101 protein-coding genes and 3 tRNA genes (2 of these 104 cut by a window edge) are annotated in these 115,343 nt (G+C 38.2%); 39 read left to right on the forward strand and 65 right to left on the reverse strand.

Annotated elements, in window-relative coordinates; genetic code table 11:
* The 6 genes from rnd to rnm all read right to left on the reverse strand — a co-directional run.
* Positions 1-529 carry the beginning of a ribonuclease D gene (rnd, locus tag AC27HL_RS12140; RefSeq protein WP_487081268.1) on the reverse strand. The gene continues 623 nt to the left of window position 1, outside the view, so the window shows 529 of its 1,152 coding nt (coding positions 1-529); it begins with the start codon at positions 527-529; its stop codon lies beyond the left edge, outside the window.
* Positions 530-663: 134 nt separating this feature from the next.
* Positions 664-1,533 (reverse strand): 23S rRNA pseudouridine(2605) synthase RluB, encoded by an 870-nt coding sequence (gene rluB, locus AC27HL_RS12145; protein ID WP_487081269.1) that lies wholly within the window; start codon positions 1,531-1,533, stop codon positions 664-666.
* 132 nt (positions 1,534-1,665) lie between these two features.
* A complete protein-coding gene (gene scpB, locus AC27HL_RS12150) occupies positions 1,666-2,226 on the reverse strand; it encodes an SMC-Scp complex subunit ScpB (protein ID WP_487081270.1) in 561 nt (186 codons plus the stop codon).
* 50 nt (positions 2,227-2,276) lie between these two features.
* Entirely contained in the window at positions 2,277-3,146 is an 870-nt protein-coding gene (locus AC27HL_RS12155; RefSeq protein WP_487081271.1) for a segregation and condensation protein A, read from the reverse strand.
* 62 nt (positions 3,147-3,208) lie between these two features.
* A complete protein-coding gene (locus tag AC27HL_RS12160) occupies positions 3,209-3,829 on the reverse strand; it encodes an L-threonylcarbamoyladenylate synthase (RefSeq protein WP_487081272.1) in 621 nt (206 codons plus the stop codon).
* Between the two features lie 39 nt (positions 3,830-3,868).
* On the reverse strand, positions 3,869-4,741 hold the full coding sequence (rnm, locus tag AC27HL_RS12165) for an RNase RNM (protein ID WP_487081273.1): 873 nt from the start codon (positions 4,739-4,741) through the stop codon (positions 3,869-3,871).
* A gap of 387 nt (positions 4,742-5,128) precedes the next feature.
* Here rnm and AC27HL_RS12170 point away from each other — a divergent pair, with 387 nt between their 5' ends.
* From AC27HL_RS12170 to trpA, 6 genes are read left to right on the forward strand one after another with little or no spacing between them, the layout of a single operon-like run.
* Positions 5,129-6,835 (forward strand): anthranilate synthase component 1, encoded by a 1,707-nt coding sequence (locus AC27HL_RS12170; RefSeq protein ID WP_487081274.1) that lies wholly within the window; start codon positions 5,129-5,131, stop codon positions 6,833-6,835.
* Positions 6,835-7,530, forward strand: a complete 696-nt coding sequence (locus tag AC27HL_RS12175; RefSeq protein WP_487081275.1) for an aminodeoxychorismate/anthranilate synthase component II — start codon at positions 6,835-6,837, stop codon at positions 7,528-7,530. Before AC27HL_RS12170 ends, AC27HL_RS12175 begins: the two co-directional genes overlap by 1 nt.
* A 2-nt stretch (positions 7,531-7,532) precedes the next feature.
* Complete coding sequence (trpD, locus tag AC27HL_RS12180; RefSeq protein ID WP_487081276.1) at positions 7,533-8,555, forward strand: anthranilate phosphoribosyltransferase; 1,023 nt, start codon at positions 7,533-7,535, stop codon at positions 8,553-8,555.
* Between the two features lies 1 nt (position 8,556).
* The gene (gene trpCF, locus AC27HL_RS12185) at positions 8,557-9,948 is read left to right on the forward strand and encodes a bifunctional indole-3-glycerol-phosphate synthase TrpC/phosphoribosylanthranilate isomerase TrpF (protein WP_487081277.1); all 1,392 of its coding nucleotides are present in this window, start codon (positions 8,557-8,559) and stop codon (positions 9,946-9,948) included.
* 1 nt (position 9,949) lies between these two features.
* Complete coding sequence (gene trpB, locus AC27HL_RS12190) at positions 9,950-11,206, forward strand: tryptophan synthase subunit beta (RefSeq protein WP_487081278.1); 1,257 nt, start codon at positions 9,950-9,952, stop codon at positions 11,204-11,206.
* On the forward strand, positions 11,206-12,033 hold the full coding sequence (trpA, locus tag AC27HL_RS12195; RefSeq protein ID WP_487081279.1) for a tryptophan synthase subunit alpha: 828 nt from the start codon (positions 11,206-11,208) through the stop codon (positions 12,031-12,033). The genes trpB and trpA overlap by 1 nt, the downstream gene beginning before the upstream one ends.
* A gap of 215 nt (positions 12,034-12,248) precedes the next feature.
* Here the strand turns inward: trpA and AC27HL_RS12200 are convergent, their stop codons facing one another.
* The 3 genes from AC27HL_RS12200 to AC27HL_RS12210 form a co-directional block, all read right to left on the reverse strand.
* The gene (locus tag AC27HL_RS12200; protein WP_487081280.1) at positions 12,249-14,279 is read right to left on the reverse strand and encodes a hypothetical protein; all 2,031 of its coding nucleotides are present in this window, start codon (positions 14,277-14,279) and stop codon (positions 12,249-12,251) included.
* Positions 14,280-14,566: 287 nt separating this feature from the next.
* On the reverse strand, positions 14,567-16,249 hold the full coding sequence (glnS, locus tag AC27HL_RS12205) for a glutamine--tRNA ligase (protein WP_487081281.1): 1,683 nt from the start codon (positions 16,247-16,249) through the stop codon (positions 14,567-14,569).
* 395 nt (positions 16,250-16,644) lie between these two features.
* On the reverse strand, positions 16,645-17,598 hold the full coding sequence (locus AC27HL_RS12210; protein WP_487081282.1) for a DUF2785 domain-containing protein: 954 nt from the start codon (positions 17,596-17,598) through the stop codon (positions 16,645-16,647).
* 220 nt (positions 17,599-17,818) lie between these two features.
* Between AC27HL_RS12210 and AC27HL_RS12215 the strand changes: the two genes are divergently transcribed.
* The 3 genes from AC27HL_RS12215 to AC27HL_RS12225 all read left to right on the forward strand — a co-directional run bounded on the left by AC27HL_RS12215 (position 17,819) and on the right by AC27HL_RS12225 (position 20,677).
* On the forward strand, positions 17,819-18,730 hold the full coding sequence (locus AC27HL_RS12215) for an alpha/beta fold hydrolase (RefSeq protein WP_487081283.1): 912 nt from the start codon (positions 17,819-17,821) through the stop codon (positions 18,728-18,730).
* A 132-nt stretch (positions 18,731-18,862) separates the two neighbouring features.
* On the forward strand, positions 18,863-19,588 hold the full coding sequence (locus AC27HL_RS12220) for a type 2 periplasmic-binding domain-containing protein (protein ID WP_487081284.1): 726 nt from the start codon (positions 18,863-18,865) through the stop codon (positions 19,586-19,588).
* Between the two features lie 48 nt (positions 19,589-19,636).
* Entirely contained in the window at positions 19,637-20,677 is a 1,041-nt protein-coding gene (locus AC27HL_RS12225; RefSeq protein WP_487081285.1) for an energy transducer TonB, read from the forward strand.
* A gap of 31 nt (positions 20,678-20,708) precedes the next feature.
* Here AC27HL_RS12225 and AC27HL_RS12230 read toward each other — a convergent pair whose 3' ends face one another.
* Both AC27HL_RS12230 and AC27HL_RS12235 read right to left on the reverse strand, forming a co-directional pair.
* A complete protein-coding gene (locus AC27HL_RS12230) occupies positions 20,709-21,056 on the reverse strand; it encodes a DUF3718 domain-containing protein (protein ID WP_487081286.1) in 348 nt (115 codons plus the stop codon).
* Between the two features lie 134 nt (positions 21,057-21,190).
* Positions 21,191-21,874, reverse strand: a complete 684-nt coding sequence (locus AC27HL_RS12235) for a hypothetical protein (RefSeq protein ID WP_487081287.1) — start codon at positions 21,872-21,874, stop codon at positions 21,191-21,193.
* 142 nt (positions 21,875-22,016) lie between these two features.
* Between AC27HL_RS12235 and AC27HL_RS12240 the strand changes: the two genes are divergently transcribed.
* A complete protein-coding gene (locus tag AC27HL_RS12240; protein ID WP_487081288.1) occupies positions 22,017-22,505 on the forward strand; it encodes a VOC family protein in 489 nt (162 codons plus the stop codon).
* Positions 22,506-22,569: 64 nt separating this feature from the next.
* On the opposite strand, the gene AC27HL_RS12245 is transcribed toward AC27HL_RS12240, so the two are convergent.
* A complete protein-coding gene (locus AC27HL_RS12245) occupies positions 22,570-23,130 on the reverse strand; it encodes a DUF4136 domain-containing protein (protein ID WP_487081289.1) in 561 nt (186 codons plus the stop codon).
* A gap of 498 nt (positions 23,131-23,628) precedes the next feature.
* Between AC27HL_RS12245 and AC27HL_RS12250 the strand changes: the two genes are divergently transcribed.
* Both AC27HL_RS12250 and ilvN read left to right on the forward strand, forming a co-directional pair.
* Positions 23,629-25,353: an acetolactate synthase 3 large subunit gene (locus tag AC27HL_RS12250; RefSeq protein WP_487081290.1), complete on the forward strand. Its 1,725-nt coding sequence runs from the start codon at positions 23,629-23,631 to the stop codon at positions 25,351-25,353.
* Entirely contained in the window at positions 25,353-25,850 is a 498-nt protein-coding gene (gene ilvN, locus AC27HL_RS12255) for an acetolactate synthase small subunit (RefSeq protein WP_487081291.1), read from the forward strand. Before AC27HL_RS12250 ends, ilvN begins: the two co-directional genes overlap by 1 nt.
* A 72-nt stretch (positions 25,851-25,922) precedes the next feature.
* Here ilvN and AC27HL_RS12260 read toward each other — a convergent pair whose 3' ends face one another.
* The 4 genes from AC27HL_RS12260 to rlmKL are packed head-to-tail and all read right to left on the reverse strand — an operon-like array spanning position 25,923 to position 32,050.
* Positions 25,923-27,782, reverse strand: coding sequence for a DUF3466 family protein (locus AC27HL_RS12260; RefSeq protein WP_487081292.1), 1,860 nt, complete (start codon positions 27,780-27,782; stop codon positions 25,923-25,925).
* On the reverse strand, positions 27,775-29,685 hold the full coding sequence (uup, locus tag AC27HL_RS12265; protein ID WP_487081293.1) for an ATP-binding cassette ATPase Uup: 1,911 nt from the start codon (positions 29,683-29,685) through the stop codon (positions 27,775-27,777). The genes AC27HL_RS12260 and uup overlap by 8 nt, the downstream gene beginning before the upstream one ends.
* Positions 29,686-29,688: 3 nt before the next feature.
* The gene (locus AC27HL_RS12270) at positions 29,689-29,919 is read right to left on the reverse strand and encodes a glutaredoxin family protein (protein WP_487081294.1); all 231 of its coding nucleotides are present in this window, start codon (positions 29,917-29,919) and stop codon (positions 29,689-29,691) included.
* Between the two features lies 1 nt (position 29,920).
* Positions 29,921-32,050, reverse strand: coding sequence for a bifunctional 23S rRNA (guanine(2069)-N(7))-methyltransferase RlmK/23S rRNA (guanine(2445)-N(2))-methyltransferase RlmL (gene rlmKL / locus AC27HL_RS12275; protein WP_487081295.1), 2,130 nt, complete (start codon positions 32,048-32,050; stop codon positions 29,921-29,923).
* A 345-nt stretch (positions 32,051-32,395) separates the two neighbouring features.
* Here rlmKL and AC27HL_RS12280 point away from each other — a divergent pair.
* From AC27HL_RS12280 to AC27HL_RS12325, 10 genes are all read left to right on the forward strand, one after another.
* A tRNA-Met gene (locus AC27HL_RS12280) sits at positions 32,396-32,472 on the forward strand.
* A 146-nt stretch (positions 32,473-32,618) separates the two neighbouring features.
* A tRNA-Met gene (locus AC27HL_RS12285) sits at positions 32,619-32,695 on the forward strand.
* Positions 32,696-32,842: 147 nt separating this feature from the next.
* A tRNA-Met gene (locus AC27HL_RS12290) sits at positions 32,843-32,919 on the forward strand.
* A gap of 435 nt (positions 32,920-33,354) precedes the next feature.
* Positions 33,355-33,843 (forward strand): cyclic pyranopterin monophosphate synthase MoaC, encoded by a 489-nt coding sequence (gene moaC / locus AC27HL_RS12295; protein WP_487081296.1) that lies wholly within the window; start codon positions 33,355-33,357, stop codon positions 33,841-33,843.
* Between the two features lie 13 nt (positions 33,844-33,856).
* Positions 33,857-34,105, forward strand: a complete 249-nt coding sequence (moaD, locus tag AC27HL_RS12300) for a molybdopterin converting factor subunit 1 (protein ID WP_487081297.1) — start codon at positions 33,857-33,859, stop codon at positions 34,103-34,105.
* Between the two features lies 1 nt (position 34,106).
* A complete protein-coding gene (moaE, locus tag AC27HL_RS12305) occupies positions 34,107-34,562 on the forward strand; it encodes a molybdopterin synthase catalytic subunit MoaE (RefSeq protein ID WP_487081298.1) in 456 nt (151 codons plus the stop codon).
* 26 nt (positions 34,563-34,588) lie between these two features.
* Positions 34,589-34,804: a DUF1653 domain-containing protein gene (locus AC27HL_RS12310; RefSeq protein ID WP_487081299.1), complete on the forward strand. Its 216-nt coding sequence runs from the start codon at positions 34,589-34,591 to the stop codon at positions 34,802-34,804.
* A gap of 230 nt (positions 34,805-35,034) precedes the next feature.
* Complete coding sequence (locus AC27HL_RS12315) at positions 35,035-35,628, forward strand: GNAT family N-acetyltransferase (protein ID WP_487081300.1); 594 nt, start codon at positions 35,035-35,037, stop codon at positions 35,626-35,628.
* 15 nt (positions 35,629-35,643) lie between these two features.
* Positions 35,644-35,985, forward strand: a complete 342-nt coding sequence (locus tag AC27HL_RS12320) for an outer membrane protein assembly factor BamB family protein (RefSeq protein WP_487081301.1) — start codon at positions 35,644-35,646, stop codon at positions 35,983-35,985.
* A gap of 34 nt (positions 35,986-36,019) precedes the next feature.
* The gene (locus AC27HL_RS12325) at positions 36,020-36,922 is read left to right on the forward strand and encodes a tetratricopeptide repeat protein (protein WP_487081302.1); all 903 of its coding nucleotides are present in this window, start codon (positions 36,020-36,022) and stop codon (positions 36,920-36,922) included.
* 7 nt (positions 36,923-36,929) lie between these two features.
* Here AC27HL_RS12325 and AC27HL_RS12330 read toward each other — a convergent pair whose 3' ends face one another.
* Positions 36,930-37,916 carry an NAD(P)H-quinone oxidoreductase gene (locus AC27HL_RS12330; RefSeq protein WP_487081303.1) on the reverse strand — a complete coding sequence of 329 codons (987 nt, stop codon included), beginning with the start codon at positions 37,914-37,916 and terminating at the stop codon, positions 36,930-36,932.
* Positions 37,917-37,988: 72 nt separating this feature from the next.
* Complete coding sequence (locus AC27HL_RS12335; protein ID WP_487081304.1) at positions 37,989-38,264, reverse strand: acylphosphatase; 276 nt, start codon at positions 38,262-38,264, stop codon at positions 37,989-37,991.
* A 145-nt stretch (positions 38,265-38,409) separates the two neighbouring features.
* On the opposite strand from AC27HL_RS12335, the gene AC27HL_RS12340 reads away from it, so the two are divergent.
* The 3 genes from AC27HL_RS12340 to nhaD all read left to right on the forward strand — a co-directional run bounded on the left by AC27HL_RS12340 (position 38,410) and on the right by nhaD (position 41,414).
* Positions 38,410-39,600: a class I SAM-dependent methyltransferase gene (locus AC27HL_RS12340; RefSeq protein ID WP_487081305.1), complete on the forward strand. Its 1,191-nt coding sequence runs from the start codon at positions 38,410-38,412 to the stop codon at positions 39,598-39,600.
* A gap of 164 nt (positions 39,601-39,764) precedes the next feature.
* A complete protein-coding gene (locus AC27HL_RS12345) occupies positions 39,765-40,076 on the forward strand; it encodes a hypothetical protein (protein ID WP_487081306.1) in 312 nt (103 codons plus the stop codon).
* Between the two features lie 93 nt (positions 40,077-40,169).
* A complete protein-coding gene (gene nhaD, locus AC27HL_RS12350; RefSeq protein ID WP_487081307.1) occupies positions 40,170-41,414 on the forward strand; it encodes a sodium:proton antiporter NhaD in 1,245 nt (414 codons plus the stop codon).
* Positions 41,415-41,475: 61 nt separating this feature from the next.
* On the opposite strand, the gene AC27HL_RS12355 is transcribed toward nhaD, so the two are convergent.
* The 6 genes from AC27HL_RS12355 to AC27HL_RS12380 form a co-directional block, all read right to left on the reverse strand.
* Entirely contained in the window at positions 41,476-41,775 is a 300-nt protein-coding gene (locus AC27HL_RS12355) for a PilZ domain-containing protein (protein WP_487081308.1), read from the reverse strand.
* Between the two features lie 82 nt (positions 41,776-41,857).
* On the reverse strand, positions 41,858-45,838 hold the full coding sequence (gene hrpA, locus AC27HL_RS12360; RefSeq protein ID WP_487081309.1) for an ATP-dependent RNA helicase HrpA: 3,981 nt from the start codon (positions 45,836-45,838) through the stop codon (positions 41,858-41,860).
* 107 nt (positions 45,839-45,945) lie between these two features.
* A complete protein-coding gene (locus AC27HL_RS12365) occupies positions 45,946-46,359 on the reverse strand; it encodes a CBS domain-containing protein (RefSeq protein WP_487081310.1) in 414 nt (137 codons plus the stop codon).
* A gap of 124 nt (positions 46,360-46,483) precedes the next feature.
* On the reverse strand, positions 46,484-47,266 hold the full coding sequence (locus AC27HL_RS12370) for a hypothetical protein (RefSeq protein ID WP_487081311.1): 783 nt from the start codon (positions 47,264-47,266) through the stop codon (positions 46,484-46,486).
* Positions 47,267-47,336: 70 nt separating this feature from the next.
* Entirely contained in the window at positions 47,337-47,846 is a 510-nt protein-coding gene (locus AC27HL_RS12375) for a CreA family protein (RefSeq protein WP_487081312.1), read from the reverse strand.
* Positions 47,836-48,885, reverse strand: coding sequence for an isoaspartyl peptidase/L-asparaginase family protein (locus tag AC27HL_RS12380; RefSeq protein ID WP_487081313.1), 1,050 nt, complete (start codon positions 48,883-48,885; stop codon positions 47,836-47,838). Before AC27HL_RS12380 ends, AC27HL_RS12375 begins: the two co-directional genes overlap by 11 nt.
* Before the next feature lie 175 nt (positions 48,886-49,060).
* On the opposite strand from AC27HL_RS12380, the gene AC27HL_RS12385 reads away from it, so the two are divergent.
* Positions 49,061-49,870, forward strand: a complete 810-nt coding sequence (locus tag AC27HL_RS12385) for a crotonase/enoyl-CoA hydratase family protein (protein ID WP_487081314.1) — start codon at positions 49,061-49,063, stop codon at positions 49,868-49,870.
* A 38-nt stretch (positions 49,871-49,908) separates the two neighbouring features.
* Positions 49,909-50,364 (forward strand): GNAT family N-acetyltransferase, encoded by a 456-nt coding sequence (locus AC27HL_RS12390; RefSeq protein ID WP_487081315.1) that lies wholly within the window; start codon positions 49,909-49,911, stop codon positions 50,362-50,364.
* A 94-nt stretch (positions 50,365-50,458) separates the two neighbouring features.
* On the opposite strand, the gene AC27HL_RS12395 is transcribed toward AC27HL_RS12390, so the two are convergent.
* The 4 genes from AC27HL_RS12395 to AC27HL_RS12410 all read right to left on the reverse strand — a co-directional run bounded on the left by AC27HL_RS12395 (position 50,459) and on the right by AC27HL_RS12410 (position 56,671).
* Entirely contained in the window at positions 50,459-50,749 is a 291-nt protein-coding gene (locus tag AC27HL_RS12395; protein ID WP_487081316.1) for an ion channel, read from the reverse strand.
* Between the two features lie 163 nt (positions 50,750-50,912).
* Positions 50,913-53,954 (reverse strand): efflux RND transporter permease subunit, encoded by a 3,042-nt coding sequence (locus AC27HL_RS12400; protein WP_487081317.1) that lies wholly within the window; start codon positions 53,952-53,954, stop codon positions 50,913-50,915.
* 2 nt (positions 53,955-53,956) lie between these two features.
* Positions 53,957-55,075 carry an efflux RND transporter periplasmic adaptor subunit gene (locus AC27HL_RS12405; RefSeq protein ID WP_487081318.1) on the reverse strand — a complete coding sequence of 373 codons (1,119 nt, stop codon included), beginning with the start codon at positions 55,073-55,075 and terminating at the stop codon, positions 53,957-53,959.
* Between the two features lie 54 nt (positions 55,076-55,129).
* Complete coding sequence (locus AC27HL_RS12410; RefSeq protein ID WP_487081319.1) at positions 55,130-56,671, reverse strand: efflux transporter outer membrane subunit; 1,542 nt, start codon at positions 56,669-56,671, stop codon at positions 55,130-55,132.
* A gap of 313 nt (positions 56,672-56,984) precedes the next feature.
* Between AC27HL_RS12410 and AC27HL_RS12415 the strand changes: the two genes are divergently transcribed.
* Positions 56,985-57,443 carry a MarR family winged helix-turn-helix transcriptional regulator gene (locus AC27HL_RS12415; protein WP_487081320.1) on the forward strand — a complete coding sequence of 153 codons (459 nt, stop codon included), beginning with the start codon at positions 56,985-56,987 and terminating at the stop codon, positions 57,441-57,443.
* 101 nt (positions 57,444-57,544) lie between these two features.
* Here the strand turns inward: AC27HL_RS12415 and AC27HL_RS12420 are convergent, their stop codons facing one another.
* From AC27HL_RS12420 to AC27HL_RS12430, 3 genes are all read right to left on the reverse strand, one after another.
* Entirely contained in the window at positions 57,545-57,931 is a 387-nt protein-coding gene (locus AC27HL_RS12420) for a hypothetical protein (protein WP_487081321.1), read from the reverse strand.
* A 248-nt stretch (positions 57,932-58,179) separates the two neighbouring features.
* Positions 58,180-58,629, reverse strand: coding sequence for a hypothetical protein (locus tag AC27HL_RS12425; RefSeq protein ID WP_487081322.1), 450 nt, complete (start codon positions 58,627-58,629; stop codon positions 58,180-58,182).
* Positions 58,630-58,642: 13 nt separating this feature from the next.
* Complete coding sequence (locus AC27HL_RS12430; RefSeq protein ID WP_487081323.1) at positions 58,643-59,068, reverse strand: cytochrome c; 426 nt, start codon at positions 59,066-59,068, stop codon at positions 58,643-58,645.
* 94 nt (positions 59,069-59,162) lie between these two features.
* Here AC27HL_RS12430 and AC27HL_RS12435 point away from each other — a divergent pair, with 94 nt between their 5' ends.
* The 3 genes from AC27HL_RS12435 to AC27HL_RS12445 all read left to right on the forward strand — a co-directional run bounded on the left by AC27HL_RS12435 (position 59,163) and on the right by AC27HL_RS12445 (position 61,528).
* Positions 59,163-59,783: a cytochrome b/b6 domain-containing protein gene (locus AC27HL_RS12435; RefSeq protein ID WP_487081324.1), complete on the forward strand. Its 621-nt coding sequence runs from the start codon at positions 59,163-59,165 to the stop codon at positions 59,781-59,783.
* Positions 59,784-59,831: 48 nt separating this feature from the next.
* Complete coding sequence (locus AC27HL_RS12440; RefSeq protein WP_487081325.1) at positions 59,832-60,263, forward strand: MarR family winged helix-turn-helix transcriptional regulator; 432 nt, start codon at positions 59,832-59,834, stop codon at positions 60,261-60,263.
* Between the two features lie 410 nt (positions 60,264-60,673).
* On the forward strand, positions 60,674-61,528 hold the full coding sequence (locus AC27HL_RS12445) for a substrate-binding periplasmic protein (protein WP_487081326.1): 855 nt from the start codon (positions 60,674-60,676) through the stop codon (positions 61,526-61,528).
* Between the two features lie 92 nt (positions 61,529-61,620).
* Here the strand turns inward: AC27HL_RS12445 and AC27HL_RS12450 are convergent, their stop codons facing one another.
* The 14 genes from AC27HL_RS12450 to AC27HL_RS12515 form a co-directional block, all read right to left on the reverse strand.
* Positions 61,621-62,133 (reverse strand): P-loop NTPase family protein, encoded by a 513-nt coding sequence (locus AC27HL_RS12450; protein WP_487081327.1) that lies wholly within the window; start codon positions 62,131-62,133, stop codon positions 61,621-61,623.
* Positions 62,134-62,252: 119 nt separating this feature from the next.
* On the reverse strand, positions 62,253-62,465 hold the full coding sequence (locus AC27HL_RS12455; RefSeq protein ID WP_487081328.1) for a DUF2986 domain-containing protein: 213 nt from the start codon (positions 62,463-62,465) through the stop codon (positions 62,253-62,255).
* 163 nt (positions 62,466-62,628) lie between these two features.
* Positions 62,629-62,889 carry a DUF5062 family protein gene (locus AC27HL_RS12460; RefSeq protein ID WP_487081329.1) on the reverse strand — a complete coding sequence of 87 codons (261 nt, stop codon included), beginning with the start codon at positions 62,887-62,889 and terminating at the stop codon, positions 62,629-62,631.
* Between the two features lie 85 nt (positions 62,890-62,974).
* Complete coding sequence (locus AC27HL_RS12465) at positions 62,975-63,361, reverse strand: VOC family protein (protein ID WP_487081330.1); 387 nt, start codon at positions 63,359-63,361, stop codon at positions 62,975-62,977.
* A gap of 49 nt (positions 63,362-63,410) precedes the next feature.
* Positions 63,411-63,980, reverse strand: coding sequence for a DUF3087 family protein (locus AC27HL_RS12470; protein ID WP_487081331.1), 570 nt, complete (start codon positions 63,978-63,980; stop codon positions 63,411-63,413).
* Positions 63,981-64,048: 68 nt separating this feature from the next.
* Positions 64,049-66,088 carry an exodeoxyribonuclease V subunit alpha gene (gene recD / locus AC27HL_RS12475; RefSeq protein ID WP_487081332.1) on the reverse strand — a complete coding sequence of 680 codons (2,040 nt, stop codon included), beginning with the start codon at positions 66,086-66,088 and terminating at the stop codon, positions 64,049-64,051.
* Complete coding sequence (recB, locus tag AC27HL_RS12480) at positions 66,081-69,767, reverse strand: exodeoxyribonuclease V subunit beta (RefSeq protein WP_487081333.1); 3,687 nt, start codon at positions 69,765-69,767, stop codon at positions 66,081-66,083. Before recB ends, recD begins: the two co-directional genes overlap by 8 nt.
* Positions 69,767-73,471 (reverse strand): exodeoxyribonuclease V subunit gamma, encoded by a 3,705-nt coding sequence (recC, locus tag AC27HL_RS12485; RefSeq protein ID WP_487081334.1) that lies wholly within the window; start codon positions 73,469-73,471, stop codon positions 69,767-69,769. Before recC ends, recB begins: the two co-directional genes overlap by 1 nt.
* 123 nt (positions 73,472-73,594) lie before the next feature.
* Positions 73,595-75,766 carry a transglutaminase TgpA family protein gene (locus AC27HL_RS12490; RefSeq protein WP_487081335.1) on the reverse strand — a complete coding sequence of 724 codons (2,172 nt, stop codon included), beginning with the start codon at positions 75,764-75,766 and terminating at the stop codon, positions 73,595-73,597.
* Positions 75,767-75,779: 13 nt separating this feature from the next.
* Positions 75,780-76,793 carry a DUF58 domain-containing protein gene (locus tag AC27HL_RS12495; RefSeq protein WP_487081336.1) on the reverse strand — a complete coding sequence of 338 codons (1,014 nt, stop codon included), beginning with the start codon at positions 76,791-76,793 and terminating at the stop codon, positions 75,780-75,782.
* A 15-nt stretch (positions 76,794-76,808) separates the two neighbouring features.
* A complete protein-coding gene (locus AC27HL_RS12500) occupies positions 76,809-77,741 on the reverse strand; it encodes an AAA family ATPase (RefSeq protein ID WP_487081337.1) in 933 nt (310 codons plus the stop codon).
* Positions 77,742-78,289: 548 nt separating this feature from the next.
* Positions 78,290-78,718, reverse strand: coding sequence for a response regulator (locus AC27HL_RS12505; RefSeq protein ID WP_487081338.1), 429 nt, complete (start codon positions 78,716-78,718; stop codon positions 78,290-78,292).
* A gap of 17 nt (positions 78,719-78,735) precedes the next feature.
* Entirely contained in the window at positions 78,736-81,231 is a 2,496-nt protein-coding gene (locus AC27HL_RS12510; protein WP_487081339.1) for a CHASE domain-containing protein, read from the reverse strand.
* A 39-nt stretch (positions 81,232-81,270) separates the two neighbouring features.
* The gene (locus AC27HL_RS12515; RefSeq protein ID WP_487081340.1) at positions 81,271-82,962 is read right to left on the reverse strand and encodes a two-component system response regulator; all 1,692 of its coding nucleotides are present in this window, start codon (positions 82,960-82,962) and stop codon (positions 81,271-81,273) included.
* A 753-nt stretch (positions 82,963-83,715) separates the two neighbouring features.
* Between AC27HL_RS12515 and AC27HL_RS12520 the strand changes: the two genes are divergently transcribed.
* Positions 83,716-84,792, forward strand: coding sequence for a M14 family metallopeptidase (locus AC27HL_RS12520; protein ID WP_487081341.1), 1,077 nt, complete (start codon positions 83,716-83,718; stop codon positions 84,790-84,792).
* A 62-nt stretch (positions 84,793-84,854) separates the two neighbouring features.
* Here the strand turns inward: AC27HL_RS12520 and AC27HL_RS12525 are convergent, their stop codons facing one another.
* The 16 genes from AC27HL_RS12525 to AC27HL_RS12600 form a co-directional block, all read right to left on the reverse strand.
* On the reverse strand, positions 84,855-86,129 hold the full coding sequence (locus AC27HL_RS12525; RefSeq protein ID WP_487081342.1) for a hypothetical protein: 1,275 nt from the start codon (positions 86,127-86,129) through the stop codon (positions 84,855-84,857).
* A 32-nt stretch (positions 86,130-86,161) separates the two neighbouring features.
* Positions 86,162-86,734 carry a MiaE family protein gene (locus AC27HL_RS12530; RefSeq protein ID WP_487081343.1) on the reverse strand — a complete coding sequence of 191 codons (573 nt, stop codon included), beginning with the start codon at positions 86,732-86,734 and terminating at the stop codon, positions 86,162-86,164.
* 132 nt (positions 86,735-86,866) lie between these two features.
* Positions 86,867-91,273 (reverse strand): thrombospondin type 3 repeat-containing protein, encoded by a 4,407-nt coding sequence (locus AC27HL_RS12535; RefSeq protein WP_487081344.1) that lies wholly within the window; start codon positions 91,271-91,273, stop codon positions 86,867-86,869.
* A gap of 138 nt (positions 91,274-91,411) precedes the next feature.
* Positions 91,412-92,014: a hypothetical protein gene (locus AC27HL_RS12540; RefSeq protein ID WP_487081345.1), complete on the reverse strand. Its 603-nt coding sequence runs from the start codon at positions 92,012-92,014 to the stop codon at positions 91,412-91,414.
* 291 nt (positions 92,015-92,305) lie between these two features.
* A complete protein-coding gene (locus AC27HL_RS12545) occupies positions 92,306-94,144 on the reverse strand; it encodes a nitric oxide reductase activation protein NorD (RefSeq protein WP_487081346.1) in 1,839 nt (612 codons plus the stop codon).
* 163 nt (positions 94,145-94,307) lie between these two features.
* Positions 94,308-94,586, reverse strand: coding sequence for a hypothetical protein (locus AC27HL_RS12550; RefSeq protein WP_487081347.1), 279 nt, complete (start codon positions 94,584-94,586; stop codon positions 94,308-94,310).
* A 165-nt stretch (positions 94,587-94,751) separates the two neighbouring features.
* Positions 94,752-96,140, reverse strand: a complete 1,389-nt coding sequence (locus AC27HL_RS12555; protein WP_487081348.1) for a cbb3-type cytochrome c oxidase subunit I — start codon at positions 96,138-96,140, stop codon at positions 94,752-94,754.
* A 4-nt stretch (positions 96,141-96,144) separates the two neighbouring features.
* Positions 96,145-96,585 carry a c-type cytochrome gene (locus tag AC27HL_RS12560; protein ID WP_487081349.1) on the reverse strand — a complete coding sequence of 147 codons (441 nt, stop codon included), beginning with the start codon at positions 96,583-96,585 and terminating at the stop codon, positions 96,145-96,147.
* Positions 96,586-97,012: 427 nt separating this feature from the next.
* The gene (locus tag AC27HL_RS12565) at positions 97,013-97,294 is read right to left on the reverse strand and encodes a cytochrome C oxidase subunit IV family protein (RefSeq protein WP_487081350.1); all 282 of its coding nucleotides are present in this window, start codon (positions 97,292-97,294) and stop codon (positions 97,013-97,015) included.
* Between the two features lie 21 nt (positions 97,295-97,315).
* Complete coding sequence (locus AC27HL_RS12570; RefSeq protein ID WP_487081351.1) at positions 97,316-97,948, reverse strand: cytochrome c oxidase subunit 3 family protein; 633 nt, start codon at positions 97,946-97,948, stop codon at positions 97,316-97,318.
* Positions 97,941-98,759: an AAA family ATPase gene (locus AC27HL_RS12575; RefSeq protein WP_487081352.1), complete on the reverse strand. Its 819-nt coding sequence runs from the start codon at positions 98,757-98,759 to the stop codon at positions 97,941-97,943. The genes AC27HL_RS12570 and AC27HL_RS12575 overlap by 8 nt, the downstream gene beginning before the upstream one ends.
* 216 nt (positions 98,760-98,975) lie before the next feature.
* The gene (locus AC27HL_RS12580; protein WP_487081353.1) at positions 98,976-99,293 is read right to left on the reverse strand and encodes a cupredoxin domain-containing protein; all 318 of its coding nucleotides are present in this window, start codon (positions 99,291-99,293) and stop codon (positions 98,976-98,978) included.
* A 38-nt stretch (positions 99,294-99,331) separates the two neighbouring features.
* A complete protein-coding gene (locus AC27HL_RS12585; RefSeq protein WP_487081354.1) occupies positions 99,332-99,487 on the reverse strand; it encodes a SpoIIAA family protein in 156 nt (51 codons plus the stop codon).
* A 177-nt stretch (positions 99,488-99,664) separates the two neighbouring features.
* Positions 99,665-100,210: a DinB family protein gene (locus AC27HL_RS12590; protein WP_487081355.1), complete on the reverse strand. Its 546-nt coding sequence runs from the start codon at positions 100,208-100,210 to the stop codon at positions 99,665-99,667.
* A 209-nt stretch (positions 100,211-100,419) separates the two neighbouring features.
* Positions 100,420-102,213, reverse strand: a complete 1,794-nt coding sequence (locus AC27HL_RS12595; RefSeq protein ID WP_487081357.1) for a NapC/NirT family cytochrome c — start codon at positions 102,211-102,213, stop codon at positions 100,420-100,422.
* Positions 102,214-102,349: 136 nt separating this feature from the next.
* Positions 102,350-103,978 (reverse strand): cytochrome D1 domain-containing protein, encoded by a 1,629-nt coding sequence (locus tag AC27HL_RS12600; RefSeq protein ID WP_487081358.1) that lies wholly within the window; start codon positions 103,976-103,978, stop codon positions 102,350-102,352.
* Positions 103,979-104,412: 434 nt separating this feature from the next.
* Here AC27HL_RS12600 and AC27HL_RS12605 point away from each other — a divergent pair, with 434 nt between their 5' ends.
* A complete protein-coding gene (locus tag AC27HL_RS12605) occupies positions 104,413-104,979 on the forward strand; it encodes a bacteriohemerythrin (protein ID WP_487081359.1) in 567 nt (188 codons plus the stop codon).
* A gap of 902 nt (positions 104,980-105,881) precedes the next feature.
* Here the strand turns inward: AC27HL_RS12605 and AC27HL_RS12610 are convergent.
* The gene (locus tag AC27HL_RS12610) at positions 105,882-106,325 is read right to left on the reverse strand and encodes a universal stress protein (RefSeq protein WP_487081360.1); all 444 of its coding nucleotides are present in this window, start codon (positions 106,323-106,325) and stop codon (positions 105,882-105,884) included.
* 34 nt (positions 106,326-106,359) lie between these two features.
* On the reverse strand, positions 106,360-106,812 hold the full coding sequence (locus tag AC27HL_RS12615) for a cytochrome C (RefSeq protein ID WP_487081361.1): 453 nt from the start codon (positions 106,810-106,812) through the stop codon (positions 106,360-106,362).
* 421 nt (positions 106,813-107,233) lie between these two features.
* On the opposite strand from AC27HL_RS12615, the gene sbcB reads away from it, so the two are divergent.
* Positions 107,234-108,709, forward strand: a complete 1,476-nt coding sequence (gene sbcB, locus AC27HL_RS12620; protein ID WP_487081362.1) for an exodeoxyribonuclease I — start codon at positions 107,234-107,236, stop codon at positions 108,707-108,709.
* 24 nt (positions 108,710-108,733) lie between these two features.
* On the opposite strand, the gene AC27HL_RS12625 is transcribed toward sbcB, so the two are convergent.
* Positions 108,734-109,546, reverse strand: a complete 813-nt coding sequence (locus AC27HL_RS12625; protein WP_487081363.1) for a hypothetical protein — start codon at positions 109,544-109,546, stop codon at positions 108,734-108,736.
* A gap of 196 nt (positions 109,547-109,742) precedes the next feature.
* Here AC27HL_RS12625 and AC27HL_RS12630 point away from each other — a divergent pair, with 196 nt between their 5' ends.
* The 3 genes from AC27HL_RS12630 to AC27HL_RS12640 all read left to right on the forward strand — a co-directional run bounded on the left by AC27HL_RS12630 (position 109,743) and on the right by AC27HL_RS12640 (position 112,430).
* Positions 109,743-110,603 carry an NAD(P)-dependent oxidoreductase gene (locus AC27HL_RS12630; RefSeq protein ID WP_487081364.1) on the forward strand — a complete coding sequence of 287 codons (861 nt, stop codon included), beginning with the start codon at positions 109,743-109,745 and terminating at the stop codon, positions 110,601-110,603.
* Positions 110,604-110,725: 122 nt separating this feature from the next.
* Positions 110,726-111,211, forward strand: coding sequence for a glutathione peroxidase (locus AC27HL_RS12635; protein ID WP_487081365.1), 486 nt, complete (start codon positions 110,726-110,728; stop codon positions 111,209-111,211).
* A 328-nt stretch (positions 111,212-111,539) separates the two neighbouring features.
* Complete coding sequence (locus tag AC27HL_RS12640) at positions 111,540-112,430, forward strand: TIGR02285 family protein (RefSeq protein ID WP_487081366.1); 891 nt, start codon at positions 111,540-111,542, stop codon at positions 112,428-112,430.
* A 294-nt stretch (positions 112,431-112,724) separates the two neighbouring features.
* On the opposite strand, the gene AC27HL_RS12645 is transcribed toward AC27HL_RS12640, so the two are convergent.
* Positions 112,725-113,339 (reverse strand): hypothetical protein, encoded by a 615-nt coding sequence (locus AC27HL_RS12645; protein ID WP_487081367.1) that lies wholly within the window; start codon positions 113,337-113,339, stop codon positions 112,725-112,727.
* Between the two features lie 332 nt (positions 113,340-113,671).
* Between AC27HL_RS12645 and AC27HL_RS12650 the strand changes: the two genes are divergently transcribed.
* Positions 113,672-115,216, forward strand: coding sequence for an ATP-binding protein (locus AC27HL_RS12650; protein WP_487081368.1), 1,545 nt, complete (start codon positions 113,672-113,674; stop codon positions 115,214-115,216).
* A protein-coding gene (locus AC27HL_RS12655; protein ID WP_487081369.1) for a sigma-54-dependent transcriptional regulator crosses the window boundary here: on the forward strand, positions 115,213-115,343 show its beginning. The gene runs 1,231 nt beyond the window's last position; only the first 131 of its 1,362 coding nucleotides appear in the window; its start codon is at positions 115,213-115,215; the stop codon falls past the right edge of the window. Before AC27HL_RS12650 ends, AC27HL_RS12655 begins: the two co-directional genes overlap by 4 nt.

The following is a 115,343-nucleotide window of genomic DNA, read 5'->3' on the forward strand; positions in this document are numbered from 1 at the left end:
ATGCCTCTATATCAGCCATTAATTTTGGCAATATATTAAATAAATGTTCAACATCAGCTTGGGCATATTTTAATTGTTTTTCACTTAGCGGCCTTTTCATCCAATCAGTGCGAGACTCAGATTTATCCAGCTCAATATCAGTATAATGAGCTATCATAGCGGCATAACCTAAAGATAAACCATGCCCTAAAAACGCCATAACAATTTGACTATCAATTAAATTTACTGGTCGACAATTGCCAGCGGTTAGAAACACTTCCAAATCTTCTGAGCAAGCATGTAACACTTTTACTATATTGGGGTTCTCTAACAGTTGCCAGAACGGCGATAAGTCATTTATCGCAACAGGGTCAACTAATGCCAGTGTTTTACCGTCATTTATCTGTATAAGACCTAATTTGGGGTAAAGTGTACGCGTGCGCACAAACTCAGTGTCAATCGCGAGCACATCAGCTTGCGCATATGATTGGCAAATTAGCTGTAATTGTTGAGCATCTTCGACATAAACATTTTCAAGAACTGCTGGCACTTAATATCCTATTTAAGCTATTTATTGAATTTCAAACATGATTATTACTTTATACGGACACTAACATTGTGAAATGAAAAATGACAGACTAATTGCATTATCAAGATAACACTTACAATCTGTCATTTTATAACTTACTTTTTGTTAGGTCGACGTCGTGTGGCTTGTTGGCTGCGATGTTGATGTTTTTTCACTGAACGACGAATTCTGCGACTTTTAGCATTATCCATTGCTTTTTCATCAACTTTTACTTTACTTTGGGTTTCAAAAGGCAAATCAACCAGTTTGCGGTAATAGTTAACATCTTTTAAATTTAATTCAGCCCAACCACCTAAAGGTAATTGACGCTTCATTTCCATATCTCCATAACGCACACGAATTAAGCGACTCACTTGTACGTCTTGGCTTTCCCATAAACGACGAACTTCACGGTTACGCCCTTCGGAAAGTACCACATGGAACCAATGGTTACGGCCTTCACCGCCACGGTAAGTAATTTTTTGAAACTTAGCAGGACCATCTTCAAGTTTCACGCCATGGCGAAGCGTTTGTAGCATAGCTTCATTTACTTCACCAAACACCCGCACTGCATATTCACGCTCAACCTGTTTAGAAGGGTGCATTAAACGATTAGCGAGTTCGCCGTCTGTGGTAAAAAGCAACATACCAGAGGTGTTTATATCTAAACGACCAACTGCAATCCAACGACTGCCTTCAAGTTTTGGTAAACGATCAAAAACCGTTGGGCGACCTTCAGGATCTTTGCGTGTACACATTTCACCTTCTGGCTTGTTGTACATTAAAACTCGACAAATGTTTTCTTCCGGCGACTTTAATTTAACTTGATGGCCGTCAATACGAATTTGCTCGTTACCCTCAACACGGTCACCTAAATAAGCCGTTTTACCATCAACACTGACACGTCCAGCACTAATATAGGTTTCCATTTCTCGGCGTGAGCCTGCGCCTGCACGCGCTAATACTTTTTGCAACTTTTCAGACATTTGTCTTAACTCTCTTACGTCAGTAACTTGATGAAAATAAAAAGTTTACCTCTATCCTCACTACGTCTCTGACTCTTAAGTTTAAAGGAATACTATCTAAGGTATGCCTCGATATAAATAAATCCTAGCGATTTAATTGCTTATTTCTTCAACCGGCATTAATTCAGGTAACTGGTCAAGTGAAGTTAATGAAAAGTAGTCAAGAAATTCTTGCGTACTCGCATATAACACTGGCCGTCCTGGAACTTCCTTATGCCCTACTGTTTTGATCCAATTTCGTTCTGTTAGCGTCTTAATAATATGGCTACTCACAGCAACACCACGAATATCTTCGATTTCACCACGGGTAATAGGTTGTTTATAGGCAATTAATGCCAAAGTTTCCAATATTGCCCGTGAATATTTTGGTGCTTTTTCCTTGTAAAGATGTGCTAAGTCCTCACTTAGTTCAGCCGGAGTTTGAAAACGGTAACCCGAGGCAACCTTATTCAACTCTACGCCACGACCTTTATAATGAGCTTGAATAGCAATAATTGTATCACGAATGCGAATATTACTAACACGATATTCTATTAAAAAGTCACGTTTTAACAGCTGCACCGACAAAGGCTTGTCAGCCACAAATAATGCTGCCTCAATTAATCGTTGCAGTTTATCGTCATCTATATCTTTAAAACGTATTCTATCGCTCATAGGCCTCTATTATATTTAGCGGTTAATAAATATCGTGCATGGAAAATGTATCATTTTACATGCTTAGGTAAACACACGCGTAATCGACCATAAACTTGTGTTTGTAAACAATCAATTAGCGATTCTTTAATTAGTTCTAATATAGCCAAAAATGTAACTACAACGCCGTGTTTTCCTTCTGCCACGGTAAATAAATCACTAAATTCGATATAAGTTGCTTTTTCATGGGCGTTTTTTAGTGTTGTTAAAATATAAGCCATGCGCTCGCGAGTTGATAACGCCTCTTTTTGAATGTGATGATGCTCAAAAGCTTGTGTACGTTTTATCACGCCATGTAAAGCGGCAACAAGTTCAGATAATTCAACCTTAGTATTTTCAACTTTTGCTACAAAGTTATCAGCTAACTCTACTTGCGCAATAAAACTGTCGCGGCCAAGACGCGGAATATCATCAAGGTTTTCCGCTGCTTTTTTAATAACCTCGTACTCTTGCAGTTTTCTAACAAGCTCAGCACGAGGGTCGTCATCTTCCTCTTCTACCGCTTGTTTAGGCAGTAACAACCTCGACTTTATCTCGGCCAATATTGACGCCATTACCAAATATTCAGCAGCCAATTCCAGCTTAATATCTTTCATCAATTCGACATAGGCCATGTATTGCGTGGTAATAGGAGCAATAGGAAGGTCTAAAATATCAAACTTTTGCTTACGAATTAAATACAGTAATAAGTCCAGCGGCCCTTCAAACATTTCTAGAATAACTTCTAGCGCGTCCGGCGGTATAAACAAGTCTTGTGGCTTATCTACAATGGCTTCACCACGAATAAAAGCAAAGGGTAATACTTGCTGTAGCATCACCCCAGACTCTTTCGAATCGGCTGTTGGCTTTGCCTTTTGCTGCGGTTCTATTACATCTGACATAGTGTATTACGGCGCAAAATTGTCGTTGATATCATCTAGTAATATTCTCAAGAATATACTCACTATTGAAACGGCGCCGGGTCGCCTTCTCCAACACGAATAATTTCAACATCGTCATTGGAAAAATCAATCACGGTTGTTGGGTGTTCGCCTAAGTGGCCACCATTAATAATTAAATCAACTTGGTGCTCTAATAAATCGCGAATATGTTCAGGGTCAAACTCTGCCATGTCTTCACCCGGCATGATTAGCGTCGTCGACATAATTGGCTCGCCAAGTTCAGCTAATAATGCTTGGGCGATATTGTTATCAGGTACGCGGATACCTATGGTTTTACGTTTTGGGTTCAACAAGCGTTTTGGCACTTCTTTAGAGCCTTTAAAAATAAAGGTATAAGGCCCTGGGGTATTATTTTTTAATAACCGAAAAGCGCTATTATCAACGCGGGTATATTCAGACAACTCGGATAAATCACAACACATTAAGGTAAAGTTATGCTCTTTATCGATATCTCTAATTTTACAAATACGCTCTAGGGCTTTTTTGTCACCAATATGGCAACCTAAGGCATAGCCAGAGTCGGTTGGGTAAACAATAACGCCACCTTGGCTAATAATAGCCGCGGCTTGCTTCATTAATCGCCCTTGCGGATTATCAGGATGAACATAAAAAAACTGACTCATGGTGTGCTCCAATGCTTAGTAAAGTTATCGAGTATCTGCTTACCATATTTGCCAAATAGGGTTTGCTTGTTCTGGCATGCTTAAATTACGCCCTAAATCACTCCAACGACTGGGTTGATGAAAATCAGATCCCATAGATGCATGTAAATCATATTCTAAACAAAAGCTTAGCATTAATTTTCGTTGTTCGTTATTCATTTGCGGCAAAACCACTTCTAAACCATTGCCATTTGCCGCCTTAAAATCAACAATCAGGCGACGTAACCATTTTGTTGATAAGTCATATCGTATTGGGTGTGCCATTACCGCAACACCGCCAGCAGCGTGAATTGTTGCTACGGCTTCAGCTATGCTGCACCAATTAGGTTTTACATAAGCTCGCTTGCCTTTACCAATGTATTTATCAAACGCCGCCTGCATTTTACCGACAGCGCCTTGCTGTAATAATACTTTTGCAAAGTGGGCTCGAGTAATCGACCCTGCCCCTGCTAATGCTTTTGCGTGTTGATAAACATCAGTAAAACCGCATTTAGCCAACTTTTCACCCATGGTCAGCGCACGTGTTTCTCGGCGTTGCTGTTGTTGGCTGATCAACTCAGTTAACTCAGCATTACGGGTATCAATATTCAAACCAACAATATGAATTTCAAAACCTTGCCACTCGGTTGATATTTCAATGCCATCAATTAAAGTTAATGGAATATTTTTATCTAAAATAGTTTGTTTTGCACTATCAAGACCGGCAACGGTATCGTGATCGGTAATGGCTAACACATCAATTTGAAAGTTAACTGCCCGCTCTATAAGCTCTTGCGGCGTAAGCGCACCATCAGAACAATTTGTATGGCTATGTAGGTCAACCCGCAAGCTTGATAAATCTTTATCATTTTTAAAATCAGTGGTTGACAACATAAGTGTAATCGGTTCTTCTATAGGGACTTAAAACTACCTAAGGTATTGGCAGCAGCTAAATTTAGGTAAGTGAATAAAACAATTTTACTGAGATAAAACAGATAATGATACAAGTAAAACAAACTATTTCTCTGATTTGGTGGTGGCATAACTCGACATAAGTGGGTTGTGATGTTTACTTGTAAGTAAAAAATTCCGAAAACCCGCATTTTATTGCGGGTTTTTTGCTTTTATCTGACCAAGAATAAGTTGATATTTTAAGTTATAAATTAAAATTTTAGAGAGATAACATGTTAAGAATTAAAGTTAAACGTTGGTTTTTGTGGTGGCTTTTGCCTATTTACGCTGGATGACCGTATTTAAAACTATTTAGGAATACCAATAACAATGAACAAGAACAACCAACAACATAAAAGTGCCGAACAACACCTGAAGTTAGGTGCAGTTGAAAGTTTTACCGAACACTTGCCTTATCAAAGCGATCCACTTGCTGTTTTTCACTCCTTATGCGGTGATGAAGGTCGCATTGAAAGCAGCGATAAAAATGGCAAACTAAAGGCAAATACCTTATTGCTTGAGTCAGCAGAAATTGATAAAAAGCATCAACTAAAAAGTCTATTGCTAACAGATACTGCCGTCAAAATTGTTTGTCATGGCAATTCAGTCACTTTTACTGCCTTAAGTAAAAACGGCGAGCATGCCTTAGCTTTTGCCAAACAGCAATTAAGCACAGAAGCCGCAATCTCTGATTCTGTTTCTGCTAACGCCAATAGCGATACGTTAGCCTTTACAGCAACCTTTTCAGACGTTGCTGAGCAATTAGATGAGCGTTCTCGATTACTCGCGACTAACCCTTTTCAAAGCTTACGCCTTTTTCAACAGTTAACTAATTTAACTGGTCACCCTTTCTCAGTATTTCTTGGTGGCGCCTTTGCTTTTGATATGATGGCAGTAAGCGAAGCATTACCTAGCGTTGATGATGGCGAAAACACTTGTCCCGACTTTGTTTTCTACTTGGCGGAAACCTTAATTGTTATTGACCATGAACAGCAATCAAGCGAAGTGATTACCAATATTTTTACTGGTGAAAATTACTCTCAGGCTAAGTCAGCACAAATTGCCAGAATAGAAGAAATAAAAGTAACATTGGCTAATAATGTTAGTGCCGCACTTGTGCCAAAAACATCAGCGCAGCGCACTGCAACAGACAATTTAAGCACTGACATTGACGACCAAGCCTATTGCCAAATTGTTAACAACTTAAAAGAAAACATTCTAGCCGGTGATATTTTCCAAGTTGTACCGTCTCGTACTTTTAGTTTGCCTTGTACCAATACCCTTAACGCCTATAAAGCGTTAAAACGCCGTAATCCAAGCCCTTATATGTTCTATTTACAAGACAGTGATTTTTGTATTTTCGGCGCATCACCTGAATCAGCATTAAAATATCAACAAAGTAATCGCCAAGTTGAAATTTACCCTATCGCGGGTACACGACCACGCGGCTTTAACGCCGATGGCAGTTTGTCACCTGATTTAGATAGCCGCATAGAACTTGATTTACGCCTCGATAAAAAAGAACTGGCTGAGCACATTATGCTAGTTGATTTAGCCCGTAACGATATTGCCAGAGTAAGCCAGCCGGGTACTCGCCACGTTGCTGATTTACTCAAAGTTGACCGATACTCGCACGTTATGCATTTAGTATCTCGTGTTTGCGGCACATTAGAGCATGAACTTGACGCATTACATGCCTACCAAGCCTGTATGAATATGGGCACACTTTCAGGCGCACCAAAAGTAAAAGCGACGTCACTCATTCGCCAAGTAGAAGGTAAACGCCGTGGCAGCTATGGCGGCGCTGTAGGTTACCTAACAGGTGATGGTGATATGGACACCTGTATTGTTATTCGTTCCGCTTTTGTTAAAGATAATATTGCCCAAGTACAAGCAGGAGCGGGTGTGGTTTTTGATTCTGATCCACAATCAGAAGCCAATGAAACCAGACAAAAGGCACAAGCGGTAATAAGCGCCGTTAACGAAGCAGAAAATAAAGAACTTATTATTAGCTTCAATAACAAGGAGGTTAAATAATGACAACGTCAACTATCACCAATGACGCTTTACCAGACTCTTTACCTAGCTCCCTACCAGAAATAGTCATGCTAGATAATCTCGATTCATTTACTTATAACTTAGTTGATGAATTTCGCTGCTTGGGCTACCAATTAACCATTTATCGCAATACCTTAAATGCTGAGTTTATTTTTCAAAAGTTACAAGAAAAACAGCAAAACAACCCAAATGGGGTAATTTTAGTATTATCACCTGGGCCAGGCACACCAGCGAATGCTGGCTGTTTAATGGTGTTAATCAAACTTGCTGTAGGTCAATTCCCAATATTAGGTATTTGTCTTGGTCATCAAGCGCTAATTGAACATTATGGCGGTAAGGTTGGTAGAGCGCCTGAAATAGTGCATGGCAAAGCCTCAAATATTATCCACACAGCACAAGATGAATTTAGCGATATTCAACAACCACTACCGGTTGCTCGGTATCATTCATTAGTGGCGTTAACCATGCCTGAAGCACTTGAAACCACCGCTTTTTTGACCACAGATAACGGCGAAAAATTGCCAATGGCAATTGCTCAAAAGCAAGATAATATTATTGGTTTTCAATTTCATCCAGAATCAATTTTAACTACCTATGGCAGTACGTTGTTAGCGCAAAGTATTCAATATTTATCGAACGCTAAAACAACGAGCAACAAGCAGGACACGGAGTAATCATGGAAAATATTCTACAACAATTAGTCGATGGTCAATCATTGTCGCAGTCACAAGCACAAACATTTTTTGCCGATGTTATGCAAGGCAACATTGCTCCTGAATTGCTCGCTAGCGTACTTACCGCACTAAAAATTAAAGGCGAAACACCTGAAGAAATCGCCGGCGCAGCGGTTGCTGTGCGTGAATATGCCACGGCATTTCCACCACAAACACATGCGGTTAGCGATTGCGTTGGCACAGGTGGTGACGGCGCAAATACCATTAACATTTCAACCACGGCAGCAATATTAGCCGCCGCTTGTGGTTTACCTATGGCAAAACATGGTAATCGTAGTGTTTCCAGTATGTCAGGCTCTGCCGATTTACTGGAAGCATTTGGCGTTAATTTAACCATGTCACCCGAAACGGCCAGTAAATGTTTAGCCCAAGCCAACCTTTGTTTTCTTTATGCACCTGCTTACCACCCGGGTTTTAAACATGCAGGCCCGGTGCGAAAAGCGATGGGCATTCGAACCTTATTTAATATTCTTGGCCCATTAGTGAACCCTGCCGCGCCAAAAGTGATGTTAATGGGGGTTTATACACCAACATTAATTCCGACTATGGCAAAAAGTTTAATGCTTACCGGCGTTGAGCGCGCTTGGGTTGTTCATGGCAGTGGCTTAGACGAAATCGCCTTACACGGTGAAACGCATGTCTGTGAAATTAACCAAGGTAAACTCGAACATAAAGTGGTTACGCCAGAAGACTTTGGTTTAAGCCGTTATGAACTTGAAGACATCAAAGGTGGTACACCGCAAGAAAACGCCGACATTATCAAAGCCATTTTATCTGGCAATGGGCGAACTGCCCACAACAGTGCGGTAATTATTAACTGTGCTGCCCTACTTTACTTACATGGTAAAGCTGACAATTTAAAAGCGGCTGCCGAACTAGCTGCAAATGTTCTGGCATCAGGTAAAGCATTAAATAGCTTAGAACTATTAGTTAAAATTTCAAACAGCAACGAGAGTAATCAATAACATGGCCAATGTATTAGAAAAAATTGTTGCTGATAAGCGCATTGAAGTGGCACAACGAAAAATTGATATGCCATTAGAAAGCTTTAAAAGTGCATTAATTCCAACTGAAAAAGATATGTACGCAGCACTCGATAGAAACAGCGGCAAGTCACACGCAGGCTTCATTTTAGAATGTAAAAAGGCGTCACCGTCTAAAGGCCTAATTCGAGCTGATTTTGACGTTGCCAGTATTTGCAAAACTTACGATAAATATGCCGCGGCTATTTCAGTATTAACCGATGAAAAGTACTTTCAAGGCACGTTTGACTACTTAAAAACCGTCACCGACATTGTTAACTGCCCAGTATTAAATAAAGACTTTTTTGTTGATACCTACCAAGTATATTTGGCTCGTCACTACGGCGCTGACGCAATTTTACTGATGTTAAGCGTACTGAACGACGAGGAATATCAGCAACTAGAAAGCGTTGCTAAATCGTTAAACTTAGCCATTCTAACCGAAGTGTCAAACGACGAAGAACTAACGCGTGCTATCGACCTCAACGCAAAATTAATTGGCATTAATAATCGTAACTTACGCGACCTTTCAACGGATATTTCGCGTACTTTTGATTTTGCGCCAAAAATTCCTGCCGATAGAATCGTTATTTCAGAATCTGGCATTTATACCAACGAGCAAGTGCGAGAACTCGCCCCTGCTGTTGATGGCTTTTTAGTTGGCAGTTCAGTAATGGCGCAAAATGATATTGACCTCGCCTGCAGAACGCTTATTTATGGCAATAATAAAGTTTGTGGTTTAACCGCCGCAGAATTTGCCCAATCAGCGGTTGATACCGGCGCGCAATTTGGCGGACTTATTTTCGCTGAAAAGTCACCGCGCTGTATTTCACTTTCACAAGCTGAAGATATTGTTAACACCGTGCCTAGCTTAAATTATGTTGGTGTTTACGTTAATGAAAGCATCATCAAGATAGTTGAGCATGCAAACACTTTAAGCTTATATGCCGTGCAATTACACGGTGATGAAGATCAGGCTTTTATCGATGAACTAAAAGCCGTATTACCTAAAACATGTCAAATTTGGAAAGCGGTTAAAGTTGAAAATGACATTCCTCCATTAACTCTTGAGCACATTGACCATTGGGTGCTTGATGGCAAAAACCCGGGCAGTGGTGAGTCGTTTGGTTGGCGAGCGTTAGCAGAAAGCGAGCAAGACTTGTCGCATTGTTTGCTCGCCGGCGGATTAAACCAAGACAACATTAACAGCGCAGTAGCGCAATTAACCACACAAGATTTATTTGGTCTAGATATCAACTCAGGTGTTGAAGACAGCCCAGGTATAAAAAGCCGTGAAAAGCTAACGCAAGTTTTCACGCATATTCGGAATTACTAACATGACTGTAAAAAATACAACAGAAACAAAAACCTTACCCGCCTATTTTGGTGAATTTGGTGGCATGTTCGTTGGCGAGCTTTTAGTACCCGCCTTAGAACAATTAGAGCAAGCCTTTATTGAATCACAAAGCGATGAAGCTTTTCTTAATGAATTTAATAAGCTATTAACCAGCTATGCTGGCCGCCCTACGCCACTAACTTTATGTCGAAATATTGTTAAAAACCCGCTAGCAAAAATTTACTTAAAACGTGAAGATTTACTGCACGGTGGCGCACACAAAACTAACCAAGTACTTGGCCAAGCTCTTTTAGCAAAGCGCATGGGCAAAACAGAAATTATTGCTGAAACAGGTGCGGGTCAGCATGGTGTTGCCACCGCAATTGCCTGTTCGCTACTGGGCTTAAAATGTAAAGTTTACATGGGCGCGGTTGATTGTCAGCGTCAACAACCTAACGTATTTCGCATGAAACTCATGGGCGCAGAAGTTATTCCTGTTACTGCTGGTAGCGGCACATTAAAAGACGCAGTAAATGAAGCCCTACGTGATTGGTCAGCAAATTATGATAAAGCGCATTATTTGTTAGGCACAGCGGCTGGTCCTCACCCGTTCCCGACCATAGTGCGTGAATTTCAAAAAATGATCGGTGAAGAAGCCAAACAGCAACTACTAGCTGAAGAAGGTCGCCTGCCAGACTACGTTATTGCCTGTGTTGGCGGCGGCTCAAACGCCATTGGTATGTTCAACGACTTTATTCCAGATGAAGACGTTAAATTAATCGGCGTAGAAGCGGGAGGTAAAGGCATTGATACTCATCAGCATGGTGCAACGCTGGTAGCTGGCAGTAAAGGCATGTTACACGGTAACTACACCTATATTATGCAAGATGAAAATGGTCAAATTGAAGAGTCTTACTCGGTATCTGCTGGCTTAGACTACCCTGCTGTTGGCCCACAACACGCACAATTAAAAGACTCAGGTCGTGCGCAATATGTGCCAATTAATGACGATGAAGCATTAGAAGCATTTCAATTATTGGCTCGCAATGAAGGTATTATTCCGGCACTTGAATCTTCACATGCCTTAGCACAAGCATTAAAAATGGCAGATAAAGTCACAGAAAAAACAGTATTTTTAGTTAACTTATCAGGCCGTGGCGATAAAGACTTAGCGCACGTAAATGCAATAATCTCGCCGGAAACAGCAGAGCCAAGTACTCTCGATGGCAGTAAAGTAAAACATAGAGGAGAAGCATAATGAGCCAAGTTAACCAAATTACAACCCGTTATGACCAAGCCTTTAAAAATTTAGCTGAGAAAAACGAAGGCGCTTTTATTCCCTTCGTCACCATTGGTGACCCAAATGCAGAGCAGTCATTTGAGATCATTAAAACCCTGATCGACGCTGGCGCTGATGCCCTTGAACTTGGCATTCCGTTTTCTGACCCAAGTGCAGACGGTATGACCATTCAAATGGCAGCACTTAGAGCTCTAAATGCCAACATCAATACTGATGTTTGTTTAGATATTTTAGCGCGTGTTCGAGCTTACGCACCTGATATGCCAATTGGTTTATTACTCTACGGTAACTTAGTGTTTGCCCGTGGTATTGATAATTTCTACCGAGATGTTGCCGCAGCAGGCGTTGATTCGGTATTAATTGCTGACTTGCCTATTCGTGAGAGTAAGCCTTTTAGGGAAGCTGCGATAAAACATGGTGTTGCCCCTATTTTTATCGCGCCACCTAACGCCAGTGCAGCAACGTTAGAAAAAGTAGCACAACTAGGTGCTGGCTATACTTATGTGCTTAGCCGAGTTGGTGTAACCGGCACAGAAACTGAAGCGGAAATGACCGGCCATAAACTTATAAGTACCCTGAATAATTTTAAAGCTGCACCATCAGTGATTGGTTTTGGTATATCTAAACCAGCACAAGTAACCGAAGCATTAGCAACGGGCGCAAAAGGTGCAATTAGTGGCTCTGCAGTGGTTAAAATTATTGAAAATAACTTAGCTGATAATGACGCTATGCTAAAAGCATTAGCTGAATTTATTACTGCCATGAAGGCAGCGACTAAGCTTTAGTTATTGCGACATGAAATAGCCTAATCTAACAATATTTGATTGGGCTAATTTCGATTTAGTGACGTTGTAGCGCAGCCCACTAACATAGTCATACAGAACGCATAATGCCTTGAAGCCAAAGGTAAAGCCTATAAAATTGCTTGCTGAAATTAGCAACAAGAAACAAACAGCTAACTGTTTTTTGTCCTTGTTTAATTTCTAGTTAGGTTTTTTAGCTAAACTATCAAATCTACTTTTTCTATCTCTTTATCATAATCAGCGACTTTTCCAACAGGAAAAGAGTGCTCTATATTAACCCTATCATTTACTGCTAACTCTGTAGGTATAAACCTATTAAATACAATTTTATAAGACTCTTCGCTAATGTAAGGCAAGGTAATGGGCTTGTATTCAAAGTGCTCCCTGTTTTCAAATATTTGAGGAGGATTACTCAAATATTTGCTCAAGTTACCTTTTAACTGTTCAAAATTTGAATAGAGTGTTAACCATGCTAAATGTTTAGGCTCTCTAGTCTTCTCATTAAAAACACTTGCAAGAGGGACTTCATTTTCTTGAAAGTATTTCAATAATACTTTTTCGTCACAAACAGGGACTCCTTCAATATCAAAACCTACGTACATTCTTCCACTATTAATTATGCAACCAGTAAATTCATAATTAGCATTATCGTCATAATCCCAGTTTAAACTAGTAAATACGCGCTCAAGGTTACTTTTTACAAATTTCATTTTGCGTTTTACCTGTTTCGCGGCATGTTTGAGGGTTTCTACCGTCCTATAGTTAGAAATAGGAGAGTCCGTGGTTACGATAGACTTTGCTTCACCAACTACAATTAGGTCTCCAATTCGAAATAGTAAATCAATCTCTTCCTCTGCGTCAGTGAACTTTATTCTGCGAGATACAGCATTATCGAAATCTAATATATGATGGTTCTCTTTTAATGCTTGGTTCAAGCCATCTATTATTAAATTCTCATATACAAGGCCTTTATCTTGTAATTCCTCACCTAGACTAACTAACCAGTGTTCAACGACCCTTAAAATTACTGGAGTAGCTAATGAACTTGTGACTAAAGCGTATTGTTGTTCCGATGCACTGATGATGGGGTGACACCATAGGTCTTGTTTTTCAGAAGCTTTATACTCAAGAAAGTCCAATACCTTTTTAACCCTGCAAACCGTTATAGCAGTTGACTTACTGATTGCTTGCTTCAATTCAACTTTATTCACCTTAGGGCAAAATTCAGATATTTTTTTCAGATTGGGGATTTTGAAACTGCTAGGAAATTTTTTTGCGTATTCGGCAGACAGAATAATTAAATTTCTAAAGACCTCCAATGCTTCGTTAATACTAAAACCAAGGTGATTTTGACGCTTCAACATTTCACTACAGAAATTATCAGACAAAAACATCGAACTGATTTGCCAGTCAGAGTTCCTAGCTTTAATTTCTTCGTCACCATTTTTTACATCTTTACATAGTAACTTTTTATTACGACCACTCTTAACAACTGTTATATATTTATTTTTATCGTAAAATTTCAAAACATCTGGACTAGTTGCAATCATTGCCGACTGCGCTCCTAATCTAGACTTTCTAATTTGACTTACATGTGAACCTATCTCATATTGATCCATAGGTTGTTCTACAATATATAGCTTCTTTTCTTTATCGACTTCTATTAAATTATAATCGTTCCATAATATTGCATGCCAATAATTTTCGTATATTCCATAAAGCTGGGACAAGATCGCTTCTTTTTCGATAAAATCTATTATATCTAATGGTTTTTTACCTTTGCCTATCTCTTGAGAATTATTGATTCGGCTTTTACAAAAGTATATTGCCTTTTCTAAGCCATCAACAGCGCCATCTGAAACCTCTTGAAGAGTAATTTCGTTACCTGCCGCTTTATTGGTAATTGTAGCGCTATGTACATTTTTATTTTTTGTTCGTTGTTTACTGGACATAATAGCTCTATCTCTATTCGATAAAGAAATATATGCCAGTAATAACTGTATGTTATCTATGTCAGGTGCTTGCTCTTTATAAAGTGTTTTCAATTCATTTCGAATTTCTTCTAATAAGTTGAATATAATAACACCGGCTAAATGGAGCTTTTGGTTTCTTTCAGATGCACCATCTTTACACCCTTCCCAACACGCATCCCATTTACTAAGGCTAAATCCTCTTTGTGTTGGTGTTTTGATTGATTTGTTTTTAATTTTATCGAAAAAAGAAGACATAATTTACTATTCGTAGTCCTGATGGCGGGTAATTAAAGCCTAATTGCTAATTATGTAGTTGCTTTAAGTAATTACCACCTACAATATTTTGAACCAAATTAACGTAATATCTTTTATTTTCAAAGATTTATTATGTTATTTTTTGTTCTAGTTATAGAGACTTATGTATCTTTATAACACGTAGCAAACTCTATGTGATGCCATGGCTAATACCTGAGCGTAAAAAAGCTCATAAGCGTTAACTTATGAGCTTTTTTTAAACTACTGCTTTACTTGTTCTACGGTTATTAGCCTGAGATTTTCGCCCAAGTATCACGCAAACCAACCGTGCGGTTAAACACTAATTTACCCGCGGCTTTATCTTCTGCTGAAATTTTATTATCAAGACAGAAATAACCTTGGCGTTCAAACTGAAATGCCTTTTCAGGTTCAGCATTAGCTAAGCTTAGCTCTACTTTCGCATTCGAGATAGTAATTAACGACTCAGGGTTCATTACGGTATGAAAGTCTTCTTCTGCACCTGGGTTTGGTACCGTGAATAAACGGTCATACAAACGAACTTCAGCGTCAAGGCTTTGCTCAGCCGCAACCCAATGAATAACCCCTTTTGGTTTAGTACCGTCAGTTGGGTTTTTACCTAAAGTGTCTTCATTGTATTGACAATAAACGGTTGTTACATTGCCTGCGTCGTCTTTATCACAACGTGTTGCGGTTACCACATAAGCGCCACGTAAACGCACGGCTTTATCAAGCACTAGGCGTTTGTATTTTTTATTCGCTTCTTCACGGAAGTCTTCTGCTTCAATGAATAGCTCTTTGGCAAATGGTACAACGCGAGAGCCTTGGCTTTCATCACTTGGGTGATTTTTAACATCAAGGTTTTCAACTTGCCCTTCTGGGTAGTTCTCAATTACTAATTTAATAGGGTCAAGAACCGCCATTGCGCGTGGCGCGTTGTCGTTTAGATCTTCGCGGATACAAGCATCTAATACACTCATTTCCACTGTGTTATCCATTTTTGTGACACCAATGCGCTTGGCAAACTCACGCATAGAATTTGGTGTAAAACCACGACGACGAAATGCGGCAATGGTTGGCATACGTGGGTCGTCCCAACCGCTAACTAAGTTTTCTTCAACTAAGCTATTAAGTTTACGCTTACTCATTACCGTGTATTCAAGATTTAAGCGTGAAAACTCATATTGACGAGGCGTACATTCAATAGAGATATTTTCAATGACCCAGTCATATAAACGACGGTTGTCTTGAAACTCTAACGTACAAATTGAATGCGTAATGCCTTCAATAGCATCAGAAATACAATGAGTGAAATCGTACATTGGGTAAATGCACCATTTGTCACCTGTTTGGTGATGGTGAGCAAATTTAACACGATAAATAATCGGGTCACGCATACACATGAAGCTTGATGCCATGTCTATTTTTGCACGTAATGCACATTCGCCCTCTTTGAAGCCACCGTCTTTCATTTTTTCAAATAATGCGAGGTTTTCTTCAACTGACGTATCGCGGTACGGGCTATTTTTACCCGGATGCTTTAATGTGCCGCGGTATTCACGAGTTTCTTCGGCATTTAAAAAACATACGTACGCTAAGCCTTTTTCAATAAGCTCAACAGCGTAGCCATATAAACGGTCAAAGTAGTCAGAAGAATAGTGAATGTCGCCAGCCCATTCAAAACCTAACCATTTTACGTCTTCTTGAATTGAGTTTACGTAATCAATGTCTTCTTTTTCAGGGTTTGTGTCGTCAAAGCGTAAATTACATTGGCCTTGGTAATCTTGAGCGATACCAAAATTTAAACAAATAGATTTCGCATGACCAATATGTAAAAAACCATTTGGCTCAGGCGGAAAACGTGTTTGCACGCTGTTATGCTTACCACTAGCAAGATCGGCATCAATTATTTGACGAATAAAATTGGTTGGACGGTTTTCTACTTCCGACATCCACAAACCCCTAAAATATGAAAATTTAAATAATATTATGGCGGCATTATATCAGCAGATTTAACCAGAGCGCACCTAAAGATTGCAATAACATCGCTATTTATAGCTATGGTGTAACGGCTAAAGATAAATCCAAGTCATATGAGAATAAAGATTCATGATGAACTTGGAAATATTGGCCGCTAGGGCTTGTTGTTAAGGTAACCTGAGCTCGACTTAATAAATATTTCTCTAGCGGCTATTTTTACTTACTTCAGCGTTAAATTTACTTGCAATAGACCGGCTATTGACGCGAAATTTGCCTTGAATTAAGAAAAACTATCACGCTATAGATTAAACAAGATGACTTTCTTGGATATTTTATGCTGTTAGTTATCTCTTAAACCGAGTTCAGGTTACGGTAATGTTTTTAACGTATTTGTTAGTTCCGCTTTTAACATTTGAAGTTGTGCATTTTTACTGTCTGCAATTATTACATACATAGCATTTAGGAACTGCCTAGCATTATGTAATTTTGCTAACCCCTGCTGGCTTGAAAAGGCCTGTTGCCAACTCGTTAGTGGCGCTGGGTTTATATATTGCTTTAACCAACGTTGCCAATCTTCTTCGTTATGCTGTTCCTTTAGAAATATGTAAAGCAGCGGCATTAATAAACGTTTCGATTCCCCATAGATATAAAAATGCTCATTTTTTGCAAGAACTTGGTCACCAATAGCATTTAACATTGAGGTTAACTGCTCTTTTTTTATTGCTGGATTTAACGATAATTGCAAAAATATATCAGCTGTATGGGCGATACTGTGACGCCAACCAACCACATTATCAAAGCCTCGATAATCTTTAGTATTAACGAGGTAAGCAGCACTTTTATCAACAAGAGATTGACGTTGTTCATCGGTTAAATAAGGTGTTTTTCGATCAACCCTCGCAAGCTCTGATAGCACTAAGGCAACAAATGGTTGATATACGTCATGCTCATCAACCGTTTTTCGAGCAAAATTTTTGAATAATTCATTAAACATTTTTTTATAAACGTCTGACGATAGTTTTTCGTTCCTCAACCAAGCAGACAGCCCTGTAAATGCCACACCATCACGAATATCACTTTCCGATACTGCTAAACAATTCATTAATTGTAATGCTAAATTATTTCTTTCTAACTCGCTCTCTACTTCAAAATTATCTTTAGCTAATGTTAATAAAGTTTGCTTAGGCCATTTTTCAGAATAGCACTGAGTCGCGATAGCATGTGCATTAACAATATCTGCACTAGCATGACTAGTAGTTATAAATGAGCCGAACAGTGCTATGATTAAAAATATTTTATGAAGTCCGCTTGGCTTTTTCATTAATTTCCTTCCACTTGTATTAGATTTATTAAACAACACTCATCTACCACTTTACAGCTTTTATGTAAATTTCAAAAGCTTAGCTTTTAACTCTCCAAATGCGACAAATGCAAAAAGGCATTCACATCCGACCAGTTAATTGGTATGTTATTAGCATTAAAATTTATCAACATGTGCCCCCACTAAATCTTCAATTATTTTATTCGGATAAAGCTAAACTATGACGCCGTTAAGACTAAAAGATATCGAAAATTGGCAGCAAAAATCTAAAAGCCAAATGACTGTTAATGGCTATTATCGCTCTGGAACTGGCAATGGAAAGCGAATTCATCTATTGCATGGTACTGGGTTTTCTGCCATGACATTAGCGGCTATGGCGTCGCAATTACCCAGCGACAGCTCTATTTGGTTAACCGATGTGCCTGGCCATGGTTTATCTACTCAACCTTCAAAGCGTATGCCTAATTGGCAAAAAATGGCAGATACTGTAGCGGATGCTATTTACTTACAAGCAAATGTAAAAAACGATGGGCCTTTGATTGGCATTGGCCATTCAATGGGCGGCGTTTTAACATTGTTGGCCGCTGCGAAATACCCCGACCTTTTCAGCGAAATAATTCTTTTAGATCCGGTACTTTTTAAAAATGAAATGATTATTGCGCAACAGCTGATGCGAGCAACCGGAGCATGGCGTCAGCGCGCTCTAGTTAAATCGGTTGCCAACCGTACATCGCATTGGCCAAGCTTAGCGGATATGAAAGAAAACATTGCTGAGAAACCTTTTTATAAATCATGGCATCCACAAGTGATTGATGACTATTGCCAATACTCCAGTACGGCTAATAAAGATAGCTCAGTACAACTTAGCTGTTCACCAAAGTGGGAAGCGTCGATATTTGGCTCTTACCCGAAAGGACTATGGCAGGCAGTAAGAAAAATTCAACGACCGGTTAATATTTTAGTGGCCAAAAATACTTACTTTTTTATTCCAAGTGCGGTACGACGAGCAGCTAAAGAAAATAGCCAAATAAAATGGCAAGAGTTTGGTGAACGACATTGTTTCCCTATGGAGCAACCTATTGAAACAGCGACAGCCATTACAAGCTTATTACTCAACAGGTCAAATCTATAATTTTCACCTTTATTGATTTAACCTGTCTTTTTCATTGAAAATTTTTAGTACAATTAGACTAAATTTTACTCTAGCTGAAATAAATTGCTCTTATACTTTGTCTTTATTAAGAGAATTATCTAGGAATTAGCTTTGAAATACTTGTGTTCTATAGTTACTGCTGGCTTTTTGTGTACCTCTGCCTATGCAGTTGAGCCAACATTAAATATTGTTACTGAACATTGGCCACCTTATATAATCCAATCTCCTAAGAGTAATGGGGAAATATCAGGTTTAGTAACAAAGAAAATTAAAACAATATTTGATAATGCTAAACTTAAATATGAAATTACAGCTTACCCTTGGGCGAGAAGCTATTTTCTGGCGAAAAATCAACCTAATACGCTAATTTATTCAATTTATAAAACAGAGCAGCGCACACCACATTTTAAATGGTTTTGTCCCATACACCCTAAAACACCCGTAAATATTTATAAGCTAAAAACTAATAAAACAAATATTGATCAATTAGTAACGTTAAAAAATGCCATTGTTGGTGTTTTACGAAATGATAATAGTCATAACTTCATGCTAGATAAAGGGTTTGTTGAGGATAAAAACTTGCTTGTTTCTGCAAATGAAGAAAACAACATCAAGCACTTGCTTAGTGGCAAAATAGACGCAGTAATTCAGTCTCGCGAGGCACTACTTTATAGAATAAAAGGCAGTGGTTTTACCTTAAGTGATTTTACCGTTGGCTTTCAATTGCATAAAGATGGTAATACTGAGCATTGCATGGCGCTGAGTTTAAATTCTGACCCAAAAGTTACCCGAGCAGTTGAACAAGCGTTTATCATGTGGAACAATAGATATAATTAATAAACATAAAATCAATAATTTACAAAAATAATTAACACGGATGTAAATATGAAAAAGCATTATTCTCTTATCGCTTTATTGGCTCCTTTGATAACAAGTAACACATCAGCCGTTGAACTGTCAAAACACTTAAGCACCATTACAGACCCAGTTCCAATATCACGCATCGAACCTAAATATCCCATAAATGCCGCAAAAGAGCGACGTGAAGGTTGGGCAAGATTTAGTTTTATTATTGAAAAAGATGGCAGCGTTTCTAACGTCATAAGCACTGAAAACTCTGGCAGTAAAGATTTTACATTGGCGGCTAAAAAAGCCCTGATGAAATGGCAGTACGAACCAGCAATGGAAAATGGCGAACCCATTCAGCAATGTGTGAATAGCGTGCAAATGGATTTTAGAATGAACAAAAACGGCACTACGGGTGCTACTAAGCGCTTTAAAAGCTTATTTTCAAAAGCACAAAATGCATTAACAGAAAAAGACTTCGCACAAGTTGATAAGTATTTAGCTAGTTTGAAGAAAATCAAATATATGCATAAGTCTGAGAATAATTATTTGCAATTATTACTCGCTGAATATGCTCGCGTTCTAGATGACGACAGTAAGCAATTATCGCATTTATATAAAGTCAGTCTTGCATTTGAAAATGGCAACAGCGAACAAGAATTATCAGTTTTACAACAGCGCTTTGCCTTAGAAGTTAAACTCAATCGTTTCAAGTCAGCTTTTAGAACTTTTAAACGTATTGAAAAAAGTAAACTTGCGGAGCCCTATTTGGAGCAATATCAAGCACTTATTAAGCAGATCGATGATTTTATTGGCTCGAATGAAAATATCGTTGTCGATGCTAACATGAGAAATAACGATTATTGGCAGTATTCGCTTGTCCGCAATGAGTTTAGCCTCACTAATATTGAAGGTAGTCTGTCAAAAATGGATATTCGCTGTGCCAACAAACGACACGTGTATACCATTGAAGAAAATAATACTTGGAAAATTCCAGAGTCATGGCAGCATTGCAATTTATTCATCTATGGCGAAAACAATGCAAGCTTTAATGTGGTTGAACACCCGTTTAAGGCTTAAGAACACACTTTTCAAGCACGTATAGCCATAGTTAATTTATACGTGTTTTTGCAATATTAGCCAGTGGTGGAGATAATTTTTCAAGCTGGCCTAACTCATCAGCAATAACCGCTTTGGGTAGTTTTTTAATTAATAATTGCCCGATATTTTCAGCATTCTTCTTTGCCGCAAACAACAAGATGTTGTCATTATCACAACTAACATCGTTAAAAACATTCCTCAATTTTAGCCGATTCGCTTTTAGTAACTTTCTCAACCGGCTTTTATCATCAACAGCAACATATTCACAAATGTTCTTAGCTACATTATAACTATAACTTTTTATAGGCAAGGCTAACCAAAGTACCGATATAATAGAGATCGTAATAAACAACTTCATAAATAGCTCGCATACTCTTTTGCATAAATACATGCCTTAAGTTTAGCTTGGTATTGTAGAATTGCTTAACGGATAATTAATCACAAAACCACTTATAATTATTGTCGATGGGCCTAGTCATAAGTATATTTTCGCTACTCCATGTAGATAATTAAAAACTCACAGTTTAGTGACTGTAAGTTTTTATTCTCTGTTGAAGGTTTAAAAACATCAGCTTGACGCTGACCAAGATGGGTCTGCTTCATCTCTTGATGGAGCAAGAAAAATTGAGATTGCTCATTGTCTGTTGTAATCGATAGCCGTCGACCATCAAAAATATAGCTGCCTTGAACAACGGCTAAACCGTCTTCATATTTACCTTTTTCAAATTCGAGCACAAATCTCCCATTGTTTTTAAACATAATTGTCGCATCGGCAAATTTACAATACTGCGTTCGTAAATACGCAGGCATAACGTGAGATTTATCATCTTCATTTCGCAAATATAAACCAATATGTTGTTCATTATAGAAATGCCGACCTTGAGCAAATGTGAGGTGCTGAAGCTTACTTATTCCCTGATCTACTACAATGGATTCTATCTGATGAAATAACTCAAGGTTACTGAAATTAGGGTGGGTTGCGATAGTGGCAGCAGGAAATTCAGACGGTATGGTGATATTTTCGCGTATGACGACAAGGTCAAGGTTATTTAACTGCTTAGTGATTGAAACAAATTTTTCATCAGAGACCCCCTGATTAACAACATGAACATACGTTTGTGAGCATGCCGATAACAAGCTTAAAATACCGAATATTCCTAGCTTAAAATATTTCATTGTAAATCACTTACTCCTTATTGTGGTTGTTATTAGTTACTCATTATATCCATGTTAAAATACAATAAGTTAAATAAAAATGAATTATAAGCCGACTATTCAGGTCAATATACCAAACAACTAAACAGGTAATCATAATACAATGAACTTACAAAGAATTTTAACGATCAGCGTATTGGTAATGTTTGCTACTTTATCACAGGCCAAGAGCCCAGCTGAAAGTACAAAAGTCATGACCCAAGGACTCAACCATTTAGGGTTAACGGTTAAAAATTTAGATGCTTCTGCAGATTTTTTTATCAAGACACTTGGATGGGAAAATGTTGGTGGTTTCCCCGACTACCCTTCTGTATTTGTTACCGATGGCAATCTATTTCTAACACTGTGGCAAACAAAGCAAGCCGATAAAGTTGTTTCGTTTGATAGAAAAAATAATGTTGGCCTTCATCATCTAGCACTTACGGTTGCAAGTAGAGAAGCCTTAAATGAATTGCATAAACGCTTTAAAACTGTGCCGGGATTAGTGATAGAGTTTGCACCAGAATTAAATGGTAAAGGCCCAACTGTTCATATGATGATCAGGGAGCCTAGTGGTAATCGTATTGAATTTGCTTATAACCCGCCCAAATAGCAATATTAAACATAAAAAAGCGCAGAATATCTGCGCTTTTCTAAACAAAATACTATCTATTAAATTAGAACTGAGCGACCACTTGTTCAACTACCGATTTAATAGCTTTACTTGGATTATCTTGATCAGCCGTTTTAATGCGTTTTACCGCCCAACCATGCCAAACTGGTTGGCGACTTTTCACATCATAAACATCAATCGCTAACTTACCTTCTGTGTAGTTTCGAACATGGGTTTCATTACTAACACCAATGCCACCGTAGTATCTATGCCCCCAAACAAAACCCGTTCGATATGTTGTTGGTAAAGAATCTACTTTTACTTTATCTCGGCTGCCCATAGTGTAAGATATAGTGAAATCAGCTTGTTCAGCATCATCAATTAATTGATATCCTTTGGCAACAAAGGCACTTTCTATCGCATTGTCAATTCTGACTTTCATTACTGGGTTAACATCTACAGGCTCTGCAAGTACTTTGGTTTCGTTTAACCAAGCAAATGTTTTATAGTGACTGGTTGAAATATCACTATTTCTATCGAAATTTACCCTTGCTTTTTGTGTTGACGCACAACCGACAACAACAGTAATAAGTGCAATAACAACTATTAATTTATTTTTAAACATAAGCCCTTCCAGTAAATTTTGATAAACAAAACGTTATATCAACAGATTAACATAACGCTGATAAAAATCTGTTGGATTTTGTAACTCTATGATATAGCAATCATAATAAATAAAACTTAATAATAACAGCCAGCATAATAATAAAAACAATAAGATTACTAGATAAGACCCGACATTTTGTAAATTTAGTGCATTACACTCAAAGAGAACATAACTTAGATGAGAATTTTATTAAAAAATAATTAACTTTCCGTTGACACTACTAAGCAAACCACTTAAAACTATAGCTACTAAATTAAACTTTTTACCATTAATAAAGAAAAATGAAACTTTTAAATACAACTAAAGCGCTCCTCATTGTCGTCGTGGTCTTGAATCCATTGCGTGGGCGATTTTGTGTGTAAAAAGTAAATAAAGAAATATCAAAATAAACCCTCGCTCTGCAAAGACCGAGGGTTTTTTTATGGCAATTTAATAGCAAAAACAAAGGGATTATATATGACATCAGAGCGATATAGTGGTGCAGAACTAGTGGTAAAAGCACTGTCAGCACTTAAAGTAAAATATCTATTCGGCTACCCGGGCGGCACGGTATTAGATATTTACGATGCCTTGTTTCAACAGCAAGAGGTTGAGCATGTTTTAGTGCGCCACGAACAAGCAGCAACACATATGGCTGACGGTTTTGCTCGTGCTACTGGTGAGGTTGGAGTGGTACTAGCAACATCTGGTCCTGGTGCCACCAACTGTATTACCGGTATTGCAACCGCATACATGGATTCCATTCCTATGGTGGTACTATCAGGACAAGTACCCACAGGGCTTATCGGCGATGATGCATTCCAAGAAACCGATATTGTTGGCTGTTCTCGCCCTATTGTTAAACATAGTTTTAACTGCCGAGATATTGCTGAAATCCCCAATATTATTGCCAAAGCATTTTACATTGCCAGTACCGGCCGTCCGGGCCCTGTTGTTATAGAGCTACCGAAAGACTTGTTAATGCCAGGCAATAGCGCTGAATTTATAATGGAACAAAGTATAAAGATGCGCTCGTATAATCCAACAGTTAAAGGCCACCACCGTCAAATTAAAAAGGCGGTGCAAGCGATAGCTCAAGCGAAGCGATTGGTGGTTTATTCGGGCGGAGGCATTATTACCGCGAATGCCTCAGAACTATTAACTACGTTAGTTGAAAAACTAAATGCACCAATCACCAACACCTTAATGGGATTAGGCGGCATTTCCGGTTTGCATAACAACTTTATCGGTATGTTAGGGATGCATGGCAGCCTAGAAGCGAACAAAGCAATGGCGCACGCCGATGTAATTTTAGCACTAGGTGCAAGGTTTGATGACCGTGTAACGAATAATGTTAAAAAGTTTTGCCCAAATGCCACCATAGTCCATGTTGATATAGATCCAACCTCCATCTCGAAAACTATCAATGCCCATATTCCAGTTGTCGGCTTAGTTGATATTGTGATCAAACAATTATTAACCGAGCTTAATGAGGTTAATTTTACCATTAACGAAACAGACAATAACAATTGGTGGCAACAAATTAATACTTGGCGTGATGTTAAAAGTATTAGTTATCAACAAGAAGGTAATAAAATTAAGCCTCAACGTGTTATTCAAGCTATGTACCAAGCCACAGACGGTAATGCATATGTATGCTCTGATGTTGGTCAGCATCAAATGTTTGCCGCGCAATATTACCCATTTGCTAAACCTCGTCAATGGATTAACTCTGGCGGCCTGGGAACAATGGGCTTTGGTTTACCAGCGGCAATGGGCGTAAAAATGGCATTCCCCGATAGCCATGTAATTTGTATTACCGGTGATGGTTCTATTCAAATGAATATTCAAGAACTTTCAACTTGCATGCAATATAACTTACCTGTCGTTATTATTTCATTAAACAACCGTTCACTGGGTATGGTGCGCCAATGGCAAGATATGATTTATGGCGGTCGTCACTCCTCTTCCTATATGGAATCTTTACCAGATTTTGTAAAACTTGCTGAAGCATATGGTCATGTCGGTATTCAAATAAACTCGCTGGATGAGTTAGACAGCAAATTAGCCCAAGCTTTTGCTATTAAAAATAAACTGGTTTTTGTCGATGTATTAGTTGATGAAAAAGAGCATGTTTACCCGATGCAAATTCGTACCGGTGCAATTGATGAAATGTGGATCAAAAAAGGAGTAAAAGCGTAATGCGTAGAATTTTAGCAATATTACTGGAAAATGAAGCAGGCTCTCTGTCTAGAATTGTTGGCTTGTTTTCTCAACGCGCTTTTAATATTGAAAGTTTAACGGTAGCACCAACGGAAGATGCAAGTTTGTCTCGTATTACTATAGCCACAAAAGGTGATGATAAAATTCTTGAGCAAATTGTTAAGCAGGTTAATAAATTAATCGATGTAATAAAAATTACCGATTTAACTGAGCGTCAGCACGTCGAGCGTGAATTATTACTTATTAAAGTTCTAGCAATGAACGATAAATCGCGCACCGAAGTAAAACGCATAACCGACATATTTAGAGGAGCTATTATTGATATTGGTAAACAAGTTTATACCATACAGTTAACTGGCGACGCAGATAAGTTAAATGCATTTATTAAAACCTTAGCAAATGAAACCGAAATAATAGAGTCGGTTCGTTCAGGTTGTGTTGGTATTGCTCGTGGTGAAAAAGCGCTAAGAGCCTAACAGGTATTAAGTATTAAGAATAAAAAAGCCAGCTTGAAGCTGGCTTTTAAAATTTAATAACCGCTATTTGATTTAATGAAAACGACGTCGAATTCCAGCTATCATTAGCAACATTATGCCAGTGAAACCAAAGCCAGCTCCTTGACGTTTGACTTTTTCTTCAACAGTACTACAGTCTTCAATTTCTCCATCTATCGGCTTAAGAGTTACAGCCCGAACTACATCTTCAAATAGCTGCTCGCCTTTATCATCTAACATGATTTCACCTTTAGAATCACGACGCAGTACTTTGATTAAAGCTGTCGCTGAAACTTCATTTGCATCGTTAATGTCACGCGCTTCAATAACCGTATAAGCACTATCGCAGGCTAAAAAGTCATTAAGGTCAGTAAAGGTTTTTGCTGTCATGTCATACAAAAAGCCATGCGTTCGTCGGGGATTAGCGCCATTATTGTCATTATGGGTTTCAAATTCACCTTCACCGACAATCATACCCGCTTCATTAATTGCTCTAGCGGTACTCGAACTACCATTAAAAAAGTCACCCGGAAATATCATTTCCATATTTTCGGCATTAGTATCTACATGATAGAACTTGGTTCGAAGGCTTCCATTGATATTAGTATTTACATGGCCCACAGCTATACCTTTATCATTTATATCGTAGGCGCGCGAGTCAATATATTCTGCATGATCTTCGGTAAAATCCTTTACTTCGCCATCTTTATAAACCACAGCATAAAAATTTCGTGTTTCATTTTGGCTAGGTGCAGTTACACTCTCATCAAACCAACCGTGAGCAAATCCAACCGCTACCCCATGATTATTCACCGCCTGTGCAAAACTACTGTATACTCGTCTGTCATCTACATGTGGTGTAACTAATTGGCCTAGCAATTCGGAGGTAACAACACCTTGTTCATCAATAGTCCATTTTATTGCTTCCGTGTTGTAACTATTAGCAATAGTTGCTTGAACACAATCCTCAAACGTAAATTTTTGATTTTCCAAATATTTTGGAGACTCACAACTATTTGGTTTATCGTTATCTGGCTCATCTGAAGTATTAAAAATAAAATCAATCGCTTGTTGACCAACACTTGTACTACCATATCCAACAGCAATATGAGAATCACTGATATCCAATATTGCAGATAGGCCGCCAAACCTTTGCGCTTCAGGCAAATCAATTTCACTTGGTGGAATAATTTCTATAATATTTACACCACCATCCGGTGAGAAAAAACCTCTTGTAGCAAAGTTCCGACGCCAATTTGTAATAACAGTACCTAACTCATTATCACCAGAGAGTTGATCAAAATTATCGGTAACCGTATATGAATATGGTAAATATGGCGCAGAAGCATTTCCATAAACCCAGCCTTCATTGGTGATACCTGATATATAATCGTTTGTAGAGCGAGTTAAAACCTGAGTACCGGTTATATTTTTATCAAATACATTAAACAACTCTGTGCCATTACCAAAATTTTTCAAAGCAAATATGTTACCAACTTTTTGATATCTTCTGTTGTTTGCTCTGGCGTTAAGAAATCTAATAACCCATGAAAGATCATTCGCTGTAGGATTTCCAGCTCTTAAGGCGGCTTCATCTTCAATATCATTTAATTCAAAAACTGCTTCAAATGTATTGTTTGCTAATGCAACGATAGCGTCAAAATCATCTTCATCTAGATATTGAAATTGCACCGGAAAATTATAAATTTGCGTGCCTGAAATTGCAGCTTCACCGTTGTTATTTTCTTGTTGCGAATAAGTATACTTTAATGAAGATACGTCACCTTTATCGATAACTTGGTATGTGGCAGCATTAACAGCAGATATTCCTAATGCACTAGTAATACCTAATGCTAAAATCGATTTAAAAAATTTGTTCATGTAACTACTAAACTCACTATCGTTATTATTCATCTAATTCTTGCCACCTAGCGTAGGCAACTTCGAGGTTGGACTCAGTTTCAGCTAACTGGTTCAATATTTTATTACTTAGCTCTTGATCCTGATTAAAAAACTCAGGCTGATTGACTTGTTGCTGTAACTCATCAATTAAATTTTCTAATTCATCTATTTTCTCAGGTAAACTTTCTAACTCTCTTTTTTCTTTAAAAGAAAGCTTTTTCTTTTTAGTTGCTACAATTGCGGCTTCTTTAGCAACAGTTTTCTTATTTGATTCTTCTTTTACAATCGGTTTCGCCATGGCTTGGCGTTGCTTATCTTTATATACAACATATTCGTCGACATCATCATAGCCACCGACAATTTGCGTAATATGACCAGTACCATCGAAATATAAGCAACTACTAACACAGTTATTTACAAAGTCACGATCATGGCTGACTAAAATAACCGTTCCGGCATAATTTGCAACGACTTCTTCTAATAATTCTAATGTTTCGATATCCAAATCGTTTGTTGGCTCATCGAGTATTAATAAGTTACTTGGACGCAAAAATAGTCGAGCAAGTAACAAGCGGTTCTTCTCACCACCAGATAATGCTCGAACAGGCGTTCTTGCACGTTTTGGACTAAACAAAAAGTCTTGCAAGTAGCCTAGGACATGGCGCGGTTTACCATTCACCATAACCTCTTGTTTCCCCTCGCCAACAATTTCTTGTACGGTTTTGTTAACGTCAAGAGCATCACGATGTTGATCAAAATAGGCTATATCTAAATTAACACCAGAGCGCATTTTACCACTAGTGGCTTCAAGCTTACCCATGATCATCTTAATCAAGGTTGACTTTCCTGTACCATTGGCGCCAATAAACGCTATGCGATCATTTCGAGTGATTAATAAATCTAAATTGTTAATAATAACTTTGTCGTCAAAAGCAATAGAAACTTTTTCGGCTTCAAATACTAGTTTTCCTGAACGGTCACCTTGGCTAATATTCATGGCGCTTTGATTGCGCACTTCGCGACGAGCTTTACGCTCTTCCCTTAACTTTTCTAATGCTCTAACTCGCCCTTCATTGCGTGTACGACGCGCTTTTACACCTTGTCTGATCCACACTTCTTCTTCTGCTAGCTTTTTGTCAAACAAGGCATTTTGCTGTGATTCAACCTGCAAATCATGAGCTTTCTGTTGGATATATAAGTCGTAGTTTCCTGGGTAACTTTTCAAAATTCCCCGGTCAAGATCGAGAATACGCGTCGATACACCACGGATAAATGCCCTGTCATGACTAATAAATAGTATTGTGCCGGCAAAGTCTTTTAAAAATGACTCTAACCATAAAACACTTTTTATATCTAAATGGTTGGTTGGTTCATCAAGTAATAAAATATCAGGACCAGTTACAAGTGCCTTTGCTAAAGCTAGTTTTCGTAGCCAACCACCAGACAGGTCGCAAATATTATCATCGGCATTTAACGACAATGTGGTCATTACCTGCTCAATACGTTGCTCATCTTGCCATGCATCAGCTAGTTCAAGTTGCTCTTGAACATGAGATAATTTTGCTAAATTTTCTTCCGATGGGTTATCAGTAACTTCCTGAATAGTTACATGGTAGCGTTTAATTAAATCAGCATTTAGTTTAACACCTTGTGCAATATAATCAAAAACACTGATATCTGAAGATTCTGGAGGATCTTGCTCTAACATAGCAACATGCATAGTACTAGATTTAAGCACTTGCCCATCATCTAAAACTTGTAAGCCCATTAATACTTTCATCAATGTTGACTTACCTGCGCCATTTCTTCCAACCAAACAAATCCGTTCGCCCGTTTGTACACTTAAATCTGCTTTATCTAAAATCTTGTCTTCACCAATGGCCAGTTCACCTTGTGAAATACGAATTAATTCCATAAATTACAACAACTCCAAAATTTGCTTTTGCTCGAACGGCCAAAAAAGCTTTTTATGATCTGATAGACGCTCTAACACAGGAATGCTAATACGATACAATTCCACTAGCTTTTCATCATCAATGATATCTACAACGTTAATTTCTGATGCTGGCATTTCAAGTAAACACAATGCCAACGCCTCTTCACATAAATGACACCCTTCGGTGCCATACAAGTTAAATTTGCTCGACATATTAATTTACCTTACGGGTAAGTAACCAACTATTGTGGATATGCTTGTTGCGTTGAAAGTCTTTGTCTCTTGTTATATCACTCATTTCTTGTACGTTAACTCCCAAATTAGCCATAGCATCAAAATCCATTTTAAAATTGCGCTTATTATTGGTAAATATTAACTCTCCATCTTCAGCCAATGATTTTAAACCGTCAGTAATCAAGCTTACGTGGTCACGTTGAACATCGAAACTTTCACCCATTCGTTTTGAGTTTGAAAAAGTTGGTGGGTCGATAAATACTACATCAAACTTTTGTTCATTATTTTTCAACCACTGTAAACAGTCAGCCTGAATAAACTGATACTTGTGGCCTGATAAATTATTTAAAACAAAGTTATCTTGCGCCCAGCTCAAGTAAGTATTTGACATATCTACGGTAGTTACTGAACTTGCACCGTGTAATGCTGCTTGCACTGATACCGAGCCTGTATAAGAAAATAAATTTAACAGTGATTTATTCTTAGATTTTTTCGCAACAATTTGACGAGTTTTTCTGTGGTCTAAAAATAGACCAGTATCTAAATAATCCCACAGGTTAACTTTTAGCTTGGCACCATATTCATCAACAATTATAGATTTTTTTGATTGCTCAACACGTTGGTATTGATCTTTACCTTTTTGTTTGGCACGCGTCTTAATAATTACTTTATCTGTTGCAACGTTAAGTACTTTAGGCGCAAAATAAACCACTTCTTGTAGTCGTTTAGCTACTTTTTCCGCATCAATTTTCGCAGGTGCTGCATACTCATGAATAACCAAGTGTTCGCCATAAACATCAACGGCAACGTTATATTCCGGAATATCAGCGTCGTATAAGCGATAGCACTCCACTTTCCCTTGCTTCAACCAGCCTTTAAGGGTTTTCTTATTTTTCAAAAGTCGGTTAGCAAAAGCTGAATCTTTCTGTTCAAACTCCGCATTAACATTACTACTAGCAACTTGTTTTTCATCTAGGTTGTATAGAGCAAACTGACAATCTAATGGGCCATTTTTAAACTTGTAACGCTTAAAACTGACCATTTTCATCATAGCTAGAAGCTCAACATTGGCAGTTAAAACCGCTACGCGCCAGTTAACAAAGTGTGATTTAAACTTTTTTCCCAATAAAGCAAAAGTTTCAACAAGCTCTGGTAGCTCACCAATACGCTCGCCGTATGGAGGGTTAAATAATATTGTTCCGGTAGGACCAAAGGCATTTTTAATGTCGTTAGCATTTTTACAAGAAAATTCAATAAAGCGTTGAATTCCTGCATTTCTAGCATTTTGCTGTGCCGTTTTAAGAACGCGACTATCAAGGTCAACACCAAACACTTTTGTTTTAAGTTGTGTCAAACCTATATGCGACTGTTCAACCGCACTTGCTTTCGCTTTTTTCCATGCATCATGCGCATGTCCTAACCAAAAATCAAAGCCCCATTTTGCTCTATCTATACCTGGTGCATAACCTGCTGCCATTAAAACAGCTTCAATAACAACCGTACCTGAACCGCACATCGGGTCTACTAAAGGTTTAGTCGTATCTTCTAACCAGCCCGAGCGAGTAATAATAGCTGCGGCCAAATGTTCTTTTAGTGGTGCGGCACCGGTATTTTCTCGATAACCCCTTTTAAATAAACTTCGGCCGGAAAAGTCTAAATAAATAGCCACTTTCTGCTTTAACAGTCGAGCTTGAAAACTAATTTGAGGAGCTGATTTATCAACCGAAGGACGTTCTTCACTTAACTCACGAAAATGGTCAACAATGGCATCTTTTACCGTTAATGCACCAAATTGTGTATTGCGAATTTCATCACTAGTCCCGACAAAGTCGATAGCAAAGGTGGTATCCACCGAGAAAACATCAGACCAAGCTACCGATTTTGCAGCAGCATAAAGTTCATCTTTATTCTCTGCCGCACCCTCACCTATTTTTAGCAACACACGAGTCGCTAAGCGTAAACGAAGGCAAATATGATAAGCCTGCTCGATCGTCGTGTTGAAATAAACCCCTTCAGGCTTTTGAACAACTTGCTCGGCTTTTAAATCTTTAAGTTCTTGTGCCAGTAATATTTCTATTCCGGGAGAGGTTAATGCTAAAAATTGCTGCATAAAGGTTTCCAATCTAATTTATGCCGCGATTATAAACTAAAGCAGCACATTACTTATAGCCATTTTACAAATTAGCGCAAAGTAATCCTAAACTGATAAAATTTATCTGCTCTGTTTCTAAGAATCGTCCTGATTGATTGAAATACGAGTCATTCACGAACAAAAAAGCAGCAAGTAAAAAATAAATCCGATTAATGCAGAAAATAAACTTAAAACAGGTTGCAAATTGCGAAATGTATCCTTATTATACGCCTCGCTTTCAGGGAGCAAGTTTTTACACCTTTAAAGTATTCTTAAGCTAGAATTAAAACAAGCTGGCTTACCTATTTTTTTAGGTCATTCGGACGCGGGATGGAGCAGCCTGGTAGCTCGTCGGGCTCATAACCCGAAGGTCGTCAGTTCAAATCTGGCTCCCGCAACCAACTTCACTTAAGTGTAAAAAGTAGGTCGTCAGTTCCTTTTCATAAGATAAGGGCGCCAGCAACCAACTTCGCTTAAGTATAAAAAGCAGTTCTTAAGTTTGAATTAAAATAACTTGGCTTTCCTACTTCACTGTAGGTCATTCGGACGCGGGATGGAGCAGCCTGGTAGCTCGTCGGGCTCATAACCCGAAGGTCGTCAGTTCAAATCTGGCTCCCGCAACCAACTTCACTTAAGTATAAAAAGTAGGTCGTCAGTTCCCTTTTCATAAGATAAGGGCTCGCGCAACCAGCTTCGCTTAAGTATAAAAAGCAATTCTTAAGTTTGAATTAAAATAACTTGGCTTTCCTACTTCACTGTAGGTCATTCGGACGCGGGATGGAGCAGCCTGGTAGCTCGTCGGGCTCATAACCCGAAGGTCGTCAGTTCAAATCTGGCTCCCGCAACCAACTTCACTTAAGTATAAAAAGTAGGTCGTCAGTTCACTTTTCATAAGATAAGGACTCCAGCAACCAACTTCACTTAATTATAAAAAGTAGGTCGTCAGTTCACTTTTCATAAGATAAGGACTCCAGCAACCAACTTCGCTTAAGTATAGAAAGTAGGTCGTCAGTTCACTTTTCATAAGATATGGGCTCCCGCAACCAACTCTTCAAAAGTTTAGCTCCTTATAATTCCCCTAATCACAATAAAAATCTTTAGGGTAAACTTCAATGCAAGTATTCTTATCATCCCTTCCCTTTGATTGCATCTCTCACATTAAAATATCCAACGTAAATAACAAAATTTCTTAATATAAATCACAAAATGCCGTTTGAGATAAGGTAATATAAACTTAAAATTTACATACAGCTAAATAGCTAGCGATATAGAGAATATTCTTAATGAGCGAAGACTTTACTCATATAAATGCCGAAGGCAATGCCCACATGGTTGACGTAACAGAAAAAAACGTCACTGAACGTACAGCTATCGCCCAAGCCTACATTGAAATGTCGGCGGACACTTTAGCCATGATCGTTGAAGGTAAACATCATAAAGGCGATGTATTCGCCACCGCAAGAATTGCCGGTATTATGGCGGCAAAAAAAACCAGCGAGTTAATTCCACTTTGCCATCCTCTAATGCTAACCAAAATAGAAGTTGATATAGTTGCCCAGCCTGAAAGTAACCGAGTAGAAATTACCGCGCTTTGCAAGTTATCAGGAAAAACTGGTGTTGAAATGGAAGCGTTAACCGCTGCCTCAACTGCAGCATTAACCATATATGACATGTGTAAAGCTGTGCAAAAAGATATGGTGATCACAAATATTCATTTGTGTGAAAAACGTGGTGGAAAATCAGGTAACTACTTTCACAATAAGGCCGTTTAACCAAGGAACGACAATGATAAAAATATTATTTTTCGCACGTTTACGCGAACAACTATCAACAGAGAGCATAGAGCTAGAAGCAAGCGAGAGCTTAACCACAGATATTATTCGTCAACAATTGGCTAACAAAAATGAATTGTGGGCAAAAACCATGAACGCTGAAAGTTTGCTGGTTGCGGTCAACCAGGAAGTCACAGATTGGTCACATAAAGTTAATAATGGCGACGAGGTTGCCTTTTTTCCTCCTGTTACCGGCGGTTAATATGATAAAAGTTCAGCGAAGCGACTTTAATGTTGCCGAAGAATATCAAGAATTAGCCAACGACAACCAAGATGGTGCAGTAGTTACTTTCGTTGGTAAAGTAAGAGATTTTAACGAAGGGCTTAATGTTCAAGGTTTGTCATTAGAGCATTACCCTGGCATGACAGAGAAAGTACTTAGCGAAATAGAAGCCACCGCACGTAACAATTGGCCATTAAATAAAGTCACCATAATCCATCGTTTTGGTGATTTAAACTTAGGCGATCAAATTGTTTTCATAGGTGTGACAAGCCCACATCGTAAAGCGGCCTTTGCTGCCTGTGAATTTCTTATTGATTTTTTGAAAACAAAAGCACCATTTTGGAAAAAAGAATTAACCAGCGACGGTAGTGTTTGGCTCGACGCCAAAAATAGTGATGACGACGCATCTCAACAATGGCAAGAAAAATTAAAGTAGTCCCCAAACAATAAACGAGATTATTTATGCTAAAAACTGGACGATATCAACATTTTAAAGGTAACTTTTATCAAGTACTACACATAGCTACTCATAGTGAAACCGAAGAAGTTATGGTGGTTTATCAACCAGAATATGGTGACAAAGCTATTTGGGTAAGGCCACTTGCGATGTTTGATGAAACCATAGAACGAAATGGAAAAGTTACCAAACGCTTTCAGTATGTTGGTAATAGCCTTTAATGTTTTTTTACAAAGCAAATTAAATTAAAAAAGGGAGTATGTACACTCCCTCCCCTATAAATATAGCTCATCTCAATTACTAGCCTAAAGGTACTGATGTAATTCTATTTAACTAAACTTGCGTCAAAAAACTTTGTCGGCATTATTCAAAACCACTATAACTTATAAAATTCTTTACAATTCAACTATGTCGTGCACAAAATAAGTTAAAAAATAACTAAGCAAATACGATGACCATGAAAATTGAGCTAGATAGCATACATCCAGCACCAACTTTATCTTCTCAAAAGATTTACCTCAGGCCAGCAAAGTTATCCGATTACCCTATCATCAAGGCATATCGTCAAGATCCCGAAAACTGTCGCTATATTCGTCCAGCTGAGACTGACGAAGAGACAATGAGTATTGTCGAACAATTGTCTAAGCCATGGGAAATAAAAACGGGCCACTGGAACGGACTTGTTATTTGTCTGCAAGCAGACCATTCTCTAGTCGGTGAAATTGTGTTTCGGGTAGAAGATTGGGAAAATTCACGCGCCGAAATTGGTTACCGGCTCAGTGAAGCAGCTGCTGGTAAAGGTATTTGTACTCAGGCTGCCACCCTGCTAATTAATTATATCGTGAAAGAGTTGGGCTTTTATAAATTAGTTGCAAAGTGTGATCCAAGAAATATCGCTTCGTATCGGGTCATGGAAAAGCTTGGCTTTAATCGAGAAGCATTTTTTAAAGAACATTTCCGCATTGGTGATGAATGGACAGATCAATATGATTATGGATTAATGTCTCAACAATGGTTGAAAAATCAAGAGAATATAAATTTATAATTTAAGGTATATAACATGACTAAACTATTTTTAGGTATTAGTAATCACGTAGTTTGCTTAAACAAAAAAGATGGCACAGAGCTATGGAAAACAAAGCTACGCAGCTCTACCATCACCAATGTTTATTTCGAAAATGATTGTGTATTTGCCTATTCTGGTGGCCATTTATTTTGCTTAGAAGCGCTAACCGGCACTATAATTTGGGAAAACCAACTTAAAGGGTTAGGCTACGGTACATGTATTATTGCTAGTGAACATCAAAACTCCACCGTTATCGCTACCCAAATAGCAACACAACAAACGGGAGCAGCAACCAGCAGCGTTGCGGTAACAGGTGCTGCAGCATCTAACTGTTAAACTCACCTAGCCAACACGTCTTAAAGGAATAAGTATGCACAAGCAAGATTTCGCAATAAATGTAAAGCAACTCAAATTACCTTCTTTACGATTTTTTTCACAACACATGTTTTTTTCAAAAACGTTAATTTTGCTGCCACTATTATGCGTTGCAATCTACTACGGCTATTATGTTCTTTATCAAAATCATTTAAAGCAGCAACAAACACAGAAAATTGTATCTGCACCAAAAGTTAACGATATCTATTTTTTTGATTTTCGTGTTTTCAAGGATAACCTAAGGCCAACAGAAAAGTATCGCTTAGCTAAAGTTGTTGATATCACAGGAGATATTGTCACATTAGTTTATGGAAGTTTTTATTATCAACGCCAACACGCCGCTATAAACAGTATTTATTATGGCCAGTTAAGTTATAAAGATTACTTTGAAACCAAACGCTTTGATTATAAATACAGTGAAATTCAAGACAAACTAATGTCTGGCGCTATTTATCTAGCAATGCGCCCTGTTCACGAGAAGTTACTAGGACAAAGAGTCGGACCTGAGCCCGTACATTATCGTTCTAGTATTTTTATCCAAGGGCGAAAAGAAAGCTTAAAAGGTGAAGCATTTTTAAATGAACTTCATAGTGAAACAAATTTACAACAAGCATTCGAACAATTTTCTAAGTCTGCAAATTATGGTTACGCTCAGGGACAAGTAAACCTTGCCGAAATGTATATCAATGGGCAATATGTTGAAAAAGACCTTGTTCAAGCTCTGTATTGGCTAAACCTAGCTTCATTACAAAGTAACAAAAAGGCTATCTTAAAATACGATATTATTTGTAAACAAGTCTCTTCGTGCCAAATTTACGACTTCTTTGAAAATTTAATAGCTTCAGGTGTCGATGTTAAAGTTCGACATTTAGATACTAATATCAGCCGCATTAAATAACACTTATTTACTTGGCAAGTGTCAAAATAATTTTACCTATATTGCTGTTGCTCATCATTATTTGATGAGCTTGCTCAACATTTTTCCATGGTAGTTGTTGATAAATAACCGGCTGCAAAACACCACTTTCTAGCAAATGATAAAAGTTAGCTTTAAAAGCATTAATTAATTTTGATTTGTAAGCATCATCACGATTTCGTAAAGTGGTGGCGCTAATATTAACGCGCTTTAACAACATTTTTGCGACATCGATATTTTCAGCATAGCGTCCACCAAGCATAGATAACATCACGATATGCCCATCTAACGCACAAACGTTAATATTTCGATTTACATAATCACCTGCAACAACATCGATAATGGTGTCGTAACTTTGCTTTTTCTGTTTCGACCAAGTGACAAAATCAGTATTATGATAATTTAACGCTTCGTCTGCACCTAGTGCCTTACATGCCTTAACTTTTTCATCGCTACCTACAGTTACGGTAATATAGCAATGAAGGCTTTTTGCTAATTGAATGGCAGCACTGCCAACACCACTTGCACCAGCATGAATAAGCACTCTGGAGCTTTCTTTCAAGTCAGCGATGAAAAATAAACATTGATAAGCGGTTAAGTAGGCTTCTGCAATAGCAGCCCCTTGCGCATAGGAATAGTGAGCAGGTAATTTAATAAGATGAGCTGTTTTAACTTTTACATACTCCGCATAAGCGCCACCAGGGGCAATTGCAAAAACTTTATCACCAACTTCAAAGCCATTATCATTAACTTGTGCTGATGAATCACCAATCGCAACAATATCTCCACAAGCTTCAATGCCAAGTATTTTAGACTCCCCATTTGGCGCAGGATATTTGCCTTGCTTTTGTAAAATGTCAGCTCGATTAACGCCAATGGCTTGAACTTTAATCAAACATTCATCGTCAGCAACCTCAGGCATTTCAATTTCAGAAAAAAACAATTTTTGCTTTTCATCAACGGCCAAATACTTCAATTTACTACTCGTTTATATCTACTTTTAATTAGCCAACATTGTGCCCTAATTAACTATCAATACCAACAGCCGCTAGCTAATAGCAAAAAAATGGTGCTCTTGCCAAGGGACTTGCTTAGACTCAATACTCGCAACCTCAGCTTGAGGCGGCCCATGGGCTAACCATTCCAACATTTTATCAACTTCTTGCTCTTCACCACACATTAACACTTCAACATCACCATCAGTTAAATTACGAGCATAACCGCTTAATCCATGATCAATAGCAACTTGTTGACTTGAAGCTCGAAAATACACCCCTTGCACTTTACCACTGACATGCGCCAAATAACTCACATTCATCATCATTCACCTTACACTTAGCATCTAGCTAATACTGATTTTCATTCTCGACCTCTTACCGAATGAAAAAATAGTTAAATTGAACATTGCGCCAGCACCATGCATTGACTACACTCGCGCAATTATTATTGTTATTTATAAGTATAGGCATATGTCAGCAAGAATTTATTTAAAAGTTGCTCGTGAAAAGTCATTGCGTCGCAAGCATCCATGGATTTTTTCACAAGCCATCAACAAAGTTAAAGGTAACCCTTTGTTAGGCGATACCGTTGATGTCTTTGATAATAAGGGCAACTGGCTAGCTAAAGGTGCTTATTCACCAGAGTCTCAAATTAGAATTCGCGTTTGGAGTTTTGATATTGATGAAGAAATTGACGCTAATTTTTTTCGTAATAAATTGTTAAAAGCACAAGTTCGTCGAGATTGGTTTATCGAAAAGGGCGGGTTAACCGGCTACCGATTAATTGCCGGCGAATCTGACGGCTTGCCTGGTATCACTATAGATAAATACGACAATTTTATTGTTTGCCAATTATTGAGTGCCGGCGCTGACTTTCACCGGTATACGCTAGTTGAATGCTTAAAAGAGCTGTATCCAGGCTGTCATATTTATGAACGCTCTGATGTTGACGTTCGTAAAAAAGAAGGCTTAGAGCCCGTTACGGGTTGGTTAACAGAACCACAAGAATCAACAGCATGTGTGATTGAAGAGCACGGTATTAAAATTCATGTTGACGTCGCGCAAGGCCATAAAACCGGTTTTTATTTAGATCAACGAGACTCTCGTGTGGCTGCTGGTAAATATGCTGAAAATAAAAGCGTATTAAATTGCTTTGCATATACGGGTACTTTTTCACTGCACTGTGCAGCTAATGGTGCCAAAGAAGTAATTAATGTCGATGTTTCAGATACGGCAATAGCACTTGCTAAACAGAATGTTGAATTAAATGGTTTAAGCAACAAGAACATTTCTTTTATTAAAGCCGATGTTTTTAAACTACTGCGCCAATATCGTGATGAAAAACGTACTTTTGATATGATCATTCTCGACCCGCCTAAATTTGTTGAGTCAAAAGCGCAATTAACTGGTGCCTGTCGTGGTTATAAAGACATCAATATGTTAGCGATGCAATTACTTAAGCCTAACGGTACGCTGTTAACTTTTTCGTGTTCAGGCTTAATGGAAGCGAGTTTATTCCAAAAAGTTGTGGCTGATGCGGCTTTAGACGCTAACAGAAATGTTTACTTTGTTGACCGATTACATCAAGCAGCAGATCATCCGGTATCATCAAACTATCCCGAAGGTTACTACCTGAAAGGTTTGGTTTGCCAAGTAGAGTAATATCATAAGCTGTAGCAGATTACTCACGATATTTGCTACAGCCAGCAACGAGCAATTACAAACTTCGCCTACTTTGATCCAGTTCATGCAACGGCTAATAAATAACCACTGACGATTGGCGTAGTTTCTATTATAATGCCCCATCACAGAAATATGCAGCAATTATGAGCCCACAACGCCTAACACAAACGTCAAAGCAAATACGGCAATATTTGATAGTTATTTTTGGTTTAATGTTATGGCTATTAAGTTCTGGGGGATCGATTACCCATGCTCACGACCATACGTTCATTGAAGAGCATCATTGCCAGCTTTGTGTTATTGCTGAAAACTCTTCTTCAGAAGCGGCTAGCCATCACACAGCTTTGTTTAATGTTGAACCGTTAACATTTATTTTTACTACAAATAAAGTCACCACGGCTTTTATTACTCCTAGACTTTTAAGTAATCGCGACCCTCCTGTCACATGCCGTTAATCTCTTAGCTTCAATTACATCAGACAATTTTCTATCGTTCGTGCAACGATAGTTTTGTTATATCAAAAAACTATTAACAGGTTCAGGAAAGTCATGATCACTACGATTATTCTCATCTTGGTAATTATCAGTTTCATAATGATCATTACCGAAGATTTAATTCACATAAATAAAGCAAAATCTACGTTATTTTTCGGCACCTTATGCTGGATATTAGCCTTTATATTCCCCATAAATGACAGTAATAGCGTACATACCAATCATCAACTCAATGAAAATCTATTAGAAATAGCAACATTATGGCTATTTCTTATGTCAGCGATGACTTTTGTAGCATATTTAAATAGTAAAGGGTTTATTTCTGCACTTGTGCAAAGGTTACTACCAAAAAGTATTTCAGAGCGAGGGTTAATGTTTGTCATCGCCATATTTGCCTTTGTATTTTCCTCTTTTGCCGATAATGTCACAGCCACTTTAGTGGCAATTACCGTGATTATGAATTTGCAATTTGAAATTAAAAAACGCTTAAAGTATGCAACCTTAATAATTTTCTCTGTTAACAGTGGTGGCGTTTCTTTAATTACCGGTGATGTAACTACGTTGATGATTTTCCTTGAAAATAAAGTCACCATTACCAACTTATTAATACTTATTATTCCATCATTTATCGGTGTATTAACTTTAGCCGGCCTATTATCACTAAAGCTTTCCGGCACTGTTTACTTACCACAAACACGATTAAAAATTGAAAAAGGCGATATTATAATTGCCAGCATTTTCTTATTAACTATTTCAGCAACTTTACTGCTTAACGTTTTTTATCACATTCCGCCGGTATTAAGTTTCTTGTTTGGTTTATCTGTTATGTTCTTAGTTGCCAACAAGCTAGCCAATAAAAACAACCAAGACGTTTTGCACTACATTCGCGAAGTTGAATTCGACGCCTTGTTATTCTTTTTAGGTGTATTGCTGTTAGTGGGTATTTTAAAAGAAACTGGCGTACTTAATGGCTTTACCCAGCTCTATCAAATTTTGCCGCCATTGCAAGTCAATTACATTATCGGCTTTATGTCATCGGTTATCGACAACGTGCCATTAACTGCCGCATTGTTAAAAGCCGATGTAGAGATGGAAGTGACGGAATGGCTACTGTTAACCTACGCAACCGGCGTTGGTGGCTCGATTTTAGTGATTGGCTCAGCTGCAGGTATTATTGCAATGAGTAAGCTTAAAGAGCTAAGCTTTATTAGTTATTTTCGTAATATAGGTTATTTAGCAATAGCTTATACTGTTGGCTATGTAGGTGTATATTTTGCCGCGAATTGGGCTTTAGGTTAAGAATAACTTGCCCCTGAATCAGGTAGTTTCAGGGGCATTTAAAACAAAATTAATTTTAAAATTAGTCAATTTCCGTAATATTTACACCAATTAGATAGCAGTCGGTTCCTTCTTCCTTCACTCTAACCACTTTACCTTTAGCATCTAGCGGTTGAACTGCGCTGTTGGCTGATTCAACACTTATACGAACCGCGGTATTAACCTCAAGCGGGTGTGGCATTTCAATGGCAATCCCCGTTGCACTTAAATCACGACAAGTAGCAGATATTTTACTATTAGCTTCGTCATCAATAATGGTCACCGTTACTTCACTGTTTAACATCATTCGATAAAAGTTGCGCTTATCATCGTAATTAACCATTACTACTCCAATGTGTTTTTATAATTAGTATATTTTTATTTATACTCACGATACCTAGAACTGTCAAATCGTAGTGGCAATTTTAGCTGTATTCTTTGAGGTAGTTCAATATTCGCTTAGCTGATATTGGATAAGGTGTTTTCAAGTTTTGAGCAAAAAGAGATACTCTAAGCTCCTCTATCATCCAATAGCCCTGTACTAACTCTTTACTTAAAGGCTGCCCTTTCGGTTGTTGTGCTACTACCGCATCTAACGCTTTTTGTACCTTTTCAATCTCAAGCATTTTCAATCGATCTTGATTCGGGTCAATTTGCAGTTTTTCTAGACGTCGCTGCATAGCCGTAAGGTATCTAGCAATATCATCTAAACGTTGATAACCTGCTTTAGTTACAAAGCCTTTAAACACTATAGCTTCTAATTGGCCTTTTATATCGCCATGAGATTGCACAACATTAAGCGACAATTTACCTTTCATTTTCTTTCTTACATCGTGCGCCAAACTTAGTACACGTTCAACTTTTATCGCTGCACTTAATACGCAATCAGCAATTTCAGCACGTACATGTTCCTTGCAGTCCTCAAAAGTTTGCTGCGTTCGAGGTAACTCACCGTATTCGTTTACTAAAAATTGACAGCCGGCGACAATACAATCATCGAGTAAATCGTTGATTGAGCCAAACGGATTAAAATATAGTCCTAATTTTGCCTTATTAGGTAGCTTTTGCTGCAAATACTTAACTGGTGAAGGAATACTCAATAATATCAAGCGACTGACACCATCTAACATAGCTTGCTCAGCTAAGCTTTCATGTTCAAATAGCTCAATGGCGACAGATTTATTTTTATCAACTAAAGCGGGAAAGGCTTTAATGGTGATGTTTGCCATTTTCTTTTCGTAACTTTTTGGTAAGCTATTGAAATCCCACTTGGCAATTTCACTGCGCTCAATACCTTTATCTGCTACCTTTTTAATTGAAGCTTGTACCTTGCCTTGTAAGCTATCCTTTAAGTCATCAAGATTACGACCTTGTTTAAGTAACTTGCCGTGCTCGTTAACAACTTTAAAGTTCATTGATAAATGTGGTACGAGTTCAATATCTTGCCAAGCGTCCTCAGGCAATCGCACACCCGTCATTCGTAATAGTTGCTTCTCAAGCGCTGCTGTTAACGTACTGTCGGTGTCTGAAATCGCAGAAAAACACGCTTGTGCATAATTTGGTGCTGGCACAAAGTTTCGGCGTAACGACTTAGGTAACCCCCGAATTAACGCAGTAATTAGTTCAAGTCGTAATGCGGGAATTAGCCAATCAAAACCAATATTCTCTATTTGATTAAGAATGCCAATAGGAATTAAAACACTAATGCCGTCGTCAATATCACCTGGGCTAAAATGATAACTTAACGGCAAAGTTAAACTGCCCTGTTGCCAAGTTTCCGGGTATTCATTGACTGATAGTTTTACTGCGGTTTCTTTTAACAAAAAACCTTTGGTAAAATTTAATAACTTAGCATTGTGATGCTTTTGTCTTTTCCACCATGCTAAAAAGCTTCGTTGACAAATAACCGTTTCAGGTAATTTTTCAGTGTAAAAATCTACTAACTGTTGCTCTTCAATTAAAAAGTCTTTGCGTCGCGCTTTTTGCTCTAACGCTTCAATTTCATTAACCAGTTGACGATTTTCTTTTAAGAACGCTTCCTTAATAGTGCTATCACCATTAACTAAGGCTTCACGAATAAAAATTTCACGACAAGTATCAGGCTCAATTTTATTGAAGTTAACTTTACGCTTACCGACAATAATCAAACCATAAAGCGTTACTTGCTCAAACGCCATCACAGCGCCTTGCTTCTTCTCCCAGTGCGGCTCACTGTAGTTACGTTTAACTATATGCCCAGCCAAAGGCTCAAGCCATAACGGGTCAATTTTCGCTGCCATACGCGCAAATAAACGGCTCGTTTCAACCAGCTCCGCCGCCATTAACCATTTAGGTGATTTTTTTGCTAGTGCAGAACCGGGGAATATAAAGAATTTACTACCACGAGCACCTTTGTATTCACGGTTTTCGTCTTGCTGCCCTAAATGGCTTAACAAGCCTGACAAAATGGCTTGATGAACAATGTCTAAATTAGGATCGGCTTTATGTTTATGCTCTTCTTCAGACAAGTCTACTTCGATACGGCTCATCGGAATTTTCAGCTCGCGCAGTGAGTGCGTTAACTGGCTGTAAATATCTTGCCATTCTCGAATTCGCACATAAGATAAAAATTCTTTCTGGCACAATCGACGAAATTGATTATTTGACAGCTGTTTTTGTTGCTCTTCTACGTAGTTCCATAATTTTAATAAACTAACAAAGTCTGATTGCTTATTTTTAAAACGGCTATGTTTTTCATCCGCTGCTTGCTGTTTTTCGTGTGGTCGTTCACGCGGGTCTTGAATACTTAAAGCACTAACAATAATAAAAACTTGTTCAATACAGCCCAAGTCAGCCGCCGTTAAAATCATTTTCGCTAAACGCGGATCAATAGGGAATTTCGATAATGAACGTCCAACTTGGGTTAACTTCACGCGATTAGCACTGGCATCTATTGCTGCTAATTCTTCCAACAATCGAACACCGTCATTAATATTGCGATTATCAGGTGGCTGTACAAATGGAAAGTCTGAGATTTCGCCTAAGTCTAACGCCAACATTTGCAAAATAACGGTGGCTAAGTTGGTGCGCAATATTTCTGGGTCGGTAAACTCTGGACGATTCAAGTAATCATCTTCAGAGTAAAGGCGTATACAAACACCTGAAGAAACACGCCCACAACGCCCTGCTCGTTGATTAGCACTGGCCTGTGATATTGGCTCAATTGGCAAACGTTGCACTTTTGTACGGTAGCTATAGCGAGAGATTCTTGCCGTGCCCGGATCAATCACATATTTAATACCTGGCACTGTTAAACTCGTTTCAGCAACGTTGGTTGCCAGAACAATATTTCGACCGCTATGCGGCTTAAAAATTAGGTTTTGCTCAGCCACCGTTAAGCGCGAGTACAATGGCAATACATTAGTATGACGTAAATTCGCTTTCTCTAAAGCGCGAGCAGTATCACGGATTTCTCGTTCACCATTGAGGAATACTAAGATATCACCACTACTTTCTAAACCAAGCTCATCAACCGCGTTTAGAATTCCGGAAATAATATCAGCATCACCGTTACTCTCGTCACTCAACTCATTTAGTGGTCTATAGCGCATTTCAACGGGGAAGGTGCGACCTGAAACTTCAATAATTGGCGCAAGTTGCCCTGTGCTAGTGGCAAAATGTTGAGCAAACCGTTCAGGATCTATAGTTGCTGAAGTGATAATAACTTTCAAATCAGGACGCTTGGGCAATATTTGACGCAAATACCCCAAAATAAAATCGATATTTAAGCTACGCTCATGAGCTTCATCTATGATCAAGGTATCGTACTGACGCAGTAAACGATCTTTTTGCATTTCAGCCAGCAAAATACCGTCTGTCATCAATTTAATGTAGCTTTGCTCACTGACTTGGTCATTGAAACGCACTTTATAACCAACAGCATTACCTAGTTTAGTATTAAGTTCATCGGCTATACGATTAGCAACGGTTCGTGCGGCGATACGACGTGGCTGAGTATGACCAATAATGCCTTCAACACCACGACCAAGTTGCAAACATATTTTTGGAATTTGTGTCGTTTTACCTGAGCCGGTTTCGCCGGCAATAATCACCACTTGATTTTCAGCAATTGCTTTTGCTATGACATCAACATTTTCACAAACAGGTAAACCTTCTGGATAACTTACTTTAGGTAAATTTGTCAGGCGAATTTGTTTATTCTCTATTGATTGCACAATTGACGTAGATATTTGCTGCAAAGCTTTTTGTTGCTTCCCTGCATTGTTAATTTTTTTAACGCCAAGTAAACGCTTTTTAATACGCGCTTTATCCGACAATTTAACTCGGTGTAATTGCTCGAAAAGTGATTTTACTGTGATATTTTCAACAATATTGGCAGTAGGATTAACAGGGGTTTCAGTGGACAAAACAGACTCAAAACAGCTAACAAAAGAACAGTTTAACAGGTATCAGAAAGCAAATGAATATTTACCTAGCGGGAAAGTATTCATCTGCCTAGTGCTTAATAAAATTACTACGCTTTATAACCTGAGCGTAAGTGCAAATCAATGGCGCGCAACACATCGTTACGCGAGATAGTACCGACTAAGTTTTCATCATCATCAACAACCGGATAAACTTTCGGTTTATTTTTCAGCATTTGTTGACCTAGCTCCATAACACTATCATAAGGCTTAACCGTCAACACATCTTTGCGCATTAAGTCACTCACATCGGCAATATGCTCGTTGTAATAAATGGTTTCTATCATTTTCGCTAAGACATCACTTTCTGATAAAAAGCCAATTAATTGGTTGTTTTTATCAATAACAGGACCACCTATTTGCTTGGTTTTTAAAAACCTTAACGCTGCTTCCTCAACTACCATTTCAGGTGTAAAGGTTACTGGATAATGGTTCATATATTCTTTTACTTGTAATGATTCCATAGCGGATCCCTAAAAATTAAAATTAAACCTACACATCTTAACTGTAGACGCATTTGCAAATAAATCATCAATTTACCGAAAATTTTCTAAATTTTCTCATCCTAGTTAACATGGTGTTCAACGATTAATTCATAACGGCTAATAACGCCGGTTGTGCGCTGCTAGTGAGTGACTGTTCTATACTTTTGTAAGCATTCGAAAAGTCTTTTCGTAAATGTGACTTTAAATGCGTTTTAACTTTTTTAATTGGCTCTTTTTTTAATACGCAAAAAAGCGCCAATGCGTACAAAGTTTCTGGCTCAGTTAACGCGGCTTGACGATTCAAACTGGCGTTATTACACGAACCACAACCACCTTTAAATTGATAAGCGGTATTGGCAAAAATAACACCAAACCCCATAAAACAGGCTACTAAATCAATCGCTTGCGGTAAGTATTCTTTACCGCCTGGCGGTAACACTTTATTTGAAACCACTAAAATACTGGCAAGTGCTTGGCTAATGCCGGCAATTAAGTCTTGCGGTTGATTCACCTGGTTAGGCGAGTATGCCAAGTTTAAAAACTCTGAGTTAGTACTAAAGGTAACTTCGGCATGTTCACCACGAATAACCTTGCCTATGGTCAAATCTTCCAGCGCGGCATTTGGCGCTGAAGCATTATTGGATAACTGCACAGGCCATTGCTGCATACCCGCATAATTTTTAGTATTGGCAAACATGGCTTGCGCCATTTCATCAATACTCGACACTGTGCCAGGATAAAACTCATTTGTTGGTAACACCAAACGTGTTTCTTTTTTTAATACATTAATATCAAAATTTTCAATAGCCCACGCAAAAGTATCAAGGATCCAGTTTTGGGTATTTTCATCAATAATGGCTTTTGGGCTAAACAGTTTTGCTAACATAATTTCTACTACTTTCTTTTACAATTAAACGCTAAATATTTTTATTCAAAGCCTTTTAATCAAAACAGGCTTAAGGGTTACCATCGGCATTTTGTGCTAATGCCCAACTCCACGCCTTAGTGTTATATAGCGGCACAGTTGATAATGAATGATGGTGACTACCTGAAGATTCTTTTGTTGAATAAGACAGATAAATTAAAGTTTTATTTTCAGCATCATAAATACGTCTCACTTTTAAGCTTTTAAATAAAATACTTTTTGACTCTTTAAATACCACTTCACCATTTTTTGAACGGTCAATTTTTGCTAAATCTTGCGCTGATATCTCTCCCGTTTGTCGACAAGCGATGCTCATATCGGACGGGTCGGAAAAATCTAAATCCGCTTCGACATGACTAATATGGCAAGTGACGCCAGTCACTAATGGGTCTTGTTTAGCGGTTATCACAACATCTTTAGTGGTAAATAAACCTAAACTGACTTTCCCGACATCATCTGAGCATGCAGATAGTGCCAACACGGTTGCGAAAACTGCAGTTAACTTCTTCAAACTAGATGTTTTACTGATACTATTTATCATCTTTAAAAATCCCAATGAATGCTTCGCCATTTGACGATTTGCTTGCACGATACATGCCTGAGCTATTAAACGGCATGGTAATATTACCCGCATGATCAATAGCGATAATACCACCTGAGCCACCGGCTGACACTAACACGTCATTAACCACTACATCCGCCGCTTGTTCAAGACTAATATTTTGATACTGCATACGGGCACAAATATCTGCTGCAACATGATAGCGAATAAAATATTCTCCATGGCCTGTGGCGGAAACTGCACAGCTTTCATTATTGGCATAAGTACCGGCACCGATAATGGGAGAGTCACCAATACGGCCAAAGCGTTTCGCGGTCATACCACCAGTACTTGTACCTGCCGTTAAGGTGCCCGACTTATCTAATGCTACCGCACCGACGGTACCAAATTTATATTCATTAGGTAACGTTTGATGAGCAGCTTGAAAGTCTTTCAATTCTTTTTCTTGCTCGGCTAATTTCTTTTTCGCGCGCAGTAATGATTTATACCTGTGCTCGGTATCAAAATAACTATTTTCAACACGTTCAACACCTTGTTGTTTGGCAAATAATTCAGCACCTTCGCCACTTAACATTACATGTACCGATTTTTCCATCACTTTTTCAGCCAATGCAATCGGGCTTTTTATCGTTTTAACACCAGAAACTGCACCAGCATTTAAAGTTTTACCGTTCATGATGGAAGCATCAAGCTCATGTTCGCCATCAAAAGTATAAACAGCACCTTTACCAGCATTGAATAATGGTGAATCCTCTAATATTTGAATAGCCGCGATTACAGCTGCTTGACTAGACTCACCTTTTGCTAATAACGCAAAGCCCGCATCACGCGCCTGTTTCAATTTACTTTCGTAAGCAGCACGCTTTTCTGTAGTCATTTTACTTTTGCTTATCGTGCCTGCACCACCATGAATAGCAATGGCAAACGGCTTATCTTGATAGGCTTGAACAATATTACTCACTAAAAGCGGGATAGTCGCCAACGTGATAACACTCGATAAAATTAACTTGTTTTTCATAACCTTTCACCAATGTTTCGCAAAATATAAAAAATAATGCATGACAATGTGCGATAAAAAGTCGGCTTTTACAAGTATCTGTTCCAAAAGAGCCCGGCTGGTAGTGGACATCAATATTGACTTTCGCTAAGGTACTGGTCATACCATTTGAAATACGACTAGAACAAGGATGCCCATGATCAGCCAAAGAATTACCGTTGACATAGTCGATAATATTGCCCACGTAACACTTAATCGAGCCGAAAAACTTAATGCGCTAGATATGCCAATGTTTCTTGCCATTGATAAAACCATGAAAATGTTACGTAAAAATCGGGCAATTCGGGCCGTTATTGTTTCAGGTAATGGTGATGACTTTTGCTCAGGTTTAGACGTTAAATCCATTATGAAATCACCAATGAGCATGATTAAACTACTTTTTAAAACGCTACCATGGCGCGCTAATTTAGCACAGCGGGTGTCGACAAGTTGGCGAGATATTCCAGCTCCGGTGATATGCGCAATTCATGGCCGTTGTTGGGGCGGTGGATTACAAATCGCCTTAGGCGCTGATTTTCGATTTGCAACGCCTGATGCCTCTCTTTCAATAATGGAGGGCAAATGGGGCTTAATACCAGATATGGGTGGCACCATTGCACTGCGCGACTTAATACCGATTGACCAAGCCAAAAAGCTGGCTATGACAGCAGAAGAATTTACCGGCCAACAAGCACTAGCATTAAATTTAGTGACCGAAGTTAGTGAAACACCACTTACTGATGCACAAGCCTTTGCCGAGTCATTACTGACGAAATCACCCGATGCCCTTGCCGCCAATAAAAAGCTTTATAACAAAAGTTGGCAAGGCAGCAATGGCTGGGCATTATTTCGTGAGTCTTATTATCAAATTAAAATTTTAATTGGCAAAAATGTTCATCGAAAAATCTACAATCAAACCCATGATATTGACCAACAAAAACAATTTTTGCCGCGTAAAAAATGGTAACATGAGTATAGATTGTTCCATTAAGAAAAATTAAAAATATGCAGATAAAAGTTGATGATTTAAATGGCGGCGAAGTTATCGCTTTACTCGAAGAACATTTAGCTGATATGTACGCTACCTCACCACCAGAAAGCGTACATGCCTTAGATATTTCTGCCTTAAAAGATCCTGCAATCACTTTTTACAGCTGCTGGAAAAACAATAGTTTACTTGGTTGTGCCGCCCTACGTGAAATTGACGAAAATCACGCTGAGCTCAAATCAATGAGAACCACAACCAAGGCACGAAACTTAGGCGTTGCTTCAGCCTTAATGCAACACTTGCTAAAAGTAGCAACTGCTCGACAATACCGACAAATGAGTTTAGAAACGGGGTCAATGGACTTTTTCAAACCTGCTAGAGCACTGTATAAAAAGTTTGGTTTTAACTATTGTGGTCCATTTGGTGATTACCAATTAGATGACAATAGCCGATTTATGACACGTGCTATTTAATATATTAAACACAGTACATAACTAAGTACTCAAAAATTCAATCTAACCATAATAATTCATCAATAGATAATTAAGCTATTCAAATAAGCTTACGTTAATCGGCTTCGGTGTACTGAATTTCAACAAAAGCGACTGACATTGACCATGCAACAAGGCTGATACCCGTTAATGACTCTACACTAGTGAATAAACGAATTAGGCCCTGGGGCACAATGTCTCCAAAGCCTAAAGTAGTAAATACTGTTGATGAGTAGTAAAAATAATCTGTGATTGAAGTTAAGTCACTGCCGGTTAATGAACCAAATTTAGGGTTTGATAACATCAACTTATAAGCGAAAGCGAAAATACATATTTCAACAATATGAGCAAAAATAAGGCAAAGCATTACCTTAAATATTCTGCTTCGTCCAATTTGTAGCCCAGACACTCTACTTCTCTTTAACCACAGCATAACTTGCGAATGTATCCATACGCTGATCACTATCGTAAAGATGGCGATCAGCCATTCGTAAATAAAGTAACTTACCTCCATAACTGTATTTTCAGTATTATGCTGGTTTTGTTTTATAAAATAGCGAATAAAGTACAGGCAAGAGTACCATGGTTAATAATGTACCAAACGCGAGGCCTGCCATAATGGCTACTGCTAACCCTTGCCAAAACAGATCGGGCACTAAAGGTATAACGCCTAACACTGTTGTTGCAGCTGCTAAAAATACCGGTCTGACACGAGAAATTGCAGCATCAATAATGGCTTGATGCGGTGATTTTCCATCAGCCTTCTCTAGGTTGATTTGGTCGACGAGTACGATGGCATTTTTTATCATCATGCCAGATAAACTCATAACGCCAAGCAAGGTCACAAAACCAAATGCCGCACCGCTCATTTGTAAGCCAGGCGAAACCCCAATCATAACAAACGGGATGAGTAGCATGATAATTACCATAGGGCGAAGTTCATTAAACAATGCAACCAAAATAAATAAAATGATGGCTAACGCAGGAACCACACCTGGAATTAATGATGCTTGAGAGTCAATGGTACTTTTATGCTCACCAAACCACTCTAATTTATAACCTTTTGGTAATTCTATTTGACTGAACTCGTCTAATACTGACGCTCTTAGTGCCGCGACTGTTGTATCAACAGGCGTTGCTTGCACCGTAATTGCCCTATGGCGATTATATCGCCATATTGTTGGGTTAACCCATTCAGTGGCAATACCATCGGTAACTTGGCCTAAAGGTACTGATATTGACTGGTTTACTGGTTCAATTTGCAGCGTTTCTAAGCTATTGATGCTTCTTTCATCAATATTTTCTCTTACTATAATAGGTAATAGGTTGTCATCTCGACGGTAAGTTCCAATAGTGAACCCGTCATAATAACGTTTAGTGGTATTGGCAAGGTCGGAGCGAGAAATTCCTGTGCGACGACCTTTTACTTGATTATATTCAGGTACTACATCTAATACTTGTTGACGCCAGTCGGTGGAGATTTCTTTAGCAAGTGGTGATTGATGTAAAATTGCCATACCTTTTGCCGCTAAGTCTCTTAATACTTCAGGATCAGCATCGGCTGGGCCAATAAATCTCGCTTCAAATTCCCATGTTAGTGCCGGGCCTACGGTGTATTTTCTGATCCGAGTCATGGCATCAGGGATATTTTCTCCTAACCATAATTGTAGGTCGTCAATAACATTTGCCATGTCGTCAAGTTCATGGACATTGACAATAAGCTGTCCATAGGAAGAGTTAGGTTTTTCAGGGTCTACCGGTAAGTAGAATCGTGGTGAGCCTTGACCGATAAATGCAGATACCGTTTGCACTCTGTCATCAGCCAATAAATAGTCCTCTATAGGAATGATGCCTTTCGAGGTTGTTTGCACTCGTGTACCTTGTGGACTCCAATAGTCCACCATAAACTTGGTCATTGCTGAACTTGGGAAGAATATTTGTTTTACATTACCAAATGTACCTAAAGCAACAACTAAAAGCGCCACCATACTTATAACCGTGAGTAAGCGTTTTTGTAATGAAAACTCGAGCAAACGGCGAAAGCCAGATAACAGCTTACCTTCAGAGTGGTTCTCTTGAGCGTCATTATGCAGCATATACATGCATTGCAGTGGCGTTATCGTTAGTGATATTACCCAGCTCACCATCAATGAGATGGCAACAACAATAAATAAGGCGCGACAATATTCGCCAGCACCTTCAACTGAGGCAAAGATAGGATAAAAAGCCATGACGGCAATCACAGTTGCACCAAGCAACGCCATCGAAGGTCCTTTCGCGGCTTCAACAGCGGCCTTTTTCTTATCTAATCCTTTTTGAATTTTAACAACATAGCCTTCAGCAACAACAATGGCATTATCTACCATCATGCCTAAGGCTATGATTAACGCCCCTAATGACATGCGGTGTAGATCAATGCCAAAAACTGCCATCAAGATAAACGTGCCTAGAATAGTTAAGGTTAATGCAGTACCAATAACTATGCCCATTTTCCAACCCATAGCGATGGTGAGGACGACCAATACGATGGCAACAGCTTGCATGAAATTAATTAAAAATGACTGTACTGACTCGTCTACGGCGCTTGGTTGCCAATGAATAGGTATCATTTCTACACCAACAGGCAATCGTTCTTTAACTTCTGCTAGTTTTTGTGAAACGCGTGCACCCATTTCTACGACATTGGTGCCTTCAATAGGAGATATGGATAGTACAATTGCATCTCTGCCGTTAAGGCGCATTGTCGCGGTAGAGGGTTCAACATAACCTTCACTGATTGTCCCGATATCACTGATACGAATAAATTCGCTAATATTGTCGCGAGACTGTCCGTGAACTAATAAATTGCCAATATCTTGTGGTGTTTTGAAGCTGCCTGAAGGCTGAACATTTAATCGGTATCCGCCTGATTCAATGTGCCCTGCATCGACAATAAGGTTTTGGTTGCTTAACAAGGTGGTAATTGATGCGCTTGATAAGCCTAAACTCGCCAATTTGCTTTCTGATACGTCAATATAAATTGCCGCTTGCTGGTCACCCCATAGGCTAACTCGAGCAACGCCTTCTACCAGACTAACTTCTTTTTGAACTAATTTAACGTAATCATGAACTTCGGTATTATTATAACCATCACCAATAACACCGACCATGAGTCCATATACAGCGCCAAAATCATCAATCACTTGAGATGAGCCCGCGCCTTTAGGCAACTCACCTTGAACATCACTGACTTGACGACGTAATTTGTCCCAGACTTGAGGTAGTCTGTCCGCCCAATACTCGGCTTTAATTGACACGGTAATGAGTGAAGATCCCGCCATTGACCGAGAATGTAATGAATCGAGTTCAGGCATTTCTTGCAATGCATTTTCTATGCGATCAGTGACTTCTTGTTCAACCTCTGTTGGGGTCGCCCCGTAGTAAGGCGTCATAATTAACGCATTTTTCACGGTAAATTCAGGATCTTCCAATTGCCCCAATGAAAAAAAGCTAAATATCCCAGCTACCGTTAGCAAAAAAACACTAAATAAGGTTACAACCTTATTTTTGATAACAAATTCAGTGAGATTCATAGTTACTTTCCTTCACTTTCTAGTAGACGAACCTTTTGCCCTTCTGTTAAAAAATGTACGCCCGCTGTCGCTATCCAGTCTCCAGACTTCAGGCCTTGGGTAATGGTTACCCCTTGGTCTATTAAATTGCCTTTTTGTACTTTGTGTTTAGTGACGGTTTGTGAGTCTTGGTTATATAGCCATACATAAGTTGTTTTGGCATCTGTAGAACTAAATATTGATTTTAACGGCACGATAACGGGTTGGTTGCCATCAGTAGCACGAATAACATCACCTGTTGCGTTACCTGACATACCCGGAAGAATATCAATACCAACCGGTGGCTCCATAATTATACGCACTTGGAATGTGCGAGTTGACTGCGATGCTTCGTTACTTACTTCCTTAATTTTTGCCGGTATGGTGACATTAGGGAAAGCATCGAATGTTACTCGAATATTTTGTACGTAAGGTAAGTTTGAAATTAAGTTTTCAGGAATATTAACGTCCATTTCGATTTTAGACATATCGACCACGCGAAAAATCGCAGAGTTGCTATTTATATCTTGAAAATTGTCGACGAAACGTTGCACGACGACACCATCAAACGGTGCTTTTAAGGTGGCATAACTTAGCTTATCTTCTGCTGCGTTTAATAGGGCCTCTGAAGACGCTTGAGCAGCATCTGCTTGTTCAAAAGTCGCTTGGCGCAAGTCGATAGTAGATTGGCTAACTGCACCTGGATCTGATTTTTGAATGCGTAAAACCCTTTCATATTCTACTTTTGCATTTTTTAGTTGCGCTTTTGCACTGGCCAATCCTGCTTTAGCATTGGCGACTTCAACTTCAAAATCTCTTTGGTCAAGCACAGCTAATACATCACCAACACGCACTTCTTGCCCTATTTTTACCGGCATTTTATCGAGTGTGCCCGATACTCGAAATGACAGGTCAACTTCTTGTGTCGCTTTTGCAACACCAGGAAAACTTTTCCCTGCAATTTTTTCAGCAGAGCCGATTTGCATTGCTTTAATTGGACGTACTACTTCTTTTTGTGGCTGTGCTGCCGGTTGGCAAGCAGTTAACACTCCAAGGGCTATCAAGGTGGTAAAACTACGGTTGATACTTGGGATAAATTTCATTCTGTTCTCCGAAAAATACTGTTTTTGTGTTATCGCTGTATGTATAAGGATAGATTAGTTCTCAAGGTTATTATCCCAATCTGTTCTTTGTGTCATTTGAGAAATGGTCGCTTTGTTTAATGAAATCGAGTCATTTAACTCCCATCCACCACCCATTGCTTTGAATAAAGAGACAACATCTAACGCTATTTGCCCTTTGGCTTGAGCTTGGTTTTGCCTGACATTCACCAGTTGGCGTAAAGAGTCTAGTACTGACTGGTAATCTGTAGCGCCATCTTTATATTGCTCTAATGCCAACGAGGTTGCGCGGTCATAGGCTTGTGCACTTTGAGATAGATGACTCTCTATCTGTGTCGATTTATCTAGTGAAACTAGCGCGTCTTCTGCTTCTTTTACTGCGCTAATTACCGTGTACTTATAAGCTTCTATCGCCTGTTGTAGTCGAGCGTCGGCGGCTCGCACATTGTTAGCAACGCGTTCAAAGTTAAATATATTCCATGAAACCCCTAATCCGGCAGTATATTGGAGTGCGTCACTACTCAATAAGTCACTGGTTGAACTACCTGAAGAACCGCCAGCAAGCGTTGGAATGCCCGTTGTTAATGAATACCCTAAGCTTCCAGAAAGTGAAAATGTTGGGTAATAGTCTGCCTCTTTAACGCCAAGCTCGGCATTTTGCAATTTTGCCAAATATTCAGCAGAGCGTATATCGGGCCTACGTCTGAGCAGATCTACAGAAATGTTCGCCGCATTTTTATCATCAAATTGCGGGATGCTCAAAGAGCCATTTAACTTTGCCAATATCGCCATTCTGTGGGTACCGAGTAAAACAGCGAGTGCTGTTTCCATTTGGTATAATTGTTGTTCTAAGGAGGGAAGTTGTGAACGCGTTTCAAATACTAAGGCACGGGCTTGTTGTAGATCTAATTCGGTTCGTCCGCCATTTTTATACCAAACTTGTGCGATTTCCAGTGAACGCTCTTGCAATTCAATATTGTTTTTTAATAGTGAAATACGTTGTTGTAGTGTTCGTATCCCAATATAATTACTCGCTACTTCCGCCGTTACCGAAATTAACATATCGCCATAGTCTGCCATCAAAGATAGATGACTCGCATTAGCAGACTCTCGTTGGCGCAACAATCGCCCCCAAACATCTATTTCCCAGCTGCTATCAAATCCTAGCGAATACATTTCGTTATTATCTAATGGTGACGGTGAGGAATGCTCACTTTGGCTGGTTGTTGAAGCGTTGCCATTGAGGTTTATATTAGGAAGATTGTTAGCATTAGTTAGCCCTAAAATAGCCCTTGCTTCGACAATTCTTAATGCTGACTGTCTTAAACTAAGGTTTTCCTGTTCAGCTTGAGAAATCAAAGCCGTTAGCGTTGAGTCGTTAAAGTTTAACCACCAAGCTTTCCCTGTAGCTTTTGATGCTTCCTCGTTGTTATTGAATGACCACTTTTTTGGAACATCAACTTTTGGCTGAATAAAATCTGAACCAACTGTCGTACACCCAGCTAATACTGATACAGCTACCAAGGAGCCTAGTTTTTTTTGCAGTTGTTTAACCTGTGGAGCGATATAAATTTTCATTGTTTGTTCTCTCATTAATCAGTGATTAACTGACAAGTGCTCTGATAGGAAAGCGTGTCATTCTTCCGCCAGAAATCACTAGTTAACGTCATTGTGCAATAAATAATATTGCATTTTTTAAGTATAGTTGCAAATGCAATGGTTGCTAATGATATAATTGTAAAGGCAAGTAATCAATAAGTGTTAGTCGCTTTTATTAAAAATTGCTGAAGCTAGATAAAAGTATATAAAAGCTGTGTATATAAATTAGTACCGTGGCCATACTTTTTAGCGTAAAATTACAGCCAGATTTTTATGTTGTGGGGATCATCAATTGGCAGAAGAACGCGATGGCGCTAAATTACCTAGGATCAGTAGTTTTGGCTGGTTAGTAGCTGTATTGGGAGCTGATTTGGCTGATAGCCTCGATAAGCGACTAAAAGAAATCGGCTTGAATTTGGGTTTGTGGCCAACACTGTTTGCCCTTTGGGAAGAGGATGGTTTAACGCAAAAAGAACTCGCGACCCGATGCAGCACAGCACATTATACAACTACTCGGGTATTAGATTCTCTTGAGTCGTTAGCATTAGTAAAAAGGCATCCTCATCCGAGCAGTAGAAGGGCGCATTTGGTTTACCTTACCGAAAAAGGCAAAGCCCTTGAAGAAACTGCTACTGCACAAGCTATTGACTGTAACGCTGAATTTATGTCGGCACTTTCGTCTGATGAACAAGTCCAGATAAAAAAGTTATTACTGAAAATTTTAGCAAATAGAAATGTAGGTATTGGTTAAAGTAGCAATAACCAAATGACATTAAGCGCATGATAATTAAAGTTTTAGCATGTCAATGAATTTACTTTGGCAATGAGAAAGTTTTACTTTAGAAAAGCATCTCAATTTAATTGGTTTGCTTGTAGCCATTGCAGTGAATCTGAATTTTTAGAGAAGCACTTATATTCTAAATTCAACGTTTGGAAGATCTTATCAATGATGACTTCTTGCGATTCAAGAACAATAGTATACGCGAAAAACTGGCAGCCAAGTTCACTACATAATAGAAGAAATTGCCTGATATCATCAATTGCTTCCCAAACCATTAACGTTTCTTTATCTAATGTAAGTAACATTTGCCAGCTATTTAAATTTTTGCTTTTGGCAAGTTTTAAAGCGTCAGCACAACTTTTCTGTACACCTTCCAAATTAAAGCCACCGATAAGCTCAAGTGTTAAAATGTTGTTTTGTAACGCTACAGAGTAGTTTCCATGAGCAGTGAATATCATTTGCTACCTTAATAACATGAATCGAATTGTAGAATAAACAACTTAAGTGTAGGTTTTGAATGGAGAAAGGTAAAGTGAATGCCAATATGGATATTGTATTTTGATTGTTTTAGACAAGCGATTATTACACTAAGAATGATGGCGGACGAATGTCAGGTTTAATACTATAGCTGTCCTTTAATTAGACAGACTATAACTGTGATATTCGCCCTGTGATGTTTTTTTGAGTGTTATGAAAAATATGGTTTTTAGTTGCGTTTTTTATTTTTAGAGATACTAAGCCCGTCTCTTAAGTTTAAAGACATCAAACTTATATTGGTAAAACCAGCGAATAACTCAATTCCTTGTACTATGTAAAATGTAGTACCAAAACTTACCGATTCTGCTAGCATTTTTAGGTAAATAGCGGCAGGGGTCAGTACTAAAATTCCATTTGCCGCGATGAATGGCATCCGGCTCTTCTTCTTGCCTATCACACCTGATTTCGCCTTAGGCGCTAGTTTATGGCCTGTGCCGCCGGCAATAGCCATGGCAGGAATAACGAACCATATAGCGTAAAAAATATAGGTCTTAACTGTAATAATTAGTGCTTGGTCCCCGATTAATTCTGACACTATGCTACTAATGAAAAATATTGATATAAGTATCAGCGCGGTGGTTGCAGATGCTGCGTGTATCTTGATTAGTGTGTTTCTCATAGTCTTTCTCCGGTTACCAAAGTGAACGATATTTCATGTGACATGAACGACAAGTTGAATTTGCCGTATCTACAGCATGCTCTAATTTATTAATGTCGCGAACTTTACTGGCGCTTTCGACTTGCAGATATAGCAAAGACCAGTTATCCAATTTATTCTCAAAATCAGGCCAATTTGCCCAAATTTTTGTTTTACTTCGCCCATCTCCTTTTGAATGCTCAGGAAATAATTGTTTAAGTTTTAAAACATCTTTTGCTAGGCGATTAGCAAGCTCTGCGGACTTTACCCAGTTTGCATCGTCAACAAAATCTTCTAATAACTCAGAATCATCTTCTATTTTTTTATAAAGTTGCTGACGCTCGTCGACGACTAATTGTTCAGCATAACTTGGACAATTAAAAAGCAATGTAATTAAGCCAATAGACAACCAATTCTTCATATCTTCTTCCTTATCGATCAAATTAAATATGATGACACTATAACTTGCATATGATACATTTGCAAATGCAACTATATTTTGTAAGGTATATATTTTGAAAATTTGGGACTTGCCAACAAGAATTTATCATTGGCTTCAAGCACTTATCTTTATGGTGTTGGCCTTGAGTGGCTTCGAGTTATTTGGCTCAGAACAATTACATGAAAGGTTTGGGGCTGCTTTGGCTGTATTAGTATTTTGGCGCCTTGGCTGGGGAGTAATCGGAAGTGACACCTCGCGCTTTGTAAACTTTATACCTAGCGCTAGTAAAATATTGGCGTATGTGCGAGGTAACGCTAAACAGAGTGTTGGCCATAATCCTCTAGGCGCATTAATGGTGTTAAGTATGCTGATATTACTATTATTTCAGATCATATCTGGGGTTGTTATTTCGGAGTTTATCGATGGTAAAAGCTTGTTTGAAAGGCAAACGCTTAAGATGTTAAAAAGCAATCATGAAATTATTGCCTGGACCTTAATAATATGCAGTTGCTTTCATGTGTTAGCGATATTGGTTTATAAACTCAAAGGCAAGCCTTTGCTTATGGCAATGATTACGGGCTCTACAAACAATATATCTTCGGCTCGTCCAGAACTCGCCAGCAAACGTCGAGCTGCTATGTTACTGATGATGACCATATTGCTTGTGACCTTAACTATTAACCTACTGAACTAAGGATATTACTTTGTTGTTATTTGATGTGTTTAAAGGGTGTTTATTCATATGAGCTTTGGCTGGAAAATAGCCGTATTGGCAGAAAGCATGAGTACGAGTTTAGACAAGGAGCTAAGGCAAATAGGTTTAAGTATTAACCAATGGCCAACACTACTTGTATTGTGGAATGAAGATGGCTTAACCCAATCTGAATTAACAGCGCGCAGTAATACTGCACACTACACTACAACTCGTTTATTAGATACGTTAGAAAAGATGAAGCTTGTAGAGCGTTGCTCTCACCCAAAAAGTAGAAGAGCACATCTAGTTTATTTAACAGAGAAAGGACGAGCACTTACCAAAGAAGCGGTTGCAAAAGCTGCTTTGGTCAACGAGAAATTTTTTGACGGCTTTTCCGCAAATGAGAAAGAGCAGTTAGAGTTACTAATCTTAAGAATGATTAAGGCCCAAAACTCACCATTGCAGCCAATAGCTTTGTAGGTATAAATCACGAAAGCAGAAATAACCAATTTATGACACAGATTTCTAATTCACTGCTACTAATTTATCGTTAATAACCAAAATTTGAACACCTACTCATGCGTCATTACTTGAATATAAACCACCGAAAAAAAACTTGGATAATGAATATAGATCCTTTCCTTAAATCAGATTATTTGCCGTTTACCTGCTGCCATAGCAATGACAAACTAAAAACATGACGTTATTATAAATTGAAATTGTTAAGCATTAAGAAAAGTATACTATCGAAATTAATTCCACATAATTGTATGCTTACGCGACAATCAACTTTAACTCCGATACCCTCCCCTCGATGCCAATTAAGCTTGTGATATTAATTGAGGTATCATTGTCAATATTAATAAGTTAAGGAAGTAACAATTACTCAAATGAATTATTTATCCAGTCTAGCTGGAAAGTTCAACCTGATAGTCAGTTTTGTATTGGCGGTTTTCTTTTCCCCATATGGCGAAACTGCTGAAGTCAGGTGTAATAAAACTTTAACAGTACATTTAGATTTGCACCCTCCCTCAGCTTATCTCGATAACAATGAACAAGTGGCTGGCATGGACGCAATGCTGGCTAAAAAGATTTTAACCCAAGCTGGTTGTCAAGTTCGTTGGCACCTAGCCCCCATGACTGGAGAGAGAATTTTAAGAAGCCTGCAAGAGGGTAAATTTGACGTTATGATCCGTGCGTCCAAAACCGTTAAGCGACAAGAATACGCATATTTTAGTGTTCCTTATCGTGATGAAGTTGTTGGTTTATTTAGTCGAAAACAGCTTGAACTTCCACCTACATTTAATATAGCTGACGCGCTCGAGCAAAAGTTACGTTTGATTGGTCCTGTAAGTGGTTGGTATGGTGAAGAATTTGAAAAACTGCGTAGCAAATGGCAACAAGAGCGGCTTTATACCGCGTACCCTGATGCCAAACGTGCGACAGAATTACTGTTTATTGAACCCAGTAGAGGCAGTCTACTGTTAGTAGATGCTGACATATTTTATCTTCACCTGGGTAAAGAAAGGTATAAACAGGTAACATTAGTTGGTAACAATCTGCATATTAGCCCAGCGTCTTTGATGTTTAGTCACAAATCTATTGATAAAAGTGATTTAATCGCTATCAACCAAGCTATTTTACAATTACAAAAATCGGGAGAGTTAAAAGCTATTGAAAATAGCTATCGCCCCCAACCATTACAAAAGCTATTAGAAGCTAATATTTTAGGCTTTAGAGAATAACGACTAAAAAATTAGCCTGATCAGAGTTTGGATATTTAAGCGCCAATTTTGAGTATAAAAGTATTCGAACTCATTAACTTACTAATTTATCATTACTGGTTATTAATATACTGAGTTTTTTTGCCTGCAAACTCATCATAAAGCTGTTGATGTGCTAATTTTGAAAAGGTGTCTGTGCGCTGGTCATATTGAGCAATCCAGTCAATTAACATAGCTAAATTTGCATCTTGCGCAGCTTTACTTTCATATTTATGTGGCTCCCAAGGACGATTTTTAGCATTTGTAATGCAAAGTTCAATCGGCAAATTCATAAAAATTATTTCACTACATTTTGCTAAAGTTTGCGCTAGCAAATCACTGTAACACCCTTCTATAACCCACTCTTGGTGTTGGTTGATAAAGCTATTAATCTCGGCAACCGATACCGCAATACTTTGCCGCTGAGGAATAGGATTACTATCGGTTGTTGGTAACCAAGCTAAAGTATCTAAATCTAAATGCGCTAGATGATATTCTGCCGCTAGTTTTTTCGCTAAGCTCGACTTTCCTGACGCTGAATTACCAAAAACGACAATTTTTCTTGCTTGACTAGAGTTTATTTCCATATTTGTTATTAACCCCTATCTATTATTAGTAATCTCTGCCAGCTTTATAGTGGCCACTCAAATTCATTAATGCGTTTTTTAACTTGGCTACTGATTTATCTTTATTGTGTTTTGCGAGTTTACTCTTCAGCACTTTGGGTTGCATTTTCAATCACAATTTCTTCTGAATCTGCTAACGAATGACTGTCAACATTCGCCTCTGCTTCTTTGGCGGCAATCGCAGCACGCTCAGCTTTAGAAATATATTTTGGCTTATTCGATTTTTGACGCTTGGCGTTCATTTTTTTAACCTTAGCTTTCAAGGTTTGGTTAATTTTCTTTTTACGGTTCATAGCACTAATTTACTTTTAAATTTACGGTTAGTTCATTACATCATTTAAGCAGTTATTTTGAAAAAATAATGATGCAATTGAGAAAAACTCAACTGGCTACAGCAGCCAGTTGGTTTGATAACAAGTATCGACGGGCTATCTTAAAAACTTATGCTTTGAGTCTTTACTTCAGCAGTGGATGATTCTCAGGTAATTGTTTAGCAATCCATAGCGCCAGCTTGTGCTTCATGCTTGCTAAGTCTTCACCATCTTTGGGTAAAGGCTGGATAAGTTTATCATTTACCAATAAACGATATAAAGCTTCAACTTTTTCTTTCGCGGCGTTAGTTGCTGAAAAGCCTTTATAACCACGATTTTTTGCATAATTCTCGCCAATTACAATGGCTTTCTTTAATAGCTCATTTTCATTTTTTAACTTCTTCATTCGTGGTGCTTTATCCTATATTACTTATAAAAATGACAATAAGGCTTAGGAAAAGTCTTACCCAAGCCTGTTAACGCATTATTGTTTAAGCCGTTGGCATATCTAAATAAAAAGCATTAAGTTTATTGCCGTCTAAATCACGGAAATAACCTGCATAAAAGCCTTCCATTTCTCCTCTAGGTCCAGCAGGACCTTCACATGTAGCTCCAAGCTCTAGTGCTTTTTGATAGAAAGCATCAACTTCGTCGGTCGAATTAAGCATAATAGCAACCATAACACCATTGCCTACAGTTGCTGGCTGGCCATCAAACGGCTTAGTAATTGAAATCCCCGCTTGATCTGGCCCTTTTGACCATGCCACAAACTGCTCGGTTTCCAAAAAACGACCTGCTCCTATTGTACCTAGCAGTTCATCATAAAACGCCACAGCTCGCTCTAAATTGTTGGTGCCTAACGTAACATAACCTATCATGATAAAGTCCTTATTTTTAGCTATATTATTATGAAGTACGCTGTTTTTATTAAAACTCTTGCAGCATACTTTGTTGGTATTGCTCAGTCGATATTGTTAATTGTTTATTATCGATTTGACTTTGCAAATCGGTAATATCTTTGTTTAGTTTAGACATTGTTAGAGTATTGTCATCTAGCAGGTAAACTTGCTTTAAACTTTCATAATAGAAATTTAGAATAATCAAGGCATTAATATCATCATTTGCCGCTGCGGCTTTTATTTTTTTTAGCTTACGATAAATAAAGTTCTGTTGCTGCTTTATCTGCCAAACATAAAACACTTCTGTGAAAAATTCACTATGTCGCAATCTATGCAGCACTAACGCACATGTTAATAATGCCAATACAACACCAAGAAAGTTGTACTTAAAATTACTTTCTGTAGTTTCAACGTTGCTGCCAGCTTCTGCCGTAGTAGCGGTAGTTATTTCAACTGTCGCAGGCATTGTGTCGGCGAATAAAGCGATGAGTCCCTGCCCATACGCTAATGCTAATACTAATAAACTGGCGATAAAACTAACAATAATAATATTTAAACGTTTACGGTAAATGGCTTTTTCAATATTTTTCAAATTCATGGTTTACTTAACTTTTCTTAACGACACTAAAATAATGGCTATTTAACTAGCCTTAACGGTTACGAGAATTATTTATCTATTGCTAATCCGGAATAGCGAATAACTTGCTGACTAACACCACTGTGCCAAATAGCTTCTGAACTGGCGATACTCAATTTTACTTTTGCTCGGGTAATACCAGTATATAATAATTCGCGTGACAATAACTTATTGTCTTTTTGCTCAGGCAACACCATAGCAACGTGCTCAAACTCACTACCTTGAGTTTTATGTATGGTCATGGCATAAACCGTTTCAAATTTGGGCAAACGTGATGGTATTACCCAGTCATAGCCGCCCTCAGCAGTTTCAAATACCGCCATTAAATGCCCTTCCTGATTACGCCAAAGTAAACCAATATCGCCATTATAAAGCCCTAGGCGATAATCATTTTCGCTGATCATAATTGGCTGAGTTGGATACAAATCACTTTGCGATGCAAACGGCTTGCTAGGAATAACGCCTTTTGCTCTTAAAATATCCATTACCAAGGCATTGAGACTTTCAACACCTTGCGGCCCTTTTCGTGTTGACGATAATATTCTAAACTTTGCCAATGATGCAAAGGCATCCGCTAAGTTATCGCACTGACATAAGGCCTGATAATATTGACTTACTAACGGAGCTAGCCAGCTTTCAACCGCACCAGATAACAATGTTAACTGGTTATTTTTAAGCTCATTGTGATTTGTACTTTGGCTGTCTTTGAGTAACTGCCAACTTTCTCGATATTGACCATTAATTACATAGCTAGCAATTTTTCCAATGCCACCTTCGCCGTCGAAACGTCGGCTTTTCATCAAGAAAGTAACACAGTCGGCAATACTGTATTCTTGCTTATTTTCGATATCACTTTGCTGCTTACTTAAGCCTGCAAAACCTGTAACTTCTGCAAGATATTGGAAATTTTTTGCGCTAAAGCCGGGGTGTGGCCGCGGCGCAAAATCAGCTAATACGCTGCCAACCGCAACCGAAGGTAATTGGTCAGCATCACCGAGTAGAATGACTTTACTATGAGCAGGTAAGGCTCGAAAAATGCGAGTCATCATAGGTAAGTCAACCATAGATACTTCATCTATAAGTAGAATATCTACGGCCAATAAATTATCTTGGTGATGACGAAAGTTAACTTGTTCAGGAATAACACCTAACAATCGATGAATGGTTTGCGCCTGCTCAGGTATTAGGTCAAGCACATTATCATCAATAATGCCGCGAAAACCTTTAACAGCATTGATAATAGATTCCGACAATCTTTGTGCCGCTTTACCAGTTGGTGCAACAAGTGAAATCCTTGGTATGTCGACACTATGCGGATTTTTTAACGACAACATCAACAATGCTGCTAAAAGCTTAGTCACAGTATAGGTTTTACCCGTACCTGGGCCTCCGGCAATAATAGCAAAGTTTTTGTTAATGGCATTGGCTACCGCTAAGGCTTGCCAATCAATATCAGAACTTTTGCTTGAGCCATTCGTTACCGAGTCAGCAAACAATTGCGTAATTATCGCTTTAATAGTATTTACACCAGCTGGTAATTGTTGCTCTGATACTTGATTAATAGCCCTACGCTCAGCGACCGCTTGTTTTAACTCCTGTTCAAACTGGTAGTAGCGCCTTAAATATAATCGCCCATGACTAAATACAATTGGCTGCTCAGCCTCTTCAGTAATGGTTAATTGTGTTAATAATGAAATAAGTACTGGCAAATCTTTGAATAAAAAACCGTTAGTGGTAACAGGCTCTAGCGCTTTAATTGGTGTTTGTTCGCCAATAAAAAAGCGTTTACCTGCAACTTCACTAATAGGTAGGCAACTATGACCATCTCGTAGACTAGCATTTAATAAAACAAGCAAATGAAACCACTGTTGTTGCAATTCGGTATTTACCTGATGAGCGATGGCTATATTGTCAGTGACCGTAATACATTGGCTAATTTCTCTGGCAAAAAAGTAGTCGACTGCAACTAAGCCCGCTAAGTATTTTGTTGCATGGTTAAACGATGAATACACTGAAACCATGCTATTACTATTATCGGCAATGGTCATGCTATCCGCTAATTCAGGCATCGGTTGTTTCTCCAGCAAAAATATTATCAAGTTGCGATAATTCAGCCACCTTAATTTGACGATAGTAAACGCCACAATCTTGATGCTCTGTTTGGTCTGTCATCCCACGCAAATATAAATAGTAAACGCCACCAAAATGTTGCTCAGGATCATAATCTGCCAGCGTATATTTGAGGTGACGGTGCAGCGCTAATGAATAAATAAGGTATTGTAAGTCATAATGATTTTTTTCAATATTTTCTCGCATAGCATAATGATTATAATCACTATATTGCTCGCCTAAATGCGTAGACTTGTAATCGCAAACATAATATTTACCATCGGCTTGAAAAATTAAATCAATAAAACCATGCATCATACCTTTAAGCTGTTGATAGGACGGTAAGTGAACATGGCTACGACTTTTATACTGACTTGCTGGTGTATTACAAAAGTGGTTTCGATGTTCGGTCAACAGTTTAATTAATGATCGACTACTTGCTGTTTGCATTGGGTAATAAAACTCGGTTTCACGTAAAGTATCATAATGGTCAAGTTCAGCTAGTGATAATTGTTCATTATTTAACGGTGTTCGTAGTATTTCTTCCAACCATTGGATTAGTAATACTTCACCATTACCTTGTACTGCTAAGTTACTTTCACCGTATTTTAATAGCGGCCAATGGCAGCTTTTTTGCCAGTTGGGTGCAGAAAAATCTGTATGTTCTAAAATATCATGCAGCAAATTACCGGTTTGAGCCCCTTTAGTTAAGGTAAAACGCAGCTCTGGCTCAGTATTTAACATTGCTTTATGACTAGATTGTTCTTCCGCGCTCACTTGTATTTGGGTATCGCGATCGGGTGATGAAACACCGTCGTGACGTAAGTTTTTACTTAACGCTGAAAAAGAACTTAACCACCAATCTCGTTCAATTTTACCTTTAAACTTTGCCACCGATGCTCGAGATTCGGTTTTAAAATTAGCAACTTTGTTACTAATTAGCTCGTTAACATCACTGTCGTTACATGAGTTATCAAGTTCATTGCTAACATTATAATTGTCGAGCACCTCTAGTGCTATCTCATTTGGGTTATCTTGTGCTAATTGCATTAACTGAGCCGGAATATCCGTATCAGCTGTCCACTTTAAGCTTTTGCCTAACGGAGATTTGTCGAAATGCTCAAATGCCGAGCTTAAAATATAACAACGCTTTTCTGCCCGAGTAACCGCGACATATAACAAGCGAATAGCCTCAGCATAGGCTTCTGCTGCCATACTTGCTTTTGCTGCTTCATTGCCATCAAGGCTATGCTGTAAAGTCCCATGTTCATCATGAAACTCTATTAAGCTTACGTTACGGTTGCCAAATTTAAGCGGGTCTTTATGGCGGGTAGCATATGGTACAAAAACTACAGGATATTCCATCCCTTTCGAGCCATGTTGAGTAATAATGCGAATTAAGTTTTCATCACTTTCTAAACGCAATTCTGCTTCTACTTCAGGGTTATCAATTTGGCTTTGCTGTTCAAACCAAAACAGTAATTCTTGCGGCTGGCGATGACGCTGGCTGGCACTTTGCAATAATTCAAATAAGTGCAGTAAATTAGTTAGGGCTCTGTCGAGATTATTGTCTGGTGAATTATCATCGCCAACCAAATGAAAATGCTGATGCATCAGCTGCAACGCCATGCTAATAAAGCCTTTGTATTGCCATTCGTTTCGCAGCTTTTCAAAGCTAATTTTTAATTGCTGCCATTGATGTTCATCATGCTGCAATGCGATAAGTTTTTCACGATTAAAGCCCATTAGTGGGCTAGCTAATGCCGCAGTATAAAGTCGGTCGTTTTCTAGAAATAAAATACCTTTTAGCACTTGTAGCAGCTGCGTGGTTTGCTCACTTTGTAATAAGTTGGCTCTATTACTCATAAACACACTTGCCAAGCCACAATCATTTAACGCCTGTTTAATATTTGCCGCTTCTGTACCATCTCGTACGAGTAAGGCAATATCACCACTAACAATGTTAAGTTCAGGGCTTGCCAATAAACGAACAATTTCATTAGCACACCAGTGCGCCATATTAGCGCGATAGCTTTGTTTAACAGCTTTATCTTTACCACTTTTACTTTCTTGTTCAACATTAAAATGCACAAACTGTAAGGCATTAAACTGGCTATCAGAAAAGACTTTACCTGCTGCTTTCGGAGAAGCATTTACCGGTAAGTAAGGTATGTTATAGCCAAAAACATCCTGCGCAGGTTTTGATAAATGGTTACCATAAAATAATCGATTATAGCCTGTGATCATCTCCGCACTTGAGCGCCAATTAGTATCCATTAACCATTGATGATCACAATCTTTCCGAGCCGATAAATAGGCAAAAATATCACCACCGCGAAAACCGTAAATGGCTTGCTTTGGGTCGCCAATCATATACAAGGCGCTTTGTGGTTGATGGTAATATATTGCTTTTAATATCGAGAATTGCTGCGGGTCAGTGTCTTGAAATTCATCAACTAAGGCAACTGGAAACTGAGAAAAAATACTATTAGCAAGCACCGCCTCTTTGTCAGTCGACTTTTCATTAACAAGGCAGTTATTTAATGTCGTAATAAGATCGTCAAAGCCCAGCACATTGGCATGTAATTTTTTTCGCACTATTTGTTGACGAATATGATAAATTCCTTGTCGCACCACCAACAAGGCCTTAGCACGATTGATATGCTTTGCCAAAGCTGGATGTTGCTTTTTAACAGTGTTAACACTGCTAAATATTTCAACAAGTTCACTTTTGGCTTTTGAACGGGCAAAACGTCTGCCGTCAATAAACGCATCAGGCATTTTTCTATGTTGGCCTTCAACATCATTCGATAAATCAGCCAACCAAGCTAATAATAAGTCTAATTCTTGTTGACGATTTGCTCTTTCCGCTCCCTTTTTAACATCAATAAGTAACGCCGTTAGCATGTCTTTATGTTGATTTAAGCTGGCCATAGCTTGTTCAACTAAGCTTTTGAATTCAATACTTATATTTTCTGGTGCCTGTACGTTTAAGGCATTATGACCAGTTAACGCTTTCGAGAACTGGCTAATAAAACTATTTGGCTCTGGCCAAAACTCAGTCACTAAATGAAAATCTGTATGGTTGAATTTACTTGCTAATGACGTTGTTTCTACTGCTTGGCTTTCGTTTGTCTTAGAGCCCAAAGCAAGTAGACGATACCAGTCTTGGCAGGCTTCTAGCGTAATATCTTGGGTATCAGTTTCCATTTGCGCATTAAAACTAACACCGCTGGTAAAAGCGTATTGATTTAATACCCGCTTACAAAAACCATGAATGGTAAAAATTGCCGCTTCATCGATATAAAGTAAAGCTTGTGTTAATCGTGCTTTGACTTTCGCGCTACTAACACCTTGTTCTGCAAGATTATTGCTCAGCGCGATAAAATAGTCATCGTTGACAATCAAATCGTCCCAATTGTGCAGGCTATCTCGAATAAAGTCATCAATACGGCCTCGAATTTCTTCTGTGGCATCTTTAGTAAACGTCATCACCAATATTTGTTCTATTGGCAGCGCTCTTTCTAGCAGTAAGCGCAAAAATATACGGGTAATATTATGGGTTTTACCTGTACCTGCACTCGCTTCAATTAAATGTTTACCGTATAAAGCAATCGTACTGGCATTTAAATTTTTCATTATTTTGCCTCCGATTTCGAGGTCGACTTTTTCGTCACTTTTACGCTTTGCAATGCATCAAACATAGGTTGATATATAGTGAATAGTCTTGCTGAAATATCATCAAAATGTGGCGGTGAAGGCCAAAAATATTGTATATATGGATCAGCACCAAAGGGCTGAAAACTATTGGTATCTGTCCAAAACTGCTCAAACTGAGCGTGCTCAAAAACTTTACTTTTTCTTATTTTTTCAGCCAGTTCACCATTTAGTAACAAGGGTTGCTGCTGACCTAAATAGAAAATGGCGATTAATGTTTGCAGTTGGCTTTTCGCATCAACAATATCGCTGAAATAAAATTGGCTAGGTTTTTGGCTTTTAGTATCAAAGTAGTAACCATGAGTGGTAGCGATATTAGCCCAACAATCTTGATTGCTGATGGTTTGCTCTGTTTGCGCAACTTGAACAATAAGCTGATGTAAATAAAGGGTAAATAAGTCTTTTGCTTTAGCACTACTGCTACGATAGAACAGCGCTTTATTATCAACAACAATCAACTTAGTATTTAAGGTAATAGTGTTGGGCAAACTGGCTTTTAAAAGAGTGACTTCCTCGCCAGTAAACAAATCTTGCTGGACAATATTGTCCAGGCTTAACTCTATGTTCACACTACAATCAACCGGTTCCAGCGTAATTGCTTGGTTTTGTGACAATTCTGTGAGTATAAACTGGCTAAAGTCTTCACTGTCGGTTTGCCAACCTTGTAGTAACGCATCGGTATTAGGAAGGTCAGGTAAGTTGCCAGAAAGCTTAGCGCTAAGCAGAATATCTTCACAGATAGAGTCATTTTGCTGTTCAGACAAATAATAATTGAGTAATTCCTGGCGCAACAAATAGCTATCAAGTCTATTAGCAATAAAAGGCTCTACATCATTAATAAGGCTATCATTTTGTTGTAAATATAAATAAAGCGAATGTTGACCATAGTACTTGGCTGGATGTTGATAAAAACCAATAAGTTCACTGGCCGATAACAACTCGCTTGTCACTTTTAGACTCTGCTCTATTTGAGCCTCATTAATGACATTTTTTTGTACATCACTGTTACTGGTTTGCTCATTAGGACGCTTTAGCTGTAGCCAATTTGCATCAAAACTTGCATAACGACCAAGATAATTTTGCTCACTAAATGCCTGCATTGGCAATTGCCTGATGTGTTCAGCTAATGTTTCACCTGACTCTTGATCTGTACCTTCATTCAAGCCAAGCAAGCGCCAGCCATAACCACGCGCCAAATATTCCATTAGCTCTTTTAGTACTAATGAGGGCTGACGCTCTTTATTATTCTTAATATTCCGACCTTGATAGCTTAAATATAGTGCTTGCCTTGCCGAGATAATGGCTTCTAAAAATAAGTATCTATCATCACCACGACGGGATCTATCACCCAGTTTTGCCGGCGTTGTTGCCATTAAATCAAAACTTAAGGGTTGACGCTGACGTGGAAATTCACCGTCATTTAGACCAAGTACTGCGATAATTTTAAATGGAATACTGCGCATGGGCAGCATAGAACAAAAGGTAACTTGCCCAATCATAAACTGCCGCCCAGGATCTGGCTGACTAAAATGGGCATTTAAGTAATCTCTAATAACCGACAAACTTATATCACTGCTGTAGGCAGCATGTTGACAATATTCAACTAATGACTCTATGGCGTTTTGAATAATACTTAACCCATTGTCACTTTCGTCATCAAACAGCTGTTGTAGAAAGTCTAAAAGATATACTTGCCATTGCGTTGCAGAGCGTGGTTTTGACATGTTTATAGCTGATATTTGCAACTGCTCAATGATCAACATTAACTTACCAAGCAACTCACTATCGCTACCTTCAATATTGGGTAACAACATTTGATTTTGATAAATCACCCGTTGATCGCTAAAAGCAAAACCTCGCATTAAGCGCGAAAGCCCCTGTTGCCAAGTAAAACTGTCAGATACACTGGCTTCAGGCGACGGGCATTCTTGAGCAATTTCAGCTTGACTTTGTGCCAAAACTTGCTGCTTATGTGCTTTATCTAAACCCCAATGTATAGAGGCGGCATCAAGCCATTGGGTAACTTTTTCAATATCATCTAAATTGATGGCAAAGCGCTTTTGCATTGCTGGTAAACGCAGCAATGCAATTAAACTAGAGACTTGAAATCGGCTATCGGGTAATTTTAAAAGTTCAGCAAATGCTGCAACTAAAGGTTCAGCATCTTTGCTGATACGGTCGGCAATTGAGCAAGGTAATGGTGGCACTTCATCCGAAATATCTTGCCAGCCGCGGGCAAAAACAGCATTCACATATGGGGCATACTGTTCAACTTGCGGACACATCACTAAAACATCTTTAGGTGTTAAATTTTTATCTTGATTAAATTGATGCAAAAGCCAGTCGTGCAAACCTTGCACTTCACGCAAGGCACTATGAGCACTAGTAATAACAATAGAATCATCAACTTGTGCCCTTATTTCAGGCATATGGCGAGCATCTGACAAAGATAAAATATCTTGCTGTACAAGTGATAATACACTGGCCTTCGCCGTTAACAGCTTGTCATTTTTAAGGTTTGTATCAAGATTTTCATCGCTAGCAGATTTTGCTTCAATATCAGCAACGGCTGACTCAAACACCTCAATATTCACCGTACTGTATTGATACAGCAATGCCATAAATTCTCGGCCTTGCTGGCCTAAATTTGCTAATAAAGGGTTTCCAACTTGGCGATTGATATCAGCCAAATTATCACTAAAATTTGAATTTGCTACATTTTCACGCTCAGTGTTATCGCTAAAATCTTGACCTTTGAGCCATGATTCAATCGCGTGCTTTTCAGTTACCACATCGCCCCAGTAAGCAAAACACGGGTTTAGATGAAAGAAGTGAACATCAATTTTTTCACTTAGCGCATGAATAAACTCAAGCCACAATGGTGCCATGGCATTAATACCAAAGAAGGATAAACGCTGGGGCAGCAATTGTACCCTGCTATTTTTTTTATCGTTCAAGTCTAAGGAATTTAAGTTAGCAATGGCTAGTGTCACTAACTCGTGGGGATCATATGGCTGCTCGTTTACTAATAACTGCCATAATTTCCCTTGCCAAATAGCACTGCTTTCATCACTATCGATACAGCCATCTGGAGTAAGTTGTTGTGGTTGATCATATGCAATAAATTCTCCTTGGTGCCAAGCATGTATCCACTCTGGGCGAAAAATTAAGTACTGCTCGTATAAATCAGCCAATTGACAAGCAAGTTGATAACGCTTTAGTTGCTCTGCTTCACTATAGCTTTCACTGCTATTATTCTTGCTATGAGTGCGCCAATACTCAGTAGCAACGTGGTAAGTATCATCATTAAGTACTTCATTTGACGCCAACAAGGTGTCAATACGCCAGGCAAGCACTTCTCGTGAATATGGTGACTGCTCTGGAACATCTTCCTCACTGGCTAGGTTTCTGATCAAATTCCATAAATATTGAGACGGTAATTTGTATTGCATATTCATGCTAATACCGCGCTGCGCAGCTAACGACATATTAAGCCAGTGTTGCATACCAGCATTTTGCACAATGACGGTGTCTTGAGCGAAAACAGGAAGTGGAGAAAGTTGTTGAATTTTATCAAGCAAAACTAACAAATTTTCCATTTTGTTAGCAGGGTAAAGGTAGAACAAATGCGCGCCTTTTTAGCCATTTTTTCTTATGGCTAAATTTAATCACATCAAGGTCAATAACACTAGAACTGATAAGTGATTATCTATTGTTGAAGCACCACTTTTCAAATATCAGCGGTATTTTTAATTAAATTTGAATTTAGCTTTCCAAAGTTGCCAACGTATAGCATGGTAGTATTTTTCAAATTTATTCAGCGCAGCTACTTGTTGGTCATAAACTATGTGATTAGGAGCGCTATTTGGTATTGTGAACTGGTATTGTAATTGACAATAGTACTTTGAAAGCTGCCTAAAATTTTCTGATAAGTCAGTTTTGCTTTGGCTAACGAAATGGCAAAACTGCATTTCTGTCATCGAGATCTCTTTTACCAAATTTTGCTTGGCAAGCATATTCACTATAGTCAAATACTGCTTTTGCCAATGATGAGCTTGATTTTTCTTTGGCAAGAAAAAGCGAATAAATATAATAGTAATTGCCATCACCAATGTAATTAAAATTAAATTAATAATACTTTTCAGTGATGGTAATGACGATAACAAACGCTGTAACAACTGGCTTTGACGTTGGCCTGTATACCCAATAACCCAACGCGTCCATTGGTAATCAAGCGCTTCAAACTGCTGCTTTATTTCTCTATATATCCAACTTGCCTTAAACGAGGAAAACGAAAACAAGCCGCTTGACAAATCAGTGTACTCACGCATTAGATTAGATGAAAATCCACGTTCAACACGTTCAGGATCAACAGCGGCGGTTGGGTCCACCCTCACCCAACCTTGCCCTGGTAACCAAACTTCCGACCACGCGTGAGCATTGCGCTGATAAACACTTAAATAATTACCCGTTAGGTTTATTTCCCCGCCTAAATAACCAACCACCATACGCGCAGGTATACCCGCGGCACGCATTAAATAGGTAAAGGCACTCGCATAATGTTCACAAAACCCTGCTTTAGTATCAAAATAGAACTGATCTAAGGTATCACCACTTAATCTGGGAGGCTGCAAAGTATAGAAGTATGCCTGTTGATTAAGTTGCGCTAAAACATGATTAATTAACTGCCTGTTGTCAGTAAAACGTTGACTAAGTACTCGCCCTTGCTCTTGTAATCTTGGGTTGCTATTTATGGGAATGGTAAGGTTTAACGTACGTTCAAGATCAGAAAGGTTTTCCGCCAAAATTGCTTCGGGAAAACTGGTGACATTGTAGCTTAAGGTTTTATTAATAATTCCGCGATAATATAATGAAAAATCAGCACGTTGGCCAATATTTGCTTGTTCACTTGTTGCAAAGTCTAATGCAAATAGCCAAGACTGAAAACTAGGCTCAGTAATAACTTGATAGTCAATACCTTGGCCTTTAACTTCAGCATTAACTGCTAGGCCTTGGCGCTCAGTAAATCGTCTGTTTGTTGATAGTGGCTTTCTTAAAGTTGCTTGTTGCCACGTAGTGCCGTCAAAGTCCTCTAGGACTAAAGCACGCCAATATTGCTGAGATTGAGCAGGAATACTTTCTTTAAAACTAACACGAAATGCCAATTCATCAGATAGTGTCAGCTGGGCAATATCACCTATTTTTACTTGTTCTGACAATCCAACTTTTGCTGACTCTACATTAGGTACTTGCCAAAACGGTGTTAGCTTTGGAAAACCGATAAATAACGCAATAGTTAACGGTAGCGACAGTAACATTAATTTCGCCATCGTTTTACCTTGCTGTCTGATTGTGACTCTAGGCGCAAGGAAACATAATAAAACCATAAGGTTGGCAAAAACCAAAGCAATAACAGCTATAGAAAAATAGACAGATTGATGAAAAATTAATGACGATGTGGCAATAAAGATGCCGAGTACTACCAATTGATATAAATCTTTTCGTTTTGGCAATTCAAATATTTTTAAACTATAAGCAAAACAAAGTAAGTGCACCATACTCAGTAGTAAGCCAAGTTCACGCCCTGAAATTGCGATAACAATACTGCCCGCAATTGCTAAGCATACTATTGCCCATGTAGAGAGTACTTTGGGCGCTGCATAAAATTGAATGAGACTATTTTTAGATGCTGGATGTTGTTTAGCCGTAAGCGGTATAACTCTGCGTTGTTTATTGTGAGCCAACACCTGTATCACTAATAAAAATATTGCGATAACAATATAAACAATATGTAATTGCATCACTAGCGTTAGTAAATTTATCAGTTGTAGCGCCAGCAACATAAAATACAGCTGGTTGCTTAGCAACAATTGGCTGTTTTTAGCTTGAGTAATATCACTTTTAAAAGCGCTTTTCATCATCTCTGCTATTCCCTCAATAACAGGCAAGTGCTGTTAAGCACCGAGTGGTGTGCTCTGGGCTACTATCATAGGCAAACTCTTGATTAGGTAACTTTAAAGAAAAAGAAATTTGCTGTTGATAACAGTCATTAACTGCGTAACTGAGGAGGCTTAACTTTTGCTCTAACGTTGAATCTGGCAACGAGTCAAAATCTAATTGCAGCTTATTAGACAATGTTTGCTGAAATTGTTTAGATAACCAACCTTGACCGCGAGCAACCTGCTTCCAAGCGACACGACTAAAAGGCTCTCCTTGCCGATATTGCTGTAATTGATAAAACTCATCGTGACCAATTTGTAAGCTATCACGGTGACTTTCTACCGCTTCATTTAACTCGGTCGCTGTGGCAGCGTTTTGTTGCTGATGCCAAGCATACGTTATTGGCTTTGGAAATACCGTAACTCGTTGCGCAAAGTCTAACCGAGTCCAAGAGCGGAACAAACCAAAGCCATATTCACTCGTAATTAAGATACGTGTTAATGCATATTGTCCTCGCGTTATTGCTTTATAGGGCACCAATATTTCGTTCTCGCCTGGCTGTATTATCGGCACGTTCTTACTATATTGGCTGTCGCTTTCTTGCTGAAAAGATAATTGAATATTAAAGCGTTGTTTACTGCTTACTATCGTTAGTGGAAATAATAGTCGTTTCCCAGCGAAACCACTAATAGACATTCTGGCAATGAATGTTAAGCCTGATAAATTAAAGAAACTGTGATGTAAAACGACAATAAAAAAACTTACTAGCAAGTAACTGATCAAAATAATAATATTATTTTGATAATTAGTACCTAATAAAAATAACAAGAAAGTAAAAATACAAAATGCTGTACCAAAACGAGTTGGCATAATAAAAATATTTCGATAATTTATTTGCTGTTGTTTTGCTTTAGGGATGCGTTTTGCGAGCCAAGCATTTAATCGCTTTTGTAGCCAAGATTTACTTGGCTTTATTAACCAACGAATAAGCGTGGATTTAATACTCATCAAAAACCTAATTTACTAATTCGACAATGGCTTAGTTGGGTCAACTTGCTCAAGCAATAATTTTGAAAACTCATCACTTTGCTCATATACATTTAGCTGCTGTGGTGCCAATCTATGCTCACACACTGGTGAGAAAACTGCCTGTATATCTTCTGGCATAACATAATCGCGATTTTCCATAAACGCCCAAGATTTTGCTGCGGCAATTAGTGCCTTACCTGCCCTTGGTGATAAGGCTTTATTTACTTGGTTTGGCTGACGACTGACCTGACAAAGGGCGATAACATAATCAATTATAGCCGGAGCAACGACGATTTCACTGATATGTTGCTGTATTTCTAATAATTGTTGGTCATTTAAGCAAGGGCTAACTTCACTGCTATGCCCATGAGAGTCTGTAGATTGCAGTATTTTACGTTCAGCTTCTTGGCTCGGAAAACCTAGCGAAATCCGCATCATAAAACGGTCAAGTTGCGACTCAGGTAATGGGTACGTACCTGCATGTGACATTGGGTTTTGTGTAGCAATAACAAAAAATGGCTCAGGAAGTTGATGAGTTACCCCATCGATACTGACTCGCCCTTCTTCCATAGCTTCTAACAATGCACTTTGAGTTTTAGGGCTAGCTCGGTTTACTTCATCGGCTAATACCACCTGATTAAAAATTGCCCCTTGATGTAATTGAAAGGCCTTTTTATGCTCATCGAATATCGCTATACCTATAACATCAGCGGGCATTAAATCAGAAGTAAATTGAATGCGTTGATAAGATAGTCCCAGAGTATAAGCTAAAGTATTTGCCAATGTTGTTTTACCCATTCCAGGTAAATCTTCAATTAAAATATGGCCTTTAGCTAATAAACACGCCAATGCCAATTTAACTTGGTGAGGCTTTCCGATCACAACAGACTCTATTTGAGCCAAGATATTAGCAACCAATGTTTGCATAAAATTTAAATCCTTATGTTACGCTAAAAACATTACTGACAAACGCACAGTAGGTTAACACTTTATTTACGGGAGGTGAAAGTAAGCAAGTATCACCAATTTATTTGAAAGTTCGAAATACAAAAAATGATTAATGACATAAATAAGAAAATCTGAGTCTAAAACAATATAAAATTTTGTGCACTATCACAAACTATGAGAGTTCTTGTTCAATAATGTTCTGGTCTGTAGCCAAATTGAAATAGATTAAAATGAGTTTATTGAAAATTTACATCAAGGTTGCTAAAGAAATGTTAAAAAGCAGAAAAACAGCTAGCAAACATAAGCCGTTTTGTGCGTATTGAATGCGTAAACTAGATATAGTCCTAGCACCCACAACAAACCAGTTGCGGCCCTTGAGATTGGTTAAACATTAGACTAAGGTGAACTCATCCGAGTTTCTCAGGTTATTGAACTTTCAACGACCACTCGTACTCAATTCTACCATAAGCAACTTTGTGAAAATAACTCACTCTTCAAGGGCTTTATAAAAGAAAAACTGTTAAAAGTTATTGTTCTGGAAGTTCTACAATTCTCCAATAGTGATCAAGTAGTTTAACAAGCTCGTCAAAACCATATTGCAACCTTTCCTTAACAATGTACCCTGCTATGTTTTTTTCGTATGCCGCAAGTTTATCTTCGTCATCCTTGCTGGTCGTTAATACGAAGACGACACTGTTCTTCAAGCCTTCATCTTTACGAATTTCTGATAAAAATTCTAGCCCTCCCATTCGTGGCATATTAAGGTCTAGCAGAATCAAGTATGGCTTAGATACTTCACATTTTTTTAAAAGTTCTAATGCAATCATGCCATCTTTAGCACGAACAATAGGGTTAACTATTTTTAATTTTTTAAATGCTCGTTCAACACTTTTCGCATCAACATCATCATCCTCTACTAACAAAATGGTCGCATGCTTATAACTAATTTCACTCATTTATTTATTCCAATTTTTTATTTAGGCCAAGTAAAAGTAAAACAAGTGCCGCTCTTGCCATCAGAAACAACCGATATCTTGCAGTTTTGATAATCAAGTAATTTCTTTATGATAGAAAGTCCCATACCACTTCCTTCTACTTCATCTCTAGGTTTTAATGTTTTAAATAGTTCAAAAATTTGTTTATGATGTTGCTTAGGGATACCTGAGCCATTATCTTCTACCGAAAACTCGTAAAAAGTGCTGTGTTCAATAGCAGATATGTTAATTGCTAGCTTACTCTTATTGTTATTATGCTTAATCGAATTTCCAATTAGGTTACGAAAAATAGTTTCCAAAGGTACGAGGTACGTTTTAATTTCAGGAAGAGAATTATCGCATGTTATTGAAATTTCATTTGATGGATTCTGTAAATCAAATATATTCAAAACAAGCTCTCGTATATTAACAACTTGAACATCACCTATTTTACGGCCAATGCGAGAATATGCTAATAAGTCCTCTAATAAACTCTCTAAGCGTGAGGTTCTATTCATTAGTAACGCTAAGTTGTTTTTAGTATCATCATCAGCAAAGTCAGCAATGTCTTCCTCAATCCAAGATGAAAGTTGCATTATGCCTCTTAAAGGGGCTTTCAAATCATGAGATGCTACATAGGCAAAATCACTGAGTTCCCGATTGCTCCGCTTCAACTCTTCTGTAATTTGAATATGCTCTGTCATATCAATAATGGTCGCAAGTGTTTTTAAGTCATTGCCACTTTTAAATTGCGCTAGCCCTATTTCCGCAGGAAACTCATTCTCAGTTTTTGTTAAACCAAAAACTTCCCTGTTAAGCCCCATTTGGCGATTAGAAGGGCTTTTATTAAAGCTATTACGATGCTGTGGATGTTGTTTTTGATACCGCTTAGGTATCAGCATATCAACTTTATTGCCGATTAACTCTTCACTTTTATAGCCAAAAAGTAATTCAATTTGTGGGTTTACTGTTTCAATCACACCATCGATATTAGTGATAATCATGCCACAAGGAGCTGATTCAATAATATGCTTAAAATACCTTTCTTGAATGATAATTGCCTGAGCTATTTCATCTAGCTCTTTTGACATTTTTACATGCTCTGACATATCAATAACCGTCGCGAGGGTTTTTATGTCATCACCACTTTTAAATTGTGCTAACCCTATCTCCGCAGGAAATTCGTGCTCTGTTTTTGTTAAACCAAAAACCTCTCTGTTAAGTCCCATTTGGCGATTAGAGGGGCTGTTATTAAAACTGTCACGATGTTGTGGGTGTTGCTTTTGAAAGCGTTTGGGGAGCAGCATATCAATCTTATTGCCAATTAATTCTTCGCTCTTATAGCCAAAAAGCAATTCGGTTTGTGGGTTTACTGTTTCAATCACGCCATCAACATTCGTGATAATCATGCCACAAGGTGCTGATTCTATAATGTGTTTATAATACTTATCTTTCACAGACAGTCGCTGATTTATTGTATTGGCAAGTGTTACTGCTTCCTTTTGAGAGCGTGCTAGCATAAGAAAAATAAACACCAACATGGCGTCAATAACAATACCGCCTCCTAGAATAATCAGCGGCTGACTTGAATGTGTCGATGTTTTAAATGAAAGTGCTGTTTGAATATTAAATGTCCACGGTCTACCGTACATATCTATAGTGACAGTTTTCTGAAATAGAGGTTTAGAGTCAAAGTGTTCATTGTCAGGCGTAAGCTCATCATAAAGATTACTATCGCCATCAAATATGCTAAATGCCAATTGTCTATTACTTTGCATAAGTGTCCCTTCCATTAATTTGTGCATAATGAAAGGAGCGTAAACGTGGCCAACAAAATGTGTTTGGCGTTGCTCTGCAGTGCTAATATTCGAAGAATTATAAAATGGAATATACTTTAAAAACCCTGGTGTTTTTTTAGCATCCTGAACAAGTACTATTGGGGCTGTTATTTGCGTAGTTGCACTATCTCGCGCTTTTTTAGCTGCGCTGAAACGGTTATATTCAAACGCCATATCTAGTCCAACAGCTTTTTCATTACCTTTAAGCGGCTCTATATAGGTAATTGGCCAATACTCTTGCTCATCGTGTTTTGGGTGAACATTAAAGTTAGGTCTGTATTTACGCTGGTGCTCAATAAATTGGCTAATATTATTATCTGGGACAAAGTAAATTACACCAATGCCATTAATCCCTGGGTAAGTGTCGGTAAGGTTTAGCCTTTTAGAAAATACCTTCCAATCGTTTACCTGTGTTTTTGGGGCAAATGTTTGGATGGCGGCTGCCCCAGCCTTTAATGCAACTTCATAATGCGACATTCGTTCAGAAATTTGGGCAAGTAACTGTTCAGACTGGATTTTGAATAACTCAGATCTTTTTTCTTGTATTTGGTTATCTGATATTTTCCAGGCCGTAATGGTTAGTATAAGGGAAGCCGATATAACGACCCAATGATACCAATGTAGAAAACTATTCGGTTTAGTTACCTTTATAGTCATGATTTATCCTTGAATTATTAAGCAAAAGCAATGTGACATTTAAAGGTAAGTTTCTTCAATATAACGTTGAGATTGAGGACGAGAATAATAGTAACCTTGAGCACGTCCAATATTAAGTTGCTTACAGAGTTCTGCATGTTGTTCTGTTTCAACACCTTCCGCTATGACACCTAAGCCTAAAATACTAGCCATAGATACCAGTCCTTCGACTAATGCAATACGCTTGATGTCGTGGGTATCGTATGGCATTAAGCTTTTATCAATCTTTACAATTGAAATGGGGTGATTTCTTAAATGTGCAATTGAAGAGTAACCTGTTCCAAAATCATCAAGCGATAAATGGCAGCCACCTTCTACTATATCGGTGAGCACTTGACGGGAGGTTATAGAGTCTTTGAGTAATGCTGTTTCGGTTAATTCTATTTCAATTAAATGGGCGGATACATCGTATTTCGATAAACAGTCAGCAAGGGCTTCCACAACGGTAAAATCGCCTAATTGTACGGCCGATATATTAATTGCCATTGTTAAAGGCTTTCTTCGATTTTGATTCCATTTTGCTAGCGTTGAAATAGCTTCGTCAATCACCCAAAGCCCAATATCAGAAATCTGTTGGGTTTCTTCTGCAATTTCAATAAAATCATCAGGCGAACGAACAGCACCAGCAACATTCCAACGTATGAGTGCTTCAAATCCTGTTACACTCTGATTTATTGGGTCGATAACTGGCTGGTAATACAACTCAAATTGCTGCTGTTCTATTGCATCTCTTAGCTCTAACTCTACTTGTAGCCGTCGATGAAATTTTTGTTGCATTTCCTCTTCAAAAAAACAAATTCGATTCTTGCCTAATTTTTTCGCACGATACATAGCAATATCAGCATATTTAAATAATTCTTCACTCGTCTTTCCGTTACATGGGTGAAGTGCTATGCCAATACTCACTGTAGAGTTTATTGTAGTGGTTGCTATTTCAATAGGTGTTTGCATTGTGCTAATAATACGTTGTGCCACCAATAGTGCTTGTTCACTGTTTTGCAAATTACTTAAGGTGATTGCAAACTCGTCTCCACCTAACCGTGCAAACAATTCATTGCCTCTAAGACACTTTTTTATTTTTGCTACATTCTTCTTCAGTAAAAGATCGCCAACATCATGACCAAAGTTATCATTGATTAACTTAAAGTTATCTATATCAAAGAGTAATAGAGCAAGTGTATGGTCATTTCGTCTGTTATTTGTGATAGCTAATTTAAGTGACTCATCAAAAAAATAACGGTTGGGTAACTTTGTTAAAGAGTCTGTTTCTGCTAATTGCTTAACCTGCTGATATGTTTCAAAAAGCTTTACTTCTAATTCATGCCGTGTCGTTGAATGAAGTATCGCTCTTCGTAACTTTTTTTCCGAGATATCAGATTTTATTAAAAAATCTTGAGCACCCGCTTTAATACATTCAAGTGCAATACTTTCGTCTTCAAATGTGCTCATCATTACAATGGCAGTGCTTGAGCCTTTGGATTCATTCCTAATATCTAGGATCATTTCTATGCCATCACGAGCGGGCATGCTGTAATCAAGCAGAATGATATCAAAGGCATGTTTAGCGTATAATTCTAATCCTTGATCTACGGTAACTGCTTCTTCTATATTGACATTTAAGTTGCTTTTCTTAAGCGTTCGAGTAATAGCAGTTCTATCTACTTGATCATCATCTACTAATAAAATATCCATATTTATATTTTAATCTCCCTATTTGTTAAAATTGCACCTTATGAGAGCAACTACTACCAACAAGATTAAGTCCATCGACAACCACAATGTGATATATGTCACATTATAGTTAAAAAACAAATATGTACATTTTTTTTCGAATATTTCTTATGGCATTAGGTTACTATCGTTAAGAGTTTCGAAATAAACTACCTAACAGATATTCTCTCGATAACTTAATTAGGCTTAACGATGCTTACTGGATAGCAATTTCTTGGGAAGGTGAATTACTGTAACTAGTGAAATGTTGATATTGGTTTGGTTACACCTATTTTTTGTTATCGGTGTTATTGTGATTAGGCCAATAACAATAAGTAAGTTTGAATTACAGAGTGCGAATTATCCACTATGTTATTCAGCAGAAAAATTAACTTTAGCAATGTGTCATATATCACAATTTAAATTACTATTTTTATCATCCTCACTCTTTATATTTTACAGCCTGCCGTTAAGTTTACTTAAGATCAAAAAAGCATAAAAAGCCGAAAATTCTATCAGAATAACGCCTGCATATTTGACCTTAGTCAATAACCTCAAATAATACTCTGTGTCATGCTAGTGAAATGTTGTCAATTGATGCATTTACGAATGTTCAGCTTCGATATCAATATTAGACACATAGCCAAGTTACTCTGATATTTGCAGAGTGACTGGATTATCAAAGCAACTAATTTAATAAACGCGCGAAGTACCTTTCGCGTTCTGGGGCAAGTTATGGACATAGATTTTAGCGAAATAAATTATTTAGTAGACCCATGTAGTCGAACTTTACATGCTGATTATCAGCAGTTTCTTTTATCGCTAATTGGGCTTACAGTTATTGATATTAGTGGTGAAAACAAGGACGAGTGGAGAGTAATTTCGACACTATTGCACGGCGATGAACCGTCTGGCCTCATTGCAATTCACCGTTGGCTAACCAGTAAAAATGAATTACCTAAGCCTAAAACTAATATTCGTATTATTATTTCTTCAGTTGAAGCGGCAACGTATCAGCATTTATTCACGCATCGCTACCTACCTGATGGCGTCGACTTAAACCGTTGTTTTAATGAAAAAAGTATCCTAAACAGTAAAGACGGTGCTAATAAAGATATTGATGGCTATATTCAACGGGCAAAATTAATTGAAAATGCAATTCGTGAAGTCAATCCAAAAGCAATAATTGACTTACACAATACCTCAGGTAATGGCCCTGCATTTGCCGTGAGCACCTTAATTAGTCCAAACGTTTTATCGTTAGCGTCTTATTTTTGCGACACCTTGATTTTATCTGATATCAGTATTGGTGCCATGATGGAGCTGGACTTTTCATGCCCGGTTGTCACCATTGAATGTGGCGGCAGTAATGATGACCAAGCCCATGAAGTGGCATTTAATGGCATTAGACAATTTGCTAAATGCGATAGTAGTTGCACACTTCCACAAGACAAAGCAGTACAAATACTTTATAAACCGCTACGCTTAGTGATCAAAGCTGATCGTAAATTGTCGTTTAGTGAACATGATGAAAATTATAGCGGCGTAACCTTAAGACAAAATATTGAGCAGTTTAATTACGGCGGTTGTTGTGAAGGTTTGCTATTGGGGTGGCTTGATGATAAAGGCTTAGAAAACCTTGAAATGCTAAACGACCAGGGTATTAACGTCATCGAAAACTACTTCAAATTAGTTGATAATAAACTTGTTTGTGCGACAAACTTAAAAATATTTATGGCCTCTAATCAGAGTAACATTGCTCGTTCTGACTGTTTGTTCTACGTTGTTAACGCTGTCAATAACTACTTATAAGCTCTAATAACCACACCAATAGCTCATGCGCGTTTTGGTGTGGTTTAAAAGCTATGCAACAACTATAGATGAAAAGGTGCAAGGTTAAGTGCTTGCTTTAATGCTATATTTTTAAGTCCATTCGCTCGTAGGGCATGAATAAATTTAAGGGTTTTAAAGCTATCAAACCAAACAATAAGCTGCTTATTAAATTGACCTTGACTGGCACCCTTTTGCTTACTTATAAAGGCAAGTAAACCTATTTCTGTTAACGCGTTTTGTGTCGGTACGGTTAATTTTTCTAACCATAACGCTGGCTTTTCTCTTTGTTGCCATAGGCTATCAAATGCAGCTAAACAGTGTTTTAGTTCAATAAATACTTCTGGGTGATAATAATCGTAATCCATACCTTGAGCGGTTAACTCCATTATCGACTTAACGGCAGGCCCAGTACCAAAGGGCACTCGTTGTGATGGTCTAGCATCTAGTTTGATAACAACTTCTGGTAAGTGTACTATCGCACCAAGTTTTGCGAGTTTATTTAGTAAATAAAAGTCTTCTCCTGCGCTACGTTTTGGGAACCCTCTGGCCTGACTATAAGCAATAACATCAAAAGACAAAATACTGCCAATGGTAAAATAGTTGTAAGGTGATTGCGCATAAGTTAAGCCCGCAACATAATAGCGTAATGCCTTCTCATATAAGGCATTTGCTTGATGAATAGCTTGATGATCACTATGATGAAAAAAGTTACAACAGCTAGCGACTATGCTTTTTCCCGTGTTGTTTTTTGTTTTTATATTTTCTTGTTGATGGGCAGTAAAATAATTTTCCGGCAGCGCAGCGTCAGCATCAGTTGAATGTATCCAGGGTGAGGAAATATTGCCATTCAAATATAATGCTGCTGCGATATCAGCACCAATTTTTCTCGCTAAACCTACACCTTGCTCAGCAGGAATAGGTAGGGTAAATCGATCCACAACAAGAACAGCACTATTAAGCGGCTGAGATTGCGCTAACAGTTCAATTAAACGTAAGCTTCCGTTTTGCCAGCAAAGTTGACCAAATTCATATATAGCCTTGGCCAATTCTAGTTGAGCATGAGCATATTGCTGCCCTAAGCCACTGTTAGGCTGGTTAATCACTACTATCACTAGACATTGCTGTTGTGCCAATGGCGATTGAATAAAGCGTTCAAGAAATACCTTGTCTTCTTGAAAAGCTGGAATAACAAGTACATGCTCAAATTTCTGCTTACTAGGAAAGTTAGCTAAGCTTGTAACTTCATGCTCAGCATATTGGGCAACATACTTACTGACGGATTTAAACTGCTGCTTGCTAAGCTGGTTACTCTGCATTTGGAAAATATCCTACATGCTCTATGTTGGTATTAATGCAATGCGGCTCTAAATGGCAGCGCCAAACAAATATCAGCTTCAATATCCAAAATTTCATCTAAACGTGCATTTACTTCATCTTTTGGAAAATACTCATAGGCTAATTCAATAAATAGGTTTTTATGCTTTTCTTCTGACTTGGCAATGCTTTGGTACAAGTCTTTGTCTTTGCCAGCAGGTAAGGCTTCTGCTACCAGTGAAAAACGTTCATAACCACGCGCTTCGATAACACCTGCGACAATTAATCTGTCCATAAAGAAAACATCACTGCCATTGCGAAAGACTTTTCGTAGTTGATTAATGTATGGGTCCTTTTCGTCAGCACCTAACTGGCCACCACGGGCATTAATTAACTTTAAGACTTGTTTAAAGTGAATTAACTCTTCAATTGCTAAATCTGCCATGGCTTTTACCACAGATTTTCTATCTGGATAATGAGAAATCATCGACATCGCCATGCCTGAGGCTTTTTTTTCTGCCGCGGCATGGTCGGTAAGAAAAGCGTCAAAATCACTCAACACTACTTGCGCCCATTCTTTAGGCGTTTGATATTTTAGTTCGAACATAAATAAGTCTTGCTATACGAAAGTAAAAATAAAGATGGCGGTATTTTACACGCGAAAAAAAAAGCAACAAGACAATTAGCAGCTAAAAACTCATTAATCTTGTTACTTATTTATTTGCTTTGAGCCCTTTGGTTATTTATCAGAAAAAAATCTAGCTCTAATAAAATTATGGCTGAGTTTCCAACGAATACTTCTGAGTACTAAAATTAATAATAGCCAAAAAGTACTACCGCTACTTGATTGTTCAGGATCTGTTTCTTTAGCGATTTCATTATTAGGGACTACCGCAATACCACCTGGGTCATCAATACTACCATTCGCCTTACCATCGGCATCATTTGGCCCACCATCTTCAATATATAAGCGTACACATTGATGGTTTTGTGTTAAACCAGCACTGTAGCTCGTACTTTGTGGTGGCGGACAAACACCATTATCTAATGCGGCAGTTGCCAATGCATTATTGGCATTTTCAACAAAGTTTTGCCAACCATTCTCAGGGGAGAATTTCCGGTAAAGCGCAAATTCTGGTACAGGTTTATCAAGCGGTAAAACAACGTAAATTGACTTACCAAAAGGCATTATGCCGTTAATAACAAAGTCAAAGTAATCGCTGCGTCGGTCATAGGTGTCTTTAGCAATTAACCCCGTATCATCAATATCTATTTGCGACATTTGCACGCCATCTGAGTATTGTTGTCGGGCGTATTTTCCTAACTGTATGGTTAAACCAGGTTCGGTTTCCATTAATTTTACTTCTGCAGAATTTACATGTAATTGTTGTAAATAACCAATAGTCCAACGGTCCATAAAGGCTGGTAAACCGTCATTGTCATCATCATGATATCCTTCAATATTATCCGCGACTCCATCTCTGTCAGTATCGCTACCGTCAATGCGTGGACGCTGTGAAATTAACGGTATATTAATGTCTTGCGTTTGTTCTAATGCTGGCGTGCCATTATCAATAACGGTGACAGAAAGAGAGATTATGCCTTGAGCATCAGTCGGTAAATCAACTTTGCTTGGATTAATAAAAACCGATAATTCATTTCCGGTAATTTCTGCATTGATATAAGCAGGAATATCCCAAGTTACCACGTGCTGATCGGTAATATTTTTATCATCGATAGTTAAAGTTAATTGAGCTTCGCCTTCATTAGCTGCTATTGCTGCGACCGCAATACCATTTTGCCTTAAATGCGTTGACAAATTGGCCATAACATTGTCTTCAGTAACAGTGATTTCATGGCGTGCATTTACTCCCGCATTAACTTGCGGTTTAAATGATACTAGTAGCTGTTCATTCCCTTCGGTTTGAAAGTCTTGCTGTAACTGAATATCAATAAAGCCATCAGTACCTTCATTAATCACTATTTTATCATCGGCAATACTGTAATCGAAACTATCAACAGTACCAGTTATTTCAATCGGTATTTCGACAGGGTAAGCAGGTGCCTCTCCTGATAAAACAACATTAACTCTGGCTACTCCACCTTCGGCAATAATTTGTCCATCGTAGAAATTTACAAGTGGGTGTACATTCATGGTTTGTTCAACCGTAGCAATATTACCGGCTAAATCAACTGCTCGCCAGGTCACGTTATATATGCCAGATGGTAAGTTATTTACGCCGGTTTCAAAGCCTAATGGCACTAAAGAACAGCAGTTCGCACCATCACGCCCATCTTCAACATATACCCGGGTAATAGCGACCAATTCTTCCAAGGATAGTTTTGTAAAGGTATGATTTGCCTGCACATGTACGGCTTGTGGAACGCTTATTAATGGCGCGTAGTCATCAATAAGCGGATTAGTACCATTGAGCTCTTCATCCGCATTAATCACGCCGTCTTCATCAGTATCGATACTGCCGTCACTGGCATCTAATGGGTTAAAGCCATATTGCAGCTCAAACGCATCACTCATACCATCGTTATCGTCATCAGGGTCAGCATTGTTACCTAAGCCGTCACCATCAAAATCAAGACTTTCGGTCGGGTCTAGTGGCAATTGATCAAGGTAATCTAAAACACCGTCACCGTCATCATCAGTGTCGTAAACGTTACCAATACCATCACCATCAGTATCCGTGGTTTCGACAGGATCTAACGGAAATGCATCTTCTATATCAATAACGCCATCATTGTCATCATCACTATCAGCGTTATTACCAATGCCATCGTTATCAGCGTCTGCCCACTCGTTTGGATCTAACGGAAATAAATCGACATTGTCGAGAACACCGTCATTATCATCATCGGTATCTAAAACATTACCAATACCATCGCCATCAGTATCTAAGCTTTCACCCGGATCTAAAGGAAACTCATCGTCTTCATCTAAAATGCCATCATTGTCATCGTCACCATCAGCATTATTACCTAGACCATCGCCATCGTCATCGCGTTGCTCAAGAGGGTCAAGGGGATATAAATCATCACTATCAGCGGTGCCATCATTGTCGTCATCTAAATCGGCATTATTGCCAATTCCATCGCCATCCGTGTCTAACCATTCCAAGGCATTGAGTGGAAATGCGTCAATGCTATCGACACGGCCGTCATTATCGTCATCACTATCGGCATTATTCCCAACAAGATCACCATCGGTATCTATTGACTCGTTCGCGTCTAAACGAAAAGCATCATTGGCGTCAAGAACACCATCACCATCGTCATCAGTATCAGCATTATTGCCAATACCATCAGTATCAGTATCTAAATGTTCATTGGCATCAAGTGGAAAGTCGTCATTGCCGTCGACAAAGCCATCATTGTCGTCATCTGCATCAGCATTGTTACCTACACCATCAGCGTCAGTGTCCGTATCTTCATTTGCATTTAAAGGGAAAGCATCTGTAGCGTCGGGTGTGCCATCGTTATCGTCATCAGTATCGGTTAAATTAGCGATACCATCTGCGTCAGTATCTGTGGTGGCTAGTGGATTATTCGGTTCGGGATCATTGGCATTTACCACACCATCACCATCCCGGTCTTGGTCAGCATTATCACCAATACCATCACCGTCAATATCCGAGCTTTCTGTCGGGTCTAGCGGAAAGACATCCGCGCCATCGGTTACGCCATCACCATCATCGTCATTGTCAACAATATTCGCCTGGCCATCGCCATCGGTATCTGTGGTGGCAAGCATATTTCTATCGTCAGGGTCGGTGCCGCCATCTGCAATAGCATCTAATCCATCGCCGTCTTCATCCGTGTCTAGATTATCACCAATACCATCTCCGTCTAAGTCAGCACTTTCTGTAGCGTCAAGAGGAAAAGCGTCGCTACCATCAGGAACATTATCGCCGTCATCGTCGGTATCGGTGTTGTTACCTATACCATCGCCGTCAGTATCAAATATTTCTGTGCTATCTAACGGAAATGGATCTGCACTATCTGCAACACCGTCACCATCATCATCATTGTCATCAATATTGCCAATGCCATCGCCATCTGTATCTAAAAACTCTCGATTATCAAGCGGAAAAGCATCATTACCATCGAGAACACCGTCACCGTCATCATCTGTATCGGTATTATTTCCTATCCCGTCACCGTCAGTATCGACCCACTCGGTGGCATCATCAGGGAAAACATCACTACCACTTGGTGTTGAACGATCATCCGTAATGCCGTCACCATCATCATCACTGTCAGCATTATCACCAATACCATCACCATCGCTATCGACCGATTCATTAGGATCAGTTCTAAAGGCATCAGCACTATCAGGCACGCCGTCGTTATCATCATCGGTATCTGCATTGTCACCTATGGTATCGCCATCGGTATCAACCCATTCTGTTGGATCATCTGGCCAAACATCAATATTATCGCTAAAGCCGTCGCCGTCATTATCACTGTCGGCAATATCACCTATACCATCGCCATCTAAGTCGTTAGACTCAGTAAAGTCTAGAGGAAATGCATCACTGCTATCTGGCACACCATCGCCGTCATCATCAGTATCAGCATTATTGCCAATACCATCTAAATCGGTATCTAACTGTTCAGTATTATCTTTTGGAAATGCGTCGAAAGCATCTATAGTGCCATCACCATCATCATCACTATCGGCATTGTCACCAATCGTATCGCTGTCTGTGTCTATATGTTCATTCGGGTTTAGTGGAAAAACATCAACAACATCTAAATAGCCATCATTATCATCGTCAGTATCTACGCTATCGCCTAAACAGTCTCCATCTCGGTCGAGCCATTCATTAGCGTCTTCAGGAAATGGATCATATAGGTCAATAACGGGGTCACCATCATTATTATTGTCAGCTGTATCAGGTATCCCATCGCCATCATCATCAGTATCGGCATTATTACCTATACCATCAAAATCAGTATCAAACCATTCAGTGGGATCTGTTGGAAACAGGTCAATACTATCATCAACTCCATCATTGTCGGTATCAGTAACAGGGGTTGGAATAGGACATGCCGCAGCATAAGAAACTTGGCTTACACCAACACTACTGGCTATCACAACAGCCAAAAGTGAATATTTAAATTTACCTGGCATAAACTTCTCCGCCAAAAATAAGATGAGTGAAAACAAGAGCCGCAATAATGCAGTCAATAATATAATATTATCGACTGCTAACGGTTTTTTATGACTATTATTTTACAATAGATTTGAGATTTTGATGAATATTAGAATTTAATATCCAACGCCTTTGCCAAAGGTATAATTGATACCGAGAAAAACAGAACTGATATCACCAAATTCGGAAAAGCTTGGTTGATGTTTAATACCTAAGGTAAGCGCGGTTTTTTTATTAACATTGTAATGAGCTGCAATTGCCAAAACAGCATTAATATCGTTTTTCTCAGAAAAGTACTTTTCTTCGTTTAAGTCTTGCCAAAAGAATTTATTTTCCGTCAAGGCAACGGAAGCACCAAACTGATATTCAATGGTTACTTTCTTAAAAAATGCATTATAACTTTTAAGTTTTTGACGATAACTTACTAAAGCGTCAATTGTGTCATTCTTAAAATACAACTCATCATTGTTCCACTTAACTTGCACGTCATCTAATGTGCTATACGAAAGAGACCAATACCAAGGACTGCCTTTGCTAAAACTATCTGCAAGACCAACACTGAGGCCTTTAGTTTTTGACTCGTCGCCTTTGTGAAAACTGAAGCTAGTGTCTAATGCCATTGCATTTGAACATGATAATGTCAAAATTCCGGCAAATGCTATTTTGCTGAATTTACTTACAAGTTTATTGTTTTTATTCACTTTATTATTGGTTTTCATTATTAATTCACCACAATGTAATTACATTTATTATCATAACAAAGCTCAAAGCAATAATTAAACCACCTACATGTAATTACTATATTTTTTAACGTGGCAAATAAAAAACCATCACTAAACAAAAAACCACAATAAAGACAAATGCCTTCATAAAAAAGCTCCAACGGGCTTTTCCTTCAGGGTGATTTTCCGCTAAAGCCATGCCGCAGTTACTACAATTTTCCAAATTTTTATCATTCTTTGTTTGGCAAAACAAACAGCTAATTTTCTCATGAGACATAGCGAGCCTTCTTATTGGTTTGTCATTTGGTGATACAATTGCGGTAACCTAATCGGCAATTGTTCTGGACGCAAAATAACCGTATAACCATTACTACCAAAAAGATACGGTAAATAGCTTTGTGCTTCTTGGTCTACGGTTATACAGAACGGTTTAATACCTAATCGATTAGCTTCTTTAATTGCTTGATGCGTGTCTTCAATACCAAAACGCCCTTCATAATGGTCAATATCATTGGGTTTGCCGTCGGTTAATATCAATAAAAGCTTTTGTGAACTGCGCTGCTCAACTAGAACATTGGTTGCTTGGCGAATGGCCGCTCCCATGCGCGTATAAAAGCCTGGGCGTATAGACTGTACTCGACCGCGAATTATATCATCATACTTTTCATTAAAGTTTTTCAATAAGGTAAAGCGAATATTACTGCGCTTAACCGATGAAAAGCCATACATAGCAAAGCTATCACCAACACTATGCAATGCTTCACCAAATAACAGCATAGAGTCTTTTACAACGTCGATAACACGATTATTGTCATCTAAATAGGCATCAGTAGACATCGACAAATCAGCCAACAATAAGGTTGATATATCACGATTATTACCGCGGAAACTACGGTATAAGCCGCGCTCTTGGGTTGGTGATATTTTCGACTCAACATGAAAGTCTAACCAGGCTGATAAATCGAGTTCCTCACCTTGATGTTCGCCTTTTAACCAATAACGAACACTACGCAGTTGCTCAAATTGAGCTTGAATAGTTTTAGCCGTTTTTTGTAATTTAGCTGGCAGCGCCTTTGCCGCTGCATCTTTTGGTAACATTGGATGTAATAAACAACGATCTTCTTCTAAACGTTGCTTTTTATAATTCCATTCAGGAATTTTAATGCCTTCACCCAATGGAATATCATCTTCTGACGCCGAAGGTAAATCCATATCAATTTTTATACGAGCACTTTTTTGGCTCTGCTCTTTTGATACGGTTATTTTATCAAGATCTTCAGCAATTCTTTGATTGTCTTCATCATCGTCATCACTGTCATCTGTACCACGGTCGAGTTTTGAAAATTCACTCCAAGAAAACATGGTTTCTAGGCGAAATATCATCATACCGTCTTTTTCGTCACCCGAATCAACTCGTTCAGCTTTTTTCCGACTGGTATCACTTTTTTTTGCTTTACTTAGCTCTGCAGTTTCAGTGTCCTCATCATCTTCATATTCAGGTAATATTTGCGGGTCAACCTGTGCTGAAGGGTATAACCATAAATAAACGGCTTGTGGTGCATAATTTACCATTGGAAAATCGGTTACTGAGCCAGGTTTTTTAATAGCCTGAACAATTGCATCTTCCATAACTTGTTCTGATTTTGGTCGCTTAGCAATATTAACTCGACTTTCTACAAAAGCTTCGGCAAGACGTTCATAACGAGGTTTCATAGCCGGGTACTTAGCTAAAACATCAACCACTAACTGTTGGTTATCTTTGGCCCAATGACGAAATTTACCTGTATGCTGAGCCGCAAGCACAGCTAGCCAAATATATAAATCATGATTGAGTTCTGCGCTAGGAAAAACCGCCAATGTTTCTGGCAAACGTAAGCTGTCGTCGTCTTGCCAAGCCAAACTAATTTGTTGGTTTTCACCTGCAATTTTTTGTAAAAAGCTTCGGCGAACGATGTAATCACGCTCACTAGCGGCTTCCACACGTTTAATAGCGTCACCACCTAACGCACGATAAACCATACCTACGGCATGGCTTACTTGAGAAAACTGCACCGCAGCTTCGGTAAAGTCGGTACTTGCTTTACGTGTTATATACTTGTGCCAAAGGCCGCCTACCCACTCTTCCATTTTGCCCTACCTAAAAGGATAACTGCATTACTGATCTTAACGTAACTATATACTAGCAAAAGCTTTCAACGCCCATTGTGATGTATGTCAAATTACCTCGTAATGACAACTACTTATTTTGTTTAACCAATATTTTACTATTCAGTTAAATCAGCCAAAGCGGCTACTGTTTTTCGGTGGGCTCTTGCTCAACTTTATCCTTTGGCACAGTTAAATCAGGTAAATTTGCGCTGCCAATATTGTGTAAAACTAAACCCATCATAAAGCAAAAAAATGAAATTGAACCAAAAAAGGCTTTCATCACTTTATCTTCACTGTCAGTTAATGTCAGTAAATAGCCGCCGCAAATAAAAGCAACAATAATACTGATAACGCCAACAACTTTAGAAAAACGCTGCAAAATATGCTTGTTTTTACGCTGTGTTAATTGCTCTTCACTCAAGATTATCTCCAAATTTCATTATTAAAAAATTTTACTCAGCTCTCATAGAGCATCATAATTTATCGCTAACCTGAAAGGCAAAAATAAAGCCGTGATATCACTATCACGGCTTTATATAGACTAATTATAGTGAGAAATTCAAAATTTTGAATTCAAACTCATTTACTATGCGGCTGTTTTTTCTTTAACGAAAAAGCTAGCAAGGTAAGCAATAAGACCAATTAAGAATACAACACCAGCAATTTCACGTAACCAGTAGAAGATAGCTAATTTGTCTTGAGTTGCCATAAAGCTTAATGCTTCACCGCTTTCAGGTAAACGTTGTAACCAAACTTGTAGTACACCAGCGCCTGTTAGGAATAAAGTAATAAATACCATACCGACAGTCATTAGCCAGAAGCCCCACATTTCAGTTACTTGAGCTTTATTACAGTTTGCTTCACCAACACCACGTAACTTAGGCATAGCATATGACATTATCGTCATAACAATCATTGCGTATGCACCATAGAATGCCATATGTCCGTGAGCTGCTGTAATTTGCGTACCGTGAGTAAAGTAGTTCACAGGAGCAAGTGTGTGTAGGAAACCCCATACACCAGCACCTAAGAAAGCCATTACTGAAGTACCTAGTGCCCATAACGTTGCCGCTTTGTTCGGATGTTCACGACGACGACGGTTAACCATATTGAAAGCATAAAGTACCATAGCAAAGAAAGGTAACGGTTCAATTGCAGAGAAAATAGAACCAACCCACTGCCAGTACTCTGGCGTCATTAACCAGTAGAAGTGATGGCCAGTACCTAAGATACCTGAGATCAACGCCATAGCGATAATCACATATAACCATTTCTCGATAACTTCACGGTCAACACCAGTAACTTTGATTAATACGAATGCTAAGATTGCACCCATAATTAATTCCCATACACCTTCAACCCATAAGTGAACAACAAACCACCAGAAGTACTTATCAAGCGCTAAGTTAGTTGGGTTATAGAAAGCAAATAAGAAAAATACGGCTAAACCAATTAAACCCGTCATCATCACCATGTTGATAGCTGTTTTACGACCTTTCAAAATAGTCATGCCCAGGTTGTATAAGAAGCCTAATGCGACAACAACAATACCAATTTTAGTAATGGTTGGTTGCTCTAAGAACTCACGCCCCATGGTTGGCCATAAATCGTTACCTGTAATGTGCGCTAACGTTGCATATGGTACAAGTAAATAACCTAAGATAGTTAACACGCCTGCAGCAGCAAATATCCAAAATAAGGCAATTGCTAGTTTAGGGCTATGTAGTTCTGTTTCAGCTTCTTCTGGTACTAAGTAATACGCAGCACCCATAAAGCCAAAAAGTAACCAAACAATTAGCAAGTTAGTATGAACCATACGTGCTACGTTGAATGGAATTAAGCCACCGACAATATCGCCGACAACATATTGTAAACCCATGAGCAAACCAAATAAGATTTGGCCTACAAACAAGATCATAGCAAAAACAAAATAAGGTTTTGCAACGGCTTGTGATTGATATTTAAGAGTATTCACGCCATTATCCTTCTATGTTTGGTGGCCAGTTATTATCATCTAATTCAGAAGTCCACTTAAGGAATTCAGCTAGATCATCAATTTCTTGATCTGTTAAATGAAAATTAGGCATTTGACGACGACCAGGAATATTTAATGGTTGAGATTTCATCCAACCGCTAAAAAATGCCTTGAAGCCAGCTTCGCCACCGCGACGGTCATAAACATTAGCTAGCTCAGGAGCAAAGTAAGCACCTTCACCAATTAATGAGTGACAACCGACACAGTTGTTGTCTTCCCATAACGCCTTACCGCGCGCTACAGACTCAGTGATATTTTCTCGATGATCCCGTTTGGGCATCTCTTTGGTTGTGTGGAAAGTCAAAGCAAGAAATATTAGAAAGAAGAATACACTTCCACCGTAATAAATATTTCGAGCCATGCCTTTTGTAAAACGCTCTGACATGGTGTTTCCCTTATTAAAGAATAATGTAATAAAGCAAATTAATAATAGGACAATATTTATTTTTTCACCTTGATAAGAATCAAGTTTTTGAAGATGTGTAACAAAAAAATTCGAAAAAGTTTGAACTTTGTTAAAAATCAAATCCGCAACGCTGAAAAATTAAGTTATTTTGACAACTTAATGCTAAAGCCCTATTTTTAGTAAGGAAATTATTCGACGTTGCATTTCAGCTTTAGCACTTACCAAGCAATAACTATCTTGATATTTTCACTAATTTTCCAATGGCTTTATCAAGGGTTTTGGCAATACCGTATAACAAGAAGGTAATAAATTAAGTGGCTTATTATCAACAGCAAAAACAGAGATTATTGAAAGGTAATAAAGTTAGTCAGTACCGAATACCAAACAACAAATAAGATAAAAATGACTAAAGATAAATAATAGTTATCAGCAAAGGAATAATAACAACATAACTTAGCATTACATAACGCCAAAGCTTAGGCGCCTGCTTAAGCTCCATAAAAACATCAATAACTTGTTGCCCTTTCATTGCAATAATAAGCATCACAACAGCGATAAAAAGAAGTGAATTATTCGTCGGTGACTGAAAGTAGTAACCTGCGGCCACCGACGCAAACGTTAAAATCACTAACCAAAACCAGCTTAGCGCGAAGTGTTGTGAAGCTATTTTTTTGAGTAATTTGTTCATGGTAATAATCCCTCACTCAACCTAAATAACATAAATTAATGGAAAGAGAATAATCCACAATAAATCAACCATGTGCCAATAACATGCACCAGACTCAAAACCAGAAAATTCATTTTCAGTTGTTGGGTCATTGTATTTATCTTTATAGGCATTTACTGCCATGTATACCAAAATTACCATACCTAAAAGTATGTGCATAAAATGAAAAGCGGTAATTAAAAAATATAAGGTAAAAAATGTATTGGTTTCTATATCAATACCTTGTGAAAATAAGGCTTGGTATTCCCATAGTTTTAGTATGATATAAATGCTTGCAAAACATAAAGCATAAATGAGTTGTTTAACAGCTTTACGTTCTTGTTTATTGCGCATTAAATGCAAAGAGATAGCAACAAAATAGCTACTTGTAATTAAGGCAAGGGTGTTAATTAGGCCTGCCAGTTTATGCAGTTGTGCTTTACCTTGTGCGAACATTGCTAAATTTGAGTTTTCAGCAATAGCAAAACCAATGAAAAATATAGCGAAAACGGTGAGTTCAGCCAAAATGAAAAACCACATAGCGAGATCGCCCGGTAGTTTTTTAGCTTGATTTGTTTGAGATTGTGATGTTTTAGCAGCTAAAACATCACTTGATAGCGTGGTAAACTCAGGCATCAAAATAAATTTTCGCCACTTCCATTATCGAATTAACCGTTTGAATATCATCAGATAGTGGCTCAGCTAAACAGCACCGACACACTTCTATTGGATCCATACCCGCTGATATCATTTTGGCTGCATAAATTAATAAACGAGTTGACGCCACTTCTTCTAAATCATTTTCTTCTAAACGGCGTAACGCTTGCGCTAACTCAACCAATTTAAAAGCAATATTAGGTTCTACGCCAGTTTCTTTGATAATAATATCTTGCTCAACTTGAGTTTCTGGGTAGTCAAACCTTAATGCGACAAAACGCTGTCTCGTACTAGGTTTCATGCCTTTAAACAAGTTTTGATAACCTGGGTTATATGAAACAACCAACATAAAACCAGGTGCTGCTTCAATTAGCTCCCCCGTGCGCTCTAATGGCAAAATACGTCGGTCATCAGCCAGTGGATGTAATACCACAGTAGTATCTTTACGCGCCTCTACAACTTCATCTAAATAACAAATACCGCCTTCACGAACCGCCTTAGTTAACGGACCATCTTGCCAATACGTCCCCTCTGGCCCCACTAAATGGCGGCCAACTAAATCCGCTGCCGTTAAATCGTCGTGACAAGCAACGGTATAAAGAGGTTTATTGAGTTTCTCAGCCATATGCGCAACAAAGCGCGTTTTACCACAGCCCGTCGGTCCTTTGATCAGCACAGGTAATTGATGGCCGTAGGCGTATTCAAAAAGAGCAACCTCATTATCTTGTTCTTGATAAAACAAAGAATTGTCAGCCGTTTCGTCTATCGAATTTAAATTTACAGTAGTCATAATTTCCTATTTACACGCTTTCACTAAAGAACAACGAAATACCAAGTTAGAAAAGAATTCTCTCTTGATACAGAATATGCCGATAAAGTACGCTCATTCCATTGCGATGGCAATCAAGATTGTAATGTGAATGAATAGTGTTTGATTCCGATCAACCAAGCTACAAATTTTGCCTATTTGTGAGCAATGTCACTAAATCTTCTCAGTTTATAACTATTACTTTTCCGTTACGGTCACAACACCAGTCATTTTCGGGTGAGGGCCACATTCGTATGGAAATTTACCAACATCATTAAAGGTACGTTGATAACTTTCTCCCGGGAAAAAATAATCGGGCTCTTCTTTGTCAAGTTGTTTAAACCAAACGTTGTGATATTGGCGTTTTTCAATATTTTTCCAAATGACCGTATCACCTTTTTCAATGATGACTTCTGCCGGTGTAAATTTCTTTTTATAAACTTCAACAACAATATCTTTTGCATATGCACAGTTAAACGCGCCCAACAACAGGCACAGTGAAATAAAAGTGCGCATAAGTAACCTCCCTTATTTTCTATAATAGCTAGCTCACATTAATTATTAATCCAAAGTAGAGCTTCGTCTAGACTCTCAAAGTATTTTATTTCTCCAGTAACAAACCAAGCCCCTATTTTAACGCTAATTTTTTGCCAGTTTTTATTGCCATAAGTTGCGATTTTTTGAAATTCATTGTTTTGTTTCAAGACCAACTTAAAGTCATCCCAAGCAACGTGCCCCCCAACCTGCTAACTCTGTGCCATCAACAAGTACATTAACTTTTGGCGGCTTCACATGCGCTATATCAAACATTGAGTAGCTTTAAAATAAAATGAAAAATAATGGATATTTTCTCATTTTGTGATCGTGAAATTATATCGAATAGGTATTTAAAAACGTTGACTCCCCTCCGCAACAATAACAGGAAGGTCCATACAGCCATAATCAACCCCAAACTGACTTAAAACGCAAGTTAATTGGCCTCGATGATGGGTTTGATGGTTAAATAGATGCTGGAGAATATCTGCAGCAAGTTTACTGATAATTTCACCTTCAGTTGTTGTGTAAGTGATCATATTTTCAACTTCATCATCATTTAAGTTATCACAAAACTGTAGTAGTAAAAGGTCAACTTTTCGCCTCAATTCTTTAAGTTCATGAATATCCGTTGCGTAGACATCGGCGGGTGATTTGGCTAGAGGTAAACCAACAAAACTTTGTTGTGACAACATGCCAAGGTTATTTGCTGCTAAGCGCCTTAGTAAAATCAAATCACCAAAGAGTAAATGATTCCAATAATCGACAATATTTGAAAAAAACGACCTTGTGTCCGTGGTAAGTTGCGCTTGTGGTAAGGCTATACTCACTTGCATAAGCTGGCTATTAACCCGCAGGTTATATCGAGCCAACATCCTAAAATTCTTAATTAAACTCATCCTTATTCCCTGTTTAACTCCATCAATTACATCGAAGCCAACAATGTAGCAAGCGATTATTTAAAGAACAATAAACCCGGTTAGAACATTCTGTTCATAAATGCCATCTTTGCTAATAAAAAAGCCTTTTGTTTTCACAAAAGGCTTTTCAGTTCTTCGCTTAATTACATAAGCTAGTTAATGGGCTCTATCATTCGATAGCGCAACAATTACAGTTTTGCTGCATTAATCTCTACGTCAGCATTACCAAGCGCTAACTTATAACCAAATGATACATGATGGTAACGACCGCTGGTGTAATCATCATGAATGGCAAAACCAAAGTTATATACTGTACCTGCTTCAATATCGACATCGCCTGGCTTATCAGATTTCAGCTTACGCTTAACCATTACAGTCCAAGTGCCGTTTTCAAGTGTTGCGCTTACTTCACCACCCTGGCCACCGTGCATTTGACGTTCGGCTAAAATATAACCATCTTCAATTTTACCTTCACCGGCTTTATAGCGAACGATATCCATAAATTTATTCGCGTCTAATTCGGCTTTAATAGCTGCGTCGTCTTTTAACTGGTCCCAACCACCAAGAGCTTTACCACCACGACCTTTCAATTCAAGTTTAGTGCGCGACTCTTTCGTGTATTTTGTTAAGCCATTACTAAAGTCTAAACGTTTGGCTAAATCAGAGCCAAGTAACGCATCTTTTTCTGGTACAAATGGCATACCATTAACGTCGGCATGACATGTGCCCCAACAACCTGCTCTGTCAGCATATTCAACTTCATCTGTTGCAACCATGTACGCCAGTTTCATTGAGTTTGCAGGGTCCATCTTACCACCATCAACAAATGGTGCTGGTACATGGTCAGTTTCAGGCCAGCTGAACTTCAAGTATAAGTTTTCTGCATCATGTGCGGCATTAATAGTGACATCAAAGCTACCGCGTTTCCCAGGTATTAAGGCTGGGTCTTCAACTTTCTCACTTTCACCTGATGCTATGTTGTTACCAATATCAGCCACTTCATCACCGTGGCACTCGACACAACGGTCACCTTTGGTAAAGGCACGTTTACCACCGTGTTTACGGCCAAGTACCCATTCAATTGATGCTGTACCTGGGTAAAATACACTGATATCTGTTGAGTTAGATTTACCCCAATCAACATTAATATCACTACCATTTGCCGAAGGCTTATTACTTGCTTCAGCTTTTGTTGCTGAAGGTGCTGCCGTCATGTTACTTGTTGCTGCAGCTACCGCTTTTTCAATTTGCGCTTGCACTTTTGCATTTTCAGCTTCTTTTGCTGCTTTTGCTGCGGCCTTTTCTTTTGCTTCTTTCGCTTCAACTCTTGCTAAACCATCTTTATACATTTGCGGAATTTCACGAATGTAAGCCGGGTTTGGCGCTTCAATTGCTTCTAATTCTTCATCAGATAATTTATCTCTCACACCATGGTGTGCAATGCCTTTATGACAATCAATACATGTTTGTCCGGTTTCAAAAGCATTTAAATGTTGTTTACGGGCACGAGGTTTCTGAAATTCTGGATTCATAGATTCAAAGTTATGACAGTTACGACATTCTCTTGAATCAGTATCTTTCATTGCTTTCCAAACGCTTTTCGCCATAGTAAAGCGATGAGCATCAAATTTTTCTTTGGTATCAAGTTTGCCTGTTAACCAGCCATAAACTTCATATGAAGCTTGGATTTTACGAACCACTTTGTGAATCCAAGGCCTAGGTACGTGACAATCTGGACAACCAGCTCTTACGCCGGTTCTATTAGAATAATGTATGGTCGGTTTGTATTCTTGATAAACGTTGTCTTCCATTTCATGACAACCGATACAAAATTCGGTGGTATTTGTTGCTTCCATTGCGGTATTAAAACCACCCCAAAAGATAATACCAACGACAAAGAAGATCACCGCGCCTGATACCGTTGTACCAAGAATTAGTCGACGAGACCAAAAGCTGGGTTTATTTACTGTGTTATTTACCATAATTAACTCTTACAGAATAAAGCGAAAAAGCGTGGACATGGCAATTACCATGCCCACTAACCTAAGTTGATAAAGTGATATTTAAGTGAGGAGAATAGTCACAAACAATATCACCGACTATCAATTAAGTTCCTTACTAAGTTTTGTGGTTAGAACGGTTAAATACGTTGAATTTACCCGTTGGTGTAGTTAAACCTTTAATACGGTGCTTCTCTTTAAGAGTTTTTGCATCATATACAACGATTTCACCAGTAGGATTCTTCGCATCTGTACGGTTCCAAACTGAAACCCAAACTTCAGTACCATCTTGGTTAAACTCCATGTGAAGTGCAGCTTTACCTTCTTCTTCAGTTACACGAATAGTTTTAACAATTTCGTGAGTATCTTTATCAAATACTTGTACTGATTGTTGAACTTCTGGCTCAGGGTGTTTCAATTGGTCAGCCCAAACATATTGAGACGTTGGGTGAGTACGGATAAAGGCACCAGCACCGTCTGTTTCAACTTCATAACAAAGTTTCCACGCTTTGTCTGGGTGGTTGATTGGATCGTTACCCCAAACAGATACTAAACCAGTACCTAAGTGAGTAGTACCGCCTACAGGACCACATTCTTTATCAATCCAGTTAGCACCTGGACCTGGGTGTGGTAATGAATCAACATCAATTTGAGCTTCTAACTTACCAGTTTCTGTATCTACGATAACCATTTTGTTTGATGCGTTAGCAGCAATTTGGAAGTAACGACCAGTTGGATCGTAGAAACCATCGTGTAAGAATTCAGAAGACGCGATGCTAGTAATAGTTAAGTTATCTAAATCGCTGTAGTCAACTTGTAACATTTGACCCGTTTCTTTAACAGCAATGGTAAACTCTGATTTATTAGGAGAAGTGTAAACAGCTGCTACACGAGCTTCGTTAACAAACTCACCTTTAGTGTTGTAACCACGAGTTGAAACAACTTTAAGTGGGTTTAAGGTAACCGCATCCATGATAACGAAATGCGCAGGCCAGTAACCACCAGCAACTACGTATTTACCGTCACCAGAAACCGCGATATCACGAGCGTCATATGCCATTTTCGTTTCAGCAACTAACATTTTTTCAGGAGTTTGCCATAAATCGATTTTGTTAACTTTACCGTCACGACCTATGGTGTACCAAAAACGACCAACATCTTTCGCATGGTCAATTTTATGGTGCTCAGTACCTTTAATTACATGAACCGCGTAACCTGTATTGATATGCGTAATAACTTCTTTTGTATCACCATCAACGATTGCGGCAGTACCAGCATCACGTTCGATAACAACGAAGAAGTTTTTCCAGTTACGACCATGTAATGGTTTTGCTGGGTAATCTTTCGGTGCAACGTATTCTTTAGTGTGAGAGCGCATTTGTTCTAACGACATTTCCGGTGGAACCGGTGGAGTCATTTGAATAAACGTTGCCATATTAGCAATTTCTTCTTTGGTGAATAAATCATCAAAGTTATTCATGCCACCTTCAGTACCTAGAGCAATAATTTTCTCTAAGCGCTTTTGACCTTTTTTAAGGGTATTTTTTGGCTCAAGGTTTTTACCTGTAGCACCTTTACGCAAAGTACCGTGACAACCAGCACAACGTTGGAAGTACTGTAGCTGCGCTTTTTCAAAATCTGCTTCAGATAACGTTGGCTCTGCTGCAGATACTGACATACTGATACCAGTAGCTGCCATACCAATAGCTAAACCAAGTGCTGAAAGACTATACTTAATCGTTTTCATAGGATTATCTCCGTTTACAATATTAACTAGCTTCATGTTTAAAATGTGTGTTTCTTATCCATCTATAACTTCTATCAACTACTTTGTTATCTGACGCTCTTAACAAATGTAGACAATAGATAGACAAATTTGTAGTTTTTGCAACTTACTCTTTTTTTATTTATATCGATTAATTTGATCACTCAAATTTCATCGCTATGCTTAAATTCAAGAATAAATTTAAAGTAGTGCAACTATTCATTACTTTGCGAATTAAAAACCTGATGCAGATCAAGTTTTAAAAATATTCAAACGGAATGCATTTACAACTTGATCAAGGTCAACAAATAAAAAGGTTTTACGGGAATCTGTGACGATTCGTATTAGAATCAATGCGAGTTTAGTTAATCAGTTAACAATATAATTTAACCACATTTTTTATATGAGTATTATTTATGAATAGTCGCAGTAAATCTTTAATATACGCCGCCATAATTGGCTTAATTATTGTCGCCATATTTTTGGGTTTCCTATCAAGTATTACCAACCCAGTTTCATGGATACTTATTGCGGTATTAATTTTAATTCCAGTGTTTTATAAGAAAACAGTTAAAAACAATGAAATGGTGTGGAAAGATGAATATAGTGTCGGCATTGACAGCTTAGACAATGACCATAAAAAACTGATCAGTTTATTGAATCAATTTACTATGGCCTATGACTATGCCATGAGTGAAGAATATGAACGTGAAGCGTTAAATGACCTGATCAGCTATACCAAATATCACTTTGAACGCGAAGAGCAGTTATTAGAGCAACACGACTATCCGGATACAGTTGCACACAAAGAACAACACAAAAAAATGATAGAGCAAGTTAATGGCTTTATGGACTTATACAATGAAAAGGGTCATGACGCGTTGAATGAAATTAGCGAGTTTTTATCTAACTGGTTAATAAATCATATCAATGGCACGGATAAAGAATACAGTGCCCACCTTAATCAACACGGTGTAAATTAACAAATCAAACACATAGTAATTTTGTTGTTTTGTATATAAAGAAAGGGCCAGCGTTAACTGGCCCTACTTGCTATAAATTGACGATTTATAGCGTCTCTCGCTCCCTGTTAAATTCTTCCTTGAAAACACCCAATCCATTAGGTATTACACATACAAACTATATAGCGAGTGCCATCTAAATAGTTTGCCTGTTTACATCATTTGCCTACTGATATCGCAATTAATTTTCTCGGCTTGAGATCCTGGGCAAAAGCCAATTAAATACAATAACTATACTTTCAGCAAAATATCGATAGAAATTTTACTTTTAACTAGATATTTCAACATGTGCTAATTTTCGGGATCACCCCGCCATCACCTTTAGCTGTTGCTATTTATATAATTACGAGCACACAATTCCCATAAAAATATAAAGCTAACGATAACGTTGGTACTTCTTTAACCGTTTTCGGCGACGATTAAAGAAGTACGGTATTAAGTTAATATGACGGCTTAAACACCATCCCACTCACTTAATTCTTTTTGGCCTGAGTATTAACAAATTAAACTTTTTAAACTCAACCCAAAATAATCCTAGCTTCAATGATTAATAGAAGCCTATTCACGAAAAAACAACATTGCTATCAACACCTATAAAAACCTCGTCGTAATTTTTATAGACTTAACCTTTATTACTAAATTGGAGGGAGTAGTAATTTAGTTCAAGCTTGTAATTTAATTCGTAAATAGGTCTATACTGCTTCATCACTGTAGAACCTTTCACATCTTATACGGTTGCTCAGAAAACTAACTCAAGCAACCAAACAAGAATGATTCTCATTATCTATAAAATAAAAGCGATGTCAACACTTAAATGCAATTAATTCTCATTTGCATAGTAAGATTCAAATTTAGCAATATCTCTATGGCACCAAAACTATTGGTACACCAATGCGATGCGCGAGTTTATTTGCGACACTGCCAAGGAGCAAATCTATGACACGTGAGCGCCCTTGTCGCCCTACAAACACCATATTGGCATGTAGCGTTTTTGCTTGCTCTAGTATCACTTCAACCGGTTCCCCTTCCAGTACGTCACTACTAATATTAACGTTATGAGTATCATACGCATCTAGAATGGGTTTTATTACACGCTTACGAATGTTTATTTCTTCCTCACTTTTATTTAGCATTGGCCCAGAGATAACAGCATCTCCCATCATTAAGGGCTGCAAATAAGACCAATCCATAACGGTCAATAAACGAACTTTTGCACGACATTTCACCGCTAAGTTAATCGCTCGCTGTGCAGCTCTTTGAGCACATTCACTGCCATCAACGGCGACAAGATATAACAAGTCACTCATAACTCATCTCCGTTAAAAACGTAGTAGTAAATTTTTAATAGCCATAATATTGATAATTGGTATTGCGATAAGGCACAAGCTGGTATTTTCCTTGCAAAAACGTTACTAGATTAACAAGTTCAGATACTGTCATCACATCATTGTAAATTTTCATTTTAGATACTCCTTTCTCTTGAATACTCGCTAATGGATAGCCTTTAGCAAGTTTGTGAGAAGGATTTATTATTGAAGTAAGCAGCTCGGCATAAGTGGTGACTTTAGTCGACTTTCCGCCAAGTCGAATGGCAAAATCAGGATGATTAATTGTAGACGCCAATGGCTTAGTATCTTCTATGATATGACAAGATAAACATTGGTATTTTTGTAGTACAAGCTCACCTTGCTCTGCATTGCCCTCTGGTAAGCTAAACCCTCTTGGAGACTGTGGCCCTAAATCACAGCCTGCAACCATGATGATAGACAATATAGTTAAGATTATATACTTCATATTACCTCCAATATTCACGTTAATCGCCAGTGAAACTCAAGCTATTATGTAAAGTACTAGAAGAGATAATTAAAAATGGCAATCACGTCTCATGCACGTTCTTGAGACAGATCAATAATTCATAGTAAATTTTCTTCCCGGCCGATAAATGAAGACAAAATTGGAAGTAAAAAACGTATTTTACTCTGCTGTGCTCTAACAATTATTAGCAAACTAACCCAGTAACAATTCATTTATTTTTAATTAAAACCGCAACCATAGTCACAGCATTGTTTAACATGCTCTCTAATTCTGTTATCGTCGCAGGCATATAGCAATACCGCAATTAAAAGTGCTGTTTGCGTTTTAATCATTGGCTTAGTACGCACAATGCATTCACGTGTTACATTACCTAATAAAATAAAAATTTCAGTTGATTTATATGAACAACTCAAAACAAAATAAAACTAACAATAATGATATAGATCAGCCAACCATTCTTTGGCACGATTATGAAACTTGGGGAGTGTCACCTAAGTTTGATAAACCTTCACAATTTGCCGGTATTCGCACCGATTTAGACCTAAACATAATTGGTGAGCCTGAAATGTTTTATTGTCAGCCGCCACAAGATTATCTGCCACAACCTGAGGCCTGCTTAGTTACAGGTATTACTCCGCAAAAAGCGTTACGCGAAGGTTTAACAGAAGCTGAATTTGCCAAGCGCATTCATGATTTATTCTCTCAACCAAACACCTGTGTTGCCGGTTATAACAGTATACGCTTTGATGACGAAGTAACTCGCTACCTACTTTATCGTAACTTTTACGACCCCTACGCCCGCGAATGGCAAAATGGTAATAGCCGTTGGGATATTATCGATATGGTACGTGCATGTTATGCATTGCGCCCAGAAGGTATCGAATGGCCAACTATTGAACGAGATGATGAGCAAGTAGTTAGTTTTCGTTTAGAATTACTAACAAAAGCTAATGGTATTGCCCATGAAGCCGCTCATGATGCCATGAGTGATGTCTACGCGACAATTGCCATGGCAAAGCTCATTAAAGAAAAGCAACCTAAATTATATGAATTTATTTTTAACTTAAAAAATAAAAAACAGGTTGCTGAGCTTATTGATGTCTATAACATGACACCAGTTGTACATACCTCAAGTAAAGTATCTTCGGCGCACGGTTGTACTAGTTGGTTTGCCCCTGTGTGTTATCATCCGGTGAACAAAAACGCTGTTGTTGCAATAGATCTAGCCAGAGACCCGTCACCATTATTTAACTTGTCTAGCGAAGAAATTAAAGCGCGTTTATATACCCGTTATGACGAATTGGCTGACGATGAATTGCCAATTCCTATTAAGTTGATCCACTTAAATAAGTGCCCAGTTGTCGCACCAGCCAAAACACTACTACCTGAAAATGCACAGCGGTTAGATATTCCACGAGAGCTTTGTTTGAGTAATCTTAAAAAGCTTAAAGAATTTGGTGAGTTAAGAGATAAACTTACCGACGTGTTTGCTAATAACGATTTTGGTGATGAAGATATTGATGCCGAATTTGCCCTTTACGGCGGAAAGTTTTTCTCGCATAGCGATAAGGCGCAAATGGAAATTTTACACCAATTACCGCCAGAGCAGCTCGCCACACATCCGTTTCAATTTCAAGATAGCAGACTAGCAACTTTATTATTTCGATATCGAGCGAGAAACTTTCCGTTAACACTAACCGATAGCGAACAACAAAAATGGCAAGCACATTGCCAAAATCGTATTCAATACGGCGCTAATGGTTTACTAAGTGCAGACGAATTTATGATCAAATTAGAAAACTTAGCGTTTGAGCACGAAAACAACACTGAAAAAATGCAAATATTAAAAACGCTGTTTGAATATATTAATAAATAATCTATTTACCATGTAAAGAGTTGGCTAATTTGGCGTTAGTGAACTCTTTAAATGCAGTACTTTTCTTTGCTTTAAGTTTAACATTTTTAGCGCACTACCAAAGCATTCTTGAAATAACAATTGGTAGCTACCATCTGCTAACGCCAATTCAAAACCTTTTTCTATGATACTAGCTAATTCATGGTTATCTTTGCCAACAAAAAAATAATACGAGGTTGGATACTTTAGTAACAAAGATTTTTCAACCGCTAACTGCTCAGACTGCACAGAATTTAGCTCTCGAGTAACTTCTAATACCGAACGAGGAAAATAATCTGCTAAACCATTTTCAATGGCTTTATACATTTGTGAAAAAGGTAAACTACCATCGACATCGAGCTTGTTTTCAATAAAAATTTGATAGTCTGGCCAATCAAAACGCTGTATTGCTAACAACTTTCCTAAATCAGCTAAACTATTAACATCATTAAATATTGCTTGCTTATCTTTATCTATAATAAATACACGCCAGCCAATAAATCCTTGATACAAAGGTATTCGAATCGGGATAAGAGATTGCTCTCGCTCATAGGTTGTTACACTCCAAGTTAAGTCAATAACGCCAGTACTATTTAACTCTTTTAGTGCCCTGCCTTGGCTAATGCTTTCTTTGGCATATTCAAGTTCTAGCTTAATATTTTGCTTAGCAAAAATAACCCGCAATAGCTTTTCAATAAACGGATTTCTAACTTTAAAAGGCGTACTGGGGCCAGGAATAACTATGTGAACCGTAACGGGGGCTGCAATTGTCGGGAAAGCAGTTAACAGCATAAAAATGACAAGATAGCGAAAGCGCATAATAACAACTCAATAGTTAGCCATCCTTGAAGGTTTTATTCATTATAGAATAAAACTAACAGCTAAAGTAATGACGATATTGCTGAAATTAAAATCAGCACTTTATAAAATACAAAACCACAGCTAAATAGCTAATAATTACTCCTAAAGATATGTTATAAACATCAACAACTTTAATTGCAGTAGATTGAACAATATGAAAAAAGTATCTTTTATCGGCTTAGGCGTAATGGGTTTCCCCATGGCGGGACATTTGCAAAAATCAGGCTATCAAGTAACCGTTTATAATCGTACCCAAAGTAAAGCGAAAGCTTGGGTTGATCAATACGGTGGTGATATGGCAACAACCCCCGCACAAGCCGCTAAAAATAGTGATATTGTTTTTGTATGTGTTGGTAATGATGATGACTTAAAACAAGTCATTCTAGGAGCCAATGGCGCATTTTCAGGCATGAAAGCCGATGCAATTCTTGTTGACCATACCACAGCCTCTGCAACTGTTGCCCGAGAACTAGCACAACAAGCTAACTCCATTGGTTTAACCTTTCTAGATGCGCCAGTTTCTGGTGGTGAAGCCGGCGCCGTCAACGGTCAGTTATCAATTATGGTTGGCGGTGAAGCAGCAGCTTATCAAACCATAGAACCGGTTATGCAAGCCTATGCAAAATTTAGTAAATTACTTGGCCCTATAGGTAGTGGCCAACTGGCAAAAATGATGAATCAAATCTGTATTGCTGGGGTTGTACAAGGCCTAGCTGAAGCTTTGCATTTTGGCAAAAATGCTGGCCTTGATTGCGCGCAAGTTGTTGAGGTTATAAGCCAAGGTGCTGCTGGCTCTTGGCAAATGGACAATCGTCATAAAAGTATGATCAATGGCGAATACGACTTTGGCTTCGCCGTTGATTGGATGCGAAAAGATCTCGATATTGCGCTAACCGAAGCAAAAAATAATGGTTCAACCTTACCGCTGACAGCACTTGTTGACCAATTCTATGCTGACGTACAAAAAAATGGCGGTAACCGCTGGGACACGTCAAGTTTACTCACCCGTTTATAAATAAGCCTTTAGCACTATCAAGCTAGATTATTGTTTTAAAAACTTTCATCTAGCTTAGTCATTGTGTATTTCAGCTTATTGCCTTATTCTGTGTGTTATATTGATCCGACCAGTTGAACAAAATGACAACTCAAACTATATACACTTTTGGTGCTGATAATTATAAAAATGAAACAATTGATTTTACTAAATATCAAGGTAAAACATTACTAATAGTCAACACAGCAAGTGCTTGCGGCTTTACTCCACAATATGCTGGTTTAGAAGAGCTTTACCAGCAATACAAAGATAAAGGTTTTGAAGTACTTGCATTTCCTTGTAACCAATTTGGCCAACAAGAAAAAGGTGACAACAGCGAAATTAAGCAATTTTGTGATCTCAACTTTAATATCTCGTTTGAGTTATTTAGCAAAATTGACGTTAATGGCGATACCACTCACCCGTTATACAAGCACCTAAAGCAGCAAGCACCTGGCATATTAGGTAGTAAACGTATTAAGTGGAATTTTACTAAGTTTTTAATCAACCGTGATGGTGAAGTAGTTAAACGCTACAGCCCGACCACTAAGCCTGAGCAACTTAAGTCTGATATTGAAGCCCTGTTGTAAACTTTGAATGTAGAGTTAAGTATATAGCTTTAATACTTAACTCAGGCTAATAATTATTTATTAAAAATCACTTCTGCTTAAAAAATAACTAACATCACTTTTATTTAGTATTCATGCTAAACAACTACACTTTAAGGCTTGATGTTATCGCACCAAGTTCATTAGAAAAGCATATTGCGTTCTCACTTGCCAATTGTGCGTTAGTTACTGGTTGAAATACATGTTTTGAATAGGCTTAAGAAACAGCTTTATTTTAGTCAAAATTCCAACTAAGCTTCTCTTTATAGACACTAACGATATCCTTACTTTAAGGTGCTCTCCAATATTAATGACCTATCTCGAAAACCTCCAAAAAATAAATTTTATTAAATGTTTATTAATATTCATTCTTCTTATAACCAGTTATTCACTTAGTGGAAAAGAAAGCATAATATATTGGCAAACAGATCATAGACCTCCTGCCTCAATTTTACACGGCCCTCATCAAGGAAAAGGGTTTATTGATCGTATTCGTAACAGTTTAACCAACCAACTTACTCAATATCAGCATATTAATACTGTCAGCGGCTTAGATACCTTATTTGATGACATGAAGCGAGGAAAGAATATCTGCCATCCTCTATTATTTGTAACTGAACAGAGAAAAAAACATGCTTACTTTTCAATACCTGTAACAATCACGCCTTCGATACGTGTTGTTATGAAAGCTGATTTATCTCAACTATTGGCCTTAGAGGAACCGATTGATTTAGAACAGCTTTTTAACAGCAAAAGAACATTTGCCACTATCAAAGGGCGCTCTTATGGGAAGTTCATTGATAAAGCAATTAGCAAACAATACAATAGTTACTCTCATGCCAAAATAAGTGTTACCGACAACACAAGGTTGTTTAAATTATTAGAACGAGACCGTGTTGACTTTACTTTTACGTTTCCATTTGAACTTAATTATTATCAAACATATAGTAACGATACTCAATTTAACGCGTTCACTATTTCTGGTTTAAGCGATTACACATTGGGCAGCGTAGCTTGTACTAAGAATGCATGGGGAAAGTCTGTGATAGAAAGCGTTAACAAGGTGCTATTACAACAACGTAAACAAGAAAACCATATCCCAACAATGAATTACTGGTGGCCTGAAGAAAGTAAAAAAGAAGCATTTATAAGGTTTTATCAAGATGTTTTTCTAAAAAATAACGATAACAATTTACAATAGTTTTTGAACTGTATCATTATATTAAACTTATAATGGTCTTATTGCTCTTCTGTCCCGCTTATCTATATCAACTATTAATATCTGGGTAATAACAAACTATCTCTTTTATACATAGAGACAACTCCGCCTGCTGATATAGCGTCAGTGCAATAAGTATTTTACATTTCTTTGTTTTTATATTTTCAAATTTAGTTAATACTAATCAAACTATTAGCCCAAACGCTAATAACAATAAAGCCAGCAAAATTTTGCTGGCTTTAATTTAAATATTTTTTGGAATAACCTAATTATAAACTATCTTTTAGCATCTAAGGCTTGCTGAATTTTATCTAACTCTTCAGCACTAAATTTTCCAAATTCTAACATACTAATAATGGCGGAAGCTTTCATATCGCCACCATGCTTAAATTTAAAAACTTTATGCTCGCCATCACCCGTAAACTCTTTAATAATATGCTTTTCAATATCAAGTTTATGATCACCATCATTCTCAATAATAATCACATTATCACTATCACCGCTGGTTACCCAACGCATCTCTTCACCATGTCCTTTGCTGCCAGACAAAACAAAAAGGTTTTCAGATAAATTTGATAGTTCATTAAGTAATTTTTCACGCACATCTTCAGGTACATCTTGTAAATACTCAGCCAACTGCGATTCATCAGATAATGCCGAATGTGGAATAGATACGTTAACCATGTCGCCATTATTATCAACAAAAAGTTTAACGTTTTTACCATGCTCTGCTTCAATAGAAATTTCACGCACTTCTTTGTGAACCTCGTTATCAGTAGCCATTGCTAAAGCAGACATACTACTAATAGCGCCACCTAATGAAAGAATAATTGCCGCGGTTAACTTAGTAAGTTTATTGTTTTCAATACGTAATTTGTTAAGTAGTGTCATGTGATATTTCCTTGTTGATTATCTGTTATGTTATTAGCGTGAATTAGTTTCACTTACTCACTTGTTACAGCCAAAAGCATACCAACCAAGCAATTTAACTAAATATCAATAACTTAAATATTTGTATCAAAAATATCAGCATTTAGCGATCAGCAGAATAACCTGATATAAGGAATCAACTTTCCTGATATCAGGATATTTTTCATATTAATTAAAGCGTTTATCAGTAAATAAAACTAAGCTGTTGTTTTAATTGCTTTTAATAAACATAAGAAATTGGCATTATACTTGTTATATTCAATGTAATGATAAAAACCACTAAGTATAAAAATATGTCGTTAAGAAGTTATTTATTCAGCCTAATTGGTGGGCTGATAATTCTACTCACCGTTAGCCAGTTATTTCTTGTGCATTGGATAGAAGATAACCTGGCAATTGAGGTCAACACAAAAGCGAAGTTTTTAAGCGAACAAGTTATCGAGCTTGCGCTAGAAGAGTTTGACCAAACAAGTGAAAACGGCAAAATATTTCGCCACAAAATAATCAGAGAAAGCAATGTGCCGCATGCCCCCTTTAAGAGTGAAGAAGAGCTTACACAGCTGATAGAGGAAATTGCCCCTGAAGTTCAATTTATCAATAAAGATGATAATACAGTAACCGTAACGGTGGATAGCAATGGGCACTTTGCATATCAGCAAAAAGAGCATGTTGAAAATGTGCCGCCTGAAAATGCGAAACATTCTAAAGCGAGCAATACAGACACTAATAATGGCGAAAGCAACGAGCGCCATATCATTAAACGAGAGCTAAAATCTTTAGTTGAAAAAATTCATAATGACAATAAAGCGACGCTCACCAAAAACAATGATGTAGCTATTTTTGTCAGCTCGCCTGAAATTGTCAGCGAACGCTGGATAGGCCAAGAGTCAGCTATAACACAAAGTAGCACAAGCCAACTTATTGATTATATTCAATGGGTGCTGATTGCTTGCGGAACCTTTGCACTGATCTTAGCCTATTGGTTAAGTGTGCAGTTTAATAAACCATTAAAGAATTTAAGTGCTGGCTTTAAAAAGCTGGCTAAAGGTAATTATAATCATCAAGTAGTTGAAAGTGGAGTTAATGAAATTCGCCAAACTATCAGCCACTTTAATGACATGGTTAAGCACCTAAATGAACTTACCCAAGCTGCAAAGCAGCACAGCGAAATAGCACATTTGGCTGAGCTTGGTGAAGTTAGCCGAGGTTTAGCTCATGCTTTACGCAACCCTATTCACACTATAGGGCTATCAATTGAGCAAATATCTGATAATGAGTTATCAGCGGCTCAGCGACAAAGTTTAATTGCCATGGTGCAAAATAAAATCACCCATATTGACAGTAATATTAAAGCATTACTGACATTAACAACCACAGGTATTAATCGCCAAGATACTGTACCAATTTTAGCTGTTGTACAAGATATACTGCTTGAATATAAATCTTGCCAAAATAAGCCGCAAACATTTATCACAAATATTGCTTCAAACATTGAAATATTAGCCGCCGAGTCAGAAATTAGAAGTATTTGCCATACGCTAATTTATAATGCCTGCGACGCAAACCCTGTTCATGGTGAAGTCAGGATATCTGCAAAAATATCAGATAATAACTACCTTATTTTAACGGTAGAAGATCAAGGTGAAGGTCTTGTAGAGTCCATTAAAAACAAACTATTTCAGCCGCATATTTCAACAAAACCCGAAGGTGCAGGCATGGGACTTTATATTGCCAACCGGATAATATCATTGCACTATCACGGACAACTTACACTTGAAAATGCCTCAGACATTGGTTGTATTGCCACAGCGAAATTTAAGAAAAAGGAAAACTTATGACCGAACTTTGTACGGTACTAGTTGTTGAAGATGAACCAGATCAACGTGCGCTAATTTGTGACATTCTCAGTGCCAGCGGCTATAAAATATTACAAGCAGATTGCGTGGAAAGCGCCATTTTAACCAT

This window comes from Colwellia aquaemaris (assembly GCF_057548755.1).

Bases quoted from the DNA above. Each gene is read 5' to 3' on its own strand.
- rnm (WP_487081273.1), bottom strand. From the start codon at position 4,741: ATGTTGTCAACCACTGATTTTAAAAATGATAAAGATTTATCAAGCTTG.
- AC27HL_RS12315 (WP_487081300.1), top strand. From the start codon at position 35,035: ATGACCATGAAAATTGAGCTAGATAGCATACATCCAGCACCAACTTTA.
- AC27HL_RS12610 (WP_487081360.1), bottom strand. From the start codon at position 106,325: ATGAGTGACTTGTTATATCTTGTCGCCGTTGATGGCAGTGAATGTGCT.
- AC27HL_RS12615 (WP_487081361.1), bottom strand. From the start codon at position 106,812: ATGAAGTATATAATCTTAACTATATTGTCTATCATCATGGTTGCAGGC.
- glnS (WP_487081281.1), bottom strand. From the start codon at position 16,249: ATGTCGGAAGTAGAAAACCGTCCAACCAATTTTATTCGTCAAATAATT.
- AC27HL_RS12215 (WP_487081283.1), top strand. From the start codon at position 17,819: ATGACGCCGTTAAGACTAAAAGATATCGAAAATTGGCAGCAAAAATCT.
- AC27HL_RS12500 (WP_487081337.1), bottom strand. From the start codon at position 77,741: ATGCAAACATTGGTTGCTAATATCTTGGCTCAAATAGAGTCTGTTGTG.
- AC27HL_RS12310 (WP_487081299.1), top strand. From the start codon at position 34,589: ATGCTAAAAACTGGACGATATCAACATTTTAAAGGTAACTTTTATCAA.
- uup (WP_487081293.1), bottom strand. From the start codon at position 29,685: ATGGAATTAATTCGTATTTCACAAGGTGAACTGGCCATTGGTGAAGAC.
- AC27HL_RS12430 (WP_487081323.1), bottom strand. From the start codon at position 59,068: ATGAAGAATTGGTTGTCTATTGGCTTAATTACATTGCTTTTTAATTGT.
- AC27HL_RS12530 (WP_487081343.1), bottom strand. From the start codon at position 86,734: ATGTTCGAACTAAAATATCAAACGCCTAAAGAATGGGCGCAAGTAGTG.
- AC27HL_RS12260 (WP_487081292.1), bottom strand. From the start codon at position 27,782: ATGAATAATAACGATAGTGAGTTTAGTAGTTACATGAACAAATTTTTT.
- AC27HL_RS12520 (WP_487081341.1), top strand. From the start codon at position 83,716: ATGGACATAGATTTTAGCGAAATAAATTATTTAGTAGACCCATGTAGT.
- AC27HL_RS12210 (WP_487081282.1), bottom strand. From the start codon at position 17,598: ATGAAAAAGCCAAGCGGACTTCATAAAATATTTTTAATCATAGCACTG.
- AC27HL_RS12545 (WP_487081346.1), bottom strand. From the start codon at position 94,144: ATGGAAGAGTGGGTAGGCGGCCTTTGGCACAAGTATATAACACGTAAA.
- AC27HL_RS12580 (WP_487081353.1), bottom strand. From the start codon at position 99,293: ATGCGCACTTTTATTTCACTGTGCCTGTTGTTGGGCGCGTTTAACTGT.
- AC27HL_RS12495 (WP_487081336.1), bottom strand. From the start codon at position 76,793: ATGAGTATTAAATCCACGCTTATTCGTTGGTTAATAAAGCCAAGTAAA.
- AC27HL_RS12390 (WP_487081315.1), top strand. From the start codon at position 49,909: ATGCAGATAAAAGTTGATGATTTAAATGGCGGCGAAGTTATCGCTTTA.
- AC27HL_RS12320 (WP_487081301.1), top strand. From the start codon at position 35,644: ATGACTAAACTATTTTTAGGTATTAGTAATCACGTAGTTTGCTTAAAC.
- AC27HL_RS12170 (WP_487081274.1), top strand. From the start codon at position 5,129: ATGAACAAGAACAACCAACAACATAAAAGTGCCGAACAACACCTGAAG.
- AC27HL_RS12505 (WP_487081338.1), bottom strand. From the start codon at position 78,718: ATGAGTGAAATTAGTTATAAGCATGCGACCATTTTGTTAGTAGAGGAT.
- AC27HL_RS12235 (WP_487081287.1), bottom strand. From the start codon at position 21,874: ATGAAATATTTTAAGCTAGGAATATTCGGTATTTTAAGCTTGTTATCG.
- rlmKL (WP_487081295.1), bottom strand. From the start codon at position 32,050: ATGCAGCAATTTTTAGCATTAACCTCTCCCGGAATAGAAATATTACTG.
- AC27HL_RS12410 (WP_487081319.1), bottom strand. From the start codon at position 56,671: ATGAAAATTTATATCGCTCCACAGGTTAAACAACTGCAAAAAAAACTA.
- AC27HL_RS12355 (WP_487081308.1), bottom strand. From the start codon at position 41,775: ATGGTTAATTACGATGATAAGCGCAACTTTTATCGAATGATGTTAAAC.
- AC27HL_RS12325 (WP_487081302.1), top strand. From the start codon at position 36,020: ATGCACAAGCAAGATTTCGCAATAAATGTAAAGCAACTCAAATTACCT.
- AC27HL_RS12225 (WP_487081285.1), top strand. From the start codon at position 19,637: ATGAAAAAGCATTATTCTCTTATCGCTTTATTGGCTCCTTTGATAACA.
- AC27HL_RS12535 (WP_487081344.1), bottom strand. From the start codon at position 91,273: ATGCCAGGTAAATTTAAATATTCACTTTTGGCTGTTGTGATAGCCAGT.
- AC27HL_RS12630 (WP_487081364.1), top strand. From the start codon at position 109,743: ATGAAAAAAGTATCTTTTATCGGCTTAGGCGTAATGGGTTTCCCCATG.
- ilvN (WP_487081291.1), top strand. From the start codon at position 25,353: ATGCGTAGAATTTTAGCAATATTACTGGAAAATGAAGCAGGCTCTCTG.
- AC27HL_RS12525 (WP_487081342.1), bottom strand. From the start codon at position 86,129: ATGCAGAGTAACCAGCTTAGCAAGCAGCAGTTTAAATCCGTCAGTAAG.
- AC27HL_RS12270 (WP_487081294.1), bottom strand. From the start codon at position 29,919: ATGTCGAGCAAATTTAACTTGTATGGCACCGAAGGGTGTCATTTATGT.
- AC27HL_RS12470 (WP_487081331.1), bottom strand. From the start codon at position 63,980: ATGAATTTGAAAAATATTGAAAAAGCCATTTACCGTAAACGTTTAAAT.
- AC27HL_RS12600 (WP_487081358.1), bottom strand. From the start codon at position 103,978: ATGAAAACGATTAAGTATAGTCTTTCAGCACTTGGTTTAGCTATTGGT.
- AC27HL_RS12240 (WP_487081288.1), top strand. From the start codon at position 22,017: ATGAACTTACAAAGAATTTTAACGATCAGCGTATTGGTAATGTTTGCT.
- AC27HL_RS12595 (WP_487081357.1), bottom strand. From the start codon at position 102,213: ATGGTAAATAACACAGTAAATAAACCCAGCTTTTGGTCTCGTCGACTA.
- AC27HL_RS12405 (WP_487081318.1), bottom strand. From the start codon at position 55,075: ATGAAATTTATCCCAAGTATCAACCGTAGTTTTACCACCTTGATAGCC.
- AC27HL_RS12200 (WP_487081280.1), bottom strand. From the start codon at position 14,279: ATGTCTTCTTTTTTCGATAAAATTAAAAACAAATCAATCAAAACACCA.
- AC27HL_RS12370 (WP_487081311.1), bottom strand. From the start codon at position 47,266: ATGTTAGCAAAACTGTTTAGCCCAAAAGCCATTATTGATGAAAATACC.
- AC27HL_RS12420 (WP_487081321.1), bottom strand. From the start codon at position 57,931: ATGATATTCACTGCTCATGGAAACTACTCTGTAGCGTTACAAAACAAC.
- AC27HL_RS12440 (WP_487081325.1), top strand. From the start codon at position 59,832: ATGAGCTTTGGCTGGAAAATAGCCGTATTGGCAGAAAGCATGAGTACG.
- AC27HL_RS12465 (WP_487081330.1), bottom strand. From the start codon at position 63,361: ATGATAGGTTATGTTACGTTAGGCACCAACAATTTAGAGCGAGCTGTG.
- recB (WP_487081333.1), bottom strand. From the start codon at position 69,767: ATGAAAAATTTAAATGCCAGTACGATTGCTTTATACGGTAAACATTTA.
- AC27HL_RS12375 (WP_487081312.1), bottom strand. From the start codon at position 47,846: ATGATAAATAGTATCAGTAAAACATCTAGTTTGAAGAAGTTAACTGCA.
- AC27HL_RS12395 (WP_487081316.1), bottom strand. From the start codon at position 50,749: ATGCTTTGCCTTATTTTTGCTCATATTGTTGAAATATGTATTTTCGCT.
- AC27HL_RS12385 (WP_487081314.1), top strand. From the start codon at position 49,061: ATGATCAGCCAAAGAATTACCGTTGACATAGTCGATAATATTGCCCAC.
- nhaD (WP_487081307.1), top strand. From the start codon at position 40,170: ATGATCACTACGATTATTCTCATCTTGGTAATTATCAGTTTCATAATG.
- AC27HL_RS12490 (WP_487081335.1), bottom strand. From the start codon at position 75,766: ATGATGAAAAGCGCTTTTAAAAGTGATATTACTCAAGCTAAAAACAGC.
- AC27HL_RS12570 (WP_487081351.1), bottom strand. From the start codon at position 97,948: ATGCCTGAGTTTACCACGCTATCAAGTGATGTTTTAGCTGCTAAAACA.
- AC27HL_RS12445 (WP_487081326.1), top strand. From the start codon at position 60,674: ATGAATTATTTATCCAGTCTAGCTGGAAAGTTCAACCTGATAGTCAGT.
- AC27HL_RS12230 (WP_487081286.1), bottom strand. From the start codon at position 21,056: ATGAAGTTGTTTATTACGATCTCTATTATATCGGTACTTTGGTTAGCC.
- AC27HL_RS12400 (WP_487081317.1), bottom strand. From the start codon at position 53,954: ATGAATCTCACTGAATTTGTTATCAAAAATAAGGTTGTAACCTTATTT.
- trpB (WP_487081278.1), top strand. From the start codon at position 9,950: ATGACTGTAAAAAATACAACAGAAACAAAAACCTTACCCGCCTATTTT.
- rluB (WP_487081269.1), bottom strand. From the start codon at position 1,533: ATGTCTGAAAAGTTGCAAAAAGTATTAGCGCGTGCAGGCGCAGGCTCA.
- moaD (WP_487081297.1), top strand. From the start codon at position 33,857: ATGATAAAAATATTATTTTTCGCACGTTTACGCGAACAACTATCAACA.
- AC27HL_RS12625 (WP_487081363.1), bottom strand. From the start codon at position 109,546: ATGCGCTTTCGCTATCTTGTCATTTTTATGCTGTTAACTGCTTTCCCG.
- AC27HL_RS12450 (WP_487081327.1), bottom strand. From the start codon at position 62,133: ATGGAAATAAACTCTAGTCAAGCAAGAAAAATTGTCGTTTTTGGTAAT.
- AC27HL_RS12155 (WP_487081271.1), bottom strand. From the start codon at position 3,146: ATGTCAGATGTAATAGAACCGCAGCAAAAGGCAAAGCCAACAGCCGAT.
- sbcB (WP_487081362.1), top strand. From the start codon at position 107,234: ATGAACAACTCAAAACAAAATAAAACTAACAATAATGATATAGATCAG.
- AC27HL_RS12175 (WP_487081275.1), top strand. From the start codon at position 6,835: ATGACAACGTCAACTATCACCAATGACGCTTTACCAGACTCTTTACCT.
- AC27HL_RS12640 (WP_487081366.1), top strand. From the start codon at position 111,540: ATGACCTATCTCGAAAACCTCCAAAAAATAAATTTTATTAAATGTTTA.
- recD (WP_487081332.1), bottom strand. From the start codon at position 66,088: ATGCCTGAATTAGCGGATAGCATGACCATTGCCGATAATAGTAATAGC.
- trpD (WP_487081276.1), top strand. From the start codon at position 7,533: ATGGAAAATATTCTACAACAATTAGTCGATGGTCAATCATTGTCGCAG.
- trpCF (WP_487081277.1), top strand. From the start codon at position 8,557: ATGGCCAATGTATTAGAAAAAATTGTTGCTGATAAGCGCATTGAAGTG.
- AC27HL_RS12335 (WP_487081304.1), bottom strand. From the start codon at position 38,264: ATGATGATGAATGTGAGTTATTTGGCGCATGTCAGTGGTAAAGTGCAA.
- AC27HL_RS12565 (WP_487081350.1), bottom strand. From the start codon at position 97,294: ATGAACAAATTACTCAAAAAAATAGCTTCACAACACTTCGCGCTAAGC.
- AC27HL_RS12340 (WP_487081305.1), top strand. From the start codon at position 38,410: ATGTCAGCAAGAATTTATTTAAAAGTTGCTCGTGAAAAGTCATTGCGT.
- AC27HL_RS12560 (WP_487081349.1), bottom strand. From the start codon at position 96,585: ATGTCAGAGCGTTTTACAAAAGGCATGGCTCGAAATATTTATTACGGT.
- AC27HL_RS12380 (WP_487081313.1), bottom strand. From the start codon at position 48,885: ATGAAAAACAAGTTAATTTTATCGAGTGTTATCACGTTGGCGACTATC.
- AC27HL_RS12455 (WP_487081328.1), bottom strand. From the start codon at position 62,465: ATGAACCGTAAAAAGAAAATTAACCAAACCTTGAAAGCTAAGGTTAAA.
- AC27HL_RS12650 (WP_487081368.1), top strand. From the start codon at position 113,672: ATGTCGTTAAGAAGTTATTTATTCAGCCTAATTGGTGGGCTGATAATT.
- AC27HL_RS12365 (WP_487081310.1), bottom strand. From the start codon at position 46,359: ATGGAATCATTACAAGTAAAAGAATATATGAACCATTATCCAGTAACC.
- AC27HL_RS12645 (WP_487081367.1), bottom strand. From the start codon at position 113,339: ATGACACTACTTAACAAATTACGTATTGAAAACAATAAACTTACTAAG.
- AC27HL_RS12515 (WP_487081340.1), bottom strand. From the start codon at position 82,962: ATGGATATTTTATTAGTAGATGATGATCAAGTAGATAGAACTGCTATT.
- AC27HL_RS12160 (WP_487081272.1), bottom strand. From the start codon at position 3,829: ATGAGTCAGTTTTTTTATGTTCATCCTGATAATCCGCAAGGGCGATTA.
- AC27HL_RS12345 (WP_487081306.1), top strand. From the start codon at position 39,765: ATGAGCCCACAACGCCTAACACAAACGTCAAAGCAAATACGGCAATAT.
- AC27HL_RS12590 (WP_487081355.1), bottom strand. From the start codon at position 100,210: ATGAGTTTAATTAAGAATTTTAGGATGTTGGCTCGATATAACCTGCGG.
- AC27HL_RS12540 (WP_487081345.1), bottom strand. From the start codon at position 92,014: ATGAAAACCAATAATAAAGTGAATAAAAACAATAAACTTGTAAGTAAA.
- trpA (WP_487081279.1), top strand. From the start codon at position 11,206: ATGAGCCAAGTTAACCAAATTACAACCCGTTATGACCAAGCCTTTAAA.
- AC27HL_RS12605 (WP_487081359.1), top strand. From the start codon at position 104,413: ATGAATAGTCGCAGTAAATCTTTAATATACGCCGCCATAATTGGCTTA.
- AC27HL_RS12425 (WP_487081322.1), bottom strand. From the start codon at position 58,629: ATGAGAAACACACTAATCAAGATACACGCAGCATCTGCAACCACCGCG.
- AC27HL_RS12250 (WP_487081290.1), top strand. From the start codon at position 23,629: ATGACATCAGAGCGATATAGTGGTGCAGAACTAGTGGTAAAAGCACTG.
- AC27HL_RS12635 (WP_487081365.1), top strand. From the start codon at position 110,726: ATGACAACTCAAACTATATACACTTTTGGTGCTGATAATTATAAAAAT.
- AC27HL_RS12575 (WP_487081352.1), bottom strand. From the start codon at position 98,759: ATGACTACTGTAAATTTAAATTCGATAGACGAAACGGCTGACAATTCT.
- AC27HL_RS12245 (WP_487081289.1), bottom strand. From the start codon at position 23,130: ATGTTTAAAAATAAATTAATAGTTGTTATTGCACTTATTACTGTTGTT.
- AC27HL_RS12460 (WP_487081329.1), bottom strand. From the start codon at position 62,889: ATGAAGAAGTTAAAAAATGAAAATGAGCTATTAAAGAAAGCCATTGTA.
- scpB (WP_487081270.1), bottom strand. From the start codon at position 2,226: ATGAGCGATAGAATACGTTTTAAAGATATAGATGACGATAAACTGCAA.
- moaC (WP_487081296.1), top strand. From the start codon at position 33,355: ATGAGCGAAGACTTTACTCATATAAATGCCGAAGGCAATGCCCACATG.
- AC27HL_RS12510 (WP_487081339.1), bottom strand. From the start codon at position 81,231: ATGACTATAAAGGTAACTAAACCGAATAGTTTTCTACATTGGTATCAT.
- moaE (WP_487081298.1), top strand. From the start codon at position 34,107: ATGATAAAAGTTCAGCGAAGCGACTTTAATGTTGCCGAAGAATATCAA.